The sequence below is a fragment of the Enterobacter cloacae complex sp. SHL009 genome, from assembly GCF_049237205.1.
Taxonomy (GTDB): domain Bacteria; phylum Pseudomonadota; class Gammaproteobacteria; order Enterobacterales; family Enterobacteriaceae; genus Enterobacter; species Enterobacter cloacae_M.
In genome coordinates this window covers 229,697-345,039 of the sequence record NZ_JBMKIW010000004.1, presented here as the reverse complement: position 1 = coordinate 345,039, position 115,343 = coordinate 229,697, and the positions used below count along the sequence as shown (strand labels likewise).

The 115,343-nt window shown below is 56.8% G+C and carries 104 protein-coding genes and 1 tRNA gene (1 of these 105 cut by a window edge); 30 read left to right on the top strand and 75 right to left on the bottom strand.

The genetic code is table 11. The features are described 5' to 3' along the window. The first annotated feature begins 60 nt into the window (after positions 1–60). The gene (locus tag ACOTZC_RS12620) at positions 61–1,821 is read left to right on the top strand and encodes a DEAD/DEAH box helicase (RefSeq protein ID WP_163354029.1); all 1,761 of its coding nucleotides are present in this window, start codon (positions 61–63) and stop codon (positions 1,819–1,821) included. Positions 1,822–1,946: 125 nt separating this feature from the next. Continuing rightward, positions 1,947–2,231: a 50S ribosomal protein L25 gene (rplY, locus tag ACOTZC_RS12615; protein ID WP_008500956.1), complete on the top strand. Its 285-nt coding sequence runs from the start codon at positions 1,947–1,949 to the stop codon at positions 2,229–2,231. A gap of 50 nt (positions 2,232–2,281) precedes the next feature. Here the strand turns inward: rplY and yejK are convergent, their stop codons facing one another. Continuing rightward, entirely contained in the window at positions 2,282–3,289 is a 1,008-nt protein-coding gene (gene yejK / locus ACOTZC_RS12610) for a nucleoid-associated protein YejK (RefSeq protein WP_021241524.1), read from the bottom strand. 134 nt (positions 3,290–3,423) lie between these two features. Between yejK and ACOTZC_RS12605 the strand changes: the two genes are divergently transcribed. From ACOTZC_RS12605 to ACOTZC_RS12595, 3 genes are all read left to right on the top strand, one after another. Then, complete coding sequence (locus ACOTZC_RS12605) at positions 3,424–3,651, top strand: YejL family protein (protein ID WP_008500958.1); 228 nt, start codon at positions 3,424–3,426, stop codon at positions 3,649–3,651. 19 nt (positions 3,652–3,670) lie between these two features. Next, positions 3,671–5,431 carry an LPS biosynthesis-modulating metalloenzyme YejM gene (gene yejM / locus ACOTZC_RS12600; RefSeq protein ID WP_045402776.1) on the top strand — a complete coding sequence of 587 codons (1,761 nt, stop codon included), beginning with the start codon at positions 3,671–3,673 and terminating at the stop codon, positions 5,429–5,431. Between the two features lie 72 nt (positions 5,432–5,503). Next, positions 5,504–5,580 (top strand) — tRNA-Pro (locus ACOTZC_RS12595). Positions 5,581–5,616: 36 nt separating this feature from the next. Here ACOTZC_RS12595 and ACOTZC_RS12590 read toward each other — a convergent pair. Next, positions 5,617–6,804 (bottom strand): MFS transporter, encoded by a 1,188-nt coding sequence (locus tag ACOTZC_RS12590; RefSeq protein ID WP_421635793.1) that lies wholly within the window; start codon positions 6,802–6,804, stop codon positions 5,617–5,619. A gap of 137 nt (positions 6,805–6,941) precedes the next feature. Then, a complete protein-coding gene (locus ACOTZC_RS12585) occupies positions 6,942–7,202 on the bottom strand; it encodes a DUF2534 family protein (RefSeq protein ID WP_008500962.1) in 261 nt (86 codons plus the stop codon). A gap of 209 nt (positions 7,203–7,411) precedes the next feature. Here ACOTZC_RS12585 and eco point away from each other — a divergent pair, with 209 nt between their 5' ends. Next, complete coding sequence (gene eco / locus ACOTZC_RS12580) at positions 7,412–7,915, top strand: serine protease inhibitor ecotin (RefSeq protein WP_045402768.1); 504 nt, start codon at positions 7,412–7,414, stop codon at positions 7,913–7,915. A 135-nt stretch (positions 7,916–8,050) separates the two neighbouring features. Here the strand turns inward: eco and mqo are convergent, their stop codons facing one another. Next, positions 8,051–9,700, bottom strand: a complete 1,650-nt coding sequence (gene mqo, locus ACOTZC_RS12575) for a malate dehydrogenase (quinone) (protein ID WP_029740950.1) — start codon at positions 9,698–9,700, stop codon at positions 8,051–8,053. 187 nt (positions 9,701–9,887) lie between these two features. On the opposite strand from mqo, the gene ACOTZC_RS12570 reads away from it, so the two are divergent. Then, entirely contained in the window at positions 9,888–11,177 is a 1,290-nt protein-coding gene (locus ACOTZC_RS12570; RefSeq protein ID WP_248161802.1) for a SulP family inorganic anion transporter, read from the top strand. On the opposite strand, the gene mgtE is transcribed toward ACOTZC_RS12570, so the two are convergent. From mgtE to ACOTZC_RS12540, 6 genes are all read right to left on the bottom strand, one after another. Further along, positions 11,140–12,576 carry a magnesium transporter gene (mgtE, locus tag ACOTZC_RS12565; protein ID WP_248161795.1) on the bottom strand — a complete coding sequence of 479 codons (1,437 nt, stop codon included), beginning with the start codon at positions 12,574–12,576 and terminating at the stop codon, positions 11,140–11,142. The genes ACOTZC_RS12570 and mgtE overlap by 38 nt on opposite strands. Before the next feature lie 148 nt (positions 12,577–12,724). Next, positions 12,725–14,368, bottom strand: a complete 1,644-nt coding sequence (locus ACOTZC_RS12560) for a multidrug ABC transporter permease/ATP-binding protein (RefSeq protein WP_248161793.1) — start codon at positions 14,366–14,368, stop codon at positions 12,725–12,727. Positions 14,369–14,437: 69 nt separating this feature from the next. Further along, positions 14,438–15,094 (bottom strand): DNA oxidative demethylase AlkB, encoded by a 657-nt coding sequence (gene alkB / locus ACOTZC_RS12555; protein ID WP_163354033.1) that lies wholly within the window; start codon positions 15,092–15,094, stop codon positions 14,438–14,440. Further along, positions 15,094–16,152: a bifunctional DNA-binding transcriptional regulator/O6-methylguanine-DNA methyltransferase Ada gene (gene ada, locus ACOTZC_RS12550; RefSeq protein WP_047744218.1), complete on the bottom strand. Its 1,059-nt coding sequence runs from the start codon at positions 16,150–16,152 to the stop codon at positions 15,094–15,096. The genes alkB and ada overlap by 1 nt, the downstream gene beginning before the upstream one ends. A 72-nt stretch (positions 16,153–16,224) precedes the next feature. After that, on the bottom strand, positions 16,225–17,280 hold the full coding sequence (gene apbE / locus ACOTZC_RS12545) for an FAD:protein FMN transferase ApbE (protein ID WP_023312507.1): 1,056 nt from the start codon (positions 17,278–17,280) through the stop codon (positions 16,225–16,227). A 114-nt stretch (positions 17,281–17,394) separates the two neighbouring features. Beyond that, entirely contained in the window at positions 17,395–18,507 is a 1,113-nt protein-coding gene (locus ACOTZC_RS12540) for a porin OmpC (RefSeq protein ID WP_045402762.1), read from the bottom strand. A gap of 743 nt (positions 18,508–19,250) precedes the next feature. Here ACOTZC_RS12540 and rcsD point away from each other — a divergent pair. Together rcsD and rcsB are read left to right on the top strand one after the other, a co-directional pair. After that, positions 19,251–21,923: a phosphotransferase RcsD gene (rcsD, locus tag ACOTZC_RS12535; RefSeq protein ID WP_023312509.1), complete on the top strand. Its 2,673-nt coding sequence runs from the start codon at positions 19,251–19,253 to the stop codon at positions 21,921–21,923. Positions 21,924–21,939: 16 nt separating this feature from the next. Then, positions 21,940–22,590, top strand: coding sequence for a response regulator transcription factor RcsB (gene rcsB / locus ACOTZC_RS12530; RefSeq protein WP_006176468.1), 651 nt, complete (start codon positions 21,940–21,942; stop codon positions 22,588–22,590). Positions 22,591–22,680: 90 nt separating this feature from the next. Here rcsB and rcsC read toward each other — a convergent pair whose 3' ends face one another. Then, the gene (gene rcsC, locus ACOTZC_RS12525) at positions 22,681–25,527 is read right to left on the bottom strand and encodes a two-component system sensor histidine kinase RcsC (protein WP_045402761.1); all 2,847 of its coding nucleotides are present in this window, start codon (positions 25,525–25,527) and stop codon (positions 22,681–22,683) included. Positions 25,528–25,662: 135 nt separating this feature from the next. Continuing rightward, entirely contained in the window at positions 25,663–28,299 is a 2,637-nt protein-coding gene (gene gyrA / locus ACOTZC_RS12520) for a DNA topoisomerase (ATP-hydrolyzing) subunit A (RefSeq protein ID WP_045354270.1), read from the bottom strand. Between the two features lie 146 nt (positions 28,300–28,445). On the opposite strand from gyrA, the gene ubiG reads away from it, so the two are divergent. The 4 genes from ubiG (at position 28,446) to yfaE (ending at position 33,241) form a co-directional block, all read left to right on the top strand. Continuing rightward, a complete protein-coding gene (gene ubiG / locus ACOTZC_RS12515) occupies positions 28,446–29,174 on the top strand; it encodes a bifunctional 2-polyprenyl-6-hydroxyphenol methylase/3-demethylubiquinol 3-O-methyltransferase UbiG (RefSeq protein WP_045402755.1) in 729 nt (242 codons plus the stop codon). 347 nt (positions 29,175–29,521) lie between these two features. Continuing rightward, entirely contained in the window at positions 29,522–31,807 is a 2,286-nt protein-coding gene (gene nrdA, locus ACOTZC_RS12510; protein ID WP_023312513.1) for a class 1a ribonucleoside-diphosphate reductase subunit alpha, read from the top strand. Positions 31,808–31,856: 49 nt separating this feature from the next. Further along, the gene (gene nrdB, locus ACOTZC_RS12505) at positions 31,857–32,987 is read left to right on the top strand and encodes a class Ia ribonucleoside-diphosphate reductase subunit beta (protein ID WP_023312514.1); all 1,131 of its coding nucleotides are present in this window, start codon (positions 31,857–31,859) and stop codon (positions 32,985–32,987) included. After that, entirely contained in the window at positions 32,987–33,241 is a 255-nt protein-coding gene (yfaE, locus tag ACOTZC_RS12500) for a class I ribonucleotide reductase maintenance protein YfaE (RefSeq protein ID WP_008500234.1), read from the top strand. Before nrdB ends, yfaE begins: the two co-directional genes overlap by 1 nt. 105 nt (positions 33,242–33,346) lie before the next feature. Here yfaE and glpQ read toward each other — a convergent pair whose 3' ends face one another. Together glpQ and glpT are read right to left on the bottom strand one after the other, a co-directional pair. Continuing rightward, positions 33,347–34,405: a glycerophosphodiester phosphodiesterase gene (gene glpQ / locus ACOTZC_RS12495; protein WP_248161791.1), complete on the bottom strand. Its 1,059-nt coding sequence runs from the start codon at positions 34,403–34,405 to the stop codon at positions 33,347–33,349. A gap of 11 nt (positions 34,406–34,416) precedes the next feature. Then, complete coding sequence (gene glpT, locus ACOTZC_RS12490) at positions 34,417–35,769, bottom strand: glycerol-3-phosphate transporter (RefSeq protein WP_045354273.1); 1,353 nt, start codon at positions 35,767–35,769, stop codon at positions 34,417–34,419. A 252-nt stretch (positions 35,770–36,021) separates the two neighbouring features. Between glpT and glpA the strand changes: the two genes are divergently transcribed. Genes glpA through glpC form a run of 3 tightly spaced genes read left to right on the top strand, consistent with a single transcriptional unit; the run spans position 36,022 to position 40,044 of the window. Continuing rightward, positions 36,022–37,650 carry an anaerobic glycerol-3-phosphate dehydrogenase subunit A gene (glpA, locus tag ACOTZC_RS12485; protein WP_421635792.1) on the top strand — a complete coding sequence of 543 codons (1,629 nt, stop codon included), beginning with the start codon at positions 36,022–36,024 and terminating at the stop codon, positions 37,648–37,650. After that, entirely contained in the window at positions 37,640–38,857 is a 1,218-nt protein-coding gene (gene glpB, locus ACOTZC_RS12480; protein ID WP_126303483.1) for a glycerol-3-phosphate dehydrogenase subunit GlpB, read from the top strand. The genes glpA and glpB overlap by 11 nt, the downstream gene beginning before the upstream one ends. Further along, a complete protein-coding gene (gene glpC / locus ACOTZC_RS12475) occupies positions 38,854–40,044 on the top strand; it encodes an anaerobic glycerol-3-phosphate dehydrogenase subunit GlpC (protein ID WP_421635791.1) in 1,191 nt (396 codons plus the stop codon). The genes glpB and glpC overlap by 4 nt, the downstream gene beginning before the upstream one ends. Positions 40,045–40,077: 33 nt before the next feature. Here the strand turns inward: glpC and ACOTZC_RS12470 are convergent, their stop codons facing one another. From ACOTZC_RS12470 to ACOTZC_RS12425, 10 genes are all read right to left on the bottom strand, one after another. Continuing rightward, positions 40,078–41,277 carry a nicotinamide mononucleotide deamidase-related protein YfaY gene (locus tag ACOTZC_RS12470; protein WP_029740926.1) on the bottom strand — a complete coding sequence of 400 codons (1,200 nt, stop codon included), beginning with the start codon at positions 41,275–41,277 and terminating at the stop codon, positions 40,078–40,080. Between the two features lie 93 nt (positions 41,278–41,370). Beyond that, positions 41,371–41,910: a YfaZ family outer membrane protein gene (locus tag ACOTZC_RS12465; RefSeq protein ID WP_029740927.1), complete on the bottom strand. Its 540-nt coding sequence runs from the start codon at positions 41,908–41,910 to the stop codon at positions 41,371–41,373. Between the two features lie 124 nt (positions 41,911–42,034). Then, on the bottom strand, positions 42,035–43,396 hold the full coding sequence (gene menE / locus ACOTZC_RS12460; protein ID WP_163354038.1) for an o-succinylbenzoate--CoA ligase: 1,362 nt from the start codon (positions 43,394–43,396) through the stop codon (positions 42,035–42,037). After that, the gene (gene menC / locus ACOTZC_RS12455; RefSeq protein WP_047174155.1) at positions 43,393–44,358 is read right to left on the bottom strand and encodes an o-succinylbenzoate synthase; all 966 of its coding nucleotides are present in this window, start codon (positions 44,356–44,358) and stop codon (positions 43,393–43,395) included. Before menC ends, menE begins: the two co-directional genes overlap by 4 nt. Beyond that, positions 44,358–45,215: a 1,4-dihydroxy-2-naphthoyl-CoA synthase gene (gene menB, locus ACOTZC_RS12450; RefSeq protein ID WP_023312524.1), complete on the bottom strand. Its 858-nt coding sequence runs from the start codon at positions 45,213–45,215 to the stop codon at positions 44,358–44,360. The genes menC and menB overlap by 1 nt, the downstream gene beginning before the upstream one ends. Beyond that, the gene (gene menH, locus ACOTZC_RS12445) at positions 45,212–45,988 is read right to left on the bottom strand and encodes a 2-succinyl-6-hydroxy-2,4-cyclohexadiene-1-carboxylate synthase (protein ID WP_163354039.1); all 777 of its coding nucleotides are present in this window, start codon (positions 45,986–45,988) and stop codon (positions 45,212–45,214) included. Before menH ends, menB begins: the two co-directional genes overlap by 4 nt. Next, positions 45,985–47,655, bottom strand: a complete 1,671-nt coding sequence (gene menD / locus ACOTZC_RS12440; RefSeq protein ID WP_348586240.1) for a 2-succinyl-5-enolpyruvyl-6-hydroxy-3-cyclohexene-1-carboxylic-acid synthase — start codon at positions 47,653–47,655, stop codon at positions 45,985–45,987. The genes menH and menD overlap by 4 nt, the downstream gene beginning before the upstream one ends. 88 nt (positions 47,656–47,743) lie before the next feature. Continuing rightward, the gene (gene menF, locus ACOTZC_RS12435) at positions 47,744–49,039 is read right to left on the bottom strand and encodes an isochorismate synthase MenF (RefSeq protein WP_045402723.1); all 1,296 of its coding nucleotides are present in this window, start codon (positions 49,037–49,039) and stop codon (positions 47,744–47,746) included. Positions 49,040–49,125: 86 nt separating this feature from the next. Continuing rightward, positions 49,126–49,431 carry a stress response protein ElaB gene (gene elaB / locus ACOTZC_RS12430; protein ID WP_008500219.1) on the bottom strand — a complete coding sequence of 102 codons (306 nt, stop codon included), beginning with the start codon at positions 49,429–49,431 and terminating at the stop codon, positions 49,126–49,128. Between the two features lie 53 nt (positions 49,432–49,484). Then, the gene (locus tag ACOTZC_RS12425) at positions 49,485–49,946 is read right to left on the bottom strand and encodes a GNAT family N-acetyltransferase (RefSeq protein ID WP_421635790.1); all 462 of its coding nucleotides are present in this window, start codon (positions 49,944–49,946) and stop codon (positions 49,485–49,487) included. A 71-nt stretch (positions 49,947–50,017) separates the two neighbouring features. Here ACOTZC_RS12425 and rbn point away from each other — a divergent pair, with 71 nt between their 5' ends. Further along, positions 50,018–50,935, top strand: coding sequence for a ribonuclease BN (rbn, locus tag ACOTZC_RS12420; protein ID WP_023312529.1), 918 nt, complete (start codon positions 50,018–50,020; stop codon positions 50,933–50,935). A 64-nt stretch (positions 50,936–50,999) separates the two neighbouring features. Then, a complete protein-coding gene (locus tag ACOTZC_RS12415) occupies positions 51,000–52,004 on the top strand; it encodes a chemotaxis protein (protein WP_023312530.1) in 1,005 nt (334 codons plus the stop codon). A gap of 92 nt (positions 52,005–52,096) precedes the next feature. Here ACOTZC_RS12415 and nuoN read toward each other — a convergent pair whose 3' ends face one another. The 14 genes from nuoN to lrhA form a co-directional block, all read right to left on the bottom strand. After that, on the bottom strand, positions 52,097–53,554 hold the full coding sequence (gene nuoN / locus ACOTZC_RS12410) for an NADH-quinone oxidoreductase subunit NuoN (RefSeq protein ID WP_023312531.1): 1,458 nt from the start codon (positions 53,552–53,554) through the stop codon (positions 52,097–52,099). 6 nt (positions 53,555–53,560) lie between these two features. Beyond that, positions 53,561–55,090: an NADH-quinone oxidoreductase subunit M gene (nuoM, locus tag ACOTZC_RS12405; protein ID WP_023312532.1), complete on the bottom strand. Its 1,530-nt coding sequence runs from the start codon at positions 55,088–55,090 to the stop codon at positions 53,561–53,563. 76 nt (positions 55,091–55,166) lie between these two features. After that, positions 55,167–57,008, bottom strand: a complete 1,842-nt coding sequence (gene nuoL / locus ACOTZC_RS12400; protein WP_023325763.1) for an NADH-quinone oxidoreductase subunit L — start codon at positions 57,006–57,008, stop codon at positions 55,167–55,169. Next, the gene (gene nuoK / locus ACOTZC_RS12395; protein ID WP_003861496.1) at positions 57,005–57,307 is read right to left on the bottom strand and encodes an NADH-quinone oxidoreductase subunit NuoK; all 303 of its coding nucleotides are present in this window, start codon (positions 57,305–57,307) and stop codon (positions 57,005–57,007) included. Before nuoK ends, nuoL begins: the two co-directional genes overlap by 4 nt. Continuing rightward, complete coding sequence (nuoJ, locus tag ACOTZC_RS12390; RefSeq protein WP_023312534.1) at positions 57,304–57,858, bottom strand: NADH-quinone oxidoreductase subunit J; 555 nt, start codon at positions 57,856–57,858, stop codon at positions 57,304–57,306. The genes nuoK and nuoJ overlap by 4 nt, the downstream gene beginning before the upstream one ends. A gap of 10 nt (positions 57,859–57,868) precedes the next feature. Then, the gene (gene nuoI / locus ACOTZC_RS12385) at positions 57,869–58,411 is read right to left on the bottom strand and encodes an NADH-quinone oxidoreductase subunit NuoI (protein ID WP_003861491.1); all 543 of its coding nucleotides are present in this window, start codon (positions 58,409–58,411) and stop codon (positions 57,869–57,871) included. A gap of 13 nt (positions 58,412–58,424) precedes the next feature. Next, the gene (gene nuoH / locus ACOTZC_RS12380) at positions 58,425–59,402 is read right to left on the bottom strand and encodes an NADH-quinone oxidoreductase subunit NuoH (RefSeq protein WP_008500211.1); all 978 of its coding nucleotides are present in this window, start codon (positions 59,400–59,402) and stop codon (positions 58,425–58,427) included. After that, a complete protein-coding gene (nuoG, locus tag ACOTZC_RS12375; protein WP_023312535.1) occupies positions 59,399–62,122 on the bottom strand; it encodes an NADH-quinone oxidoreductase subunit NuoG in 2,724 nt (907 codons plus the stop codon). Before nuoG ends, nuoH begins: the two co-directional genes overlap by 4 nt. A gap of 55 nt (positions 62,123–62,177) precedes the next feature. After that, the gene (gene nuoF / locus ACOTZC_RS12370) at positions 62,178–63,515 is read right to left on the bottom strand and encodes an NADH-quinone oxidoreductase subunit NuoF (protein ID WP_126303489.1); all 1,338 of its coding nucleotides are present in this window, start codon (positions 63,513–63,515) and stop codon (positions 62,178–62,180) included. Then, a complete protein-coding gene (nuoE, locus tag ACOTZC_RS12365) occupies positions 63,512–64,012 on the bottom strand; it encodes an NADH-quinone oxidoreductase subunit NuoE (RefSeq protein ID WP_006176513.1) in 501 nt (166 codons plus the stop codon). The genes nuoF and nuoE overlap by 4 nt, the downstream gene beginning before the upstream one ends. A 2-nt stretch (positions 64,013–64,014) precedes the next feature. After that, complete coding sequence (gene nuoC, locus ACOTZC_RS12360) at positions 64,015–65,817, bottom strand: NADH-quinone oxidoreductase subunit C/D (RefSeq protein WP_421635789.1); 1,803 nt, start codon at positions 65,815–65,817, stop codon at positions 64,015–64,017. 89 nt (positions 65,818–65,906) lie between these two features. After that, on the bottom strand, positions 65,907–66,581 hold the full coding sequence (gene nuoB, locus ACOTZC_RS12355; protein WP_003861482.1) for an NADH-quinone oxidoreductase subunit NuoB: 675 nt from the start codon (positions 66,579–66,581) through the stop codon (positions 65,907–65,909). Between the two features lie 15 nt (positions 66,582–66,596). After that, positions 66,597–67,037 carry an NADH-quinone oxidoreductase subunit NuoA gene (gene nuoA / locus ACOTZC_RS12350; protein ID WP_014171000.1) on the bottom strand — a complete coding sequence of 147 codons (441 nt, stop codon included), beginning with the start codon at positions 67,035–67,037 and terminating at the stop codon, positions 66,597–66,599. Between the two features lie 631 nt (positions 67,038–67,668). After that, positions 67,669–68,607 (bottom strand): transcriptional regulator LrhA, encoded by a 939-nt coding sequence (gene lrhA, locus ACOTZC_RS12345; RefSeq protein WP_047174162.1) that lies wholly within the window; start codon positions 68,605–68,607, stop codon positions 67,669–67,671. 937 nt (positions 68,608–69,544) lie between these two features. Between lrhA and alaA the strand changes: the two genes are divergently transcribed. Then, positions 69,545–70,759 carry an alanine transaminase AlaA gene (alaA, locus tag ACOTZC_RS12340; protein ID WP_003861471.1) on the top strand — a complete coding sequence of 405 codons (1,215 nt, stop codon included), beginning with the start codon at positions 69,545–69,547 and terminating at the stop codon, positions 70,757–70,759. A 94-nt stretch (positions 70,760–70,853) separates the two neighbouring features. Beyond that, the gene (gene yfbR, locus ACOTZC_RS12335) at positions 70,854–71,453 is read left to right on the top strand and encodes a 5'-deoxynucleotidase (protein ID WP_023312539.1); all 600 of its coding nucleotides are present in this window, start codon (positions 70,854–70,856) and stop codon (positions 71,451–71,453) included. Between the two features lie 81 nt (positions 71,454–71,534). On the opposite strand, the gene ACOTZC_RS12330 is transcribed toward yfbR, so the two are convergent. The 4 genes from ACOTZC_RS12330 to yfbV form a co-directional block, all read right to left on the bottom strand. Further along, on the bottom strand, positions 71,535–73,367 hold the full coding sequence (locus ACOTZC_RS12330; protein ID WP_047174247.1) for an SLC13 family permease: 1,833 nt from the start codon (positions 73,365–73,367) through the stop codon (positions 71,535–71,537). A 75-nt stretch (positions 73,368–73,442) separates the two neighbouring features. Continuing rightward, positions 73,443–74,102 carry a sugar phosphatase gene (locus ACOTZC_RS12325; RefSeq protein WP_213751391.1) on the bottom strand — a complete coding sequence of 220 codons (660 nt, stop codon included), beginning with the start codon at positions 74,100–74,102 and terminating at the stop codon, positions 73,443–73,445. Between the two features lie 11 nt (positions 74,103–74,113). Beyond that, complete coding sequence (locus ACOTZC_RS12320) at positions 74,114–74,608, bottom strand: YfbU family protein (protein ID WP_023312542.1); 495 nt, start codon at positions 74,606–74,608, stop codon at positions 74,114–74,116. A 92-nt stretch (positions 74,609–74,700) separates the two neighbouring features. Beyond that, positions 74,701–75,156 (bottom strand): terminus macrodomain insulation protein YfbV, encoded by a 456-nt coding sequence (gene yfbV, locus ACOTZC_RS12315; protein WP_023312543.1) that lies wholly within the window; start codon positions 75,154–75,156, stop codon positions 74,701–74,703. Positions 75,157–75,493: 337 nt separating this feature from the next. Here yfbV and ackA point away from each other — a divergent pair, with 337 nt between their 5' ends. Beyond that, positions 75,494–76,696 carry an acetate kinase gene (gene ackA, locus ACOTZC_RS12310; protein WP_023312544.1) on the top strand — a complete coding sequence of 401 codons (1,203 nt, stop codon included), beginning with the start codon at positions 75,494–75,496 and terminating at the stop codon, positions 76,694–76,696. A 76-nt stretch (positions 76,697–76,772) separates the two neighbouring features. Beyond that, positions 76,773–78,914, top strand: a complete 2,142-nt coding sequence (gene pta / locus ACOTZC_RS12305; protein WP_047174245.1) for a phosphate acetyltransferase — start codon at positions 76,773–76,775, stop codon at positions 78,912–78,914. 72 nt (positions 78,915–78,986) lie between these two features. Here pta and ACOTZC_RS12300 read toward each other — a convergent pair whose 3' ends face one another. The 5 genes from ACOTZC_RS12300 to ACOTZC_RS12280 all read right to left on the bottom strand — a co-directional run bounded on the left by ACOTZC_RS12300 (position 78,987) and on the right by ACOTZC_RS12280 (position 82,969). Further along, the gene (locus ACOTZC_RS12300) at positions 78,987–79,940 is read right to left on the bottom strand and encodes a transketolase family protein (protein WP_047174244.1); all 954 of its coding nucleotides are present in this window, start codon (positions 79,938–79,940) and stop codon (positions 78,987–78,989) included. Continuing rightward, positions 79,933–80,763, bottom strand: a complete 831-nt coding sequence (locus ACOTZC_RS12295) for a transketolase (RefSeq protein ID WP_047174243.1) — start codon at positions 80,761–80,763, stop codon at positions 79,933–79,935. The genes ACOTZC_RS12300 and ACOTZC_RS12295 overlap by 8 nt, the downstream gene beginning before the upstream one ends. Beyond that, positions 80,760–82,151: a PTS ascorbate transporter subunit IIC gene (locus ACOTZC_RS12290; protein WP_115875900.1), complete on the bottom strand. Its 1,392-nt coding sequence runs from the start codon at positions 82,149–82,151 to the stop codon at positions 80,760–80,762. The genes ACOTZC_RS12295 and ACOTZC_RS12290 overlap by 4 nt, the downstream gene beginning before the upstream one ends. Before the next feature lie 21 nt (positions 82,152–82,172). After that, positions 82,173–82,445, bottom strand: coding sequence for a PTS sugar transporter subunit IIB (locus tag ACOTZC_RS12285; protein ID WP_003861447.1), 273 nt, complete (start codon positions 82,443–82,445; stop codon positions 82,173–82,175). A gap of 80 nt (positions 82,446–82,525) precedes the next feature. Further along, positions 82,526–82,969 carry a PTS sugar transporter subunit IIA gene (locus tag ACOTZC_RS12280; RefSeq protein ID WP_047174241.1) on the bottom strand — a complete coding sequence of 148 codons (444 nt, stop codon included), beginning with the start codon at positions 82,967–82,969 and terminating at the stop codon, positions 82,526–82,528. Between the two features lie 234 nt (positions 82,970–83,203). On the opposite strand from ACOTZC_RS12280, the gene ACOTZC_RS12275 reads away from it, so the two are divergent. Continuing rightward, positions 83,204–84,223, top strand: coding sequence for a LacI family DNA-binding transcriptional regulator (locus ACOTZC_RS12275; RefSeq protein WP_023312550.1), 1,020 nt, complete (start codon positions 83,204–83,206; stop codon positions 84,221–84,223). A 3-nt stretch (positions 84,224–84,226) separates the two neighbouring features. On the opposite strand, the gene yfcD is transcribed toward ACOTZC_RS12275, so the two are convergent. The 3 genes from yfcD to yfcF are packed head-to-tail and all read right to left on the bottom strand — an operon-like array spanning position 84,227 to position 86,089. After that, on the bottom strand, positions 84,227–84,781 hold the full coding sequence (yfcD, locus tag ACOTZC_RS12270; protein WP_023312551.1) for an NUDIX hydrolase YfcD: 555 nt from the start codon (positions 84,779–84,781) through the stop codon (positions 84,227–84,229). Positions 84,782–84,836: 55 nt separating this feature from the next. Continuing rightward, on the bottom strand, positions 84,837–85,388 hold the full coding sequence (gene yfcE, locus ACOTZC_RS12265; protein ID WP_045402695.1) for a phosphodiesterase: 552 nt from the start codon (positions 85,386–85,388) through the stop codon (positions 84,837–84,839). 56 nt (positions 85,389–85,444) lie between these two features. Then, entirely contained in the window at positions 85,445–86,089 is a 645-nt protein-coding gene (gene yfcF, locus ACOTZC_RS12260) for a glutathione transferase (RefSeq protein WP_045402694.1), read from the bottom strand. Positions 86,090–86,230: 141 nt separating this feature from the next. Here yfcF and yfcG point away from each other — a divergent pair, with 141 nt between their 5' ends. The 4 genes from yfcG (at position 86,231) to ACOTZC_RS12240 (ending at position 88,774) form a co-directional block, all read left to right on the top strand. After that, positions 86,231–86,860 carry a GSH-dependent disulfide bond oxidoreductase gene (gene yfcG / locus ACOTZC_RS12255; RefSeq protein WP_023312554.1) on the top strand — a complete coding sequence of 210 codons (630 nt, stop codon included), beginning with the start codon at positions 86,231–86,233 and terminating at the stop codon, positions 86,858–86,860. Between the two features lie 75 nt (positions 86,861–86,935). Continuing rightward, positions 86,936–87,304 carry a dihydroneopterin triphosphate 2'-epimerase gene (gene folX / locus ACOTZC_RS12250; RefSeq protein WP_023312555.1) on the top strand — a complete coding sequence of 123 codons (369 nt, stop codon included), beginning with the start codon at positions 86,936–86,938 and terminating at the stop codon, positions 87,302–87,304. Positions 87,305–87,317: 13 nt separating this feature from the next. Continuing rightward, positions 87,318–88,211 carry a TIGR01777 family oxidoreductase gene (locus ACOTZC_RS12245; RefSeq protein ID WP_033146089.1) on the top strand — a complete coding sequence of 298 codons (894 nt, stop codon included), beginning with the start codon at positions 87,318–87,320 and terminating at the stop codon, positions 88,209–88,211. Between the two features lie 44 nt (positions 88,212–88,255). Next, positions 88,256–88,774 (top strand): GNAT family N-acetyltransferase, encoded by a 519-nt coding sequence (locus ACOTZC_RS12240; protein WP_045402687.1) that lies wholly within the window; start codon positions 88,256–88,258, stop codon positions 88,772–88,774. Between the two features lie 162 nt (positions 88,775–88,936). Here ACOTZC_RS12240 and hisP read toward each other — a convergent pair whose 3' ends face one another. The 15 genes from hisP to pdxB form a co-directional block, all read right to left on the bottom strand. After that, a complete protein-coding gene (hisP, locus tag ACOTZC_RS12235) occupies positions 88,937–89,710 on the bottom strand; it encodes a histidine ABC transporter ATP-binding protein HisP (RefSeq protein WP_045354320.1) in 774 nt (257 codons plus the stop codon). 8 nt (positions 89,711–89,718) lie between these two features. Beyond that, complete coding sequence (locus tag ACOTZC_RS12230) at positions 89,719–90,435, bottom strand: ABC transporter permease (protein ID WP_008502590.1); 717 nt, start codon at positions 90,433–90,435, stop codon at positions 89,719–89,721. Continuing rightward, on the bottom strand, positions 90,432–91,118 hold the full coding sequence (locus tag ACOTZC_RS12225) for a histidine ABC transporter permease HisQ (RefSeq protein ID WP_014832782.1): 687 nt from the start codon (positions 91,116–91,118) through the stop codon (positions 90,432–90,434). The genes ACOTZC_RS12230 and ACOTZC_RS12225 overlap by 4 nt, the downstream gene beginning before the upstream one ends. 88 nt (positions 91,119–91,206) lie before the next feature. Further along, complete coding sequence (gene hisJ, locus ACOTZC_RS12220) at positions 91,207–91,989, bottom strand: histidine ABC transporter substrate-binding protein HisJ (protein ID WP_023336423.1); 783 nt, start codon at positions 91,987–91,989, stop codon at positions 91,207–91,209. A 226-nt stretch (positions 91,990–92,215) separates the two neighbouring features. Next, complete coding sequence (argT, locus tag ACOTZC_RS12215; protein ID WP_047174239.1) at positions 92,216–92,998, bottom strand: lysine/arginine/ornithine ABC transporter substrate-binding protein ArgT; 783 nt, start codon at positions 92,996–92,998, stop codon at positions 92,216–92,218. Between the two features lie 291 nt (positions 92,999–93,289). Then, entirely contained in the window at positions 93,290–93,859 is a 570-nt protein-coding gene (locus ACOTZC_RS12210) for a UbiX family flavin prenyltransferase (protein WP_023312561.1), read from the bottom strand. Positions 93,860–93,948: 89 nt separating this feature from the next. After that, a complete protein-coding gene (gene purF, locus ACOTZC_RS12205) occupies positions 93,949–95,466 on the bottom strand; it encodes an amidophosphoribosyltransferase (protein WP_021241570.1) in 1,518 nt (505 codons plus the stop codon). Positions 95,467–95,499: 33 nt separating this feature from the next. After that, positions 95,500–95,988, bottom strand: a complete 489-nt coding sequence (cvpA, locus tag ACOTZC_RS12200) for a colicin V production protein (protein WP_000262116.1) — start codon at positions 95,986–95,988, stop codon at positions 95,500–95,502. A 254-nt stretch (positions 95,989–96,242) separates the two neighbouring features. Then, complete coding sequence (gene dedD / locus ACOTZC_RS12195) at positions 96,243–96,935, bottom strand: cell division protein DedD (protein ID WP_163354042.1); 693 nt, start codon at positions 96,933–96,935, stop codon at positions 96,243–96,245. Next, a complete protein-coding gene (folC, locus tag ACOTZC_RS12190; protein ID WP_109846067.1) occupies positions 96,925–98,193 on the bottom strand; it encodes a bifunctional tetrahydrofolate synthase/dihydrofolate synthase in 1,269 nt (422 codons plus the stop codon). The genes dedD and folC overlap by 11 nt, the downstream gene beginning before the upstream one ends. A 70-nt stretch (positions 98,194–98,263) precedes the next feature. After that, positions 98,264–99,169: an acetyl-CoA carboxylase, carboxyltransferase subunit beta gene (gene accD / locus ACOTZC_RS12185; protein ID WP_023312564.1), complete on the bottom strand. Its 906-nt coding sequence runs from the start codon at positions 99,167–99,169 to the stop codon at positions 98,264–98,266. 154 nt (positions 99,170–99,323) lie between these two features. Beyond that, positions 99,324–99,983 carry a DedA family protein gene (locus tag ACOTZC_RS12180; protein WP_045402676.1) on the bottom strand — a complete coding sequence of 220 codons (660 nt, stop codon included), beginning with the start codon at positions 99,981–99,983 and terminating at the stop codon, positions 99,324–99,326. A gap of 28 nt (positions 99,984–100,011) precedes the next feature. Then, the gene (gene truA / locus ACOTZC_RS12175) at positions 100,012–100,824 is read right to left on the bottom strand and encodes a tRNA pseudouridine(38-40) synthase TruA (protein WP_023312566.1); all 813 of its coding nucleotides are present in this window, start codon (positions 100,822–100,824) and stop codon (positions 100,012–100,014) included. Beyond that, a complete protein-coding gene (locus tag ACOTZC_RS12170) occupies positions 100,824–101,837 on the bottom strand; it encodes an aspartate-semialdehyde dehydrogenase (protein WP_039263237.1) in 1,014 nt (337 codons plus the stop codon). Before ACOTZC_RS12170 ends, truA begins: the two co-directional genes overlap by 1 nt. A gap of 67 nt (positions 101,838–101,904) precedes the next feature. Further along, on the bottom strand, positions 101,905–103,041 hold the full coding sequence (pdxB, locus tag ACOTZC_RS12165) for a 4-phosphoerythronate dehydrogenase PdxB (RefSeq protein ID WP_047174237.1): 1,137 nt from the start codon (positions 103,039–103,041) through the stop codon (positions 101,905–101,907). A 113-nt stretch (positions 103,042–103,154) separates the two neighbouring features. On the opposite strand from pdxB, the gene flk reads away from it, so the two are divergent. Beyond that, positions 103,155–104,159 (top strand): flagella biosynthesis regulator Flk, encoded by a 1,005-nt coding sequence (flk, locus tag ACOTZC_RS12160; RefSeq protein ID WP_047652584.1) that lies wholly within the window; start codon positions 103,155–103,157, stop codon positions 104,157–104,159. Between the two features lie 84 nt (positions 104,160–104,243). Here flk and ACOTZC_RS12155 read toward each other — a convergent pair whose 3' ends face one another. Both ACOTZC_RS12155 and fabB read right to left on the bottom strand, forming a co-directional pair. Then, positions 104,244–105,422, bottom strand: a complete 1,179-nt coding sequence (locus tag ACOTZC_RS12155) for an MFS transporter (RefSeq protein ID WP_047174235.1) — start codon at positions 105,420–105,422, stop codon at positions 104,244–104,246. Between the two features lie 207 nt (positions 105,423–105,629). Further along, positions 105,630–106,847, bottom strand: a complete 1,218-nt coding sequence (fabB, locus tag ACOTZC_RS12150) for a beta-ketoacyl-ACP synthase I (protein WP_023312571.1) — start codon at positions 106,845–106,847, stop codon at positions 105,630–105,632. 158 nt (positions 106,848–107,005) lie between these two features. Here fabB and mnmC point away from each other — a divergent pair, with 158 nt between their 5' ends. After that, a complete protein-coding gene (mnmC, locus tag ACOTZC_RS12145; protein ID WP_047174234.1) occupies positions 107,006–109,003 on the top strand; it encodes a bifunctional tRNA (5-methylaminomethyl-2-thiouridine)(34)-methyltransferase MnmD/FAD-dependent 5-carboxymethylaminomethyl-2-thiouridine(34) oxidoreductase MnmC in 1,998 nt (665 codons plus the stop codon). A gap of 57 nt (positions 109,004–109,060) precedes the next feature. Here the strand turns inward: mnmC and ACOTZC_RS12140 are convergent, their stop codons facing one another. The 6 genes from ACOTZC_RS12140 to prmB are packed head-to-tail and all read right to left on the bottom strand — an operon-like array spanning position 109,061 to position 113,609. Next, positions 109,061–109,336, bottom strand: coding sequence for a YfcL family protein (locus ACOTZC_RS12140; protein ID WP_047174233.1), 276 nt, complete (start codon positions 109,334–109,336; stop codon positions 109,061–109,063). 13 nt (positions 109,337–109,349) lie between these two features. After that, a complete protein-coding gene (locus ACOTZC_RS12135; RefSeq protein WP_047174232.1) occupies positions 109,350–109,895 on the bottom strand; it encodes an elongation factor P hydroxylase in 546 nt (181 codons plus the stop codon). Continuing rightward, positions 109,895–110,704, bottom strand: a complete 810-nt coding sequence (locus tag ACOTZC_RS12130; protein WP_045402650.1) for a sulfite exporter TauE/SafE family protein — start codon at positions 110,702–110,704, stop codon at positions 109,895–109,897. The genes ACOTZC_RS12135 and ACOTZC_RS12130 overlap by 1 nt, the downstream gene beginning before the upstream one ends. Next, positions 110,704–111,528: a penicillin-insensitive murein endopeptidase gene (mepA, locus tag ACOTZC_RS12125; RefSeq protein ID WP_045402648.1), complete on the bottom strand. Its 825-nt coding sequence runs from the start codon at positions 111,526–111,528 to the stop codon at positions 110,704–110,706. The genes ACOTZC_RS12130 and mepA overlap by 1 nt, the downstream gene beginning before the upstream one ends. A 2-nt stretch (positions 111,529–111,530) precedes the next feature. Then, entirely contained in the window at positions 111,531–112,616 is a 1,086-nt protein-coding gene (aroC, locus tag ACOTZC_RS12120) for a chorismate synthase (protein ID WP_047174231.1), read from the bottom strand. Positions 112,617–112,676: 60 nt separating this feature from the next. Next, on the bottom strand, positions 112,677–113,609 hold the full coding sequence (gene prmB / locus ACOTZC_RS12115; RefSeq protein WP_023312578.1) for a 50S ribosomal protein L3 N(5)-glutamine methyltransferase: 933 nt from the start codon (positions 113,607–113,609) through the stop codon (positions 112,677–112,679). A 145-nt stretch (positions 113,610–113,754) separates the two neighbouring features. Here prmB and smrB point away from each other — a divergent pair, with 145 nt between their 5' ends. Further along, the gene (gene smrB / locus ACOTZC_RS12110; protein ID WP_033146105.1) at positions 113,755–114,306 is read left to right on the top strand and encodes an endonuclease SmrB; all 552 of its coding nucleotides are present in this window, start codon (positions 113,755–113,757) and stop codon (positions 114,304–114,306) included. A gap of 46 nt (positions 114,307–114,352) precedes the next feature. On the opposite strand, the gene sixA is transcribed toward smrB, so the two are convergent. After that, positions 114,353–114,838: a phosphohistidine phosphatase SixA gene (gene sixA, locus ACOTZC_RS12105; protein WP_023312580.1), complete on the bottom strand. Its 486-nt coding sequence runs from the start codon at positions 114,836–114,838 to the stop codon at positions 114,353–114,355. A gap of 209 nt (positions 114,839–115,047) precedes the next feature. Next, positions 115,048–115,343, bottom strand: partial view of a fatty acid oxidation complex subunit alpha FadJ gene (gene fadJ / locus ACOTZC_RS12100; RefSeq protein WP_248193772.1) — the end only. It continues 1,852 nt past the right edge of the window; the window shows 296 of its 2,148 coding nt (coding positions 1,853–2,148); its start codon lies off the right edge, out of view; its stop codon occupies positions 115,048–115,050.

Sequence of the window (115,343 nt, the reverse complement as noted above, 5' to 3'; positions counted from 1 at the left end):
GCCACTCAAGGGAAAAAGTTTCGTGGCATACTATGTGCGGAATAACGAAACCGAGACCCCATGACTTTTACACTTCGTCCCTATCAGCAGGAAGCCGTTGACGCCACCCTCGCCTGGTTCCGTAAACATCGCGAGCCGGCGGCGATTGTGCTCCCGACCGGTGCAGGCAAAAGCCTGGTCATTGCCGAACTGGCGCGTCTGGCCCGCGGCCGCGTGCTGGTGCTGGCGCACGTTAAAGAGCTCGTCGCGCAAAACCATGCCAAATATTGTGCGCTTGGGCTGGAAGCCGATATTTTCGCTGCCGGGCTGAAGCGTAAAGAGAGCCACGGCAAAGTGGTCTTTGGCAGCGTGCAGTCGGTGGCGCGCAATCTGGACCTGTTTCGCAGCGAATTTTCGCTGCTGATTGTCGATGAGTGTCACCGCATCAGCGATGACGACGACAGTCAGTATCAGCAAATCCTGTCGCACCTGAAAGACGTGAACCCTCACCTGCGCCTGCTGGGCCTGACGGCGACCCCGTTTCGCCTGGGGAAAGGCTGGATCTACCGTTACCATTATCACGGCATGGTGCGCGGCGATGACAAGGCTCTGTTTAGCGACTGCATCTACGAGCTTCCGCTGCGCTACATGATTAAACATGGCTACCTGACGCCGCCTGAACGGCTGGATATGCCGGTGGTGCAGTACGATTTCAGCCGTTTGCAGGCACAGAGCAACGGCTTATTCAGCGAAGCGGATCTCAATCAGGAGCTGAAAAAGCAGAAGCGTATTACGCCGCATATTATCAGCCAGATTGAGGAGTTCGCCGCGACGCGCAAGGGGGTAATGATCTTTGCCGCCACCGTTGAGCACGCGCGTGAAATCACCGGATTACTGCCCGCCGGCGACGCGGCGTTAATCACCGGCGAAACGCCCGGCCCGGAGCGCGACGGCCTGATTGACGCCTTTAAAGCCCAGCGGTTCCGCTATCTGGTAAACGTGTCGGTATTGACCACCGGCTTTGACGCCCCGCACGTCGACCTGATCGCCATTTTGCGCCCGACCGAATCGGTCAGTCTGTATCAGCAGATTGTTGGCCGCGGCCTGCGTCTGGCCCCGGGAAAAACCGACTGCCTGATTCTGGATTATGCCGGTAACCCGCACGATCTCTATACGCCTGAGGTCGGCGCGCCAAAAGGGAAAAGCGACAACGTGCCCGTGCAGGTATTTTGCCCTGCCTGCGGGTTTGCCAACACCTTCTGGGGAAAAACCACCGCCGACGGTACGCTGATCGAACACTTTGGCCGCCGCTGTCAGGGCTGGTTTGAAGATGATGACGGGCATCGCGAGCAGTGCGATTTCCGCTTCCGGTTCAAAAACTGCCCGCAGTGCAACGCCGAAAACGACATTGCCGCCCGCCGCTGCCGGGAATGCGACGCGGTGCTGGTTGACCCGGACGACATGCTGAAAGCGGCGCTAAAGCTGAAAGATGCCCTGGTGCTGCGCTGTTCCGGCATGGCGCTGCAGCCCGGCGCCGATGAAAAAGGCGAGTGGTTGAAAATCACCTATTACGACGAAGACGGGGCGGACGTCAGCGAGCGCTTCCGGGTTCAGACGCCTGCCCAGCGAATGGCCTTCGAACAGCTGTTTATCCGCCCGCATACCCGCACGCCGGGCGTGCCCCTGCGCTGGATCACCGTGGCCGATATCGTGCGCCAGCAGATGCTATTGCGCCATCCGGATTTTGTCGTCGCCCGTAAGAAAGGCCAGTTCTGGCAGGTGCGCGAGAAGCTCTTTGACTACGAAGGTCGCTTCCGTCGCGCCAACGAATTGCGCGGTTAGCGGGACTTTTCATTGATGTGAGGGGCATTTGAGTATAAAATGCCGCCCGCTTCACATCCGTGAGGCAGAACACTCACCTGCTGCTGGGTCGCCTGTAGTAGGGTTTTAAATACAGAGAGAAATCAATGTTTACTATCGAAGCAGAAGTACGTAACGTGCAGGGTAAGGGTGCGAGCCGCCGCCTGCGTACCGCTAACAAGTTCCCGGCTATCGTTTACGGTGGCGAAGCTGCTCCAGTTGCAATCGAACTGGATCACGACAAACTGTGGAACCTGCAGACCAAAGCTGAATTCTACAGCGAAGTTCTGACCATCGTTGTTGGCGGTAAAGAAGAAAAAGTGAAAGTTCAGGCTGTTCAGCGTCACGCGTTCAAGCCAAAACTGACTCACATCGACTTCGTTCGCGCGTAATCGCAAACCTGTCGAAAAAAACCCCGCTTCTGCGGGGTTTTTTGTGCCTGCTATTTACCGCCCGAGGTGCGGCGCTGAAGCTGATCGCGCAGATTCGGCGGCGTGCCCTTAATGGTCAGCGTATCGGTGGCCGGATCCCAAAAGATACGTTCACCCAGCAGCATCGCATCAAAGTTAATGGTTAACCCACCGCCGCTGCCGGCAAACTTGGTTAACTGACGCAGCGTGCTGCGATCCGCCGGGAAGCTCTCTTCAAGCTCATAGCCCTTTTCTGCGGTAAATTCCTGGAAGCTGACTTCGCTGACGCCCGCCAGCTCTTTTGACAGCGACTCCAGCTCAATCTCTTCCCCTGCCTGCAGCTGTTCGTTGCAGTAGCTGTAAACCTGCTGACGCACCGTCTGGCGCTCAGATTTATCGAGCTGCGCTTCTGCTGTGAAATCGTCAACCGCCTGGAGCAGCCCTTTGTTCTGCGCCTTGGCGTTAAGACCTTCGCTGGCACCGAGGAAGTCCATAAAGAAATCCGCCACTTTGCGGCCCACGCGCCCCTTCAGGAATGTCAGGTAGCGGGTCGACTCCGGGTTGGTTTCCCATTCGGTCAAATCAATACGCGCCACGATATCCGCATGGTTGATATCCAGATAATGCGTTGAGCTGATATCCAGCTGCTCGTTCACGCGCATGCTGCTTAAGTTATTCAGCACGGTAACCAGCAGATACTCGACCGCCAGGTAGCGATAGTGGCAGAACAGCACGATCCCGCCGTCGGCGAACGGATATTTCGCCAGTTCGTCGCGCAGACGCCCGGTTGCGGCACGGCTAAACGCCAGGAAATCCTCTTCGCCCTGACGCTGCAGGCGCAGACTATCGGCCAGTTCACTCTCTTCGTTGAACAGGCCATAGGCTTTATTTTTGGCGCTATAGACGCGATGCAGCTCTGCCATCATCTCCACCACGGTCGCCGTGGGTTCCAGTAACGAATCGCGCAGCACCACTTCAAGGGTTTGCTCATCACGCTTGATAAGCTGGTGCAAGGCAATCTGGTTGATTTCCAGACTCATGATAAACTCTCCTTTTAGACCGGGCGGTATTCAACCACCACCAGGACATGTGTGCAACAACAGATAAAAAAGGGGAAAAAAAGCTGTTGCTACGGTAATATGTTGCCCTTTCATCAACAAACTGATTTTGATTTATGCCACAACATTCCCGCTACAGTGATGAACACGTTGAACAACTGCTCAGTGAGCTGGTCAACGTACTGGAAAAACATAAAACGCCGACCGATCTCTCCCTGATGGTTTTGGGAAATATGGTCACCAACCTGATTAACACCAGCGTTGCTCCGGCTCAGCGTCAGGCGATCGCAAAATCGTTCGCCCAGGCTTTACAGTCGTCCGTCAGCAACGACCCGGCCCATTAAGGGATACGAACAACAGTTTATGGTGACGAATCGTCAGCGCTACCGTGAAAAAGTCTCCCAGATGGTCAGCTGGGGGCACTGGTTTGCCCTGTTCAACATTCTGCTGGCGACGGTCATTGGCTGTCGTTATCTGTTTGTCGCAGACTGGCCAACAACGCTAACCGGGCGTATCTACTCCTGGATGAGCGTTGTGGGTCACTTTAGCTTTTTGGTTTTCGCCACCTATCTGCTGATCCTGTTCCCCCTGACGTTTATCGTCATGTCGCAGCGTCTGATGAGGTTCTTGTCCGCCATCCTTGCGACGGTCGGGATGACGCTGCTGCTTATCGACAGTGAAGTGTTCACCCGCTTCCACCTGCACCTCAACCCCATCGTCTGGGAACTGGTGATTAACCCCGACCAGAACGAAACGGCCCGTGACTGGCAGCTGATGTTTATCAGCGTCCCGGTGATCCTGTTGATTGAGATGCTGTTCGCTACCTGGAGCTGGCAAAAGCTCCGCAGCCTGACCCGGCGACGCCATTATGCGAAGCCCGTCGCCGCGCTCTTTTTCGTCTCCTTTATCAGTTCGCACATCATGTATATCTGGGCGGATGCGAACTTCTATCGCCCTATTACCATGCAGCGCGCGAACCTGCCGCTCTCGTACCCGATGACGGCCCGTCGCTTCCTCGAGAAACACGGCCTGCTTGATGCGCAGGAGTACCAGCGCCGTCTTATCGAGCAGGGTAACCCGGAAGCCGTCAGCGTTCAGTATCCTCTGAGCGACCTGAACTACCGCGATATGGGGCGCGGACAAAACGTCCTGCTGATCACCGTCGATGGCCTGAACTATTCCCGTTTCGAGAAGCAGATGCCTGCGCTGGCCGCTTTCGCGAGTCAGAACGTCTCGTTTACTCAGCATATGAGCTCCGGTAACACCGCCGATGCGGGCATCTTTGGCCTCTTCTATGGCATTTCAGCTGGCTACATGGACGGCGTACTGTCTACCCGCACGCCTGCGGCGCTGATCACCGGGCTGAATCAGCAAGGCTATCAGTTAGGGTTGTTCTCCTCCGATGGCTTTAACAGCCCGCTCTACCGCCAGGCGCTGCTGTCCGATTTCTCACTGCCGACGGCGCAAAAACAGTCCGACGCGCAGACCGCCAGCCAATGGATAAACTGGCTGCAGCGCTACGCCCAGGAAGATAACCGCTGGTTCTCATGGGTTGCCTTTAACGGCACAACGCTTGCTGACAGCAATAAGAGTGACTTTGCGCGCCGCTACGGTCGCGCGGCTGGCGATGTTGATGCTCAGATAGGCCGCGTGCTTGATGCGCTTCGCGAGTCGGGCAAGCTGGACAATACCGTGGTGATCGTGACCGCGGGCCATGGCATCCCGCTAGGTGACGAGACGAAGAGTATGAGCTGGTCTCGCCCGAATCTGCAGGTTCCGCTGGTGATCCACTGGCCTGGCACCCCGGCGCAGCGCATTAATATGCTCACCGAGCATAAAGATGTGATGACAACCCTGATGCAACGTCTGCTGCACGTCAGCACGCCAGCAAACGAGTATTCGCAGGGGCAGGATCTCTTCAGCGCCGCGCGCCGCCACAGCTGGGTGACGGCAGCGGGGAATAATACGCTGGTGGTGACCACGCCGAAGCTGACGCTGGTGCTGAACAGCAACGGGAATTATCAGACGTATAATCTGCAGGGTGAACGGCTGAAAGATCAGAAACCACAGCTGAGCCTGCTGCTTCAGGTCCTGACGGATGAGAAGCGCTTCATCGCTAACTGATTAATAATAAACCAGTTAGCGACAGATTCCCTTGCATTCAAAACGAAATCGAGTAGTATTCTTTTTATGCGTCGGCACGTAGCGCAGCCTGGTAGCGCACCGTCATGGGGTGTCGGGGGTCGGAGGTTCAAATCCTCTCGTGCCGACCAAAAACACACTGAAAACCAGCCTGATGGCTGGTTTTTTTATTTCGCCTCGTCCGGCGTTTTGCGCAGATACACAAGCGTAGCCAGACAAATCACCGCTCCGGCATAAAACGTATATTCCGCGCCAAACGTTTCCCATATCGCGCCGGCTCCCACGCTGGCGATTAATAATCCCACGCCGCTTACCAGACTAAAAATACCGAAAGCCGTGCCGCGCAGATCGCGCGGTGCGGTTTTAGCGATCATTGCCGCCAGTAATCCCTGGGTCATACCCATATGTATTCCCCAAAGCGCAACGCCTAAAATGACTCCCATCCAGTGGCTGCTCAGCGCCAGAACAACATCTGCGCCAATCAGCACCATTAGCCCCCACTGCAGAAGTCGGGTGTGGCTCATGCCATCAGAAAGTTTGCCAAAAGGGTAAGCCGAAAGGGAATAGAGTACGTTCATGACCACCATCACCAGCGGAATAAGGGCCAGAGGAACGCCCGACTGCTGCGCACGAAGGACGAGAAAAGCCTCGCTAAACCGGGCAAGCGTGAGCACCGCACCAAGGCCAATCACCCACCAGCACGCTTTACCCAGCCGCCTTAAATTCTCTCGTTTAATGGGATTAGTACGTTTATGTTCGGGGGGAGTTTTCGGCTCCTGAAGGCCGAAATAGAGCAAGGCAACTGAAAGCAGACCGGGGATAAGAGCTATCCAGAAAACAGTGCGAAAATCATTGTCCAGCAACAGCATTAAGCTTACGGCCAGTAATGGGCCAAGAAATGCGCCTGTGGTATCCATTGACTGACGCAGGCCATATGCCGCACCACGCATTTCCGGCGGCGTGACGTCTGCAACCAGCGCATCCCGCGGGGCGCCCCGTATTCCCTTCCCCGTACGGTCCATGAGACGTGCGCCTAAAACCATCCCGGAAGAGGACGCTAATGCGAAAAGGGGTTTGCTTAGGGCCCCCAGGCCATACCCTAACAGGGCCAGCCCCTTACGTTGACCCAGGTAGTCGCTGATCGCCCCCGAAAAGACCTTAATAAAAAGCGCAGTGGCCTCCGCCAGCCCTTCAATCAGGCCGATTAACAGCACGCTCGTACCGAGGGTGGTCATCATAAAAAGTGGCAGCAGGCTGTGAATACTCTCTGACGAGATATCCATCAGCATACTGACGCCCCCCACAACCCAGACGCCTTTGGGGATCTGGCTGAGCACTGGAAATCTGGAACGCATCTACCGCTCCTGCTTTAAAAACAGTTGCCTGAATGCTTACAGGATAGGATATCGCGGATTAAAAAAACCTGAGGAGAGTGGGATGAGACCATAAAAAAGCCATCCGGCAGGATGGCTTAGCTATTGCGAGTCAGCGCTTAATGCTTCTCACGTCCGCCCAGGAAGAAAATGCCCAGCGGGATGGCCAGCAGAACGGTGAACACCAGGCTGTAGACGAAGATCATCGCCGACTGCAGGACATACATGCTGGTTGTCCAGGCAGAGAGGGGGATATTGTACTGTTCGATAACGCCAACAATGGTTGCCCGCCCCACGCACGCGGCAGCAATCATAAATACGACCAGCAGCGCCAGGAGGAACTTGCGGCCTTCAGGCGTTTTCAGTTTTGCACGAACCATCTCTCTTCCCTTTTACAGATGAATAACAATATACAGGGTCTAAAATAACACGAACTGACACCTGACTCCACACCAGCATAAACAACCACTAAACAGGCAAATTAAAAGCGTATAACGCTACCCATAGTGAAAATGTAAGTAAATAACACCGTTCATTCATCGTTGTTATGTTAACCTGCGCAGGATCGTTTTGACATAAAGGAATGACAATGAAAAACGCACCTAAATTTGCCATCGCCCTCATTGCCGCCGCGTGCGTCAGCAGCAGCGCTTTCGCCAGCGAAACTCCAAAAGAGCAGCCGCTGGAAAAAGTGGCTCCTTACCCGCAGGCGGACAAAGGGATGAAGCGTCAGGTGATTCAGCTGCCGGTTCAGCAGGATGAAGCGAACTTTAAAGTGGAACTGTTAATTGGTAAGACGCTGGAAGTGGACTGCAACCAGCACCGTCTGGGCGGTCAGCTGGAAAGCAAAACCCTGGAAGGCTGGGGTTACGACTATTACGTCTTTGACAAAGTGACCTCTCCGGTCTCCACCATGATGGCCTGCCCGGACGGCAAGAAAGAGAAGAAATTTGTAACGGCGTATCTGGGTGACAACAGTCTGCTGCGCTACAACAGCAAGCTGCCGATCGTGGTCTATACGCCTGAAAACGTAGAAGTGAAATATCGCATCTGGAAGGCTGATGAGAACATCGGACAAGCCGTAGTACGTTAAAAATAAGTCGGGTGGCGGCTTCGCCTTACCCGACCCGGAAAGGGTGCGCTCTGGTGCCCTCACCCCAACTCTCTCTCACCGGGAGAGGGAGAAAACACTAAAAACGGTAACGGATGTTACCGTTTTGCTTTTACCTTACAGCGCGATATCCGCAACCGGTTTGTTTTCCGGCTGAGGCTTCAGCTCCGCTTTTGGCGCAGCATCCGCAGCCTGTGGCTTGATGTATTGCAGCTGCAGTACGCGGCTGGTGTATTCCAGCTCCTGCTCCGTCGCGCTCACGTTGCCGTTCAGCTTCGTGCCGTAGGATGGAATAATGGTTTTCAGCTTTGCCTGCCATTCCGGGCTGGCGACTTTGTCTTTAAACACTTTTTCCATCAGGTGCAGCATGATTGGCGCAGCGGTAGACGCTCCCGGCGACGCCCCCAGAAGCGCGGCAATGGTGCCATCCTTATCGCTTACCACTTCGGTACCCAGACGCAGCACGCCACCCTCTTTCGGATCGCGCTTGATGATCTGTACGCGCTGACCCGCCTGCCACAGACGCCAGTCTTCTTTCTTCGCCTGCGGATAGTACTCTTTCAGCGCCTCGAAGCGGTCGTCGTCAGAGAGCATCACCTGGCTGATCAGGTATTTCACCAGGTCGAAGTTATCCAGACCCACATCCATCATCGGCTTGACGTTAGAGGTGGTCGTGGCGCTGAGCAGATCCCACAGGGAGCCATTTTTCAGGAACTTCGTGGAGAAGGTCGCGAACGGCCCAAACAGCACCACGCGTTTGCCGTCAAGCATACGGGTGTCGATGTGCGGAACAGACATCGGCGGTGCGCCAACGGAAGCCTGGCCGTACACTTTTGCCAGATGACGGTTCACCACTTCCGGGTTTTCTGACACCAGGAACTGACCGCCGACCGGGAAGCCCGCGTAGTCGTCAGCTTCCGGAATACCGGACTCCTGCAGCAGCTTCAGCGCCGCGCCGCCCGCACCGATAAAGACAAACTTCGCCTTAATGACGTGCTCGGCTTCGTTGTTTTTCAGATCGGCAACGGTCACGCTCCAGCTGTTATCCGCGTTGCGCTTGAAACCGCGCACTTCGGTGCTGAGCTGCAGGTTGAAGTTCTCTTTTTTCTTCAGAGACGTCACCAGCTGACGGGTAATTTCACCGTAGTTAACGTCGGTACCAATTTCGGTACGGGTCGCCGCCACTTTCTGGTTCGGGTCACGACCTTCCATGACCAGCGGAGCCCACTCTTTAATCTGCGCGTGGTCTTCAGAGTATTTCATCCCGCGGAACAGCGTGCTCTGCTGCAGAGCGGCGTAGCGCGCGCGCAGGAAGTTGACGTTCTGCTCTCCCCACACAAAGCTCATGTGCGGCACGGTGTTGATGAAAGAGTGCGGGTCGTGCATCACGCCGCTGTTGACCTGATGAGACCAGAACTGGCGAGAAACCTGGAATGCTTCGTTGATCTCTACCGCCTTCTCGATACTAATGGAACCGTCCTTTTTCTGCGGCGTATAGTTCAGTTCCATGAGTGCCGAATGTCCGGTACCGGCGTTATTCCATCCGTTCGAACTCTCCTGCGCCACGCCATCAAGGCGCTCGACCATGGTCATAGACCAGTCCGGCTGCAGTTCTTGCAGATAGGTTCCCAGCGTGGCGCTCATGATACCGCCACCAATTAAAAGGACGTCCGTTTCCTGCTCTTTTGGTGCGTCAGCTTTCGCCGCCATGGAGACGGTGTTAAGCCCCACGGCCAGAGAAAAGAGCATGGCAGTCATTTTTTTCATAATTTATGCCTTAGTGTAAAAGTGCTTGATGCGTGGAAATTGCAGGTGAAAAAAGCTGCGGGGGCACGGTAACAACTTTTAAATATTGTTTAAAGGTTACGAAATTATTGTAATTGTGAAATTTAATGATGGATTGTTTGTGAGGAATTATCGATGCGTCTGGTAAAGCGCGGTTTTACTGGCTAGTATGTTGCGTTTTGTGATCGCGCGCACGGAAGCCTGCCCTAACCAGCGAACTGTTATGTCCTTACCCCATTCTGCTGTATCCCCCGAAGACCGCGTGGCCAACGTGCTGCGTTCCCCAAAGCAGCTGACGCGTGAAACGCTGGCAGGCGTGATTACCGCCCTGGCGCTGATCCCCGAGGTTATCTCATTTTCGGTGGTGGCGGGCGTTGACCCGAAGGTCAGCCTGATCGCCTCCGTGGTGCTGTGTCTTACCCTGTCGGTACTGGGTGGCCGCCCGGCGATGGTCACGGCAGCGGCCGGTTCCGTGGCGCTGGTCATTGGCCCGATGGTGCATCAGCACGGCGTACAGTACATTCTTCCCGCCGTGCTGATGGCTGGCGTGATTCAGATTCTGTTTGGCGTGCTGGGCATGGCAAGACTGATGCGCTTTATACCCCAGTCGGTCATGACCGGGTTTGTTAACGCCCTGGGCATTTTGATCTTCTTCGCTCAGGTACCGCATTTCTGGAGCCGAAGCCCGGTGATTGTGGGCCTATTCGTCCTGACGCTGCTGATCGTGCTGTGGGTGCCGCGCTATATCAAAAGCATCCCTTCCCCGCTGATTGCGATTGTTGTGCTTACCTTGTTTACCGTTTCAACCGGTCAAATCCTGCCGACCGTGGGCGATGAAGGCTCCATGAGCGGCGGTTTGCCGGGTCTTACCGAGCTGCTGGTCCCGCTCAATGTGCAGACGCTGAGCATTATCTGGCCGTGCGCGCTGAGCATCGCGTTTGTCGGCCTGCTGGAATCCCTGCTGACGGCAAAGCTGGTGGATGAGCTGACCGCAACGCCGTCGAGCAAGCGCCGTGAGAGCATCGGGCTGGGCGTGGGTAATATTCTGGCCGGATTTTATGGCGGAATTGCAGGCTGCGCGATGATCGGACAAACCATCGTCAACGTGGAGATGGGGAAAGGTCGAAGCCGCATTTCAACCTTTGCGGCGGGCATCGTGCTGCTGATCCTGGTGACGGCGCTCAGCGACGTGATGGCCAAAATCCCGATGGCGGTGCTGGCGGGTATTATGGCGATTGTCGCCGTCAAAACCTTCAGCTGGCACAGCCTTCAGCCAGCCACGGTGAAAACGGCCCCGATTGCAGAAACGGTCGTCATGCTGGTCACCGTAGCCGCCACGGTATCAACCGGCAATCTGGCGATTGGCGTGCTGGGCGGGATTATCGTCATGGCACTCCTCCCCGCCCGCATTAAGCGTCGGCTTAAAGCAGAAAAATCGTCGCCAGCCCAAGAAAAATAAAGAAACCGCCGGTATCGGTGATGGCGGTGATCATCACGCTCGACCCGACCGCGGGGTCGCGGCCCAGTTTGGTCATCGTCAGCGGGATAATCACGCCCATTATCGACGCTACCAGCAGGTTCAGCACCATCGCCAGCATCATCACGCCGCCCAGGGCCATATCGTCGTACAGCCACCAGGTGATGCCGCCCATAATCCCGCCCCACACCAGGCCGTTAATTAGCGCGACGCCCATCTCTCTAAAAATGAGCCACGAAAAGTTACCTGGCTGAATGTTTTCCAGCGCCAGCGCGCGAACGATCATGGTTATAGTCTGGTTTCCGGTGTTGCCGCCGATTCCGGCCACAATCGGCATCAGCGAGGCCAGCGCCACCAGCTGCGAAATGGTGTGTTCAAACCCGTCGATCACGCGGGAGGCGATAAACGCGGTGCACAGGTTAATGGCCAGCCACGCCCAGCGCGTTTTTACCGCCTTGCCGACGGAGGCATGGACATCATCTTCGGCGCTAATCCCGCCGAGCGCGCGCAGGTCGTTGTCGGTTTCTTCATAGACCACGTCAACGATCTCATCGATGGTCAGACGCCCCATCAGTTTGCCGACGGAATCCACGACGGCGGCACTCACCAGGTCGTCACGCTCGAAGGTACGCGCCGCTTTCTCCGCATCGTCTTCCGGGGAGAAGACCATCGGCTCGTTTTCCATCACCTCGCTCACCTTCCGCTGGGTGCTGTTAAGCAGGATGGTTTTCAGCTCAAGTTCGCCAAGCAGGGTTTTATCCCGGGAGGTGACAAACAGTTTATCGGTGTTGTCCGGCATTTTGCCCAGGCGACGCAGATAGCGCTGCACGGTACCGAGCGTCACGTCCGGTCGCACCGTGATAACGCCGAACTCCATGATCGCGCCGACGCTGTTTTTCTCGTAGTGCATCACCTGACGCACGCGCGCCCGCTCCTCCGCAGGCAGTGACGCCAACAGGCGGCCGGTCAGGTTTCGCGGCAGGTGCTGAACGAGGTAAATCTGCTCGTCGATATCCAGGGTTTGCACCGCGTCGAGAATATCCCGATCGCTCATCTCGTCGATCAGGTCGTCCCAGACGTTTTCGGAGGCCTCAAGCAGCACCTGCCCGCGCTCGTGATCCTGCACCAGACGCCACAGGGCGTGACGCTCTTCCGAGGGAAGCGCTTCAAGGGTATCCGCCAGATCCGGCGGGGGTAAATGAGCAACCAGCGCACCTACCTCAGCAATATCGTCGGTCAGGGTGCCGACATCATATTGCTCAGCCAGGGTGAGTTTGCCTAAAAGCGTAGAAGTGACCGCTTTATCGGTCGTGAGAAGCCAGATGAGTCGCGCGCGCTCCTGGTCACGCTGTCTGGCGCTGTTTTTCTTTAATACCGACATCAATCATAAATCCATTAAATGAGTTGGGGTTAAGCATAGCGCGGGGATATGTAAATAAGAATAAACAACGGGACGGGATGGGGAAAAAAGCGGCATTACGGCCACGATCTATCCCCTCTCCCTGTGGGAGAGGGTTAGGGTGAGGGCATCAGGCCGTACGCGCTACCGCGTCACGCGAGGCCGCATCTCGATCTTCACCGGTCAGCTCGCTCAGCTTGCCGTCGCGCATCTCCAGCAGGCGGTCAGCATGAATGAAGTAGTGATCGTCGTGGCTGATGGCGAAAATGGTTTTACCCATCTCCTGCATCAGCGGCAGCAGTACCTGATAAAACTCGCGGCGGAAATGCGGGTCCTGATCCGCAGCCCACTCGTCCAGCAGGATGATGTCACGCTCTTCCGCCAGCGCCAGCAGCAGCGCCACGCGCTTTTTCTGCCCTTTGGAAAGCTTCAGATTGAGAATTTTACCTTCCTGAAGTTCCAGCTTGTGCGACATCTGCAGCTGCGCCAGCCATTTTTCCACCAGCGCCGGATTGGCCTGTTGCCCTTCCGGCCCCAGCAGCCGATCGAACAGCCAGACGTCGGTGAACACCGCCGAGAAAAGCTTACGGTAATCCTCGGGCTTCTCAGCGCTTAGCGCCTTGCCGTCCAGCAAAATCTCGCCCGACTGCGGCTGATAGAGTCCGGTCAGCAACATCGCCAGCGTAGATTTACCGCTGCCGTTACCGCCGATGAGGAACAGCAGTTCACCGCGGCGGATCGTCAGGTTGACCGGTCCCACGGAGAAAGCGCTGTCCTGATAGCGGAACTTGACGTTACGCAGCTCCAGCGTCTGCCAGTTCGGGAAGGCCTGCGGGCGTGGGAATTCGGCCTTGAACGGCGCGAGATCGAATTTTTTGAGCTTATTAAAGGCCACCTGCGCACTCAGTAAGGTGGGCAACGCGCCGACCGCCGAGAGCAGCGGCGTGCGTAAAAACAGCAGCGTCAGCGAGTAAGTTGCCGCTACGTTGGTGTCGGCCCAGCCCAGGCCATTCGCCATCCAGAATACCAGGCCAATGGCACCCAGCATCATGATGTTTGACCAGTTCACCGCGCTCAGGTGGAAGGTGTCGGCGCGAATAATATGATGACGGTATTCGCGCGCGTCCGGGATATAGAGATGATTAAAGATATGCTCGGCGCGCTCGCGGTTCAGGGTGAGCTCTTTGCGCCCTTCCAGCACCGTCTGGTAATCGTTATAAAGCTTATCTTCGGTTTCGCGCAGTACCGCCATGTGTTTATAGACGCGCGACACCAGCATAAAGCCGCCCCAGATGGTAATGACAATCCACAGCGCGGTCACCGCCAGCATTTTGCTGGAGAGCCAGGCGAGATAGGCCGCCGAGCCAAAGGTCAGAATGATCCCCTGCACCAGCTCCGGCAGACGAACGAACGCGATGGTAATGGCGCGCACGTCGCTGGTCAGCCCCGCCAGCAGGGAGGCGCTGCCGAGCTGCTCAACGCGCTCTACCTGAGTATCGAGGATCCGCTTGATAAACTCACTGCGCAAACGGAAAACGAAATGGTGCCCGAGCGTGGTCAGTGCCAGCTGGGAACCGAGCGTAACCGCCATCAGCAGGAGCAGCAGGCCGAGAAACTCCGGCAGAACGGAGAGCGAAGTGTCGGTCATTTCAATCAACCGCACGTTAATAAACGCGATCAGGCCAATCCCCAGCGCGGCGCTGGCAAGGCTTAACGCCATTACTGCGATGAAGGGCCAGCGATACTGACGCCAGACGAGGAGAAGTAGTTGCATGCAGGCAATCCGGACAATAAAAATCAGCCAGCAGTGTAAACTGCCCTGCGTGTACATCAAGAATAATTCTTATTTTAGTTTACTGTGCCCCGCCTGACGGAAGGTCAGGTTGAAACGGTACTCGCCCGTGAGCGGGTGAACCCCGGGCTTCAGCGGCTGAATGCCGTGATAATAAAGCCGCGACTCCCTGCCCCACACCACCACATCGCCATGTTCCAGCATAATGCGCTTGAGCGGGTCGTTGCGGCGTAATCCCCCAAACTGGAAGACGGCAGGCAAACCTAACGATACCGAGACGATAGGCGCGCGAAGATCGGGTTCATCCTTATCCTGATGCAGCGAGAGCTTTGCGCCAACGGCATAGCGGTTAATCAGGCAGGCATCGGGCCGAAAATCAGGATACTCGGCTGCCCCGGCGGCCTCATGGCAAAGCGCCTGAAAAACCGCAGGCATCGGAGGCCAGGGCTGGCCGGTCGCAGGATCGTTCGGGGCATACAGATAGCCCCGCTCGTTCGTCGCCCAGCCCAGTTCGCCGCAGTTGGCCATGGCCACCGACATGGTGTAGCCGCCCGGCGTCACCATATGGCGAAACGGTGAAACCGCTGTGACTTCTTCAATTCCAGCAAGCAACGCCTCCGCACGGGAGAGAGCAAAGCGACGCAGAATAACCGCCCCCGGCGCAAGCGGCTCCTGCCAGGGTTCAGCATCCGCAAAAAGATCGAGCATTATCCCTCCTGACGTTTCGCCTCACGTTTCAGTAATAGCGCCTTTCGCGCCGAGCCCCAACGGTAACCCGACAGCGCGCCGTCGTTCCGAACCACGCGATGACAGGGGATCACAATCGCCAGCGTGTTTGCCGCACAGGCTCCGGCAACGGCGCGTACCGCACTGGGCTGGCCAATCGCCTGCGCCACCTGCCGGTAACTTGCCGTTTCGCCGCAGGGAATGTTGCGAAGGGCCTGCCAGACGCGCTGCTGGAACGCGGTTCCGCGAATATCCAGCGGCAGCGCAAGTGGTACATCGCGGTTATCAATACTGGCAATCACCTGCTGGATCCGCTGTGCGAAATCCTCTTCCAGCGGCGCATGCGCTGCTTTTGGAAAATGCGCGGCAAGCTCTTCGGCTAATTCTTCATCGCTGTCACCCAGCAGGATCGCGCAGATCCCCCGCTCGCTTTCTGCAACCAGACAGCGTCCTAACGAGCAGTCGCTGATGGCATAACGCACTGCCGCATCCCCTTTGCGGTACTGCTTCGCCGTCATGCCCAGGGCATCGTTGGCTTTGCGATAATAGCTGCTGCTGTCGGGAAACCCCGCCGCCAGCACGGCGTCGGTAATTTTGTCTCCCTGTGCAAGCGCGGTGCGCAGGCGCTGGCCTCGCGCCGCCTGCTGCCAGGCCTTTGGCGTCATGCCGGTCACGGACTTAAACAGACGGTGGAAATGGAAAGGACTCATGGCGACCTGCTGCGCCAGCCCCTCCAGGGTTAGCGTGGGATCCTGCTCCAGAAGACGGCAGGCGTGTTCCACTTTTGCCAACTTCTGCGCCTGCGGATCGCGTTTGTCCGGCATGCAGCGCTTGCACGGGCGAAACCCTGCCTGAACGGCATGGTGGGCATCGGGATAAAAGCGGACGTTTTTACGCAGCGCGTGGCGGGCGCGGCATGACGGGCGGCAGAAAATACCCGTCGTCTGCACGGCGAAGACAAACTGTTCGTCAGCGAGCGGATCGCGGGCCAGCACGGCCTGCCAGCGATCCTCATCGGTAATAAAGGTTGAGTTTCTCATTATCGGCTCCTCTTATAAGCATACATAGAGCCTGCCTGAGTGCCACTGATAAAAAACCCGCAACCTTGCTTTTTAATTTTTGTCGCGCACCAGGAAGCTATTGAACTGCGGCGAGCTCCAGGTTTTGAACCCGTCGCCCTCTTTGGTGATCATATAAACCGCCAGCCCTTCCTGGCGAACCACCTCTTTGGCTTTTTCCGGGCCGAGAACCATTAAGCCAGTATCCCAGGCATCCGCTTCCAGCGCGGTTGGGGCGATGACCGTCACCGAGACCAGGTTATGCGTGATGGGACGCCCGGTCTGCGGATCGATAACATGGGAAATACGCTTCCCGTCAAGCTCGTAATAGTTACGATAGCTCCCGGAGGTACTGATGCCATGTCCGTTGATATCCACTATCGCCTGTACGGCATTTTGCCGATCGGTCGGCTTTTGAATCGCTACGCGCCACGGCTTATCGCTGGCGTTCATCCCCCGGCTGACTAGCGCGCCGCCCACGGAGACCAGATAGCGGGAAATGCCTTCCTGGGCCATCAGCGCTGCAAGATGATCCGCCGCATAGCCTTCCCCTACCGTCGACAGATCGACAAACAGATCGGGGATATCCTTTTGCAGGTACTGTTGTCCGTACTGATTGATCACCGTCAGATGCTGCAGCCCTGTCCGGGCGCGGGCGTCATCAATGGCCGCCTGTTCGGGCGTGGTCACCGGCTGTTTGTTAGGTCCAAATCCCCAGAGGTTTACCAGGGGTCCGACGGTCACATCCATCGCGCCGTTGGTTTTATAACCCACGCGTATAGATTCGGTCACGATATCGGCCATCGCCTCGCTCACCGGCCACAGGGAGGTGCTGGTGGAGAGGTTAAAGCGCATCAGCGCCGAGTCATTTTTATAGGTTGAGAGCAGCTGATCGTCGGCATCCAGCTGAGACTGGATTTTGCCGCGTAGCTCATCTGTGCGTGTTTTATCGAGGTTCATCACGCTGACGCGCCAGAAGGTGCCCATCGTTTTGCCTTCGAGCACCGTCGCGGCGGGTGCGTCGGCTTTCGCCACGGGCGCGGAATCGTCACACGCGGTCAGGAAAAAAAGCATAGCCAGAAAGCTGGCGCGTAAAAAAGTCATGTCCATTCATTATTATCCTCATGCCAGGGCGGCAAGAGTACACCAAAACGGGTGAGTTGTTCGAATCTGCGAGACACAAAAAAGGGGCCAGCAGGCCCCTTACGTCACACGATGAAGCGATTAGAACTGGTAAACCAGGCCCAGCGCTACGATATCGTCAGTACCGATACCCGCCTGACGGGTGAATTCATTTTCATCAACCAGGTTGATTTTGTAATCCACGTAGGTGGACATGTTTTTGTTGAAGTAGTAAGTCGCACCAACATCAACATATTTCAGCAGATCCTGATCGCCGTAACCTTCGATGTCTTTCCCTTTAGACTGCAGGTAAGCCACGGACGGACGCAGGCCGAAGTCGAACTGGTACTGAGCAACCACTTCGAAGTTCTGCGCTTTGTTAGCGAAGCCGTAAGCGGTAGTCGGGCTGCTGCCGTTAGAGGTACCGAAACGGGTTGCGTTGTAGGTCTGAGAGTACTGCGCTGCCAGATAGATGTTGTTGGCATCGTATTTCAGGCCACCAGTATAGACTTCTGCGTGATCGCCATTACCGTATACGCCCGGTGCGTTCTGGTCAGCGGTACGTTTGGAGGAGGACATCGCACCACCTACGCTGAAGCCTTCGCCAAGGTTATAGGTCAGGGATGCACCGTAGCCGTCGCCGTTCTGTTTCAGGGTGCTACGACCGGTGTCGTTTTCACCGCTTACGCTGCCGTTTTTACCCTGATACTGCAGGGCAAAGTTCAGGCCATCCACCAGACCAAAGAAGTCCTGGTTGCGGTAGGTCGCCACGCCGTTAGCACGGGACTGCAGGAAGTTGTCCGCACCGTAAGTATCGCCGCCAAATTCTGGCAGAACGTCGGTCCAGGAGGTTACATCGTAGATTACGCCGTAGTTACGACCGTAATCGAAAGAACCCGCGTCAGCGAATTTCAGACCCGCGAACGCCACACGCGTCCAGGCCTGGTTGTCGCTTTCAGAGGTGTTGCCCTGGATCTGGTATTCCCACTGGCCGTAACCGGTCAGCTGATCGTTAACCTGAGTTTCGCCTTTGAAGCCAAGACGCATGTAAGTCTGGTCGCCGTCGGCACTCTTGTCGTCAGAGAAATAGTGCAGACCATCGACTTTACCGTACAGATCTAATTTGTTGCCATCTTTGTTATAAATTTCGGCCGCATTTGCTGCGCCTGCCACCAGGAGTGCTGGTACCAGGAGGGACAGTACTTTAACTTTCATTTTATTAACCCTCTGTTATATGCCTTATAATTGCCACTGCTTACTGGTTAACCCTCATTAACCAGTCGGCAATTTCATTCTCCGCAAAATTACAGAATAATCCAATGCGAATATGATACGAAAACTTTGAAGATGTTTCATTTACCTATCAACATGTTTCAGAATGTAAATATCGAGGAACTTTTACAAAGCACAAATAGCTTAGAAAATTAGCACTTATAATCAAACATGAAAATCACAACATACAAATCAAATAGTTACAATAAAACCCATTACAGCACTGAATGACAAAACAAGATTGCACCTAATCTCTAAAATAACTCTCGCTATCATCATTAACTTTATTTATTACCGTCATTCAGTTTTGAATGTCTGTTTATCCCTAATTGAACCGGATGCTTCGCATTCGGTTTTTTTTTACCTTTCTTTACGTAACTTCTCTTTTTTTGTGCTACCGCACCGTAATTGTAACGACTATTAACTAAATTCTCTTCGGGTATTCTTCGAAGTCCATAAATTGGTACAAGACTTAATTTCTTGTTAATTCGTGCTATTTATTGACGGCGTGGGTCGATTATTTGTACGCGCATGGCGAGTTTGTACATGTTTTCTGCACTCCCCGCCGCCGATATTGTCCGGAGAAAAAGTCGCCTCTTCCCGGACAGTCGCGCTGGAAATTCAGTTATTACCCTTTATACTGCCCTATCGCCACAGAGCACGACCATAACGGGTTAAAGATATCAATGAGTCAGACTGAAACTACCGCCCCGAGCAAATTCTCCCTTCTCCCCGGGAGCATCACCCGTTTCTTTCTTCTTTTGATCGTTGTGCTGTTAGTCACCATGGGGGTGATGGTACAAAGCGCGGTTAACGCCTGGCTGAAGGATAAGAGCTATCAGGTCGTGGATATCACCCACGCCGTGCATAAGCGCATAGACACCTGGCGCTACGCCACCTGGCAGATTTACGACAATATCGCGGCTGCCCCGACCTCCTCGTCCGGGGATGGACTTCAGGAGACGCGACTTAAGCAGGATGTCTATTATCTCGAAAAACCGCAGCGTAAGACCGAGGCCCTTATCTTTGGCTCTCACGACAGCGCGACGCTTGAGATGACGCAGCGTATTTCGACCTATCTGGATACCCTCTGGGGTGCCGAAACGGTACCGTGGTCGATGTACTATCTGAACGGTCAGGACAACAGCATGATCCTGATCTCTACGCTGCCGTTAAAAGATCTCTCGTCCGGCTTTAAAGAGACAACCGTGGGCAGCATCGTCGATTCCCGCCGGGCAGAGATGCTGCAGCAGGCGAACGCCCTTGATGAGCGTGAGAGCTTCTCTTCCCTGCGTCGTCTGGCCTGGCAAAACGGTCATTATTTTACCCTGCGCACCACGTTCAACCAGCCAGGGCATCTGGCGACGGTGGTGGCCTTCGATTTACCGATTAATGATTTAATCCCGCCGGATATGCCGCTCGACAGCTTCCGACTGGAGCCAGACAGCAGCACCCAGAACATGCGTGCGGCGTCCGACAAAGAGGCCGCAGAGAGCGTATCGATCTCCTTTAACGGCTCGAAAATCGAAATTGCCTCATCGCTGAACTCGACCGGCATGCGTCTCGTGTGGCAGGTGCCGTTTGGCACGCTGTTGCTCGACACCCTGCAAAATATTCTGCTGCCTCTGCTGCTGAATATCGGTCTGCTGGCGCTGGCGCTGTTTGGCTACAGCACCTTCCGTTTCCAGACGGGGCGTCAGAGCGACGCCTCTGCGGTTCCGGCCGGTACCAACAATGAGCTGCGCGTATTGCGTGCACTGAATGAAGAGATTGTTTCCGTGCTGCCGCTTGGGGTCTTGGTTCATGACCAGGAGGCGAATCGTACGGTGATGAGCAACAAAATTGCCGACCATCTGCTGCCGCATCTTAACCTGCAGAACATCACCACCATGGCGGATCAACACCAGGGGGTGATTCAGGCCACCATCAACAATGAACTGTACGAGATCCGTCAGTTCCGCAGCCAGGTGGCTCCCCGCACGCAAATCTTCATTATTCGCGACCAGGATCGCGAAGTGCTGGTCAATAAAAAGCTCAAGCAGGCGCAAAGGCTGTATGAGAAAAACCAGCAGGGGCGCGCCGCATTTATGCAGAACATTGGCGATGCCTTCAAGCAGCCGTTAAAAACGCTGGCGACCCAGGCGGCGGCGTTAAACACCTCTGAAAGCCACCAGCTTGCCTGCCAGGCCGATTCGCTGGTCAGAATGGTTGATGAGATCCAGCTGGCGAACATGCTGGAAAATGATTTCTGGAAGGGAACACCAGCCCTCTTCTCCATCCAGGATCTGATCGATGAAGTGGTGCCGGAAGTGCTGCCCGTCATTAAGCGCAAAGGGCTGCAGCTGCTGATCAATAACAATCTCCCTGCGAATGACGAACGCCACGGCGATCGCGAAGCGCTGCGCCGCATTCTGCTGATGATTATTCAGTACGCCGTGACCACCACGCAGATCGGCAAGATCACCCTTGAAGTCAGCACCGAGGAGTCGGCAGAAGACCGTCTGACGTTCCGCATCCTGGATACCGGGGAAGGCGTCACAACAAGTGAAATTGATAATCTGCACTTCCCGTTCCTGAATGACACGCAGAGCGATCGCTACGGCAAGGCCAATGCCCTGACCTTCTGGCTGTGCGATCAGCTGGCGCGTAAGCTTGGCGGCCACCTGAATATCAAAGCCCGTGAATCCCTCGGCACCCGCTATTCTCTGCATGTGAAAATGGCGGCCAATCCGCAGGAAGAGGATGAAGAACGTCTGCTGGATGACGTCGTGGTGATGGTCGATGTGACCTCGAACGAGATCCGCAATATTGTCGTTCGTCAGTTAGAAAACTGGGGAGCGGCCTGCATCACGCCGGATGAAAGACTTGCAAGTCAAGAATTTGATCTGTTTTTAACTGATAATCCGTCTAATCTTACTGCCTCCGGCTTGCTTTTAAGCGATGATGAGTCAGGCGTGCGGAAAATCGGCCCTGGCCAGCTGCGCGTCAACTTTAATATAAGCAATGCGATGCAGGAAGCTGTACTACAACTAATAGAAGAGCAGCTGGCGCAGGAAGAGATAACGGAGTCACCGTTAGGCGGCAATGAAAATGCCGAGCTTCACGCCAGCGGATACTATTCACTCTTTGTTGATACAGTACCAGATGATGTTAAGCGGTTGTATACTGAGTCCGCTGCGAATGATTTTGCAGCGCTGGCACAGACAGCACACCGGCTTAAAGGGGTGTTTGCCATGCTTAATCTGGTTCCCGGCAAGCAGTTATGTGAAACGCTGGAACATCTAATTCGTGAGAAAGATGCCTCTGGCATTGAAAAATACATCAGCGACATTGACGCCTACGTCAAAAGCTTGCTGTAGCAAGGTAGCCTTATACATGAACAATATGAACGTAATTATTGCCGATGACCATCCGATTGTACTGTTCGGTATTCGCAAATCACTTGAACAGATCGAGTGGGTGAATGTAGTCGGTGAATTTGAAGACTCTACAGCACTGATCAATAACCTCCCAAAGCTTGATGCACACGTGCTCATTACCGATCTCTCCATGCCTGGAGACAAATACGGTGATGGGATCACGCTCATCAAATACATTAAACGTCACTTCCCGGATATCTCGATCATTGTTCTGACCATGAACAACAACCCGGCGATCCTGAGCGCGGTGTTGGATCTGGACATCGAAGGGATTGTGCTGAAACAGGGCGCCCCGACCGATCTGCCAAAAGCGCTCGCTGCGCTGCAGAAAGGCAAGAAGTTCACCCCTGAGAGCGTCTCTCGTCTGCTGGAAAAAATCAGCGCGGGTGGCTACGGTGACAAACGCCTGTCCCCGAAAGAGAGTGAAGTTCTGCGCCTGTTCGCAGAAGGTTTCCTGGTAACCGAGATTGCCAAGAAGCTGAACCGCAGCATTAAAACCATCAGCAGCCAGAAGAAATCAGCGATGATGAAGCTGGGCGTGGACAACGATATTGCTCTGCTGAACTATCTCTCCTCCGTTACGCTGAGCGCATCGGACAAGGATTGATCCCGGACGGGTGTGCGGCCTGAGGCCCTCACCCCGTCCCTCTCCCACGGTGAGAGGGTTGAAAAGCGAAAAGGCCCTTGCGGGCCTTTTTTATATTCTGGTTTTTCTCACGCGATCCGCGTAAATCGACAACGTCTGCTTCAGCACGTCCAGCGTCACCGGTTTCGACAGACAGCTGTCCATGCCTGACTCCAGACAACGCTGTTTCTCTTCCGCCAGCGCGTTCGCCGTTACGCCCACCACCGGCAGCGTCAGGCCCAGCTGTCGGATGCGCTGCGTCAGACGGTAGCCGTCCATGTTTGGCATGTTGACGTCGCTAAGCACGATATCAATATGATTTTTACTCAGCACATTCAGCGCATCCACGCCGTCATTGGCGGTTTTGCACTGGTAGCCCAGCGATCCAAGCTGGTCTGCAAGCAGGCGACGGTTAATCGGATGGTCATCCACCACCAGAATCATCATATCGTCATTCACCGACGCCAGAGACTCCGGTGACGGCAATCCGCCCGCGCCGTCGCGCTCTTCCAGCTCCACTTTGTAGATGCGCGCCAGCAGGCTCAACAGCTCGTGCGGCGTTGCAACGCTGTGTACCCATTCCCCAGGCGCACGCTCGACAGGAATGCCGATGTGGCGACGGCAGAAGAGCACCGACCCTCTCCCCTGCCACGGTTGCTCCGGCATCTCGTCGGCGATCAGCACATCGTCCACGTCCGGTGTTTGACCTTCATAGAGACACACCCTGACTCCACTGTGGGCAAGCAGCGCCGTCAGGTAATCATTCAGCGAGGCGTTTTGCACCGCCAGCCAGCAGCGCTTGTCGCTCAGCCCGTCCACCGTCGCTTTTGCCGGATACTGCGCCGAATAGAGCGGAATACGGATGGTGAACTGGCTGCCCATGCCGGGCTCGGTATCCACGGAAATATCACCGTCCATCATGCTGACGAGCTTCTCACAAATCGCCAGCCCCAGTCCGGTGCCCTGGAAGTTACGCTGCACGCCGGTCCCGACCTGGAAGAACGGGTCGAACAGGCGGACCACTTCCTTCGCAGGGATGCCGACGCCCGTGTCGCGCACGCGAATGCTCAGGTAATCCCCCGCCCGGCAGACGTGCAACACGATACAGCCAACGTCGGTGAATTTGATGGCGTTGCTGAGCAGGTTTGAGATGACCTGCTGCAGGCGCATCGGATCGCCGTGCAGCGTCAGCGGCACGTCAGGTTCAATAAAGCAGTAGAGCCCCAGCTGTTTACGCACCACCAGCGGCAGATAGTTGGCGCTGATGTGGTTCATCACCTCGCGCGGCGAGAACTCCCGCGGTTCGATTTTCAGCTGCTCAGACTCAATTTTAGAGAAATCGAGAATATCGCTGATGATTTTCAGCAGCAGGCTGGAGGAGTTGTTCATCGCCGTCACCAGCCTGTCGACCCCTTTCGGCAACTCTTTGGTCTGCAGCAGGTCGAGGTTACCGATGATCCCGTACAGCGGCGTTCGCAGCTCGTGGCTGACGGTGGCAAGGAACATGGATTTCGACTGGCTGGCCTGCTCCGCCGCCTGGGCCATCTCCTGCAGCGACTCTTCCATCTTCACGCGCGCGGAGACATCTACCAGCACGCAAATCGCCACGTTTTCATTGCGATAGCGGGAATGCACAAAGCTGATCTGCAGGTTGGTGTGCGTGCTGGTGAGCACGTCGACAAAGTTAACCTGCTGACCGCAAATAATTTGCGTCAGCCTCTGGCGGTCTTCGTGCGTCAGCATGTTCAGGTAGTTATGCGCCAGCTCGTTACTCAGGATGTTGGTTCCGTCCTGGGTACGCAGAATGCAGATCCCCACCGGCGCCGACGCGACAATCTTCCGGTTAAACTGCTCGTGTTCCTCCAGCCGCTGGGCGTCGCTTTCGGCCGGAATAAAGATTTTCCGCTCATACATGCGCGCCAGGGTGAACAGCGCACCACCCGCGATCAGGTTCAGCAGAATGGCATTCATGATGAGAATGCGTATCCGCTCAAGCACCATGTCCACTGGCACCGAGTAGACAATACTTAGCGACGAAGGCGGCAGGCTCTTCTTCAGCACCAGTTCGCGGAAGCCGGAGGTATAGCCAAACCACGACCGCTCCTGCATCCAGTGCGGTTCGACGTTTAACCGGTTATCCGGCCCGGCAAGTGAGATCAGCTGATGACCGTTTTCATCCAGAATGGTCACCCCCATAGGCAGGCTGCCCGGGGTGAAAAAGTTTTCCATGCGAATGGTCTGCTCAATCCCCAGCAGCGCCTGCAGGCGATTGCCCAGATACACCGGCGTCAGGGCGTAGAAATAGCCCACGCCCGGGCGCGGGCCCTGGCTAACCCAGAAGATGTTATTCCCGCGCTCGTCCTGCGGCGCATTGCGATATTTCACAATACGTTCATGCAGGCTTTTCAGCGCATCGTCACGCTCAACGGGCACGTCGCGCAGGCCAAAGTCAGCCATGCAGAGATTTTCACTGCCAATCAGGAATACGCGGTTCAGGTCATAGGCGGCGGAGAAATTGTCGCGCCAGTAGCGCATAAACCAGGCAAGGGATTCCAGCGACCCGCGCCAGGTATTGCTCATGGTGGAGCAATCGGAGTCCGGGAACAGCGGCTGGAAGTCCGGGACTTCGGTATTGTCATTCCGCCCGCGAAGCGCAAGGATGCCGTTTTCCGCCGTCAGACGATTTTCGGCAATATACTTCAGCTCCTTCATCACGTCAGACGTTCGCTGAATGTAGCGCTGGGCCTGGTCGGAGCTTAAGTTAAACTCCTGGCGGATCTCCGCTTCTTTCTGGTGCAGCGCGTTAACGATGTAAAACACCGAGAACAAGGCCACCAGCAGCCAGAGCAAGAGCGCCAGCGCCCGAAACAGATAGCGAGAAACTTTCAGCGTAGTACGAAAGGAGACGAGGTATTTCAAGGGGGCGAGGCTCCGCCGTCGGGGTCAAAAGAATGTGGTTAAGGTAGCGGTAAACGCGCCAGGTCGCAACGTTGACTTATCTGCTTGTGCAAAAGAAAAGGGCCGGAATCCGGCCCTTTTTTGCATCAGGAGACATTACTCGTCAGCGTCATCCGCTACGTCATCGTCGGTGTCGGCTTCCGGCGCGATATCATCATCGCCTTCCGCAACGCTACCGTCGATGGAATCGAGCTCTTCGTCATCCACCGGCTCAGCAACGCGCTGCAGACCCACCACGTTTTCATCTTCCGCTGTACGGATGAGGATCACGCCCTGGGTGTTACGCCCCACCACGCTGATCTCAGACACGCGGGTACGCACCAGCGTACCGGCATCGGTGATCATCATGATCTGGTCCGCATCGTCTACCTGCACCGCGCCCACAACGGAACCGTTGCGCTCGGTCACTTTGATAGAGATAACGCCCTGCGTGCCGCGAGACTTGGTTGGGTATTCCCCTTCCGCCGTACGTTTACCGTAACCATTCTGCGTCACGGTCAGGATAGCCCCTTCACCGCGCGGAATAATCAGAGAAACAACGCTGTCTTCGCCAGCCAGTTTGATACCACGAACGCCCGTAGCGGTACGACCCATTGCACGGACGGCGTTCTCTTTAAAGCGCACCACTTTACCGGCCGCAGAGAACAGCATCACTTCATCAGAACCGGAGGTCAGATCCACACCGATCAGCTCGTCGCCTTCGTTCAGGTTCACCGCGATGATCCCGGCGGAACGTGGGCGGCTGAACTCGGTCAGCGCGGTTTTCTTCACGGTACCGCTGGCGGTCGCCATAAAGACGTTCACGCCCTCTTCGTACTCGCGTACCGGCAGGATGGCTGTGATACGTTCGTTCGCTTCCAGCGGCAGCAGGTTGACGATTGGACGGCCACGCGCGCCGCGGCTCGCTTCCGGCAGCTGATAAACTTTCATCCAGTACAGACGACCGCGGCTGGAGAAGCAGAGGATCGTGTCATGGGTGTTCGCCACCAGCAGGCGATCAATGAAGTCTTCTTCTTTAATACGCGCTGCAGACTTGCCTTTACCGCCACGACGCTGTGCTTCGTAGTCGGTCAGCGGCTGATACTTCACATAGCCCTGGTGAGACAGGGTGACCACCACGTCTTCGCGGTTGATCAGATCTTCAATGTTGATATCAGAGCTGTTCGCGGTGATTTCGGTGCGGCGCGCATCGCCGAACTGATCGCGGACCAGCTCCAGCTCTTCACGGATCACTTCCATCAGACGCTCTGCGCTGCCCAGGATATGCAGCAGTTCAGCAATCTGTTCCAGCAGCTCTTTGTATTCGTCGAGCAGTTTTTCGTGCTCAAGGCCGGTCAGTTTCTGCAGACGCAGATCCAGAATCGCCTGAGCCTGCTGTTCAGTCAGGTAATACTGACCGTCACGCACGCCGAATTCAGGTTCCAGCCACTCTGGACGCGCTGCGTCATCGCCCGCACGTTCCAGCATCGCGGCAACGTTACCCAGATCCCACGGACGGGAAACCAGGGCTGCTTTCGCTTCCGCCGGGGTTGGCGCACGACGGATCAGTTCGATGATCGGGTCGATGTTGGCCAGCGCAACCGCCAGCGCTTCAAGGATGTGCGCACGGTCGCGCGCTTTGCGCAGTTCGAAGATGGTACGACGGGTCACCACTTCACGGCGGTGACGCACGAACGCGCTCAGGATCTCTTTCAGGTTCATGATCTTCGGCTGACCATGGTGCAGCGCAACCATGTTGATACCGAAGGAGACCTGAAGCTGAGTCTGGGAGTACAGGTTGTTCAGCACAACCTCACCCACCGCGTCGCGTTTGATCTCAATCACGATGCGCATACCATCTTTGTCAGACTCGTCACGCAGCGCGCTGATCCCTTCAACACGTTTTTCTTTTACCAGCTCGGCGATTTTTTCAATCAGACGCGCTTTGTTCACCTGATACGGGATCTCGTGAACAATGATGGTTTCACGGCCGGTTTTTGCGTCCGCTTCCACTTCGGCGCGGGCACGGATGTAAATCTTGCCGCGGCCGGTGCGGTACGCTTCTTCAATACCGCGACGACCGTTGATGATCGCCGCCGTTGGGAAGTCCGGACCCGGGATGTGTTCCATCAGCCCTTCAATGCTGATGTCTTCATCGTCGATATAGGCCAGGCAGCCGTTGATCACCTCGGTGATATTGTGCGGCGGAATGTTGGTTGCCATACCGACCGCGATACCGGATGAACCGTTAACCAACAGGTTCGGGATCTTGGTTGGCATCACATCTGGGATGCGCTCGGTGCCGTCGTAGTTATCGACGAAATCAACGGTCTCTTTTTCCAGGTCGGCCATCAGCTCATGAGCGATTTTCGACATACGGATTTCCGTATAACGCATCGCCGCAGCGGAGTCGCCGTCGACTGAACCAAAGTTACCCTGACCATCTACCAGCATGTAACGCAAGGAGAATGGCTGCGCCATACGAACGATGGTGTCATATACGGCGGTATCACCATGCGGGTGATATTTACCGATGACGTCACCGACGACGCGGGCAGATTTTTTATAGGCTTTATTCCAGTCATTGCCCAATACGTTCATGGCGTATAGTACGCGACGGTGTACCGGCTTAAGGCCATCGCGGACGTCCGGCAGCGCACGGCCAACAATGACCGACATCGCATAGTCCAGATAGGAGCTCTTCAGCTCTTCCTCGATGTTAACCGGTGTAATTTCTCTCGCAAGGTCGCTCATCTAACCGCTATCCCTCTACTGTATCCCGGATTCAAAGGTCGCAAATTATAACACAGCCGAGGTGATTGAGGTAAACCTATACGCTTTATTCACGGGGATTGCCTGATATACTCCTTTGTCTTGCTAAATAAGGAGTAAAAGCGCCCATGAATGCCGAAAAATCCCCGGTGGCTCACAACGTTGACCACGAAGAGATTGCCAAATTTGAAGCGGTGGCGTCCCGCTGGTGGGATCTCGAAGGTGAGTTCAAACCGCTGCATCGCATTAACCCGCTGCGTCTGGGCTATATCGCGGAGCGTTCCGGCGGTCTGTTCGGTAAGAAAGTGCTCGACGTCGGCTGCGGCGGCGGCATCCTGGCTGAGAGCATGGCGCGCGAAGGGGCGAATGTTACGGGCCTGGATATGGGCTTTGAACCGCTCCAGGTTGCCCGCCTTCACGCGCTGGAGTCCGGCATACAGGTGGAATACGTGCAGGAAACCGTGGAAGAGCACGCGGCAAAACACCCCCATCAGTACGATGTGGTGACCTGCATGGAGATGCTGGAGCACGTACCCGATCCGCAGTCGGTGGTACATGCCTGTGCAAAACTGGTGAAGCCGGGCGGCCAGGTCTTCTTCTCAACCATCAACCGTAACGGTAAAGCCTGGCTGATGGCCGTCGTTGGCGCGGAGTATGTACTGCGCATGGTGCCGAAAGGGACGCACGACGTGAAGAAATTCATCAAGCCTGCGGAGCTGTTAAGCTGGGTTGACCAGACGTGGCTCAAAGAGCAGCACATCACCGGCCTGCACTACAATCCGCTAACCAATAAATTCAAACTCGCACCGGGCGTTGATGTTAACTATATGTTGCACACAACCGCCAAAAACGACTAACGTCATTCGTTATTCTTATAAAGATTGCGCGACATCATGTTGCGCAATTCTGACCTCCCGTTGAAGAAATCAGCACTCGATCAAATTTTGAATTTTTTTTCTTAATTATTGACATGTCTTCCAGGCCTTACGGTACGAGGACTTAGCCTTTTTTACCCTTTCACAACCTCAATTTAACGCCAAAATCAACCCTTGTGCTGAAAAGATTCGATACTAGAATACTCACCATATAGCGTTTTTCTTATCGCAAACCCCCTACATGTAGTATTTATCCACAGAGTTAGTCACAAGACGGATCTGTGGATAAACGGGGGATATTTTTTATTTCACGGACAGGTAAAACCCACATGAATCAGAGTCTGCTGGTGACAAAGCGCGACGGTACTACCGAGCGTATCAATCTGGACAAAATCCATCGAGTTCTCGACTGGGCAGCAGAAGGACTGAACAACGTATCTATCTCCCAGGTTGAACTGCGTTCTCACATTCAGTTCTACGACGGCATCAAAACGTCTGATATCCACGAAACGATCATTAAAGCAGCGGCAGACCTCATCTCCCGCGAAGCACCGGATTATCAGTACCTCGCTGCACGTCTGGCGATTTTCCACCTTCGTAAAAAAGCCTACGGTCAGTTTGAGCCGCCGAAGCTTTACGATCACGTGGTGAAAATGGTTGAGCTGGGCAAATACGACACGCATCTGCTGGAAGACTATACGGAAGAAGAGTTCGAGCAGATGAACGGGTTTATCGATCACTGGCGCGACATGAACTTCTCCTACGCGGCGGTGAAGCAGCTCGAAGGCAAATACCTGGTTCAGAACCGTGTAACCGGTGAGATCTACGAAAGCGCCCAGTTCCTCTATATTCTGGTGGCCGCCTGCCTGTTCTCTAACTACCCGCGTGACACCCGTCTGGAATACGTGAAGCGTTTCTACGATGCGGTATCCACGTTCAAGATTTCTCTGCCGACGCCAATCATGTCTGGCGTGCGTACTCCAACCCGTCAGTTCAGCTCCTGCGTACTGATCGAGTGTGGTGACAGCCTGGATTCCATCAACGCCACCTCCAGCGCCATCGTGAAATACGTCTCCCAGCGTGCCGGTATCGGCATCAACGCCGGTCGCATCCGTGCGCTGGGCAGCCCGATTCGCGGCGGTGAAGCGTTCCACACCGGCTGTATCCCGTTCTATAAACACTTCCAGACGGCCGTAAAATCCTGCTCTCAGGGCGGCGTGCGCGGCGGTGCTGCGACCCTGTTCTACCCGATGTGGCACCTGGAAGTGGAAAGCCTGCTGGTCCTGAAAAACAACCGCGGCGTGGAAGGCAACCGCGTGCGTCACATGGACTACGGCGTGCAGATCAACAAGCTGATGTACACCCGTCTGCTGAAAGGCGAAGACATTACGCTGTTCAGCCCGTCCGACGTTCCGGGCCTGTACGACGCGTTCTTTGCCGATCAGGACGAGTTCGAACGTCTGTACACCAAATACGAAAAAGACGACAGCATCCGCAAGCAGCGCGTGAAGGCGGTAGACCTGTTCTCTCTGATGATGCAGGAACGCGCCTCTACCGGCCGTATTTACATCCAGAACGTGGACCACTGCAACACCCACAGCCCGTTTGATCCAGTAGTTGCGCCAGTGCGCCAGTCTAACCTGTGCCTGGAGATCGCCCTGCCGACCAAACCGCTGGAAGACGTGAACGACGAAAACGGCGAAATCGCGCTGTGTACGCTGTCCGCGTTCAACCTGGGCGCGATTAAGAGCCTGGACGAGCTGGAAGAGCTGGCCGTGCTGGCGGTTCGCGCGCTCGACGCCCTGCTGGACTACCAGGACTACCCGATCCCGGCCGCTAAACGCGGTGCAATGGGCCGCCGTACCCTGGGTATCGGCGTGATCAACTTCGCCTACTGGCTGGCGAAAAACGGCAAGCGTTACTCCGACGGCAGCGCTAACAACCTGACGCACCAGACGTTCGAAGCGATTCAGTACTACCTGATGAAAGCCTCTAACGAGCTGGCGAAAGAGCAAGGCGCGTGCCCGTGGTTCAACGAAACCACCTACGCGAAAGGCATTCTGCCAATCGACACCTACAAGAAAGACCTGGATGCGATCGTCAGCGAGCCGCTGCATCTCGACTGGGAAGGCCTGCGCGAGTCCATCAAGACCCACGGCTTGCGTAACTCTACGCTCTCTGCCCTGATGCCGTCCGAGACCTCTTCGCAGATCTCTAACGCCACCAACGGTATTGAACCGCCGCGCGGCCACGTCAGCATCAAAGCGTCGAAAGACGGCGTGCTGCGTCAGGTGGTACCGGACTACGAAACGCTGGGCAACAACTACGAGCTGCTGTGGGAAATGCCAAACAACGACGGCTACCTGCAGTTGGTGGGTATCATGCAGAAGTTTATCGACCAGTCGATCTCTGCCAATACCAACTATGACCCGACGCGCTTCCCGTCCGGCAAGGTACCGATGCAGCAATTGCTGAAAGACCTGCTCACCGCCTACAAATTTGGCGTGAAAACCCTGTATTATCACAACACCCGTGACGGTGCGGAAGACGCGCAGGACGACATGGTACCGTCAATTCAGGACGATGGCTGCGAAAGCGGCGCATGTAAGATCTAATGAAGGGCGGGGATATCCCCGCCTTTATTTCGTAAGACAGGACACACTCATGGCATATACCACCTTTTCACAGACGAAAAACGACCAGCTCAAAGAGCCGATGTTCTTCGGCCAGCCGGTCAACGTGGCACGCTACGATCAGCAAAAATATGACATCTTCGAAAAGCTGATTGAAAAGCAACTCTCCTTCTTCTGGCGCCCGGAAGAAGTGGACGTCTCCCGCGACCGTATTGATTACCAGTCGCTGCCGGATCACGAAAAACATATCTTCATCAGCAACCTGAAGTACCAGACGCTTCTGGACTCCATTCAGGGTCGTAGCCCGAACGTGGCGCTGCTGCCGCTGATCTCCATTCCGGAGCTGGAAACCTGGGTGGAAACCTGGGCGTTCTCCGAGACTATCCACTCCCGCTCTTACACCCACATCATCCGCAACATCGTGAACGATCCGGCGGTGGTGTTTGACGATATCGTCACCAACGAGCAGATCCAGAAGCGCGCGGAAGGCATTGCCCATTACTACGACGAGCTGATCGAGATGACCAGCTACTGGCATCTGCTGGGCGAAGGTACGCACAACGTGAACGGTAAAACCATCACCGTGAATCTGCGCGCGCTGAAAAAACAGCTTTACCTGTGCCTGATGAGCGTCAACGCGCTGGAAGCGATCCGCTTCTACGTGAGCTTCGCCTGCTCCTTCGCCTTTGCCGAGCGCAAGCTGATGGAAGGCAACGCCAAGATCATCCGTCTGATTGCCCGTGATGAAGCCCTGCACCTGACCGGTACCCAGCACATGCTGAACCTGCTGCGCAGCGGTACGGACGATCCGGAGATGGCGGAAATCGCCGAAGAGTGCAAGCAGGAGTGCTACGACCTGTTCGTGCTGGCGGCTCAGCAGGAGAAAGAGTGGGCAGACTACCTGTTCCGCGACGGCTCCATGATCGGCCTGAACAAAGACATCCTGTGCCAGTACGTGGAGTACATCACCAACATCCGCATGCAGGCTGTCGGTCTCGACCTGCCGTTCCAGACGCGTTCTAACCCTATCCCGTGGATCAACACCTGGCTGGTGTCCGATAACGTGCAGGTCGCGCCGCAGGAAGTGGAAGTGAGTTCTTATCTGGTCGGTCAGATTGATTCTGAAGTCAACACCGACGACCTGAGCAACTTCCAGCTCTGATGTCACGCGTCACGTTAAGTCTTTCCGGCACTGAGGTGCTGTGTCGGGAGGAGCACCCTTCTCTGCTGGTGGCGCTTGAGGCGCATCAGGTAGAAGTAGAGTACCAGTGTCGTTCCGGCTACTGCGGCTCCTGCCGCTGCCGCCTGGTCGCCGGCCAGGTGGACTGGCTGACCGAGCCGCTGGCCTTTATCAACGAAGGGGAAATTTTGCCCTGCTGCTGCCGGGCAAAAGGCGATATAGAGATCGAGATGTGATGTTGTCCTTATCCCCTCTCCCGGTGGGAGAGGGTTAGGGTGAGGGCATCAGGCCGCAGAGCCAGATTGTCGGGTGGCGGCTTCGCCTTACCCGACCTGCCAAACCTACTTCCGGTGAATGAATTCGACCGCTTTATCCGGGAAATCCGTAAACAGCCCGTCCACGCCCGCCTGGTTATACAACACCTCATAAAGCTGATTCACGTCCGTGGCATACGGCGGCAGCTGGTCTGCACGCACGGTATACGGATGTACCTGCATCCTGCTGGCGTGCGCCTCTTTCACCATCGCCGTCAGCTTCACGTGGCCCGGCGCTGAGCCTTCCGCCACCAGCATGTGGTAATCCGGCCCGATGCCGTCGGCGTACTGCGCAATCTGCTTCATAGCGCCCGGCTTAAACATCCAGTCGTAGTTATAGTTCACCCATTTGCCGTCCGGCTGCTTCTCCTGGGTTTCATTCCAGTCGGTATAGGCAATCAGCTGCACCAGATTGAGGTTCATCCCCATCTTCGGCTCCAGCTCGGTTTTGATGCGCTTCAGCTCGGCGGCGTCAAAACACTGCAGGTAGACTTTGTCCTTCTTGCTGGTGTAGCCGTACTGCTTCAGCACCTCCAGCGTCTTCGCGGCAATGTCTTTGCCTTCCTGATGGTGGAACCACGGCGCTTTGATCTCCGGGTAGATGCCGATATTTTTACCGGTTGAGTGGTTCAGCCCCTGAACAAACTCAATCTCTTCCTGGAAGGTATGGATCCGGAAGTCAGATTTGCCCATCGGGAAACGTCCCGGATAGACCTGCACCTTTTTGCCGTTTTCGATCTCGAAGCCTTCGGTAAACTTCAGGGAACGGATCTCCGCCAGGGTGAAATCAATGGCGTAGAAACGACCATCTTTGCGCGCGCGGTCCTGGAAACGCTCCGCCACGTCCGTCACGCGGTCCAGATAGTGATCGTGCAGGACGACCAGCTGGTCGTCCTTGGTCATCACCAGATCCTGCTCCAGATAATCCGCGCCATGGGCATAGGCCATCGCTTTCGCCGGGAGCGTATGCTCCGGCAGATAGCCGCTGGCGCCGCGGTGGGCGATAACGATTTTATCCGCCGCCAGCGCGGACCCTGTCATCAGGCCCGCCAGCAGCAGGCCGGTTGTTACGTAAGATAATTTCATCGCAATGCTCCTTATTGACGACGCGCCAGCACTTCCGCGTGGTGACGTTTCTCACCGATCATGACCACAATGAGCAGCAGTACCGCCAGCACGCTACCGCCGATCATCACCATAAAGCCGCCGTCCCAGCCGAAGAAGTCTACGGTGTAGCCCACAATGGCGCTCGCCGCGACCGAACCGCCCAGGTAGCCGAACAGACCGGTAAAGCCTGCCGCCGTGCCTGCCGCTTTCTTCGGCGCCAGCTCCAGCGCGTGCAGGCCGATCAGCATTACCGGACCATAAATCAGGAAGCCGATAACGATCATGCAGGCCATGTCTACTGATGGGTTGCCCGGCGGGTTGAGCCAGTAAACGACGGTCGCGATGGTGACCAGGGTCATAAAGAACACGCCCGTCGCCCCGCGGTTGCCTTTAAACACTTTGTCCGACATCCAGCCGCAAAGCAGCGTGCCCGGGATCCCGGCATATTCATACAGGAAATAGGCCCAGGAAGACTTATCCAGCGCGAAGTGCTTAACCTCTTTCAGGTAGGTTGGCGACCAGTCGAGGATGCCGTAGCGCAGCAGGTAAACGAACACGTTTGCCACCGCGATGTACCACAGCAGCTTGTTCGGCAGCACGTACTTCATGAAGATCTGTTTGGCGGTCAGCTCTTCTTCGTGCTCCTTGCTGTAATCATCCGGATAATCGTTTTTGTACTCTTCAATCGGCGGCAGGCCGCAGGACTGCGGCGTATCGCGCATCAGGGCGAAGGCAATAATCGCCACCAGAATGGCGCCAAAGGCAGGCATATAGAGCGCCGCGTGCCAGTCGTTGAACCAGGCCATCCCCAGCAGGAACAGCAGCGGCGGAATACCGCCGCCCACGTTATGCGCGCAGTTCCACACCGACACGATGCCGCCGCGTTCCTTCTGCGACCACCAGTGCACCATGGTACGTCCGCACGGCGGCCACCCCATCCCCTGGAACCAGCCGCAGAGGAACAGCAGCACGAACATAATCGCAATACTGGACGTCGCCCACGGCACAAAGCCCATGAACAGCATGACCGCGGCCGCCAGGATCAGGCCGGCGGGCAGGAACACGCGCGGATTCGAGCGATCCGACACGGAACCCATGATGAATTTGGAAAAACCGTAGGCGATTGAGATCCCCGACAGCGCGAAACCCAGATCGCCGCGGGAGAAGCCCTGCTCCACCAGATACGGCATGGCGAGCGCGAAGTTTTTACGCACAAGGTAGTACGCCGCGTACCCGAAGAAGATCCCCAGGAAAATTTGCCAGCGCAGACGGCGGTATAGCGGATCAATTTCTGCCTCTGGCAGACGCGCCCTGTGCGGCGCAGGTTTGAAGATACTGAGCATAACAGCCTCCGTGGCCTTGAATTGAATGGGCAGGTGGCTCGCACCTGAATTCCAGAGGCGGGGATGTTAAGAAATCACGGTGATTGTTACTGTGAATCAACGCACAGATTGTTACAGAAATATGACAGAATGCGCAAAAAAGCGCATGAAATCACGTTCCATTTTCGAATTTCGCGCGTTTATGTTCGAAATCAAACAAACCACACTATTGATATGGCTAAATGATAAAAAAACGAACATAGAGGGTAAACAATGACCATTCACGATCCTCGCTACAGCGATGTGATAATCATTGGCGGTGGCGCAACTGGCGCCGGGATCGCACGCGACTGCGCCCTTCGCGGCTTAAGCGTTACGCTGCTGGAGCGCCACGATATCGCCACGGGCGCAACCGGGCGTAACCACGGCCTGCTGCACAGCGGCGCGCGGTATGCGGTTACCGACGGTGAATCCGCGCGCGAATGTATTGCTGAAAACCAGATCCTCAAGCGTATCGCCCGCCACTGCATTGAGCCAACCAACGGCCTCTTTATTACTCTTCCCGAAGATGATCTCGCCTTTCAGGACACCTTTATTACCTCCTGCACTGCGGCGGGCATTCAGGCTGAGGCAATGGACCCGGCGCTGGCGCGGCGGCTGGAACCGTCGGTTAACCCGGCGCTTATCGGCGCGGTGAAAGTGCCTGACGGCACCGTCGACCCCTTCCGCCTGACCGCCGCCAACATGCTGAACGCCCGCGAGCATGGCGCGCGCATCCTGACCGGGCACGAAGTGACCGGCCTTATCCGCGAAGGTCACCGCATCTGCGGCGTGCGGCTTTTTAATGCGCAATATAATGAACACAGCGAGCTGTATGCCGCCGTGGTGGTCAACGCGGCGGGGATCTGGGGGCAGCGCATCGCGGAATACGCGGACCTGTCGGTGCGCATGTTCCCGGCGAAAGGCTCGCTGCTGATCCTCGACCACCGCATCAATAACCACGTGATTAACCGCTGCCGCAAGCCGTCCGATGCCGATATCCTGGTGCCGGGCGACACCATTTCGTTAATCGGTACCACCTCAACCCACATCGACTACAGCGAGATTGACTACAACCGCGTGACCGCCGAAGAGGTCGACGTCCTGCTGCGCGAAGGGGAAAAACTGGCCCCGGTGATGGCGCAGACGCGTATTCTGCGCGCCTACGCGGGTGTGCGTCCGCTGATTGCCAGCGACAACGACCCGAGCGGACGTAACGTCAGCCGGGGCATCGTGCTGCTCGATCACGCCGAGCGCGACGGCATGGACGGGTTTATCACCATCACCGGCGGCAAGCTGATGACCTACCGCCTGATGGCCGAGTGGGCGACCGATGCCGTCTGCCGCAAGCTGGGGAATATCGAAACATGCGTGACGGCAGACCAGCCGCTGCCCGGCTCGCGGCAGTCCACCGAAAAAACGCTGCAAAAAATTATCTCCCTGCCCGCGCCGCTGCGCGGGTCCGCGATTTACCGCCACGGCGACAGAACGCCGCAGTGGCTCGGTGAAGGACGCCTGAGCCGCAGCCTGGTATGCGAGTGCGAAGCCGTCACCGCCGGTGAGGTGCAGTACGCGGTGGAGAGCCTGACGGTCACAAGCCTGCTCGATCTTCGTCGCCGCACCCGCGTGGGAATGGGTACCTGTCAGGGCGAGCTGTGCGCCTGTCGTGCCGCCGGGCTGCTGCAGCGTTTTCATACCACCACCGCCACCCAGTCGCTCGATCAGCTCAGCGCGTTTTTAAACGAGCGCTGGAAAGGCATTCAGCCTGTCGCCTGGGGCGATGCCCTGCGCGAAAGCGAATTTACCCGCTGGGTCTACCAGGGGCTTTGCGGTCTTGAGAAGGAGCAACGCGATGAAATTTGATACCGTAATCGTCGGCGGCGGGCTGGCAGGCCTGCTCTGCGGCATCAAGCTCTCGAAGCAGGGTCTTCGCTGCGCCATTATCACCCGGGGCCAGAGCGCCCTGCACTTCTCGTCGGGCTCGCTGGATCTGGTGGACGATGCGTACCGCGATAAGCTGCCGCCGGAGCACCCGTATCACCTGATTGGCGCCCAGCATATTGACCGCTTTGCGCTGGAAACCGAAGCGCTACTGGCGGACTGCGGGGCGCGTCTGAAGGGAAGCGCCCGGCTCAATCACCAGCGCGTCACGCCGCTCGGCACCCTGCGCTCTGCCTGGCTCAGCCCGGAAGAAGTGCCCGTTGCTCCCTTCAATGCCGCACGCGTCCGGGTCGTGGGCATTAGCGGCTTTCTGGATTTTCAGCCCCATCTCGCGGCCGCGTCGCTCTGTCGCCAGGGCGTCAATGCCGAAACGGCAGAGATAGAGCTGCCTGAGCTTGATGTCCTGCGCGACAACCCGAGCGAGTTTCGCGCGGTGAATATCGCCCGTTTTCTGGATAACGAGGACAAATGGCCGCTGCTGTATGACGCGCTCAGACCGCTCAGCGATAGCTGTGATGCCCTGCTGATGCCCGCCTGCTTCGGTTTACGCGACAACCGGCTCTGGCGCTGGCTCTCGGATCGTCTGCCCTGCATGCTCGGCCTGCTGCCAACCCTGCCCCCTTCCGTACCCGGCATTCGCCTGCATACCCAGCTCCAGCGCCAGTTTGTCGCGCAGGGCGGCGTGTGGATGGCGGGCGATGAGGTGAAAAAAATCACCCTGACCGACGGCGCGGTGAGCGAAATCTGGACGCGCAACCACGACGATATTCCGCTTCGTGCCCGCTATACGGTGCTGGCAAGCGGCAGCTTCTTCAGCAACGGGCTGCTGAGCAGCCGGAAGGGCATCCGGGAAGCCATTATGGGGCTCGATGTTCGCCAGCGATCCTCCCGCGCGGACTGGTATCAAAGTGATTTCTTCTCGCCGCAGCCCTGGCAGCAGTTTGGCGTGATCGTCGATAACCAGCTACATCCGCAACTTTCCGGTAAGCCCGTCAGTAATCTCTTTGCCATCGGCTCGCTGCTGGGCGGGTACGATCCCATTGCCCAGGGATGCGGTGGCGGAGTCTGCGCCGTCACGGCGCTGTATGTGGCAGAGCAGATTAGCCAGCGCACGGAGGCTGAACAATGAACGACACCCGTTTTGAAAGCTGCATTAAATGCACGGTGTGTACCACCGTCTGCCCGGTGAGCGGCGTGAACCCACGCTATCCCGGGCCAAAGCAGGCCGGACCGGACGGCGAGCGTCTGCGTCTGAAGGACGGCAAGCTGTACGACGAGGCGCTGAAATACTGCATCAACTGCAAACGCTGCGAAGTCGCCTGCCCGTCGGATGTGAAAATCGGCGATATCATCCAGCTCGCCCGGGCGCGCTACAGCACGCAGAAACCCACGTTGCGTGACGCTATTCTGAGCCACACCGATCTGATGGGCAGCGTCTCGACACCCTTTGCCCCGCTGGTGAATGCCGCGACCTCTCTCAAACCGGTGCGCCAGTTGCTGGATGCCACGCTGAAGATAGACCATCACCGCAGCCTGCCAAAATATTCTCATGGCACCTTCCGCCGCTGGTACAAATCCGTTGCGGCGGAACAGGCGCAGTACGCCGATCAGGTGGCCTTCTTCCACGGCTGCTATGTGAACTACAACCACCCGCAGTTGGGTAAAGATCTGCTGAAGGTGCTGAACGCCATGGGAACGGGCGTTCAGCTACTGAACAAAGAGAAGTGCTGCGGCGTGCCGCTGATTGCTAACGGGTTTACCGATAAAGCGCGCAGTCAGGCTCGAAGCAATGTCACCTCCCTGCGTGAAGCCATCGTCGACAAAGGCATACCGGTGCTGGCGACCTCGTCCACCTGTACCTTCACCCTGCGCGATGAGTATCCGCATCTGCTGGACGTAGATAACACCGGCCTGCGAGAGCACATCGAGCTGGCAACACGCTTCCTGTGGCGCAAGCTGGACAGCGGGCAGACGTTGCCGCTGGGGAAATTGCCGCTGAAAGTGGTGTACCACACGCCGTGTCATATGGAGAAGATGGGCTGGTCGCTCTATACGCTGGAGCTGCTGCGGTTAATCCCGGGGCTGGAGCTGACGGTGCTGGACTCGCGCTGCTGCGGGATTGCGGGAACCTACGGCTTTAAGCGTGAAAACTACGAAACGTCGCAGGCGATTGGCGCCCCGCTGTTCCGTCAGATTGAAGAGAGCGGCGCGGATATCGTGGTAACGGACTGCGAAACCTGCAAGTGGCAGATTGAGATGTCCACCAGCAAGCGCTGCGAGCATCCAATCTCCCTGCTGGCGAAGGCGCTGGGCTAAACAGTGCCGGGGCGAAAGGCCCCGGCACTGGTTTTACTCAATGAACAGCGACTCGACAACGTTAATCCAGCCGTGCTCGCTGGCAACCTCTTTGCCATTCAGCCAGCGGCGCAGCATGTTCAGCGCCATCATAGCGCAAACCTCCTGACGCACCGCCAGGCTGTGGCGGGTGATACTCATTTTTACCCGCAGGGCCCAGGTGCCTTCCGGCGTCGCCAGCGCGAAGTTAAGGTATTCCTCGTCCAGCCCCCCGACGAACAGCGCCAGACCGGCAAAATGCTTCACCCTTCTCTCGGAAGCCCAGCGGGCGGTTTGCGCCAGGGTCTCCTGCTGGAACGGCACCACTTCGCTGGCCAGCAGCGGCGCGTTGACGCGCGACAGCTGCAGCGCCAGCAGGCCACCGGTGAACTGTTCGCTTAAGGTCACGCTCAGCTGACGCGACTGCAGATGCGTCGCAATCTGCGCGGGCAGCCCTTCCGTCCCTTCAAAGATCAGGCTTTCGCCCGCCACGCGCTGCACCTCGGGCCACAGGGCCAGCATCGCCTCTTTCTGCTCGGCCGGGCCTGTCAGCTTGAGTTCAATGATCGGCATGGAGGAGCGGTAGCCCATGGAGACGCCCGGCGGCAGCGGGAGAGGGTCAAGGCTCTGGGCCAGATCGCTTTCCGAGCGGCCAAAGGTGGTCAGACGCAGGCACAGCGGCGGTTCAGGCAGGGTAAAACGATCGCGAAGGCGCGGCAGGATCTGCTGCTCGACCATCACTTTAAATTCTGAGGGCACGCCCGGCGTAAAGAACATCAGGCAGCGGTTCAGCTGCATGGCAAACCCGCACGCGGTACCCACCGGGTTATCGACCAGCTCGGCGCTGGCGGGAATTTCAGCCTGTTTGCGATTGCTGGGGGCCATGACGCGGCCACGTTCGGAGAAAAAGCGCTCCATCTGCGAAAGCCACGCCTCGTGCAGCACCAGCCCTTCGCCTTTTGCGGTCGCGGCGGCCAGCGCGCTGAGATCGTCACCGGTGGGGCCGAGTCCGCCATTCACAATCAGCACGTCGCAGTGTTCGCTGCGCTCGCGCAGAATAGCGACCAGCGACTCAAGATTGTCGCCCACCGTATTGCGGCGCGTTAACGGTAATCCTTGCTCAAAGAAAAGATCGGCAAGCCAGGCAGCATTGGTATCAATAATTTGTCCATGCAGCACTTCGTCGCCGGTGGATAACATCTCCACGTTAATCATTATGTTCTCCCGCTTATTTGGTCAAAACACTATAGCGCAAACGCGGGGTGGAGAAGAGAGAAACTGGCGCGACAGAACGCCGCGCCGGAGTGATTAGAAGCCTGCGCTGACGCCCACGTACGGGCCGTCGGCCAGCGCGTTGTCGCGGTTGCCGTCTTTGCCGGCCAGGTTCAGATAGCGATAGCCCGCTTCGATGGTAATCGGACGCATGATGGTCCAGCGCGCACCGGCGTTGGCCTCTTCATAGCTTTCGATACCGCTTGAGAGGGAGTCCGGCGAATAGTAGTACTCACCAAACAGGCCGAAGCTGTCGCCAATTTTCCACTGCAGGCCGCCGCCCACTGCCGCCGCGTACCCTTCGTCACCGTCATTTGGGTTGGTATAGATACCTTTACCGCCGACGGTGGCCAGGAACGGGCCAAGAGGAACGTTCAGACCCAGGCCGAGGCTCGCCGCGTCGCCGTCGTCATCGTTATGCGTCCAGCCGCCGGTCATCGCCAGACCGGAAGTCTCGGTACCCATGCCAAAGCCCAGGTGGGTATAATCCTGACCCGCCGAGCCGTTAATGCTGATGGCGTTAGCCGCCGCAGATACAACCATCAGGCCGAAGCCCACTAATGCCACTTTTTTCATTGTCGTGATCCCGCACAATTATTATAAAGAAGTCCCAAAACCGCGAGATTTTAACCGGAGTCTCCCGGGGATCAAGCACTCTGCGTGCGGCAGGTCAGTAGATTGTAATTATTTGAAACGGCTATTATCCCTTCAGCGAGGCGTTCACCCACTGCTGCAACGCGCGGCGCGAGACTTTAATCCCGCCATTTTTGAGTTCGGTCGGCAACAGCAGCCAGCGGACGGGTTGCTCAAAACGCGCCACCTTATCCCTGACCCAGTCAGGTAAACAGCTGATATCCGTTCCCGGCTCGCACTCCACCACCGCCACCGGACGCTGTCCAAACTCGGCGTCGTCCAGCGGGACGATAAACACCTGGTTAATCTGCGGATGGCGGGCGATAACACGCTCAAGGCTCTCCGGCTGGATCCCTTCTCCGCCGCTAAAAAAGAGGTTGTCCATGCGGCCGAGGATCGTCAGGCGGCCGTCATGCCATTCACCGCGATCGCGGGTGGCGAACCATCCCTGCGCGTTGGTCAGCGGAACCAATTCGCCGTCCCGCCAGTAGCCTGAGGCCATACTCTCTGCCCGGATCCAGACCTCACCGTTAACTACCTGCACCTCTCTGCCCGGCAGCGCATAGCCTACGTCCGGCTCGCCGTCCGCCGCTTTTGCGCAGACGGTAGAGGCAAACTCGGTCAGGCCGTAGCCGCAGAAGGTGCGAATTCCCTGCTCGCGCGCCTGCTGCGTCAACTCCACAGGGATGGCGGCACCGCCCAGCAGCACCGCTTTCAGTGTGACAGGCTGACGGGTATTAAGCAGACGCCAGAGCTGGGTCGGCACCAGCGAGGCGTGGGTACAGTCGCGCAAAGCCTGCGCCAGCGGCTGTTTCTCGCGCACGGTTAACCGCGCGCCGGCCTGCAGCCAGCGCCATAAAATCCCCTGACCGGAAACGTGAAACAGCGGCAGCGAAAGCAGCCAGTCGTCGTCTTCGCCGTAGGGCATCAGCGCCAGCACGCCGCGCGCGCTGGCGAGATGGGCGTCGCAGGTATGCACCGCCGCTTTCGGCAGCCCGGTGGAGCCGGAGGTTAGCGTCATCGACGCCAGCCGCGCCGGCTGCCACGCAACGCGATATTCCCCCGCATGCTCGCGCATGCTCAGACTAGGAATACCGTCAAAGGTACCGTCCAGCACCAGCGCAAAGCGCAGCGTCATCTGCGGGAGCAACACGTCCAGCAGCGGGCGAGGCAGCTGCGGATTAACGGGAAGAATACGCGCCCCGCACTGGAGCAGGGCCAGCCACGCAAGCAGGGTTTGCGGGTGGTTATGGGCCAGCAGCAGAACGCCGTTGCCCTCCTCCACGCCCTGCCGGTGAAAGCCTGCCGCAAGGCGGTCGATGCGCACGCACAGCTGTTGCCAGCTGAGCACCTCGTCGTTCAGCCTCAGGGCCGGTTTATCAGCAAACTGCGCGCGCCAGTGCCGCCACGGCCAGTCGGTAAAACTCATAACAACGGCTCCAGCGCCGTGACGTCGAGGCACGGCAGCGCGCTGTCCGGCCACGTGCGGATAAGCTGGGCCTGCATCAGGTTCAGCGTGTCGAGGCCGGGGATCGTATCCGGCGTTAGCCAGGCGGCAATGCGCGCCAGCTGGGTCAGCCCAAGGCTGGACTCAATCGACGAGCTGATGACCGCCGTCAGCCCCGAGGCGTGCGCCGCCGCGACCTGCTCGCGCACCTTCGCCAGGCTGCCGGTCAGCGTCGGCTTAATCACCACCGCGCTGACGCCGGGCTCGGCGATAAATTCAAAATCGTCCTCACGCAGGCTTTCATCCCAGGCGATGGCAATCCCCGTTTCGCGGGCAAACGCGCGCGAGTCATCGCGGGTTTTGCATGGCTCTTCCAGGAAAGCAATGCGGCTGCGGTACGCCGGGTTGACGTACTTTGCAAACTGCTGCGCCTTAAGCGGCGTCCAGGCGCGGTTAGCATCCAGACGCAGATGAAGGTCGGGGATCGCCTCCAGCAGCAGGTTGGCGACCATACCGTCGCGCACCGCTTCGTAGAGACCGACTTTAATTTTCGCCACTTTCTCGCCCGGCATGGCGGAGAGCAGCGCGAACAGCTCGTCAGGATCGCCCGTACAGAGCGGTGCCGCGCGGTAGTTAGCCTCTTCCGGCAGGCTGTCGTCCAGCTCCGCCAGCGCGCAGCTGATACCAAAAGCCGCGGAAGGCACGTCCGGCAGCGCCGGATCCGCCCCCTCGCGCCACGCGTCCGCCCACGCCAGCAAGGCCGTCTGAGCGTCATCCAGCGACTCCTGGCTAAAGCCCGGCAGCGGTGAAATCTCGCCCCAGCCTTCCCGCTCGCCCTGCTGCAGATGCACGAAGAAGCCATCACGGGTTTTTAACCGCCGTTCACGCAGCACCACGCCCGCGTCCATCGGTATCTGCCAGCGGTAAACCTGCGCGCGACGCATTACGGATTCCGTTTGTATTTGCTGAAGTCCGGCTGGCGTTTTTCGTTAAACGCGTTGCGCCCTTCCTGACCCTCTTCGGTCATGTAGAACAGCATGGTGGCGTTACCCGCCAGCTCCTGCAGACCCGCCTGTCCGTCGCAGTCGGCATTGAGTGCCGCTTTCAGGCAGCGCAGCGCCATTGGGCTGTTTTGCAGCATTTCACGGCACCAGCGCACGGTCTCTTTTTCGAGATCGGCAATCGGCACCACGGTATTCACCAGGCCCATATCCAGCGCTTCCTGGGCGTTGTACTGACGGCAAAGGAACCAAATTTCGCGGGCTTTTTTCTGCCCGACGATGCGCGCCATATAGGAGGCACCCCAGCCGCCGTCGAAGGAGCCCACTTTCGGGCCGGTCTGGCCGAAGATGGCGTTCTCGGCGGCGATGGTCAGATCGCACATCATGTGCAGCACGTGGCCGCCGCCGATGGAGTAGCCCGCCACCATCGCCACCACCGGTTTTGGACAGGTGCGGATCTGGCGCTGGAAATCGAGGACGTTCAGGTGGTGGGTACCCGCATCGTCCTGGTATCCGCCGTAGTCGCCGCGCACTTTCTGATCGCCGCCGGAGCAGAACGCTTTATCGCCTTCGCCGGTCAGGACAATCACGCCGATGTTGTCGTCATAGCGCGCATCCGCCAGGGCCTGAATCATCTCTTTCACGGTCAACGGACGGAAGGCGTTACGCACCTGCGGGCGGTTGATGGTGATTTTGGCAATGCCGTCGGTGGATTTGTGGTAACGAATGTCGGTGTAGCCTTCGGAGCAGTCCTGCCATTCAACCGGGGCGTAAAGCATGTTTTCATCAGGGTAGATCATAGAGTGTCCTTTATTCGATAACGCATTATCTGAGCCAGACGCGCGATAACCGCATCGGGGTTTTCCCGGTGGGCATTGTGTCCGGCGTTGGGAATGGCATGGCGAACGGCGTTCACTTCCGCGGCAAGGGCCGCGAACTTCTCATCCCGTTCGCCATAGAGATAGTCAAAAGAGAAATCGCGTGCGCTAAGCGCGGCACGCAAATCGGGCTGCACGGCCAGCGAGGTCGCCTCGAGCATCATCGCCAGCGTCGCGCCGTTGTTCTGGCTGCGCAGGGTAATCAGCGCCTCGCGCTGGGCGTTCGTGAGGGAGGCGAACACGGGCTGTTGGTACCAGTCAGCGAACACCTTCTCCAGCGGTTCGGTGCGAAAACGCGTTGCCCAGCGGCGGTCGGACGCCAGCCGCGCACTTCGCGCCTCGGCATCCTGCAGGCCCGGATGCCCACCTTCAACAATCACCCCGAGCAGCCCCTTCGGCTGCTGGCAGGCATGAAACATCGCAATGCGGCCGCCGAGGGAGTACCCGATGAGCCAGAATTTAAGTATGTTGTAACTAAGAAGAGTTCGGGTGAGCAACGTGCTCATCTCGTCAAACCCCGCCACGCCCAGATTCGAGGATCCACCGTGACCCGGCAGATCCAGATAGAGCCGGGGATAATCGTCGAGCCCTTCACCGACCCTCTGCCACTCACGGCAATCTCCAGAAAAACCGTGCAAAAAGACCAGCCAGGGATAGCCTGTCTTACCGGCCTGCTGCACGCCCGAGAGGTTCACAGCTGGCTCACCTGCGCCAGCAGGCTTTGCAGGGCCTGCGCACCATCAGCCTCGTTCACCACCAGCTCAATCAGCGTCGCGCCCGGCTGTTTCCAGGCGCTGCTTAACGCCGCCTCCAGCTGTTCCCAGCTTTCCGGGCGATGGTATTTCAGGCTAAACATCGCCGCGGCGTGTTCGAACTGCACGTTCTGCGGCATCAGATAGAAGCGCTCGCGCTCGCTCTGGGGCGTTGGCAACAGGGAGAAAATCTGCCCGCCGTTGTTGTTGACCACAATCAGCACAAACGGGGCTGACGCCTGACGCAGCAGCGCCAGCGCGTTGAGATCGTAGAGCGCGGAGAGATCGCCCACGATCGCCAGCGTCGATTTCGCGCTGGCGCGCTGCACGCCCGCCGCCGTCGAGATCAGCCCGTCGATTCCGCTGGCGCCGCGGTTGCTGTACACCGGGTAACCCGCGGGCAGCTTCGAGAAAGCGTCAATCAGCCGCACGACCAGGCTGTTGCCGACAAACAGCTGCCCCTGTTCAGGCAGGTACTGACGAATGCGGTGCGCCAGCCCGGCTTCGCTAAACGCTTTACAATGCGCTTTGGTCAGTTCCCACGCCTGGCGCGAAAGGTCCGGTATAGCCACCGCCCAGGGCTTGCGTTTTTCAGCCGGATGAAGCGCCAGCCAGGCGTCGATGCTGCTGACCAGACGACGGCCGCGGTGGTGCGCCGGGTCAAGCCGTCCTTCCAGCGAATCCACCAGCCAGTACTCTTCCGGCGTGCAGGTGGCCTGCCACTGCAGTAACCGTTTGCCGGTTAAACTCGATCCAAGCTGGACCACAATCTGCGCCTGCGCAAGCTCGGTGACCGCTTTCGCGTTACCCAGCCAGAGATCGGCGCACGGCAGCGGCTGACCGGTCTGCGAAAGCACGTCGCCAATCAGCGGCCAGCCAAGGGTTTGCGCCCATTCGGCAACCAGTTTGCCTTCAGCGGCGCTCATGCGCCCGGCAATCACCACACCGCGCTTCTGCCGCCAGAAGAACCAGTCGCGCTGTTTCGCGCTCTCAAGATGCATCTGCTCCCGCAGCCACGGTTTTTCACTCTGCCACCAGTCGCCGAGGGACTGCTGCCAGTCAAGACCCGTGTCGTCCAGCTCGCCGTACAGCGGCTCGGCAAACGGGCAGTTGATATGCAACGCCCCGCTGCGCAACGTCTCCATGGCGTGATCGACGGTGGAGACCAGCCAGCTTGCCGGAATATCCTGGGTGGGACGCGGTAACGAAATCGTCTGCGAAGGATGCGAAGAAAAGAGCCCCGGCTGGCGAATGGCCTGATTGGCACCGCAGTCGATAAGCTCAGGGGGACGATCGGCCGTCAGTAAGATCAGCTTTTCACCGGTTAACCCGGCTTCAATCAGGGCCGGATAGAGGTTCGCCACGGCGGTACCGGAGGTGACGATCACCGCCACAGGTTCTTTGCTGACTTTCGCCAGACCCAGCGCAAGATGCCCGAGGCCGCGTTCATCAAAGTGGGTATGGTGAATTAACGCCCGGTTTTCTGCGGCCGCGAGCGTCAGCGGCGTTGAGCGAGAACCCGGTGCAATACACACGTGCCTGACGCCATGGCGCGTCAGGGCTTCAAGGATCACCGCCGCCCAGCGTCGGTTAAAAGAACTTACTGACATGAGATTGTCCGGTATCAAGAATGCGACACAGTATAAATAATAGAAAAAATTAGAATTTTGATATGAATCGGGATTGCGCGAATCTGTATTAATCCCTTAGGAGCAGAGAGCGCAATCCGGCGGCTTTGTTTTCGATCTCCTGCCACTCCTGCTCCGGGTCAGATCCGCTGACAATACCGGCACCGGCGTAGAGCCGCAGGGAGTCCTCCTGAACGCGCGCGGAGCGCAGCGCCACGCAGAACTCACTCTGTTCGGGGGATAAATACCCGGCCGAACCGGCGTACCACTCGCGGTTAAAGGGTTCAACCTTCTGGATAAACTCGCGCGCGGGCTGTCGGGGTAATCCGGCAACGGCCGCGGTCGGCTGCAACATGAGCAGACACTGCTCGTCGTCGGCCTGTTTCAGCTCGGTCCAGATACAGCGGCGCAAATGCTGCACTTTACGCAGGCGTACCACCTGGGGGGGCAGTACCTCAAGCGTCTGCGTAGAGTGCTGAAGACGCTGGCAGATATCTTCCACCACCAGCATATTTTCGCGCTGGTTTTTATCATCGTTAAGCAGCCACTCGCCGAGACGCTGCGCCTGGCTATCATCGGTATGGCTGGCGACGGTTCCCGCGAGCGCTTCCGTGCGCAGCAGCTTGCCGCGCCGCCGCCAGAGACGCTCGGGGGTCGAGCCGAGAAAAGCGTTGCTGGCGTCGAATACCATGCAGAAATGATAGCAATGTAAATTGAGGGCGCGGCTGGCGGCCATCAGCGCGACAGGGTTAACGCGCTGCGTGAACTGCAGATCGGTTGCCCGGGCGAGCACCACTTTTTCAAAATCACCGCGCGCGATGGTCTCCGTCGCCCTGCGGATCAGTCTCAGCCATTCGGCCTGCTGCGGCTGATGGGTTTCGTGCTCAACCTGCACGGAGAGCGGACGGATAGATCTCGCAGGACGGAGCTGCTGTAAAAAATCCTGCGCGACGCGGGCATCCTCCTGAAGCGAGCGGTTGCTCCACAGCTGCAGACGCAGCGTAGCGGTGCCGGCGGTGCGTCGCCAGAGCAGTCGCGGTAAAAAGAGGCTGCCCTGTTCGGGATTAAAGGCGTTCAGGCCGCAGATGCGGGTATCACCTGCCGCGTTTTGCGCGCGCAAAAACTGCGAGGCTAATGCCAGAGAGGAAAATTGGGTGACCGCCCCCAGCGCGGCCAGCTCTTCATCACCGTTACGCTGCTGCCAGTAAAACTGCGGATAACACTGCTGCTCGCCCAGCCAGGCGAGGGGATCGAAGGCGTCGTTTAACGGGAAAGAGACGTCGAAATGACGTATGCCGGGTGCTGCGGGTAACGCTTGCGAAAGCTGGGTACGCAGTTGCTCCAGCGCGAGGAAAATCGAATTCACGCGAACCTCTCCCTGTTAAAACGTCATATTATACGGGGTACTGGCCATAAATAGCAGTACCCACGTATAGGGAGTGGTTAAGCGGCTTAACGACGGGCTAACAGCAGCCCCAGCACCAGCCCCACGGCAGCACCCACCCCAATACCCTGCCACGGTTTTTCATGAACGTAATCATCGGCACGGTACACCGCTTTTTTGGCACGGTAGTAGTAGGTATCAGACGCATGGCTGACGCGGTTTTTCACTTCATGCAGCGCCTGCTCGGCGCGGGCTTTTAGCTCAATATATTTCTGATCGGCAGGGTCGCCAGAGGAACGTAACACCTCTTCCAGCGTTTCGCTCAGCAAGGCCAGGTCGTCGTCGATACGGGTATCCCAGGATTGAAATGACATATTTTTCTCCATGTTAGTACACCAGTCCGCTAACTATAGCCAACGACTCGCCATTACGCCTGCTTCGTTTCCCGCGCCATGCCGATATGCGGAATACCATCTTCATCGTATACCTCCGTTACCGGCGTAAAACCAAAATGGCCGTAGAAGGACTGCAGGTGCGCCTGCGCGCCCAGGTATAACGCCTTGTCCGGCCACTGTTTCCGGCACGCCTCCAGCGTTTTTTCCATCAGCTGATAGCCCAGCTTTTCACCGCGCGCCTTGCCGCTGATGATGACGCGGCCAATGACGACAGGCTCAAAATCGTCTTCGCTTTTCAGAATCCTCGCATACGCCACCAGCTCGTTATCCCGCCAGCCGAGGATATGGCGGTTCTCACCAACGAGGTCATCGCCGTCGATGTCCTGATACGGGCAGGTCTGTTCTACAACAAACACTTCACAGCGCAGCTTCAGCAGGGCATAAAGTGAATGAACGGTGAGTTCGCTATGATGTAAATTTTGCCACTGGATCATGTCAGTCTCCTTCCTGGGGTTCATCACGTTATACTAAACCCCTCCCCGTTCGGCAAAGGGCTGATTGCGTTATGGAACTGATTTTTCTGGGTACGTCCGCTGGCGTGCCAACCCGCTCACGAAACGTGACGGCGATCCTGCTGGATCTTAAGCATCCCACCCGCGGCGGGCTGTGGCTGTTTGACTGTGGTGAAGGGACGCAGCATCAGCTGTTACACACCGCTTACCACCCCGGCAAGCTGGATAAAATTTTTATCACCCATCTGCATGGCGACCACCTGTTTGGCCTTCCCGGCCTTCTGTGCAGCCGCTCGATGGCCGGTAACGCCAACCCGCTGACGATTTACGGGCCAGCGGGTATTCGTGAATTTGTTGAAACTACGCTACGCCTGAGCGGGTCATGGACCGATTATCCGCTGGAGGTCGTTGAGATTGCCGAAGGGCTGGTATTCGATGACGAGGATTATCGGGTTACTGCTCAACCGCTCAATCATCCTGTGGAGTGCTATGGCTACCGTATTGATGCGCATGATAAACCCGGCGCGCTGGATGCCGCCGCGCTGATGGCCGACGGCGTAAAACCCGGGCCGCTGTTCCAGCGTCTTAAGCACGGAGAGACCGTCACGCTGGAGGACGGACGCGTCATTAACGGCCAGGATTATCTCGCCGCACCGCAGCCCGGCAAAAAGCTGGCGATTTTTGGCGATACGGCCCCATGCCCGGCAGCGCTCACGCTGGCTCAGGGCGTGGACGTGATGGTGCATGAAGCGACGCTTGAAACGGCGATGGAAGAGAAGGCCAACGGCCGGGGCCATAGCTCCACGCGACAGGCGGCACAGCTTGCCCGTGACGCGGGCGTCGGGCGGCTCATCGTCACTCATGTCAGCTCGCGCTACGACGCGCGGGGCTGCGAAAAGCTGCTGGCAGAGTGCCGCGCGCTGTTCCCGGAATGTGAGCTGGCCGAAGATTTCGCTCAGGTTAGCGTTTAGTCCTTCATTTTTCCTTCAGGATGCCGATAACGATTAAAAGGTCAGCATTTCTCTCGAGGGTAGAATGGATAATTTCCAGAAAGATATTGATGACAGGGCGAATCTGACCCTGTCGAACCGTTTTGAACTGTTGCTGTTCCGTCTTGGCACCTCTCTGAACGAAAATAAATCTGAGCTGTTTGGCATTAACGTCTTTAAGCTGCGTGAAATTGTGCCGATGCCGGAGTTCACGAAACCCGCCGGGATGAAATCGCCGCTGATGGGAATGGTGAATATTCGCGATCAGGTGATCCCGGTGATTGACCTGGCCGCCGTGGCGGGCTGTAAGCCCACTACCGGGCTGAACATCCTGCTGATCACCGAATATGCGCGCAGCGTGCAGGCGTTTGCCGTGGAATCGGTTGAGAACATCATGCGTCTGGACTGGAAGCAGGTGCATGCGGCGGAAACCGCCGTCAGCGGTCGCTACATCACCAGCATTGCGTGTCTTGACGAGAAGACCGATACCAACGATCTGGCGATGGTGCTGGACGTTGAGCAGATCCTGTATGACATAACCCCGGCCAATCACGATCTGCACGCCACGAATCTAAAGACCACCAAATTCCATATCAAGCCAGGCGCTGTCGCTATCGTTGCAGAAGATTCCAAGGTGGCGCGCTCGATGCTGGAGAAAGGTCTGCAGGCGATGGAGATCCCCGCGCAGCTGCATATCACCGGCAAAGACGCGTGGGAGAAAATTGGCGTGCTGGCCGCACAGGCGCAGGCTGAAGGAGTTCCCATCACCGATAAGATCGCTCTGGTGCTGACCGACCTCGAAATGCCTGAGATGGACGGTTTTACGCTCACGCGCAAAATCAAAACCGACCCGGTATTGAAGGACATTCCGGTAGTGATCCACTCTTCCCTTTCCGGCAACGCCAACGAAGACCATATTCGCAAGGTGAAGGCCGACGGGTACGTGGCGAAGTTTGAGCTGAACGAGCTGTCGTCGGTGATTGAGGAAGTGCTGGACCGCTCGATGAAGAAGATTGACGGGCCGTTGATTAGCCGCAAGCAGCTGGCTTAAGCATGGTGCGGGCTGGTGCCCTCACCCCGGCCCTCTCCTACTGGGAGAGGGGGAAAACCATAAAAAAACCCGCCGAGGCGGGTTTTTTGTTTTTACATCAGCGGCATCGCTCGCTGCACGATATCAATCAGCGGCTGCGGATAGATACCGAAGATCAGCACCAGCAGTGCGGAGATAAGCACGACGATACCACCGGCGCTGTACTGCCAGTTGGTTGGGGCATCACGGTTGAGCTGCTGAGGCGCGCTCAGGTACAGGCTCACGGCCACGCGCAGGTAGTAGTAGAGACCAATCGCGGAGCCGATAACCACGCCCGCGGTCAGCCACCACAGGTGCGCCTGCACACCGACGGCCAGCACGTAGAACTTACCGATGAAGCCAAGCGTCATCGGGATACCTGCCAGAGAGAGCATCATCACGGTCATTACCGCGGACAGGATCGGACGGTGCCAGAACAGACCACGGTAGGAGAACAGTGAATCGGCATCCGGGCCACGGTACGGGCTGGACATCAGGCTCACCACGCCGAAGGCGCCGAGACTGCTGAACAGGTAACCGGCCAGATACACGCCTACGGTTTCCATCGACATCTCGCCGCTCTGCAGCGCAATCAGCGCCACCATCAGGTAGCCCAGATGAGAGATAGACGAGTAGCCCAGCAGACGCTTGATGTTGGTCTGGCTCAGCGCCATCAGGTTACCGAAGATGATGGAGACGAACGCGATAATGCCCAGCACCACGCGAACCGCTTCGCTGTCACCCACAGGCGCGTACAGGAACAGACGCATGACCACACCGAAGATAGCGATCTTGCTCGCCGTCGCCAGGAAGGTCGACACCGGAGCCGGGGCGCCCTGGTATACGTCTGGCGTCCACAGGTGGAACGGCACCAGAGAGAGTTTGAAGCCGAGGCCAACAATCATCATGCCCAGACCTGCCAGCAGCAGCGGCTCATGCAGCATGCCGTCACCGAGGCTCTTGCCGAGCGCCATAAAGGAGAGGTTACCGGACTGTGCGTACAGCAGCGCAATACCAAACAGCAGGAACGAGGACGCAGCAGCAGACAGAATGGTGTACTTGATGCTTGCTTCCAGGGAGCGCTTCTGACGGAAGGCGTAACCAATCAGGCCGAACAGCGGCAGAGAGATCAGCTCAATACCGAGGAACAGCGCGGCCAGGTGGTTCGCATTCGCCAGCAGAATGCCGCCCAGCGCGGCAATCAGAACCAGCAGGTAAAACTCTTCTTTGTTGTCGTTGTAGCCTTCGAGCCACGGGTACGCAAAGGTACAGGTTGCCAGGCTCGCCAGCAGCACCAGACCGGTATACAGCATGGCGTAACCGTCAACGCGCATCAGCGGGGTGACGTCCATCGCCCCACCCTGGCCAACAAACCAGAGAGAGACTAACGCGGCGTTCAGGCCGATGACCGACAGCGTGGCATTCAGGAAGTGATTGCGTCGCCACGCAATGGAGAGCATCACAACCACCACCGTCAATCCGACGATCAGCAGCGGTAGCAGCGCGATCAGTTGTTGTGGAGTTATTGTCATGGCGAATTACGGCCTTGTAGTAGAAGCAGAATTAACAAACCACTGCTGGATGTTGCCCATCGCGCTATGCGAGGTATCCAGAATCGGCTGCGGGAAGAAGCCCAGCAGCACCAGTAGTACGACCAGCAGCAAGATGATGAACAGCTCACGCAGCGACATCCCCGGCAGTTCTTGTGCAGCAATTTCGCTCTTCGCTTTACCGAAGTAGGCGCGGTGCAGCATCGCCAGCGAGTACACGGAAGCGAACACCAGACCAAAGGTGGAGATCACGGTAATCACCGGTACCACTTTGAAGCTGCCGAACAGAATCATAAATTCGCCGACGAAGTTACCGGTACCCGGCATCCCCAGGGTAGCCACCGCGAAGAACATGGACAGCGCTGGCAGCCATTTAATTTTGCTCCACAGGCCGCCCATCATGCGCATGTCGCGGGTATGCAGACGCTCGTACAGCTGACCGCACAGGATGAAGAGGCCGGCTGCGGACAGACCGTGCGCAATCATCTGGATCACCGCGCCCTGGTACGCCAGCTGGCTGCCGGTGTAGATAGCAATCAGCACGAAGCCCATGTGGGAAACGGAGGTGTAGGCAATCAGACGCTTGATGTCGTACTGCGTGAAGGCCATCCAGGCACCGTAGAAGATACCGATCACACCCAGCCACATGGCAATCGGTGCGAACTCTGCGGAGGCATTCGGGAACAGCGGCAGTGCGAAACGCAGCAGACCATAGGCGGCCGTTTTCAGCAAGATGCCCGCCAGGTCAACGGAACCCGCCGTTGGTGCCTGAGAGTGCGCGTCTGGCAGCCAGCCGTGCAGCGGAACGACCGGCATTTTCACCGCGAACGCGATGAAGAAGCCCAGCATCAGCAGGTATTCAACGCCGTGGGACATTGGCGTCTTCAGCAGATCTTCGTAGTTGAAGGTCCAGGTACCGGTCGCGTTGTGGTGAACAAACACCAGCGCCAGAATAGCAATCAGCATCACCAGACCACTCGCCTGGGTATAGATGAAGAACTTGGTTGCCGCCGTGATACGCGTTTTACCGTCGGACGCCTTGTGGCCCCACAGCGCGATCAGGAAGTACATCGGCACCAGCATCATCTCCCAGAAGAAGAAGAACAGGAACATGTCGATGGCAAGGAACACGCCGATCACGCCGCCCAGGATCCACATCAGGTTCAGGTGGAAGAAGCCCTGGTATTTTTCGATTTCTCGCCAGGAGCAAAGTACCGCCAGAACGCCGAGCAGACCGGTCAGCACCACCATCAGTAGCGACAGACCGTCAATCGCCAGGTGGATCGTAATGCCGAAACGCGGGATCCACGGCAGGATGAACTCAGACTGCCACTGCGGAATGCCCGCAGACTGGGTCAGTGAGTAACCGCCCTGCAACCACAGTTGCAGGCCAAGCGCGAGCGTCAATCCCATGGTGATCAGCGCGATCCAGCGCGGCATCTTCACGCCAAAGCGTTCAGTCTGCCAGCACAGGAAGCCGCCGATGAAGGGAATTAATATTAGCCAGGGTAGTAACATGGCGATTTACATTCCTTTTTAAGGCCCCCAGCAGGGGCCTGATTTTCAACGAATTCGAATAAAATTCACTTAACGATCAACGCAACACCATCAGCAGCGCCAGCACGACAACCGCACCGATGCTCATGGACGCCACATACCAGCGCAGGTAACCGTTCTCGCTGTACAGCAGGCCTTTACCTGCAAAGCGGGAAAGGATCGCCGGGATATTCATCAGGCTGTTCAGTGGGTCGCGCTTCAGCAGCCACGCAATGCCCAGGAACGGCTTAACGAAGATCATGTCGTACAGCCAGTCGAAGCCCCACGCGTTGTACCACCAGGTGCCCAGCAGACGGCCCGGCGCACTGTTGGCAACGGCAGTCACCAGCGTACGTTTGCCCAGCCACAGCCATGCAGCGATCAGGATGCCCGCGATAGCGACCACACCGGAGGTGATTTCAAGCGTCAGAACGCGACCGTGCTCAAGCTCGGTGGTGTCTGGCAGTACGCCCTGCAGCGGTGGCACAATCATCGCGCCAACGAAGGTGGACAGTACCAGCAGCACAATCAGCGGCAGGTGGTGGGTAATCCCCTTCCCTGCGTGAGCGTGAATTTGTTCTTTACCGTGGAATACGATGAAAATCATACGGAAGGTATACAGGGAGGTCATGAACGCACCGACCAGACCCGCAACCATCAGATTGATATGACCATTCGCCATGGCACCCGCAAGGATTTCGTCCTTACTGAAGAAGCCCGCGGTGATCAGCGGCAGTGCCGCCAGCGCCGCGCCGCCTACCAGGAAGCAGACATAAACCAGTGGAATGGACTTACGCAGTCCGCCCATCTTGAAGATGTTCTGCTCGTGGTGGCAGGCCAGGATCACGGAACCAGATGACAGGAACAACAGCGCTTTAAAGAACGCGTGTGTCATCAGGTGGAAAATGGCTGCGTCCCATGCCTGAACGCCCAGCGCCAGGAACATGTAACCGATCTGGCTCATGGTGGAATACGCGAGAACGCGTTTGATGTCGGTCTGCACCAGCGCGGCAAAACCTGCCAGCACCAGCGTGACCGCACCGACGATACCCACCAGATGCAGAATTTCCGGGGTCATCAGGAACAGGCCATGGGTACGCGCAATCAGGTAGACACCGGCGGTTACCATGGTCGCGGCGTGGATCAGCGCGGAGACAGGGGTTGGACCCGCCATCGCGTCGGCCAGCCATGTCTGCAACGGCAGCTGCGCGGATTTACCCACGGCGCCACCAAGCAGCATCAGCGTTGCCCACCACAGCATGTTGTTGCCTGCAGCGAAGTGCGCCGGCGCCAGTTCCACCATTTCGCGGAAGTTCAGCGTGCCCAGTTCGTTGTAAAGAATGAACAGCGCGAAAGCGAGGAAGACGTCACCCACGCGGGTCACGACGAACGCCTTCATGGCCGCTGCGCCATTCTTCGGATCGGTGTAGTAGAAACCGATCAGCAGGTAAGAACACAGACCTACGCCTTCCCAGCCCAGATACATCAGCAGCAGGTTATCGGCCAGCACCAGAACCACCATGCTGGCGATAAACAGGTTGGTGTAGGCGAAGAAGCGGGAGTAACCCTCTTCACCGCGCATATACCAGGAGGCGAACATGTGGATCAGGAAGCCAACGCCGGTGACCACGGAGAGCATGGTCAGCGAGAGGCCGTCCAGCACCAGGTTGAAGCCGATGTTGAAATCACCGACCGACATCCAGGTCCACAGCGGTACGCTGAAAGGCTGACGCCCGTTGTTAAAGAAGTCGATACCCGCATACGCCGTCACCAGCGCGGCCAGGCCAACAGAGCCCATGCCGACGGTCGCAGACAGATTCTCAGACCAGCGGCCGCGAGAAAACGCCAGCAGCACGAAGCCAATCAGCGGAAAAATAATGGTTAAGGCAAGCATGTTCATCCACGCAACTCACTTACTGAATCGATGTTCAGATTCTGGCGGCGACGATGGAGCTGCAGCAACAGCGCCAGGCCAATACTCGCTTCGGCAGCCGCGAGGCTGATGGCGAGAATGTACATCACCTGACCATCGGTCTGGCCCCAGTAGCTTCCGGCGACCACGAAGGCCAGCGCGGAGGCGTTAATCATGATTTCCAGACCGATCAGCATAAACAGCAGATTGCGGCGGATAACCAGACCGGTCAAACCCAGAACGAATAAAATCGCAGCGAGGATCAGTCCATGTGTTAAGGGGATCATGCGCGCTCCTCCGTTTTTCTTTTCGCGCGGTCGTCAGTGCGGTTGCTCAGCACCTCACCAGCACGCTCTTCGCGGCCAACGTGGAAAGCAACAACCAGACCTGCCAGCAGCAGCATTGAGGCCAGTTCAACCGCCAGAACGTATGGGCCAAAGAGGGTAATACCGACCTCTTTAGCGCCGATCGGCGTGCCGTCGATGCCCTGATCGTTGACGCCCAGAATGGCGTAAACAATCACCGCCAGCATGATGGCCGACAAAATTGCCGGACCAATCCACACCTGCGGTTTTAACCACTGACGTTCCTGCTCAATTTCAGAGCCGCCCAGGTTCAGCATCATCACCACGAACACGAACAGCACCATGATGGCCCCGGCGTAGACGATGATTTCCAGCGCACCGGCGAAGTGCGCGCCCAGTGCGAAGAACACCCCGGAAATGGCCAGCAGCGAAATGATTAAGTACAGCAGCGCATGCACCGGATTGGTGTGCGTAATCACTCGCAGCGTAGCCAGGATGGCGATAAGGCCACAGATATAAAAAGCGAATTCCATTGCCCTCTCCTTACGGTAACAGGCTCTTGACGTCGATAGGCTTAGCTTCGTTCTCTGCTTCGCCCTTATCTTTGCCGTCGATTGCCATACCCGCCATCCGGTAGAAGTTATATTCCGGGTATTTGCCCGGACCGGAAATCAGCAGATCCTCTTTCTCATACACCAGGTCCTGACGCTTGTACTCACCCAGCTCGAAGTCTGGAGTCAGCTGAATCGCCGTGGTTGGGCACGCTTCTTCACACAGACCGCAGAAGATGCAGCGTGAGAAGTTGATGCGGAAGAACTCAGGGTACCAGCGGCCGTCTACCGTCTCTGCTTTCTGCAGAGAGATACAGCCTACCGGACACGCTACCGCACACAGGTTACAGGCAACGCAGCGCTCGGAACCGTCCGGGTCGCGCGTCAGCACGATACGGCCACGGTAGCGCGGCGGCAGATATACCGGCTCTTCCGGGTACATCCGGGTTTCGCGTTTGGCAAACGCGTGCAGGCCGATCATCCAGATACTGCGTACCTGGGTACCGAAGCCTACCAGTAATTCTTTTAAGGTCATGGTCTATAGCCCCTTATGGCTGCTGCCAGAGAATGACAGCGGCCGTTACCAACAAGTTGACGAGCGTCAGCGGCAGGCACACTTTCCAGCCGAAGGACATTACCTGGTCGTAACGCGGACGCGGTAACGCTGCGCGAATCAAAATGAACATCATCATGAAGAACGCGGTTTTCAGCGCGAACCAGATGAACGGCGGTAAGAACGGGCCATGCCAGCCACCGAAGAACAGCGTTACCATCAACGCGGAAATGGTGACGATACCGATGTACTCGCCCACGAAGAACAGACCGAATTTCATACCGGAATATTCGATGTGGTAACCGTCCGCCAGTTCCTGTTCGGCTTCTGGCTGGTCAAACGGGTGACGGTGACACACCGCCACGCCCGCGATAGCAAAGGTAATAAACCCAAAGAACTGCGGGATAACGTTCCAGATGTCGGCCTGGTTGTTGACGATGTCGGTCATGTTGAATGAACCGGCCTGCGCCACCACGCCCATCAGGGAAAGTCCCAGGAACACTTCGTAGCTCAGCGTCTGCGCGGAAGCACGCATCGCACCCAGCAGCGAGTATTTGTTGTTACTGGACCAGCCTGCGAACAGCACCGCGTAAACCGCGAGGCCTGCCATCATCAGGAAGAACAGAATGCCGATGTTCAGATCAGCGACCACCCAGGTCGGGCTGACCGGAACGATAGCAAACGCCAACAGCAGCGAGGTGAAGGCGATCATCGGTGCCAGAGTAAAGATCACGCGGTCAGAGAAGCGCGGGATCCAGTCCTCTTTAAAGAACATCTTGATCATGTCCGCGACCAGCTGGAGTGAACCACCCCAGCCCACGCGGTTCGGTCCGTAACGGTTCTGGAACAGACCGAGCAGACGACGTTCACCAAAGCTCATGAACGCGCCGCAGGTGACCACCACCAGCAGAATAACAATCGCTTTCAGAATGCTCAGCAGGATGTCGATAAGATCCGGCGTTAACCAACTCATGCTTTTGCCTCCTGCAGATTATCAAGACGCGCACCCGCCAGAACCGGCGCGATGCCAGGCATACCCATCGGCAGACCCACCTGCCCTGCTGTCAGACCTTCGGAGATAATCAGCGGCAGGCTGATTGTCTGGCCGTCATAGCTAAAGGCAATGTTTGCGCCCGCGTTAACGCCAAGCTTCGCGGCATCCGCCGGGTTGAGCTTGATGTACGGCTGCGGCATACGAGTCTGGAAGACAGGTGAACGCTGGGACAGCTCGTCGCTACCGAACAGATGGTAGTACGGCGCGATACGCCAGCTACCGTCCTGCGCCTGGAAGCTCGCCGGCACGGTGGTGAAGAAGTCCAGACCGGTTTCGGAAGCTTCAATCAGACGCACGCCCGGATCGCCGTGGCGCAGGGAGCCACCCACTTCAGCCTGGAACTTGTTCCATGCCTGCGGGGAGTTCCAGCCTGGCGCCCATGCGAACGGGATTTGCGAACGCGGCGCAGACGGCTGGTTGTTCCCTTCCATGGAGAAGGCGAACATGGTGTCTTTATCCTGCGGCTGGCGCGGTTCGTGCACGCTGATGTTGGCGCGCATCGCGGTACGGCCGCTGTAGCGGTGCGGTTCACGCGCCAGTTTCTGGCCGCGAATGCGGAAGCTTGCTTCAGGTGCGGCATCTTTAATGCCTGCCAGCTGAGGCAGTTTTTCCACTACCGCGTCGATAACGTGGTCGAGCTGCGTCCAGTCCACTTCACGGCTCTGCACGGTGCTGTGCAGGGAGTGCAGCCAGCGCCAGCTTTCCAGCATCACGGTGTTGCTGTCGTAGTACGCCGGGTCGTAAACCTGGAAGAAACGCTGCGCGCGGCCTTCGTTGTTGATAACGGTACCGTCGCTTTCTGCGAAGCTTGCCGCAGAGAGCACCAGGTGCGCTTTATCCATAATCGCCGTGCGCTGATGGTCAATGACCATCACCAGCGGCGCTTTGGAGAGCGCGGCGTCAACGCGAGCGGCAGAGGCGTGGCGATGCAGGTCGTTTTCGAGCACCACAACGGCGTCAGCGGCACCGGATTCCAGTTCGCTTAACGCTTCTTCCAGCGAGCCGCCGCCGATCATGCCCAGACCAATGCTGTTCACCGCACGGGCAATCATGGTCACACCGACGTCCGCACCGCGGCCTTTCAGGGCTTTGGCAACGTTGGCTGCCGCCTGAATGATCTCGGCGCTACCGGCGTTGGTACCGGAAATAATCAGCGGTTTTTTCGCACCCGCCAGGGCCTGAACAATCACGTCGACCTTGTTCTGCAGGTCGCGATCCAGCTCAACGGCCGGCGAGCTGCTATCCAGCGCGTGGGCAATCGCAAAGCCAAGACGAGCCTGATCTTCAACCGGCGCGCAGTAGGTCCACGCCGCGATATCGTCCAGACGGGTGTTATCGACGTTGGTCACAAACAGAGGATGCTTCGCGCGCTGGCCGATGTTCAGGATCGCCGCAATCTGCCAGTCAGCCACTTTCTGCGCCGCTGCCATTTCACGTGCTTTACCCTTCACCGCCTGACGAACCGCCAGAGCCGCGCGTGCGCCCGTCTGCGTCAGGTCTTCACCCAGCACCAGGACCGCATCATAAGATTCGATTTCGCGCAGCGCAGGGGTATGAATACCGCCTTCACGCAGCACTTTCAGTACCAGCTGCAGACGTTCCTGCTCGCCCTGAGCGATACCGGTATAGAAGTTTTCCGCTCCAACCAGCTCGCGCAGCGCGAAGTTGCTTTCGATGCTGGCGCGCGGGGAGCCGATACCGATCACTTTCTTCGACTGACGCAGAATATCTGCCGCGCCCTGCATCGCCTGCTCAGCGTTCAGGGTAATGAAGTCGTCGCCACGGCGCTGAACCGGCTGACGCGGACGGTCTTTCAGGTTCACATAGCCATAGCCGAAACGACCGCGGTCGCACAGGAAGTAGTGGTTAACGGTGCCGTTGTAACGGTTTTCGATACGACGCAGCTCGCCGTAACGCTCACCCGGGCTGGTGTTACAGCCGAGGGAACACTGCTGGCAGATGCTTGGCGCAAACTGCATGTCCCATTTACGGTTGTAACGCTCGGAGTGAGTTTTATCCGTGAATACGCCTGTCGGGCAGATTTCTACCAGGTTACCAGAGAATTCGCTTTCCAGCGTACCGTCTTCCGGACGACCGAAGTAGACGTTATCGTGCGCGCCATATACGCCCAGATCCTGACCGTCTGCGTAGTCTTTGTAGTAACGCACGCAGCGGTAGCAGGCGATGCAGCGGTTCATTTCGTGAGAGATGAACGGCCCCAGGTCCTGGTTACGGTGGGTACGCTTGGTAAAGCGATAGCGACGGAAGCTGTGGCCGGTCATCACGGTCATATCCTGAAGGTGGCAGTTACCGCCCTCTTCACAGACCGGACAGTCGTGCGGGTGGTTGGTCATCAACCATTCCACAACGCTTTCGCGGAACTGTTTGGCTTCTTCGTCATCAATCGAAATAAAAGTGCCTTCGGTGGCTGGCGTCATACAGGACATCACCAGGCGACCACGCGTGTCTTCCGCGTTTTGATATTGCTTCACCGCACACTGGCGGCAAGCACCGACGCTGCCCAGCGCCGGATGCCAGCAAAAGTACGGAATATCGAGGCCAAGAGACAGACAAGCTTCCAGCAGGTTGTCCGCCCCGTTGACTTCGTATTCTTTGCCGTCTACATGAATCGTAGCCATTAGCATGCTTCCAGTTGGCTCGGTCGAAACCGAGCGTTAATCAAAATTCTTGTCGTTACCAGCGCGCTTTAAGCAGGTTCGGCTGAATCCCATTAATCGCATGGGTATTACTGAACGGCTGCTTGATACCTGCTTCGAACTCGTCGCGGAAATATTTGATCGCGCTCTGCAGAGGTTCGACGGCACCCGGTGCGTGGGCACAGAAGGTTTTACCCGGGCCTAAGAATCGACACAGCTGCTCAAGCGTCTCGATATCCCCTGGCTGGCCTTCGCCACGTTCGATTGCACGCAGGATCTTCACGCTCCACGGCAGACCATCACGGCACGGTGTACACCAGCCGCAGGACTCGCGGGCGAAGAACTCTTCCAGATTACGCACCAGCGAGACCATGCCGATCTCGTGGTCGACGGCCATCGCCAGCGCCGTACCCAGACGGCTGCCTGCTTTACCAATGCTTTCGAATTCCATTGGCAGATCAAGGTGGGCTTCGGTCAGGAAGTCTGTCCCTGCCCCACCCGGCTGCCAGGCTTTGAATTTCAGGCCATCGCGCATGCCGCCAGCGTAGTCCTCAAGAATTTCACGTGCGGTGGTACCGAACGGCAGTTCCCAGACGCCAGGATTTTTAACGCGACCAGAGAAGCCCATCAGCTTGGTACCAGCATCTTTGCTTGAGGAGATGCCCTGATACCACCCCACGCCGTTGGCGAGGATAGCCGGAACGTTACACAGGGTTTCAACGTTGTTTACGCAGGTCGGTTTACCCCATACGCCGGAGCTTGCCGGGAACGGTGGCTTGGAACGCGGGTTCGCGCGGCGGCCTTCCAGGGAGTTAATCAGCGCGGTTTCTTCACCGCAGATATAACGTCCTGCGCCGGTGTGCACGAACAGTTCAAAGTCAAAGCCGGTACCCAGAATGTTTTTACCCAGCAGGCCCGCTTCGGTGGCTTCGGCAATCGCGCGACGCAGGTTTTCCGCCGCTTCGATGTATTCACCGCGCAGGAAGATGTAACCACGGTAGGCTTTCAGCGCAAACGCGGAGATCAGCATGCCTTCCACCAGCAGGTGCGGCAGTTGTTCCATCAGCAGGCGGTCTTTATAGGTGCCCGGCTCCATTTCATCGGCGTTACACAGCAGGTAACGGATGTTCATGGATTCGTCTTTCGGCATCAGACTCCACTTCAGACCGGTGGAGAAGCCCGCACCGCCGCGCCCTTTCAGGCCGGAGTCTTTCACCGCGTTAACGATGTCGTCCGGCGCCATGCCGCCAAGGGCTTTACGCGCGCCGGCATAGCCGTTTTTGCTCTGGTATTCATCGAGCCATACCGGCTGTTTGTCATCGCGCAGACGCCAGGTCAGCGGATGCGTCTCAGCAGTACGAATTACAGTTTTCATTTGTACTGCTCCAGCAGGTCAGGAATCGCTTCCGGCGTCAGATGGCTGTGAGTGTCCTCATCAATCATCATGGTCGGCCCCTTGTCGCAGTTACCCAGGCAGCAGGTTGGCAGCAGGGTAAAGCGTCCATCGAACGTGGTCTGGCCCGGCTTGATATTGAGCTTTTTCTCAATCGCAGCCTGAATGCCCTGATAACCGGTGATGTGGCAGACAACGCTGTCACAGTAGCGGATCACATGGCGGCCTACCGGCTGACGGAAGATCTGGCTGTAGAACGTGGCTACGCCCTCTACGTCACTTGCCGGAATACCCAGCACTTTCGCGATCTCATAGATCGCCCCATCCGGCACCCAACCACGCTGTTTCTGTACGATTTTCAGCGCTTCAATGGACGCCGCACGCGGGTCTTCGTAGTGGTGCATCTCGTGCTCAATGGCGGCACGTTCTGCTTCACTCAGCTCAAAAGCCTCGGTTTGTGGTTGTTGATTCTCGTGCATAATTAGCGGTCCACATCTGACATAACAAAATCGATACTACCCAGATACACAATCAGGTCGGAGACCAGACTGCCGCGGATGGCGGACGGGATCTGCTGCAGGTGCGCAAAGCTCGGCGTACGTACGCGGGTACGGTAGCTCATGGTGCTGCCGTCACTGGTCAGGTAGTAACTGTTAATACCCTTGGTCGCTTCAATCATCTGGAAGGATTCTTGCGCCGGCATGACCGGACCCCATGAAACCTGCAGGAAGTGGGTGATCAGGGTTTCGATATGTTGCAGCGTGCGCTCTTTCGGTGGCGGCGTCGTCAGCGGGTGATCCGCCTTGAACGGGCCTTCCGGCATGTTGTTGAGGCACTGCTCAAGGATGCGCAGACTCTGGCGCAGCTCTTCCACTTTCAGCATCACGCGGGTATAGCAGTCGGAAACACCGCCGCCCACCGGGACTTCAAAGTCGAAGTTCTCGTAGCCAGAGTAAGGGCGCGCTTTACGCACGTCGAAATCAATACCGGTCGCACGCAGACCTGCACCTGTCGTACCCCACTCCAGCGCTTCTTTCGCGCCGTAGGCAGCAACGCCCTGGGAACGGCCTTTCAGGATGGTGTTACGCAGCGCGGCTTTCTCGTAAGAGGCCAGACGTTTTGGCATCCAGTCGAGGAACTCACGCAGCAGACGGTCCCAGCCGCGCGGCAGATCGTGTGCCACACCGCCGATACGGAACCAGGCCGGGTGCATACGGAAGCCGGTAATCGCTTCGACCAGATCGTAAATTTTCTGACGGTCGGTAAAGGCGAAGAAGACCGGGGTCATCGCGCCGACGTCCTGAATGAACGTGGAGATGTACAGCAGGTGGCTGTTGATACGGAACAGTTCTGACAGCATAACGCGAATCACGTTAACGCGATCCGGCGTAACGATACCCGCCAGTTTCTCAACGGCCAGCACGTATGGCATTTCGTTGACGCAGCCGCCGAGGTACTCGATACGGTCGGTATACGGAATGTAGCTGTGCCAGGACTGACGCTCGCCCATCTTCTCAGCACCACGGTGGTGGTAGCCGATGTCCGGAACGCAGTCGACAATCTCTTCGCCATCAAGCTGAAGAATAATACGGAATGCACCGTGCGCAGACGGGTGGTTTGGACCGAGGTTGAGGAACATGAAGTCCTCGTTGTCGGTACCGCGCTTCATGCCCCAGTCTTCCGGTTTGAAGGTCAGCGCTTCCATTTCCAGATCCTGTTTGGCTTTGGTCAGCTCAAACGGATCGAATTCGGTTGCACGTGCCGGGTAGTCTTTACGCAGCGGGTGGCCGGTCCAGGTCTGCGGCATCATGATGCGCGTCAGATGCGGGTGGCCGTCGAAGGTCATGCCGAACATTTCCCAGGTTTCACGCTCATACCAGTTCGCGTTCGGGAAAAGTTTGGTGATTGTCGGCAGATGCATGTCGTTTTCAGACAATGCCACCTTGAGCATGATATCCGTATTACGGTCTATTGAGATCAGGTGGTAGAAAACGGAAAAATCCGCAGCAGGGAGACCCTGGCGGTGGGTACGCAGACGTTCATCCATGCCGTGTAAGTCAAACAGCATGACGTACGGTTTTGGCAATTTCTTGAGGAAATCGACAACTTCCAGCAATTGCTCACGCTTCACCCAAACAACGGGTACCCCGGTGCGGGTAGCCTGAACAGTAAAGGCATCCGGCCCAAAACGGTTGCGCAGTTCGCCAATGACTGGGTCATCCAGATGATCCCGGGTCCGCCAGGCGGCTTCTTGCGCGGTTAAGTCGGTCATATTGTTCACCATTGCAAATGGTCCGTGGTGACTGTTGAGCCTGGCTTCGCGCTATTTGAGTAGTGATATGCGAAGGTGTTCTCCAGGCCTACAGGCGCAAATTAAATTTCGTCAGGCGTACGCAGGTTGGTGACGGCAATACGTTCACCACGTTTACGCTCGCGCTCAGACTGCATGTTCGCGCGATACACACCCTGATCGCCAACAACCCACGACAGTGGGCGACGTTCTTTACCGATAGATTCCTGCAGCAGCATCAGCGCCTGCATGTAGGCTTCCGGACGTGGCGGACAACCCGGGATGTACACATCCACTGGGATAAATTTATCTACGCCCTGCACGACGGAATAAATGTCGTACATACCGCCAGAGTTTGCACATGCGCCCATGGAGATAACCCATTTTGGCTCCAGCATCTGGTCATAAAGACGCTGAATAACAGGTGCCATCTTGGTAAAGCACGTACCGGCTACCACCATCAGGTCAGCCTGACGCGGGGAAGCACGGAGTACCTCGGCCCCAAAACGCGCAACGTCATGCACCGCAGTGAATGACGTCACCATTTCAACGTAGCAGCAAGAAAGGCCAAAGTTGTAAGGCCAGATGGAGTTCTTACGACCCCAGTTGACCATATCGTGCATGGCATGTTCGAGCTTGCCCATGTACACGCTTTTATTGACTTCTTGCTCCAGGGGGTCGGTTACGATCTCCTGTTTTTGCAGGGGGTAACGGTCATTCTCACCGTTAGGATCTATGCGGGTGAGCGTATAATCCATCTTATTGCCTCGCTGTTACTGCTGACGATTAGAGATACTGTTTTCCGGGTTGATGTGTTCACGACGTGAACGCGCAGGCGTCCAGTCAAGCGCGCCAATACGCACCAGATAAACCAGACCGGCCAGTAGCACTAAAATGAAAATTGCGGCCTCGACAAAGCCCACCCAACCACTTTCGCGGATGGACGTTGACCATGCGAAAAGGTAAAGCGCTTCCACGTCGAAGATGACGAAGAACATGGCTACCAGATAGAACTTGGCAGACAGGCGTAAGCGAGCGGAACCTACTGAATCAATACCTGATTCGAAAGGTGTGTTTTTGTGCCTTGCACGGGCGCGACCGCCCAGGAACCAGCCGCCGACTAACATCAGGCAGCACAGGCCAATGGCTACAATAAGAAAGATTGCGAATGCCCAGTGATGAGCGATGACTTCTGTGGATGTTGACATACTCATTGCTTACTCATCAAAAGTGATACCAACGACACTGCTCTTGCTGGCAGATGGGCATCACATCGATTCATGGGGAGGAACAAATAACCTTACACTAACTGTCAGAAATGAGACGTAGACAGCAAAATGATGGGGTTTTTTACTCCTTTCTATAACCTATTGTCAACTTTAACAAAGGTTTCTTCACATTAAATTACATCGAGCGATTCTCATTAACATTTGGTGCCCTTTAACCCTGGTGGGTGCATGACTTTCCGTCAAATGTATGTTGTTGAATCGTGTCCGTTTCGGAAGTAAAAAAAATAACCCTCCTATTTTGACAGGATTTGCCAACGATTCCTCCCCCCAAATAGGAGTATTTTCTTGATCTGCGACACGCTTTTGTTAATTCAACATGGAAAACGGCAACATATTTCCTGTTTTTTTAACATGAGAGGGATATGGGCGAAGTTAGAACGGAAAACGGACAAGTTTTAAGCAAAAGTATTCAGCTTATTGATAAATAAGAGAGTATCCTGAAAACCCTTGCGCCATAAGCGGGTATTATTGCGTAAAAAAAGCCACTGCATGTGAAAATCACACGAGTGGCTGTTTTTTACACTTACATTTTGTTACCAGAATATTGAGCTATCGATCACTCAAAATCCCCTTCGACGATCAGGGAATCATCCCCCCCTTCGGAGGTAATGCGCTCGAACTGCCACGGATTATGGTAGTTTTCCATCGCCTCGAACACCACTTTGGCCAACTCATTATGACTGGACGAATTGTGGCAGAGCAGATACTCCGTATCCGGCAGCGCAGGAAGACCGTCGGATTTCCCCAGGACGCGCAGATCGGGGCTCATCATCTCTACCGGACGGGCCGTTACGCCCAGACCGGCCTTCACGGCGGCACGAACCGCTGGCAGCGTGGAAGCCACATACGCCAGACGCCACGGAATGTTGGCCTCATTCAGCGCCGTGAGCACCATATCGCGGAACGGGCTCGGGTCATCAAGCAAGACCAGCGGAACCGGCTCCCCTTTTTGCAGCACATACTCGGCTGCACAATACCAGTGCGTAGGCGATGTGCGCAGCGTCAGGCAATCAAACTGCCCGGGACGATGCGTCGTCACCACCAGGTCGACTTTATGCTCATTTAACATCTCAACCATAAAGGCATTACGTTTTACGCTAACGTCAAGCGCAAGCTTCGGATAAACCGAACTAATACGATTGAGAAGAAACGGCAATATAGTATCCGCTGACTCATCAGATGCGCCTAACGTTAGCACTCCTTGAAGGTTGCTAAACATTAATGACATACATGCTTCATCATTAAAGCGAAGAATTTTCCTGGCATAACCCAGTAGCTGAATACCGTGTTCCGTTAAGAGCTTATTACGTCCGTGACGTGCAAAAAGCTCTTTACCGACCAGCTGCTCCAGCCGCTGCATTTGCTGGCTAACGGCGGACTGAGTTCGGCAAACGGCGGCAGCAGCTGCTGCAAAAGTGTTGAGATCGGCGACCGCAACAAACGTTCTCAGCAGATCGAGGTCGAGATTCATTATCGGACGATTTGCATTTATCATATCTATTCACTTTCAGGTTGCTCGTGCGGAGCTGCCCGGGTTGAAGCTGTGTGTAACAGTTAAGCAATTCCCTCTGAAGGTTTTCCCTCGCATCCCGGCCCGGCAGACTGCCTGACAGATAGTTATTGTGCTGCTTTATATCAACAGTCAGAAAGCACGTTTCATGACGTTATTTTTATTCTCTTAAACGTTCAGGATATTTAGATGTTCGCAGGTTTATGTAAATTACATTAAAGGTATAACACCTTTTCTGCCATCTTTATCGCAGCGCTGTCAACGTAGCAGGAGATGTGCGACACATTCCAGCCAGAGATAACTCCAACAATAACAATCAATTAACTCGAAAAGCCAGTGCCAGATATACAAAATTCTTGCATCTGTCCTCTGCTTTCCTGCAAGACATCTTAACCCAAATCCACTTTATTTATAAGTCTTATTGCAATATTGAGGATTAAAGAAGAATGTTAAGCTTCTAAACTAATTTTATTAAAATTAACTAAAGTTGCATTTTATAGGTTAATAATAAATAAATTTTAATTTAGATTAAGACCATTCATTAATGGCACTTAACATTAATTTCACATGAGTAACTTTTAGCCACATTATGCTTTTACAGGAACATGTATCAAGCATTCAGGTTTTACGAAAAGTCACGCAGGGTGATTGCTACCCTTGTCAGGTTCACCACTTATTTTTCCCAGCACAATATACAGAATTTTGACAAATGAATAGCACGTTTAACCTATCATCGTGCTATGCGCACAACTTTAAGACAGTAAAAAAGCTAACGCACAGCGAAAAAGATTTATCAAAATTTTGCTCCAGGCACAAAATCTTCTACTGCACACCCTTCAAAACGAAGCGATGGGGGAGTACATTATTCCGTGCTGACTTCCACGGCAGGGAGTGGCAATAATAGCGAAAAGGTTAAAGGTTCATGTCCCCTATCGAAAAATCCAGCAAGCTAGATAACGTCTGTTATGACATCCGCGGCCCGGTTCTGAAAGAGGCAAAACGCCTTGAAGAGGAAGGCAACAAGGTTCTGAAACTCAACATTGGTAACCCTGCGCCATTTGGTTTTGAAGCGCCGGATGAAATTCTGGTTGATGTGATCCGCAACCTCCCTACTGCACAAGGCTATTGCGATTCAAAAGGACTTTACTCCGCACGTAAAGCCATCATGCAGCACTACCAGGCACGCGGTATGCGTGATGTAACCGTTGAAGATATCTATATCGGCAACGGCGTTTCCGAACTGATCGTGCAGGCGATGCAGGCGCTGCTGAACAGCGGGGACGAAATGCTGGTGCCCGCGCCGGACTATCCGCTGTGGACGGCTGCCGTATCACTGTCGAGCGGTAAAGCCGTGCACTATCTGTGCGACGAGTCCTCCGACTGGTTCCCGGACCTCGATGATATTCGCGCGAAAATTACGCCCCGCACGCGCGGCATCGTGATCATTAACCCGAACAACCCAACGGGCGCAGTATACTCAAAAGAGCTGCTGATGGAGATCGTCGAGATCGCCCGCCAGCACAACCTGATCATCTTTGCCGACGAAATCTACGACAAGATCCTGTACGACGCGGCACAGCACCACTCAATCGCTGCGCTGGCTCCGGACCTGCTGACCGTCACCTTTAACGGCCTGTCTAAAACCTACCGCGTGGCCGGTTTCCGCCAGGGCTGGATGGTACTGAACGGTCCGAAAAAGCACGCCAAAGGCTATATTGAAGGGCTGGAGATGCTGGCCTCCATGCGTTTATGTGCCAACGTTCCGGCGCAGCACGCGATCCAGACGGCGCTCGGCGGCTATCAGAGCATTAGCGAGTTCATCGTTCCCGGTGGTCGCCTGTATGAACAGCGCAACCGCGCGTGGGAGCTGATCAACGATATCCCGGGCGTCTCCTGCGTGAAGCCGAATGGCGCGCTCTATATGTTCCCGAAAATTGACGCGAAACGCTTTAATATTCACGACGACCAGAAAATGGTGCTCGATTTCCTGCTGCAGGAAAAAGTGCTGCTGGTTCAGGGTACGGCGTTTAACTGGCCGTGGCCGGATCACGTGCGCATCGTGACGCTGCCGCGCGAAGATGATCTCGAAATGGCCATCAGCCGCTTCGGGCGCTTCCTCTCCGGATACCATCAGTAATCTTAAAATCAGGCTACTTCGGTAGCCCGATTTGCATCTTCCCTCCCCTCCCCGCACAATGAACGCCTGTCGCAGTGAAGACAAAAGGTAACCTATGAGTCAGAGTCATTTCTTCGCCCACCTCTCTCGCCTGAAACTCATCAACCGCTGGCCGCTGATGCGCAATGTCCGCACGGAAAATGTCTCAGAGCACAGTCTGCAGGTTGCGATGGTCGCTCACGCGCTGGCCGCCATTAAAAACCGCAAATTCAACGGTCAGGTCAATCCAGAGCGCATTGCCCTGCTGGCGATGTACCACGATGCGTCAGAAGTGCTGACCGGCGACCTGCCTACGCCGGTGAAATATTTCAACTCGCAGATTGCGCAGGAATACAAGGCCATCGAAAAGATTGCCCAGCAGAAGCTGATTGACATGGTGCCGGACGAGTTGCGCGACATCTTTGAGCCGCTCATCGATGAGCATCAGTACACGGAAGATGAAAAGTCGCTGGTCAAACAGGCCGACGCGCTCTGCGCCTACCTGAAGTGCCTGGAAGAGCTGTCTGCAGGGAATAACGAATTTTTACTGGCGAAAACGCGTCTGGAAAAAACGCTGGAATCCCGCCGAAGCGAAGAGATGGACTATTTTATGCAGGTGTTTGTGCCGAGCTTCCATCTGTCTCTGGATGAGATCAGCCAGGATTCACCGTTGTAATCTGTTTGCCCCGCAGCGCTGCGCTTGCAGGGCCTACGGGTTGTTGGCCGGGTAAGGCGCAGCCGCCACCCGGCAAAATTATCAGAACGGGAACAGAACCGGTATTAATACCACGCACACCACCATCACCAGCACGGTGAACGGCACGCCCAGCTTCACGAAATCACTGAACCTATAATTTCCGGGCCCCAGCACCAGCGTATTCACCGGTGAAGAAACTGGTGTCATAAACGCCGCGGAGGCCGCCATTGCGACCATCATCGCAAAGGGATACGGCGACACGCCCATGGATTTGGCCATCGCCAGCGCAATCGGCGCCATCAGTACCGCCGTCGCGGTGTTGGAGATAAACAGACCGATGGTGGCGCACATGATAAACAGACAGACCAGCATCATGTACGGCCCATACCCGCCCCCAACATCCATTAAGCCTCTAACGATCAGATCCACCCCGCCGGTTTTTTGCAGCGCCAGGGCGAAGGGCATCATCCCGACAATGAGGATAATGCTCGGCCAGTGAATGGCTTTATAGGCGCTTTCGGCGTCAATGCAGCGGAATTTCCCCATCAACAGGCAGGCGATGATTGCCGCGACCGGATTGGGGATTTCATCGGTCAGCATCAGCGCCACCATCAGCACCAGACAAAAAATCGCGTGGGGCGCCTGGCTGTGCGCCGGGGAGGCGTCGCTCTCCTCGACAGGCATGTTGAGTACCACAAAATCGCGCCCTTTTTGCCCGAGCTGGCTTATCAGCTTCCAGTTACCGACAACGAGGAAGATATCGCCCAGCAGGATCGGCTCATCCACCACAGCCCCTTCCATCGCCACGCCATCGCGCTTCAGCCCCACGACATTCAGGCCATAGCGGGTTCGGAATCCCATTTCCCGCACGGTTTTGCCCAGCAGTTCCGATTCCGGGATCAGCGATACTTCGGCCATGCCGACATCCAGCGCCTGATCGGAGAAATACTCCCCGCGCAGCACCATCGGTTCCAGCAGCTGTTCGCTGCAAAACTCGCGCAGATCCACGTCCGCGGTGGACATATCAATCAGCAGGACGTCCCGCGCGCGGAATTCCGACACCCCGTTGACGTTGACGATCACCCGGCGAAAACGACGCCAGCGCTCCACGCCGATCACGTTCGCGCCATAGCGCTCACGCAGCTTCAGGTCGTCAAGACGCTGTCCCACCATCGGCGAGCCGGGGCGAATAGCCAGACGGCGCGCGCGCCCGGTGAGACGGTACTCTTTAATCAGATCGCGGAAGGTGCGTCGCTTCCACCCTTCTTTATTTTTGTCCTGTTTTTCACCTTTCAGGGCAAACCGGGTCAGCAGCATGTAGACCACGCCCAACACCAGAATGACCAGCCCAAGCGGGGTGACGCTGAAAAAACTGAAGCCCTGAAATCCTTCCCGGATAAGCTCGCTGTTGACGACCAGGTTCGGCGGCGTTGCCACCAGCGTCATCATTCCGCTGATCAAACCGGCAAAACTCAGGGGCATCATCAGGCGCGACGGCGAGATCTGCATCCGCATGGAGACACTCAGCACCACCGGGATAAAGATGGCGACCACGCCCGTTGAGCTCATAAACGCCCCCAGCCCGGCGACGGTCACCATCAGGTAGATCAGCATTTTGGTTTCGCTGCTGCCCGCCACCCTCACCAGCCACGACCCCATGATGGTTGCCACGCCGGTACGCACCAGCCCATCACCGATAATAAACAGGGCGGCAATCAGGATAACGTTGGGATCGCTAAACCCGGAGAAGGCTTCCGGCAGCGTTAGCGTACCGCTCAGCACAAACGCGACGATGACAAACAAGGCGACGGCGTCCATGCGCACCTTGCCCGTTGCAAAAAGAAGGATGGCGATTAAAAGCAGGCTCAGGACCCAAATCAGTTCACCGTTCACAACATGTCCTTGTCAGTGGGGGATGAGGAATTTTGCCATAAAAAAGCCCCAGCAATGTGGGGCTATATCATGTGATTACATTTTTAGCGAGACGGTTACAACCCCGTCAGAGGCTTTCGATACGGCCAGCGCCGTCAGTGAATCCAGCACAAAGTCTGCCTCCTCCAGACGGGGAGATCCCGCCGGAACGTTAACGGCGATAACGTGGCTTCCGGCGTTCAGCCCGGCCAGTACACCAGCGGCCGCATCTTCCACCACCACGCACTCTGCGGGCGCGAGGCCCAGCAGTTCAGCGCCCAGTAAAAACGCGTCGGGCTCCGGTTTACCGCGCTTTACGCGCTCCGCAGTGATAAACACTTCCGGCTTCGGTAAACCTGCCGCCTTATGACGGGCGTGGGCGACGGGAATGGAGCCTGAGGTGACGATAGCCCACGGGATCTGCGCCTCGTTCAGATGCTCAAGCAATTCGCGCGCGCCCGGTAACGCAGTAATGCCGTCCGTATCCGTGGCTTCAATATGTTCCAGGTATTTGAACTCCGCCTGAATTTCGTCCTCAGAGCGTCCGGCCAGGAAGTACCGTAGCGAGGTGATGGCCTGTTTGCCATGGATAAAATTCAGCACGTCCTGATGGTCGATGCCATGTCGGTCAGCCCAATGGCACCACGAACGCTCCACAACCGGCAGCGAATCCACCAGCGTACCGTCCAGATCAAACAGAAAACCTCTACACTGCACACGCACCTCCGTCAGGCATTAATGATTTGTTGAATTTCGTTGCTGCTTAAATGGTACTGGCGCGGGCAGGCGTGCCACGCGCTTAGCATACGCTGATATTTTTCCCACATTGGGGTCTGCGCGTTGAAGCCGTGGGTGCCCGCGTCAAAGTGGGTATACCGCCCTTCTGTATTCACCATAAAGCGAACATAGCTCAGATAACGCGCTTCCGTTGCGGCATCAAAGCCTAAGAAAGTCACGCGGCGCTCGTCAATGGACTGCTGATCTTTGAGATTCGTCCAGGAGACGTGCAGAGCGTGATACATCTCCATAATGTCGATCACGATGCGACAGGTTTCTTCTTTCAGCTCGCCAAACTCGCGGTCCAGTTCGCGCATTTGCAAACCAAAACCGCGTTCGACGATGGTTTGCAGGCGGCTGTAGCGCGCAGCGTTATCGGGATCAAGCATAGTCATCATCTTGTACTGGTTAGACAAAATCAGACGTTGAGCATGGGTCATTTCCATCTTTCGACTCCTGTAGCGCATTGCACTTTAAAAAAAAGACACGGTAACTGATTGTTACTGTGCCTTCTTTTCGTCGTCGTTTCGATGATCAATCACAAGTCATCGAGGAATGTTTTATCCAGTTGCTTAAAAGCGCGCTTTAACGTGTCCGCCAGCGCCTGGTAGTCCGGCTTGCCTTCAACCGGGGCGAGCGCCTGCCCGGCCTCCTCCAGTTTTCCGCGCACTTCATAAAACCAGTGTAAAATAGATGGGGGAAGTGGCGTGATGGAGCGTTTACCTAACCACCACAGGCCCTGCATCGGCAGGCTTAATGCGAAGAGCGCCGTCGCGACGGCAGGGCCAAGCTGGCCGCCCAACGCAATCTGCCAGCACAGCGTAAAGACAGCGACTGGCGGCATAAAGCGAATCGCATAGCGCGTGGCGCGAATGGTGCGATTCTCAATGAACATCGGCGCAAGGCGCTTTTCCATCGGCCACGTCTTTGCGTAATGCTGTCCCCGACGAAACAGACTAAAGAAATTTACGGACGGGTTCTCTGGTGTCGACATGGCTGTACCTCAACTTCACATATAAAAATTAAAATTTTCGTGCAAAACCACAACAAGCTATGACAACGTTCAAAATATTTTGTCATCTCTACCCCGTATCGGGTATCCTGTGCCAGCCTGATAGGGCCTTAGACGAGAATCATTAACTCGTCAAATTATTGCATATTATGCCATTGGCTGAAAATTGTGCAAAATGGCATAAAATCATAGTTATTTCTTCCATCATGCCACAATGTTCGTTTGGCATGATGTTAATCATAAATGTCTGCGTCATCATGCGTTACGCTGTTAGACTCACTGACGTTTTTTTAGCCACGTATCAATAATAGGTACTTCCATGTCGAGTAAGTTAGTACTGGTTCTGAACTGCGGTAGCTCCTCACTGAAATTCGCCATCATCGATGCGCTCAACGGTGACGAATACCTCTCTGGTTTGGCCGAATGTTTCCATCTGCCTGAAGCACGTATCAAGTGGAAGATGGACGGCAGCAAACAAGAAGCGGCTTTAGGTGCAGGCGCCGCTCACAGTGAAGCGCTGAACTTTATCGTTAACACTATTCTGGCACAAAAACCAGAACTGTCTGCTCAGCTGACTGCGATTGGTCACCGTATCGTCCACGGCGGCGAAAAATACACCAGCTCCGTCGTCATCGACGAATCTGTGATCCAGGGCATCAAGGACTCTGCGTCCTTCGCACCGCTGCACAACCCGGCTCACCTGATCGGTATCGCTGAAGCGCTGAAATCCTTCCCGAATCTGAAAGACAAAAACGTGGCCGTATTCGACACCGCGTTCCATCAGACCATGCCGGAAGAGTCTTACCTCTATGCCCTGCCATACAGCCTGTACAAAGAACACGGCGTACGTCGCTACGGCGCACACGGCACCAGCCACTTCTATGTGACTCAGGAAGCCGCGAAAGTTCTGAACAAGCCGGTTGAAGAACTGAACATCATCACCTGCCACCTGGGCAACGGTGGTTCTGTTTCCGCTATCCGCAACGGTAAATGTGTTGATACTTCCATGGGTCTGACCCCGCTGGAAGGTCTGGTGATGGGTACTCGTTCCGGTGACATCGACCCGGCGATCATCTTCCACCTGCACGACACCCTGGGCATGAGCGTTGACCAGATCAACAAAATGCTGACTAAAGAGTCTGGCCTGCTGGGTCTGACCGAAGTCACCAGCGACTGCCGTTACGTTGAAGACAACTACGCAGAGAAAGAAGACGCTAAACGTGCAATGGACGTTTACTGCCACCGTCTGGCGAAGTACATCGGCTCTTACACTGCGCTGATGGAAGGCCGTCTGGACGCGGTTATCTTCACCGGTGGTATCGGTGAGAACGCGGCAATGGTTCGTGAACTGTCCCTGGGCAAACTGGGCGTTCTGGGCTTCGACGTTGATCACGAGCGTAACCTGGCTGCCCGTTTCGGCAAGTCTGGCTTCATCAACAAAGAAGGCACCCGCCCTGCTCTCGTTATCCCAACTAACGAAGAACTGGTCATTGCGCAAGACGCGCACCGCCTGACTGCCTGATTCCACACCGCCAGCAATGCTGGCGGTGCTGTTTTGTAACCCGCCCAATTGCGGCGGTAACGAAAGAGGATAAACCGTGTCCCGTACTATTATGCTGATCCCTACCGGAACCAGCGTCGGCCTGACCAGCGTCAGCCTTGGCGTTATCCGTGCTATGGAACGCAAAGGCGTTCGTCTGAGCGTCTTTAAGCCAATTGCCCAGCCACGTGCCGGTGGCGATGCGCCAGACCAGACCACCACCATCGTTCGCAAGAACTCCAATCTGCCAGCGGCTGAACCGCTGAAGATGAGCCACGTTGAATCACTGCTGTCCAGCAACCAGAAAGACGTGCTGATGGAAGAGATCATCGCCAACTACCATGCTAACGCGCAAGACGCGGAAGTGGTGCTGGTTGAAGGTCTGGTCCCGACGCGCAAACACCAGTTTGCCCAGTCTCTGAACTTTGAAATCGCGAAAACCCTGAACGCAGAGATCGTTTTCGTGATGTCTCAGGGCACCGACACCCCAGAGCAGCTGAACGAGCGTATCGAACTGACGCGCAGCAGCTTCGGCGGCGCGAAAAACACCAACATCACCGGCGTGATCGTGAACAAACTGAACGCACCGGTGGATGAGCAGGGCCGTACTCGCCCTGACCTGTCCGAGATCTTCGACGACTCTTCCAAAGCGAAAGTCATCAAAGTTGACCCGGCTAAGCTGCAGGAATCCAGCCCGCTTCCGGTTCTGGGCGCGGTGCCATGGAGCTTCGATCTGATTGCCACCCGTGCAATCGATATGGCGCGTCACCTGAACGCCACTATCGTTAACGAAGGCGACATCAACACCCGCCGCGTGAAGTCCGTAACCTTCTGTGCGCGCAGCATTCCGCACATGCTGGAACACTTCCGCGCTGGTTCCCTGCTGGTGACCTCCGCAGATCGTCCTGACGTGCTGGTTGCCGCCTGCCTGGCAGCGATGAACGGCGTGGAAATCGGTGCGATCCTGCTGACCGGTGCCTACGAGATGGACCCACGCGTCAGCAAGCTGTGCGAACGCGCGTTCGCCACCGGCCTGCCGGTCTTCATGGTGAATACCAACACCTGGCAGACCTCCCTGAGCCTGCAGAGCTTCAACCTGGAAGTGCCGGTTGATGACCACGAGCGTATCGAGAAAGTTCAGGAATACGTTGCGGGCTACATCAACGCAGACTGGATCGAATCCCTGACTGCGACCTCCGAGCGCAGCCGTCGTCTGTCTCCTCCAGCATTCCGTTACCAGCTGACCGAGCTGGCGCGCAAAGCGGGCAAACGCGTTGTTCTGCCAGAAGGCGATGAACCACGTACCGTTAAAGCAGCGGCTATCTGTGCAGAGCGCGGCATCGCGACCTGTGTGCTGCTGGGTAATCCGGATGAGATCAACCGCGTAGCGGCATCTCAGGGCGTTGAGCTGGGCGCTGGCATCGAAATCGTTGACCCAGAAGTGGTTCGCGAAAGCTACGTTGCCCGTCTGGTTGAGCTGCGTAAGAGCAAGGGCATGACCGAAGCCGTTGCGCGCGAGCAGCTGGAAGACAACGTAGTGCTGGGCACGCTGATGCTGGAGCAGGACGAAGTTGACGGTCTGGTTTCCGGTGCGGTTCACACCACGGCGAACACCATCCGTCCACCGCTGCAGCTGATCAAAACCGCGCCAGGCAGCTCTCTGGTTTCTTCCGTGTTCTTCATGCTGCTGCCTGAACAGGTTTACGTTTACGGCGACTGCGCGATCAACCCGGATCCAACTGCAGAACAGCTGGCCGAGATCGCTATCCAGTCCGCGGACTCCGCGATTGCCTTCGGTATCGAACCGCGCGTGGCGATGCTCTCCTACTCCACCGGTACCTCTGGTGCAGGTAGCGACGTAGAGAAAGTGCGTGAAGCGACCCGTCTGGCACAGGAAAAACGTCCTGACCTGATGATCGACGGCCCACTGCAGTACGACGCCGCCGTAATGGCTGACGTTGCGAAATCTAAAGCGCCGAACTCGCCGGTTGCAGGCCGCGCTACCGTGTTCATCTTCCCGGATCTGAACACCGGTAACACCACCTACAAAGCGGTACAGCGTTCTGCCGACCTGATCTCCATCGGGCCAATGCTGCAGGGCATGCGTAAACCTGTGAACGACCTGTCTCGTGGCGCACTGGTAGACGATATCGTTTACACCATCGCGCTGACGGCGATCCAGTCTTCGCAGCAGCAGTAATGTTAAAAAGCCCGGTGGCGCTAGCGCTTACCGGGCAAGAAAGGCGACCACTTAACCGGTCGCCTTTTTTATTTACAGCAGCTCGCGCGCCGCCGATACAATGTCATGTGCCGTCAGGCCATACTCTTTCTGCAGAAAATCCTGCGTCCCCACCTGGCCGTAACGCTCCTTAACGCCCACCCGCCGCATCGGCACCGGGCAGGTTTCCACCAGCACTTCCGCCACCGCCGACCCGAGGCCGTTGTGAATGCTGTGGTTTTCACAGGTGACGATGCGCCCGGTCTTCTCGGCGTAGTTTTTCACCAGCATCCGGTCGATAGGCTTCAGGGTAAACATGTCGATGACCGCCGCGCTGACGCCCTCCTGCTCAAGCTGGCGCGCAGCTTCCAGCGCTTCCGACACCATGATGCCGTTGGCAATCAGGGTAATATCGGTTCCTTCGCGCAGCACGTTGCCTTTGCCGATTGTGAAGGTTGAGCCAGGCGCATACACGCTCGGAGCCTGCTTACGGATGGTCCGTACCCAGTAGAAGCCGTCGAGATCGATAAGCTGGCGCAGCACGTCCTCGAACATCACCGCGTCGGTCACCTCCAGCACCACCGAGTGCGCCAGACCGCGCACGATGCCCATATCCTCAAACGACATATGCGTTCCGCCGTTGTGGCAGGCCGTCACGCCCGCGTCTGAAGCAATCACCTTCACGTTGTTGCGCTGATAGTCCAGGGACATAAACAGCTGGTCAAAACAGCGGCGGCTGGCAAAGGCGGTGAAGGTGTGAACGAAAGGCTTGCGTCCGGTAAGCGACAGCCCCGCCGCCGTGCCGATGACGTTGGCCTCCATAATGCCGCAGTTAATCACGTGCTGCGGATAATCTCGCGCTACGCCGTCCATCGCCATCGAGCTCATCAGGTCTGCTTCGAGCGCAATGATGTCACTTCCGGCCTCAATCTGTTTTGCCACGAAGCCAGCGTAGACCTTACGCATCTCAACGGCGTCTTTCTGTCCTGCCGGTGCAACCTTAATCATGTGAAGCCTCCAGTTGGCGAATCGTCTCGTTGAGGGCCGCTTTGCTCTCCGCGGTCAATCGCAGGTGGTGCGAGTTGCTGAGCTGCTCCAGATACGGCACCCCCTGGCCTTTGATGCTGTCGAGGATGACGACTAACGGACGCGCATCGGCTGCCAGGATCCGCGACGTCACTGCCAGCAGACCCGGAATGTCGTCCCCCTTCACCGTCGCCACGTCAAAGCCAAAGGCGCGGAATTTCCCCTCAAGGTCGAACGCGCTGATGATCTCGTCCAGCTCGCCGTCGAGCTGCTGTTTGTTCCAGTCGACAAATACCGTCAGGTTGTTCAGGCGATGGTGAGCAATAAACTGGAATGCTTCCCAGCACTGCCCCTCGTTCAGCTCGCCGTCGCCGACGATGCAGAAGACCCGATTCGGTCGCCCGGCCAGCCTGTGCGACAGCGCCATACCGCCGGCGATGGAAATCCCCTGCCCCAGCGAACCGGTGGTAGCATCTACGCCGCGCGTTTTCAGACGGTCCGGATGGCTCGGCAGGCGCGTGCCGTTCTGGTTTAGCGTGCTTAGCTCTTCCACCGGGAAGTAGCCCTTGATTGCCAGCGTGCTGTAGAGCGCCGGGCCCGCATGGCCTTTCGACAGGACAAAATAGTCTCGCTCCGGCCAGTCCGGATCCGCCGGGTCGATTTTCATCACCGCGCCGTAGAGCACGGCCAGCGTTTCAACCACCGACATGCTGCCGCCATAGTGTCCAAAGCCCAGCTGCGTCAGAGACTTCAGCGTCTCAAGACGGATCTGACGCGCGAGTTCGGTTATCTCTTTCTCATTCATGATTTGGCTCCGGTGTTTTCCTGCGCGTTACCGCCTGCAGGTTTGTTTTTCGCGAAGATGTTGTACGCCACCAGCAGCGCAAACAGCGCCACGACCAGCCCGGTGATGGCCAGCGGCGACAGGAAGCGCGCCAGGTTGCCGAGCACAATCCCGACCGCGCCGAAGTCGGCGTCCGAGAAGGTGGTGTTGGCAAAACCAATGGCGCCCAGTACCGGCAGCAGCAGGACCGGCAGGAAGGTGATCAACAGGCCGTTGGCAAACGCACCGATCATCGCCCCGCGACGTCCACCGGTGGCGTTACCGAACACGCCCGCCGTTGCGCCGGTGAAGAAGTGCGGCACGACGCCCGGGAGGATCAGCACCCAGCTAAACTGACCGCAGATGAACAACCCCACAATCCCGCCGAGGAAGCTGAACAGGAAGCCAATCAGCACCGCGTTTGGCGCATAGGGGTACACCACCGGGCAGTCCAGCGCAGGACGCGCGTTCGGCACCAGTTTCTCCGAGAAGCCGGTAAAGGCCGGGACGATTTCTGCCAGAATCAGGCGTACGCCCTGCAGGATAATGAACACCCCCGCCGCAAAGGTGATTGCCATGATGATGGCGTAGACGAGGTAGTTCTGGCCGGCGCTGAAGGTAGCCTCGACGTACTCGCGCCCGGCGCTCACCGCCATGATCAGGTAGATAATCATCATGGTCAGGGAAATGGAGATCGAGCTGTCGCGCAGGAAGCTCAGATTCTTCGGCAGGTTCATCTCTTCGGTTGAGCGGGAGCCTTTGCCGACCTTGCTGCCAATCCAGCCCGACAGCACGTAGCCCAGCGTGCCAAAGTGGCCGAAGGCAATCTCATCGTTGCCGGTAATGCGCTTCATGTAGCGCTGCGCAATCGCCGGGAAGAAAGCCATAATCAGGCCGAGGATCAGCGAGCCGGTAAAGACCAGACCCACGCCCTCAAAGCCTGCTACCGTCAGGATCACGCCAATCATGCACGCCATGTAAAACGTGTGGTGCCCGGTCAGGAAGATGTACTTCAGGCGAGTAAAGCGCGCGACGATAATATTCGCCACCATGCCGAAGGCCATAATCAGCGCGGTCGCTGCACCGTATTTCTCCAGCGCAATTGACACAATCGCTTCATTGTTTGGAATAATGCCCTGAATCGTAAAGGCGTGCTCAAACATACCGCCCAAAGGATTTAATGACCCCACCAGCACCGTAGCGCCGCCGCCCAGCACAATAAAGCCGAGAATGGTTTTAATCGTCCCTTTCACCACGTCCGAAAACGCTTTTTTCTGCGCAACCAGACCAATAAGCGCAATTAAGCCGACCAGCACCGAAGGGACTTTTAAAATATCAACAACGAAATTCAGCGTTTCAAGGATAAACATATCCACCTCGCCTTATCAGGGTTATTGTCTTTCGAACCAGGCGCGCAGCTGCGCTTCAAGTTCGTTGATGTCGATGATGTTGTTAATCACCACCAGCTGGCTTTCCGGCACGCTGGCGCTGGCCGCAATGTCTTTTGCCATCACGAACAGATCGGCCGCGCCCGGCGTGGCCGAGGAGAGATCGGAATGTTCAACCTCAGCCTCAATCTCCAGTTTTTTAAGCACCTTTTTAATATTCATTTCGACCATAAAACTGCTGCCCAGGCCGGAGCCGCAAATAGCCATGATTTTCATTGTTGTCCCCTTATTTTGAGTAGAGCACGCCCCATCACGCTGTCGCGTAATGTTGTGAATAATCGGATTAAAGAATTAAATCAGAAGCGGTCAATAATCGTTTTAATTTCCTCCAGGGTATTCGCCTGATGCAGTTTCTCCATATCCTCGTCGCTGGAAAATAATTCTGCGAGTGCGGATATCATTTCGATATGGCTATGTTTATCCGGTGCTGCGAGCATAATAATCACATCGACAGGGTCAAACTCACCGGCACCAAACGAGACGCCCTGTTTTAGTTTTAATAAAGACAACCCCAGTCCTTTGGCGCCTTCCTCCGGCCGCGCATGCGGCATCGCCAGCCCTGGTGCCAGCACATAATAGGGTCCTAACGTGTGGTGCTGCTGGATGATGGCCGTGACGTATTCAGGCTCAATCACCTGCAAATCCAGAAGCGGCTTCGCGCACAGCTCCAGCGCCTGCGGCCAGTTTTCCACGCTATCCTGCAGCGCGATGGTTGTATCATATATCCATTTTTTGAGCACTTTTCACTCCCGCTACACGCTAAAGATGAGCAAACTTTATTCAACACATCGCTGGATGACTGCGATCGCGATCACAAAGATAGCGCTACCAATACTTAACATGCAGAAATGTGATAGCGCTATCAAATTGCAATCACGGCGCTAAATCACAGCAAAAAAAGGGATTTAAGGCGTATACTGCCTGTCACGTGAAGCGAAGGAAATGAAGAACGCGTCTGGTCAGCAGGAAGGTGTATGTCTCTAACCCGAAAACGGCGCAGTACTGGTAAAGTGACACTCGCCGATGTCGCACAGCTTGCCGGTGTGGGCACGATGACCGTGTCCCGTGCACTCCGCACGCCCGAACAGGTTTCCGATAAACTACGAGAAAAAATTGAAGCTGCCGTGCAGGAGCTGGGTTATATGCCGAATCTTGCCGCCAGCGCGCTTGCCTCGGCGTCATCGTGGACGATAGCCATGGTGGTGCCTAACCTCTCCGAAGCCGGCTGCTCGGAGATGTTCGCCGGGCTACAGCAGGTGCTACAGCCTGCCGGGTATCAGATCATGCTGGCAGAGTCCCAGCATCGTCTTGAGCAGGAGGAGAAGTTGCTGGAGACGCTGCTGGCGTCGAATATTGCCGCCGCTATCCTGCTCAGCGTTGAACATACCGACACCGTTCGCCACTGGCTGAAAAACGCCTCTATTCCGGTGATGGAGATGGGCGCCATGCGCGCCGACCCGATTGATATGAATATCGGGATTGATAACGTAGCGGCCATGTATGAACTCACGGAAATGGTGATTAAGCGCGGCTACCAAAATATTGGCCTGCTGTGCGCCAACCAGGAGCAGTGGATTTTCCAGCAGCATTTGCAGGGCTGGTACAAAGCCATGCTTCGCCACCATATGTCGCCGACCCGTGTAATTAACGCGGCGATGCCGCCAAGCTTCTCGACAGGCGCGGCACAGCTGCCTGAATTCCTGCTGGCGTGGCCGGAGCTGGATGCGCTGGTATGCGTCTCAGATGAGCTGGCCTGCGGGGCGCTGTACGAGTGCCAGCGCAGGCGAATCAAGGTGCCGGACGACCTGGCGGTGGTAGGTTTTGGCGATAGCGACGTGAGCCGCGTCTGTCAGCCGCCGCTGACGACGATGGCGGTGCCGCATCGTAAGATTGGAATTGAAGCCGGGAAAGCGTTGCTGGAGCGTCTGAATGACGGTGACTGGCGCGATCAAAAGCCCATCGCGTCCAGTCTGTGTCTGAGAGAAAGTTGCTGAATATTACTCAGCCTCTTCCTCTTTCTCTGATTTGGTCGATTCGTTTTTGGCGTTGCGGGTCATCCACAGCGCCAGCGCTTTTAACGAATCCGGCGTGAACTCGTCGCAGCGCGCGGTGATCTCTTCCGGCGTCATCCAGCTGACTTCACTCACCTCTTCTTCCTGCAGAGCGAACGGCCCGTGGGAGACGCAGCTAAACAGCCCGCCCCAGACGCGGCAGTTTTCGTCTTCGAAATAGAACTGGCCGTGCTCGGCAAACGGCACGCCGGCGATACCTAACTCTTCTTCTGCTTCTCGACGCGCGGAATCCAGCAGCACTTCATCTGCCTGGACAACACCGCCTGCGGTGGCATCCAGCATACCCGGGAGAAAATCTTTGGTGTCCGTGCGGCGCTGGACCAGAATTTTGCCCATACCGTCATGCACAACGATGTACGTTGCGCGGTGGCGCAGACGCTCCGCACGCATTTGTTCGCGGCTGGCCTGCGCGATCACTTCATTCTCTTCGCTGACAATGTCAACCCACTCTGTACTTGCCAAATGACTCTGCTCCACCATCGGGAAACCTTCTCTTCTAAGCGCTCTTTCGGCGCGTTTGCAGTTGAGGTGTAACTTACGGATTAATCGCTACCTGCGCAATAACTTGCTGATCATTAAGTGCGATAACGCGCAGGGTATTTCCATCCAGCATGCCATAGCTCGCTGGATAACCGCCTTTCGGTATGCTGACCGATCCCGGGTTGAAGTGATAAATCTCACCGCGCTTTTCAGCAACCGGAATATGAGTATGACCGTAAACCAGGACATCGCCAGCCGCGAGCGCCGGGAGATTATCCGGGCTAAAAAGATGCCCGTGCGTCAGGAACAGGCGGCTTTGTTTCAGCAGCACCTGCTGCCATGGCGCGGTAAGGGGAAAATGCAGCAGCATCTGGTCCACTTCGCTGTCGCAGTTGCCGCGAACGGCGATGATTCGTGAGGCGTACGGGTTGAGCTTTTCCGCGACCTGCGCCGGAGCGTAGCCGTCCGGCAGCGCGTTGCGCGGGCCGTGGTTGAGCACATCCCCCAGTATAATCAGCCACTGCGCGCCGCTTTGTGCAAACAGGGAAAGGACACGCTCGGTAGCGGGCAGCGATCCATGGATATCCGACGCAAACATCAGTTTCATCAGTCACTCCTCGGGAAAACAGACTGCCCCCATCATACCTGAAGCGTCCGGGCTTATCAGCCCGCGCGCCTGGCAGATAGTGCCACATAGCGCTGCACGGAGGCACGCTGCCACTGAAACGCGGCATAATCCACCAGCAGCTGCGGCACCTCATCGCCGTTGAGGATCAGGCGGTTTAGCATCAACGCAAGATCGGCGTCGGCAATGCACCACTCGCCGAACAGGTTCGGGTTGCCGTGTGCGAGGAGCGAGGTGGCGCTTTCAATGAGTTTTTGCGCGCTTTCACGACCTTCAGCGCTGAGCGCTGGCTTTTTCACCCCGGCGAACACGACGTCCGTTGAGCGTTCCACGCGAATTGGCACCAGATCGCTTCGCAGCCACGCCTGGATCTGCCGCGCCCGCGCGCGTTTTTGCAGGTCGTGAGGATAGATGCGCTCCCACTCGGGCGGCGCGAACCGATCTTCCAGATATTCATCAATCGCCGACGATTCGCTCAGGGCAAAACCGTCAATCTCCAGCACCGGCACGCGTCGGGTCAGGTCGTAACCCTGCCACTGTGGCTTGAGATGCTCACCGCCGTCGAGATCAACGGATTTCAGCGTAAAAGTGAGTCCTTTTTCGGCCAGCGCAACGTATACGCTCATAACATAGGGAGAAAAGAAATTCGCATCGGACCACAACGTGATTACGGGCTGGTTCATAACATCCTCATCGGCTGATCGGGTTTTTACTCAACATATAATCTCTTTGCGTCGCTGTCACTTGATGAAAACTCACGATTTACAACAACCACCTATACTCATTTGTCATGGCACCACTATTCGCATGGACAGGAGTTGAGAATGATCGACCTTTATTACGCCCCTACCCCAAACGGCCATAAGATCACCCTCTTTCTTGAAGAAGCCGAGCTGGATTACAGGATCATTCGCGTGGATATCAGCAAAGGCGAACAGTTCAGCCCTCTCTTTCTGGCTATATCGCCGAATAATAAAATCCCGGCCATTATTGATAACCAGCCGGCGGACGGGGGCAGGCCGCTGAGCCTGTTTGAATCCGGTGAAATTTTGCTCTACCTGGCGGAGAAAACCGGCAAACTGCTGAGCGGCGAACTGCGCGAGCGTCACCATACCCTGCAATGGCTCTTCTGGCAGGCGAGCGGGCTGGGGCCCATGCTGGGGCAAAATCATCATTTTACCGCTTACGCCCCGCAGCCCATTCCCTACGCGATCGAACGCTATCAGGTTGAGACTCAACGGCTGTATGACGTTCTGAACCGTCGGCTGAAGAAAACGCCGTGGCTCGGGGGCGATCATTACAGTATTGCCGATATCGCCTGCTGGCCGTGGGTGAATACGCATGAAAAACACCGAATTGACCTGGCCGCTTACCCGGCGGTGAATAACTGGTTTGAGCGCATTCGGACCCGCCCGGCCACCGAGCGGGCGATGCAAAAAATCCAGCAGATTTAACCCCCTATGAGGCTGGGTGCCCGCGAGCCTCTCATGTATGATGAGCGTGAAATACTGACACGGAGAAGACCTGCAATGTCACAGCCAGACGCTATTATTCGCATAAAAAATTTACGCTTGCGCACCTTCATCGGTATCAAAGAGGAAGAGATCGCCAACCGTCAGGATATTGTCATTAACGTAGTAATTCACTATCCCGCAGACAAAGCGCGGGCCAGCGAAGACATCAACGACGCGCTGAACTACCGCACAATTACTAAAAACATCATTCAGTACGTGGAGAATAACCGCTTCTCTCTGCTGGAAAAATTAACTCAGGATGTGCTCGATATCGCACGCGAACATCACTGGGTCACTTATGCTGAAGTTGAGATCGATAAACTTCACGCCCTGCGCTACGCCGATTCCGTCTCCATGACGCTAAGCTGGCGACGCCAGGCGTAACCCTGGAGGTTGTATGAAGATTTTGCTGACCGGCGGCACGGGCCTGATTGGTCGTCACCTCATTGCGCGTCTGCAGGCCTTGCATCACGACATTACCGTGGTCACGCGCAGCCCGGAGAAAGCGCGCCAGGTGCTGGGGGCGGGTATCGACATCTGGAAAAATCTGGCCGAGCAGCAAAATCTGGACGGCTTCGACGCCGTTATTAACCTCGCGGGTGAACCCATCGCCGATAAGCGCTGGACGGAAGAGCAAAAACAGCTGTTATGCAGCAGCCGGTGGAACATTACCGAAAAGCTGGTCGAGCTGATCCGCAATAGCCATACCCCGCCTTCGGTGCTGATTTCGGGTTCAGCGGTAGGCTATTACGGCGATCTCGGTGAGGTGGTGGTGACCGAGGAAGAGCCGCCGCATAACGAGTTTACCCACAAGCTTTGCGCCCAGTGGGAGCGTATCGCCTGTGCGGCGCAGAGCGATCGCACCCGCGTCTGCCTGCTGCGGACCGGCGTCGTGCTTGCGCCTAAAGGCGGTATTCTGGCGAAGATGCTTCCCCCTTTCCGGCTCGGACTCGGCGGCCCTATCGGCAATGGCCGTCAGTATCTGGCCTGGATCCATATCGACGATATGGTCAACGGGATTCTCTGGCTGCTGGATAACGATCTGCGCGGGCCGTTCAATATGGTTGCGCCGTATCCGGTGCGTAATGAACAGTTTGCTCACGCGCTGGGGCATGCCCTGCACCGCCCGGCGATATTGCGCGTGCCTGCCACGGTGATTCGCCTGATGATGGGTGAAGCGTCTGTGCTGGTATTAGGCGGGCAGCGGGCGCTGCCAAAACGGCTGGAAGCGGCCGGGTTTGCGTTCCGCTGGTATGAATTAGAAGAGGCCCTGGGGGATGTTGTGCGGTGAATATGTTACAGTGACAGGCCATGTTCCGAAGATATGGCGTAACAATGGCAACGATCACCACTCCCCGGCTTCACCTCACTCCTTTCGAACCCACTGACTGGGCCTTCTTCCGCTCGCTGCGTGAAGATCGCAGCATCATGCGCTACATGGCCGCCATCGCGCCGGAAAAAGAGACCCGCCGCGTGTTTGCCGCGCGGCTGATGGCGGAGCATGTCTTCGTGATCCGCTCTCTGGAGGACGATACGCCGCTGGGCGATATTGGCCTGCAAATCAGCCCTGAGAATAGTGAAGAGGCCGATATCGGCTATACGGTTGTGCCTGCCGCGCAGGGAAAAGGGATTGCCAGCGAGGCGCTGCGCGCGGTGTGTGATTATGCGTTCAACCAGACCGGCTTAAAGGCGATTAACGCGTACGTCCTGGCGGACAACGGCGGTTCGGTGCGCGTGCTGGAGAAAGCAGGGTTTGTGCGTACGCAGGTGCTGGAAAAGGCGTATGAAATTGACGGCGTGCGCTATGACGACTGGGTGTATCGGCTGGAGTATGCCGGCCGGCATCGGAATTAGTAGACCCGGTAAGCGAAGCGCCACCGGGCGATTAGGCTTCACTGCGGCCTGATGCCCTCACCCCGACCCTCTCCCACAGGGAGAGGGAGAACATCCAGCCCGCAGGCTCGGTAAGCGAAGCGCCACCGGGCGATTGGGCTGCACTGCGGGCTGATGCCCTCTTTACTTCAGAGATCCTTTGAGGAACTGCTGCAAACGCGGGCTTTGCGGGTTCGCCAGCACTTCGTCCGGGTGCCCCTGCTCTTCAATTTTCCCCTGATGCAGGAAGATGACGTGGTTCGAGACGTTTCGGGCGAAGCCCATCTCGTGCGTCACCACCACCATCGTTTTGCCCTCTTCGGCCAGCTTCTGCATGATGCGCAGCACTTCGCCGACGAGTTCTGGATCGAGCGCGGAGGTCGGTTCGTCAAACAGCAGCACTTCGGGCTCCATCGCCAGCGCGCGCGCGATAGAGACACGCTGCTGCTGACCGCCGGAGAGATGCACCGGGTATTTCATCTGCTGGCGCTCGTCGATACCCACTTTCGCAAGGTATTTCACCGCGCGCTCGCGGGCTTCCTGCTTGCTCAGGCCCAGCACCTGAATCGGCGCTTCCATCACGTTCTCCAGCACCGTCATGTGGCTCCAGAGGTTGAAGTGCTGGAACACCATCGTCAGGCGCGTACGCAGCAGTCGCAGCTGGTTCTTATCTGCAACCTTCAGTTGACCGTCTTTATCACGTACCAGATTGATATTCTGCCCGCTCACCACAATCGAGCCTTCACTCGGTTTTTCGAGGAAGTTAATGCAGCGCAGGAAGGTACTTTTCCCCGAGCCGGATGAGCCGATGATACTGATCACGTCGCCCGCATTCGCCTGCAGCGACACCCCTTTCAGCACTTCATGTTCGCCGTAGCGTTTGTGCAAATCAATAACGTTTAATTTGTTCTCAGCCATCATCTTTCTCAGTGCGTCGAAGAAGGTTTTATATGCTGCAACCAGCGTTTTTCAGCCTTACGGAACAGGCTTATCAGAACATAAGAGATAATTAAATAGAGCACCGCCGCAATGCCAAACGCGGTAAACGGCTGATAGGTCGCGGAGTTAATATCGCGCGCAATTTTGAGCAGATCCGGCACCGTCGCGGTAAAGGCGAGCGCGGTAGAGTGCAGCATCAAAATCACTTCGTTACTGTACGCCGGTAGTGCGATACGCAGCGCCGACGGCAGAATAATGCAGCGATAAAGCTTCACTGAGGAAAAGCCGTACGCGCGCGCCGCTTCAATCTCACCGTAAGGGACAGAGCGAATTGCTCCGGCGAAAATCTCGGTGGTGTAGGCGCAGGTGTTGAGCGTCAACGCCAGCACCGTACAGTTCAGGCCGCTGCGGAAGAACGCATTCAGCATCTCAGTGCCTTTTACGATCTCAAGCGTATACATCCCCGAATAGAACACCAGCAGCTGCACGTACAGCGGCGTACCGCGAAACACGTAGGTGAACAGCCAGATCGGGAACTGGATAAATTTATTGTTCGATACGCGGCCAATGGCAAGAAACACCGCCAGAATGCCGCCCATCACCACGGAGGAGATCAGCAGCCAGAGCGTAATCGCCACGCCGGTAAAGCGGTAGCCATCCGTCCACAGCAGCGACTTCCAGTATTCCTGAATAATCTCAATCACAGGTCAGCCCTCTTCACACCCACGGAGTAGCGACGCTCGAGCAGAAGCAGCACACCATTGGAGACGGTCGTAAAGACCAGATAAATCACGCCGCAGACCACCGCAAAGTAGAACGGCTCCCAGGTGCTCTTGCCCGCCAGCTGAGTCGCTTTCACGACGTCTTCCAGACCGAGCAGCGAGACCAGCGCTGTCGCTTTGAGGATAACCTGCCAGTTGTTGCCGATGCCCGGGAGCGCATAACGCATCATGGCCGGGAACATAATCCGACGAAACGTTTGTGAAGAGGTAAAACCAAATGCGGTTGCCGCCTCAATATGGCCTTTCGGCACGGCCATGTAGGCACCACGGAAGGTTTCGGTGAAGTAGGCACCGTAGATAAAACCGAGGGTAATAATACCGGCCACCATCGGGTCGATATCAATTTGTCCCATGCCCATCGCGTCCGTTACGCTGTTAAGCGCAATCTGCAGACCGTAAAAGATAAGCAGCATCAGCACCAGATCGGGAACGCCGCGAATAAGCGTGGTGTAGCCTTCAAATATGAGCGCCAGCGGTTTGTTAGCCGAAAGCTTCGCCCCTGCGCCCGCCAGACCTATCAGCACCGCCAGCACCACGGAGCTTATAGCCAGCTCAAGGGTGACAAGCGCGCCCTGTAAAATAACGCCAGAAAATCCGTACAGCATACCGCGAGCCCTGTCGTATCGTGAGTGGTGGAACCGTGTCTTTTCCCCTCCCACATCGGGAGGGGCCGCACGTTATTTGACGGGGCGATTAGCCGCCGTAAACATTAAAATCAAAGTACTTTTTCGCCAGCTTGTCGTAGGTGCCGTCAGCGCGCATTTCAGCAAACGCTTTGTTCAGCGCCTCACGCAGCTCGTTGTCTTCTTTGCGCAGGCCCATACCGGTGCCCACACCAAACAACTTCACGTCCTTAATAGACGGGCCGCCAAACTTGTAATCTTTACCCACCGGCGTTTTCAGGAAGCCTTCGCTTGCCGCAACTTCATCCTGGAATGCCGCATCAATTCGGCCTGCCGTCAGGTCAGCGTAGATATTTTCCTGACCCTGATAGGAGACGATTTCAATCCCCTTCGGCGCCCAGTGTTCGTTGCCGTAGGTTTCCTGCGTGGTGCCCTGCAGCACGCCGACGCGTTTGCCTTTTAGCGACTCCAGCGTTGGCTGAATATCAGAAGCTTTAGCCACCACCAGACGAGAATCGGCCGCGTAGAGTTTGTCGGTGAAGGCAATCTCCTGCTGGCGTTTTTCGGTGATGGAGAGCGAGGACATGATCACGTCGATTTTTTTCGCTTTCAGGGATGGGATCAGCGCATCCAGCGGGTTCTCAACGTAGGTACACTGTGCTTTGATGCGTTTGCACAGCTCATTGGCCAGATCAATGTCAAAACCGACCAGTTCACCCTTTGAATTCTTCGATTCGAACGGCGCATAGGTTGGATCGGTACCAATTCGGATTTTCTGCGGAATGGCTGCGAATGCCGCGGTGGCGCTGGAAAAGGCCAGTACCAGAGATAGTGACAACACGAGTTTTTTCATATTTATCCTCAACAAACTGTCTTCATACGGGATTTTTACGACGACGGGGTGGTGCTAATGTGCCATTAATCCCCTCAGTCAGGCAAAGATTAATGCCTTTCAGGCGGGAATTTTTGCATTATAAATGCGTAAGTATGCACAAAGCGATCCAGTACGGTGCAACACATGCACCGTACTGGGTCAACCGCTCCCGTAACGCACCTTTGCGGTGCGTTAGCGTCAGGTATTATTCACCGTATACGTTGAAGTCGAAGTATTTCTTCGCCAGTTTGTCGTAAGTCCCGTCTTTACGCAGCTCTGCAAAGGCTTTGTCGAAAGCGGCTTTCAGCTCGGTATCATCCTTACGCAGGCCAATACCGGTGCCGTCACCAAAGTATTTTTTGTCTTTTACCGACGGGCCAGCAAATGCATAGTCTTTACCCGCAGGCTGCTTCAGGAAGCCTTCGCTCGCGGCGACTTCATCCTGGAATGCCGCATCCAGACGGCCTGCCGCCAGGTCAGAATAAATCAGATCCTGGTTCTGATAGGCCACCACGTCTACGCCCTTCTCACGCCAGTTAGCATTGGCATAACCTTCCTGCGTCGATCCCTGAAGCACGCCGACGTGTTTGCCCTTCAGCGAATCGATGGTGGGCTTAATCGGGGAACCTTTCGCGGCAATCAGACGCGAATCCGCAGCGTAGAGCTTGTCAGAGAAGGCAATCTCCTGCTGGCGTTTTTCGGTGATGGAGAGAGAAGAGATAATGGCATCGATTTTCTTGGCTTTCAGCGACGGGATTAACGCGTCAAAGTCGCTGCCCACCCATGTGCATTTCACAGCAATGCGTTTGCACATTTCATTTCCCAGATCGATATCAAACCCCACGAAATCGCCTTTCGCATCCTTGGAAGAGAATGGCGCGTAGGTTGCGTCTGTACCGATACGAACCGTCTGTGGAAGCGCTGCGTAGCTACCTGCCGCCGCACTTAACCCCACGAGCAAAGACAGAGCCAGAACCGTCTTCTTCATACATTTACCCTCAAGTACCGTGATTTTATTATGTATTGTGTTGTGTGTTGTGTTGCAGGCTTCATCTTGCAGGTCTTATGCCACATTGCCGTCTGGTCAAAACTTCGACGTTAAATATGTTAATAAAACGTTGCGATATTGCCTTAATGGTGAAAGATAGCAGGTCTGCCGAACGAACCGGAAAGAGAAAAAGGGAAAAAACGAATTAAATGTCGAGGATATGATCGCCGTTGCATAATTGCCCTGAAACAGGGCAACGTCTCTTTTCATGCACTCTGTTTGTGCACAGAATCAGGCCCCTTGCCAGCGGGTGAAGAGATCTTCGGGCAGGTCGATGTCAAACTGATCCAGCACGCGGTTAACGGTCTGATTAATCACGTCATCCAGCGAGGTCGGGCGATGATAAAACGCCGGAACCGGCGGCATGATGACGGCCCCCAGCTCCGCAGCCTGCGTCATTAAGCGCAGATGACCGAGATGCAGCGGCGTTTCCCGCACGCAGAGCACAAGAGGACGACGCTCCTTCAGCACCACATCCGCCGCGCGCGTCACCAGGGTGTCGGTATAGCTGTTCACAATGCCGGAGAGCGTTTTAATGGAACAGGGCAGGATAACCATGCCGGCCGTTTTAAACGAGCCTGAGGAGATGCTGGCGGCGATATCACGGGCATCGTGAACCACGTCTGCCAGTGCCTGAACATCGCGCAGGGAGAGATCGGTTTCCAGAGAGAGGGTCTGCCGCGCCGCCTGGCTCATCACCAGATGGGTCTCGACTTCCGCCACGCTACGCAGAACCTGTAACAGACGTACGCCGTAGATCGCGCCGCTGGCGCCGCTGAGCCCAACAATGAGTCGTTTCATGATTTTCGCCCTTACTGATTTCAGGGCAGACTGTGCAGGATTTTGCGGGGAGTTGCAAGTGAGGGCATTCGCCCTCACTTGCCGGAGCATCAACCTTCGTTGTGCATCTCTAAGCTTTCGAGATCGTTCTGCAGCTGGACGGCTTTCGCATCGTCGTTGCGCAGCGAATCAAGATAGTCGAGGTACTGCTGGTCAACGTCTTTGGTCACGTAAATACCGTTGAACACGGAGCATTCAAACTGCTGAATTTCCGGGTTCTCGGCACGCACCGCGTCAATGAGATCGTTCAGATCCTGGAAAATCAGGCCGTCGGCACCGATGATCTGGCGAATTTCATCCACTTCACGGCCGTGAGCGATCAGCTCGTTGGCGGTTGGCATATCGATGCCGTACACGTTCGGGAAGCGAATCTCCGGCGCGGCAGAGGCCAGGTAGACTTTCTTCGCACCCGCTTCGCGCGCCATCTCGATAATCTGCTCAGAGGTGGTGCCGCGAACGATGGAGTCATCCACCAGCAGAACGTTCTTGTCGCGGAATTCCGCGCGGTTGGCGTTCAGCTTGCGGCGCACGGACTTACGGCGCAGGTGCTGGCCCGGCATGATAAAGGTGCGGCCAACGTAGCGGTTCTTCACGAAGCCCTGACGGTATGGCTTATCCAGAATGCGGGCGATCTCCAGCGCGATATCGCAGGAGGTTTCCGGGATAGGAATAACCACGTCGATGTCGAGATCGTCCCACTCGCGGGCAATTTTCTCGCCCAGCTTCGTGCCCATGTTGACGCGCGCGCTGTAGACGGAAATCTTGTCGATGAAGGAATCCGGGCGGGCGAAGTAAACGTATTCAAACAGGCACGGGTTGCTGACCGGATTATCGGCACACTGGCGGGTAAACAGCTGGCCCTTCTCGGTGATATAGACCGCTTCGCCCGGCGCAACGTCACGCAGGAACTCGAAGCCCAGGGTATCCAGCGCCACGCTCTCAGAGGCAACCATGTATTCGGTACGGCCATCGCCGAGGTCGCGCTTACCGAGCACCAGGGGACGAATGCCGTTTGGATCGCGGAAGGCTACCATTCCGTGACCGATAATCATCGCCACGCAGGCGTACGCGCCGCGGATCTGGCGGTTGGTCGCGGCAATGGCAGCAAAGATGTTGTCTGCTTCCAGCGGGTAGTGACGGAAGTTATCCAGCTCGCTGGCGAACACATTGAGCAGGATTTCAGAATCAGAGGTGGTGTTAATGTGGCGACGTTTCTCTTCGAACAGCTTTTTACGCAGCTCATGCGCGTTGGTCAGGTTGCCGTTATGAGCAAGGGTGATGCCATACGGTGAGTTGACGTAGAAAGGCTGTGCCTCAGAGGCGCTGGAACTGCCAGCAGTAGGATAACGAACGTGACCGATCCCCATATTACCTTGCAGACGCTGCATATGGCGGGCTTCAAACACATCGTTTACCAGGCCATTGGCCTTGCGTAAACGGAAGCAGTTGTTTGCATCAATGGTGATGATACCCGCAGCATCCTGCCCACGGTGCTGAAGCACCGTTAACGCGTCATAAATCGACTGGTTTACCGGCATGAAACCGGCGATACCGACAATACCGCACATTCGTCTTTTCCTCGTTAAGCCACATCTCAGGGTTTATGCCCTGGGCAAAAAACTCGACGAGCTTTGCAGATAGTCAAAGAACCATCTGATGATGAAGCTGAACTCTGGAATGAGCTGCGATTTCTGCCAGTCTTCGCTTTTGGAGAACCCGGTGAAGGTATCCAGGAAGAACAGGATCGCGGCCACAATCAGCACGCCTCGTAACGCTCCGAAACAGATCCCGAGCACCCTGTCCGTTCCTGACAGACCGGTTTTCTCGACCAGCTGACCTATCACGTAATTCACGATAGCGCCGACAATCAGCGTTGCGATAAACAGCACCGCGATGGCAATTCCGTTTCGGACCAGTTCATCTTCAAAGCCCGTGAACCAGACAGACAGGTAAGTGTAGTAATGACTGGCAACAAAGAAAGCACAACCCCAGGTTACCAGCGATAACGCTTCACGAACAAAGCCACGGATCAGGCTAACCAGACAGGAAAAACCAATCACCGCAATGATGGCGTAATCAATCCAGACCATATGTGTCCCACGATTTAACGCCCTGTCATCCAGTTCGGGGCGAATTCTAACAGAAAAAGAAAACGTTTGCGTAGGGATTTCCTTCCCGCGCGTAAATAAAAAAGGCGCTGAAAAAATGTTCAACGCCGTTGGCTCATTACGTCTCTTTGGACGTCTGCCATTCCCCCTCACCCCAGCCCTCTCCCTCAAGGGAGAGGGAGCAAACCATCCCCTCGCCCCTCTGGGGAGAGGGTTAGGGTGAGGGGTAGATCTTATCAGTTCGCGCTGTAGCCCATCACCACACCGCTCAGGCCGGAGATTTGCTTCAGCTCACCGAGCGAACCTTTAAGCTTATCTTTGGACGCTTCTGGCCCCACGAGGATACGGGTAATTTTACCCTGCACCGGCGTGGAAGGTGAAGTGTAAACACGATATCCCGCACTGCGCAGTTTGCTCACGACCTCGTTGACCTTATCGGCGTTTTTCAGCGCGCCGAGCTGCACAACGTATGCTTTTCCGGTCGGCGCTGCGTCTTGTTTTGCCGGCGGCGGGGCTTCTGACGCGGCAGCCAGCTGCTCTGCGGCTTTATCCCGCTGCGGTTTTGACTGCGGCTGCGGCTTCTCAACCGGCTTCGGTTTTTCAACAGGTTTAGGCTGCTCTACCGGCACCGGATCGATATCGCTGCTGCTCGCTGCCGCCAGGCGTGACGGATCGAGCGACGGTGCGGCGGCATCGCCTGCACGCACCTCTTCCGCCGCCCCTTCCGGAGGCTGAGCAGGCAGCGCCTGCGTCGCCGCTGGCAGCATATCAGGCTCATCGCGGTCACCCGGTTTCGGCACCAGCGGAATAGCGGCAAACTCATCCTGATAATGCTTTTTCTGCCCGTCGAGCAGACCCGGGAGAATAATCACCCCGAGCGCGACCAGCACAATGGTTCCTGTTAAACGGTTCTGAAACTTACTCGCCACCGGTTCTCCCCGCGTCCATCACTTCCATGACATGTGCCACCGTGTGGAATGAACCACACACCAGCACGGTATCTTCTGGTTTAGCATCCGCCATCGCGGCATGCCAGGCCTGAGCCACGCTACTATAGATTGCGCCTTTGCCGAGATGTTCCATCAGCTGCTCAGCCGTCGCGCCGCGCGGCCCCTCCAGAGGAGCACAATACCAGCTATCGACCACAGTCTCCATGCAGGCCAGCGTCCCGCCGATATCTTTATCATGAAGCATACCGATAACCGCCAGCACGCGCCCGGTTTTTGGTAACGATTTGAGACGTCCCGCGAGATACGCCGCCGCATGCGGGTTATGCGCCACGTCCAGAATCAGGCGCGGTGACTCGCTGACAATCTGGAAACGCCCGGGCAGAATTGCGCTCTGAATACCGTCGCGGATCGCCCGCTCGCTGACCACGAGGCCGCTGGCGCGCAGTGCCGCCAGCGCGGTTGCCGCGTTCGGCTGCGGCACCTGCGGCAGCGGCAGGTTGTCCAGCGCACCCTGCCCATCGCTGAAGCGCCAGCCGTTATCCTGAACCTCATACTGCCAGTCAACGCCGCGGCGCAGCAGACGCGCGCCCTTCTCGTTTGCCACGTCAGCAATGGTGTACGGCATGTCCGGCTCGCCGACCACGGCGGGTTTATTCGCCCGGAAAATACCTGCCTTCTCGCGGCCAATGCTTTCACGATCCGGTCCCAGCCAGTCGATATGGTCCAGCGCGATGCTGGTGACCACCGCCACGTCCGCATCCACCATATTGGTCGCATCAAGACGTCCGCCGAGGCCGACCTCAAGGATCACGACATCCAGCTGCGCCTGTTTGAACAGCCACAGCGCCGACAGGGTGCCGTATTCAAAATAGGTTAATGAGATCTCACCGCGTGCGGCTTCAATTTCCGCGAACGACGCCGTATGCGCCGATTCCGGCAGCTCGCTGTTCTGCACGCGAACGCGCTCGGTGTAGCGGACCAGGTGTGGAGAGCTGTACACACCAACTTTGTAACCCGCGGCCATCAGGACAGATTCCAGCGTGCGGCAGGTCGTGCCTTTACCGTTGGTACCCGCGACGGTGAACACGAAAGGTGCCGGTTTGAGCACATCAAGACGCGCGGCGACCTGGCTTACGCGCTCAAGCCCCATATCGATGGTTTTACTGTGCAGGTTTTCCAGATAAGAAAGCCACGCGGCCAGGGGCGACGTGGCTTGGGGAATGCTTTTATTTTCCATAATGCCCGGTTGTCATTAACAGATTAGAAAGCAAAAGGGCAGCGCCAACCGGCCCTGCCCTTTTCAGTTATCAGGCCTCGGGTTCCTGATCCGGTACCACCACGCCTTCGCGCGGCTCATCCGGGTTCGGCGCTGGCAGATTCATCAGCTTCGCCAGGATGCTCGCCAGCTTCAGGCGCATTTCCGGACGGCGGACGATCATATCGATAGCGCCTTTCTCAATGAGGAACTCACTGCGCTGGAAGCCCGGCGGCAGTTTTTCACGAACGGTTTGCTCGATAACGCGAGGACCGGCAAAGCCGATCAGCGCTTTTGGCTCAGCGATGTTCAGATCGCCCAGCATCGCGAAGCTCGCGGAGACGCCGCCCATGGTTGGGTCGGTCAGCACGGAGATGTACGGCAGACCGCGCTCCTGCATCTTCGCCAGCGCAGCAGAGGTTTTCGCCATCTGCATCAGCGACATCAGCGCTTCCTGCATACGCGCACCGCCGGAGGCAGAGAAGCAGATCAGCGGACAGTTGTCTTCCAGCGCCTGCTCAACGGCACGCACGAAGCGCGCACCGACCACGGAGCCCATTGAGCCGCCCATAAAGGAGAACTCAAACGCAGCGGCAACAGCCGGCATCCCATGCAGGGTGCCTTTCATAACGACCAGCGCATCTTTCTCGCCGGTCTCTTTCTGTGCAGAGGCCAGACGATCTTTGTATTTTTTGGAATCGCGGAACTTCAGCACGTCTTTTGGCTCAAGTTCGCTACCCAGCTCTACCAGAGAGCCTTCGTCCAGCAGGCTATGCAGGCGGTTGCGCGCCGACATACGCATATGGTGGTCACACTTCGGACACACCTCAAGGTTGCGCTCCAGCTCTGCGCGGTACAGAACCTGACCGCAGCTATCACACTTCGTCCATACCCCTTCAGGAATGCTCGCTTTGCGCGTTGGGGTAATGTTGCTTTTAATTCGTTCAATCCAGCTCATTGATAACCTTTCTGCCTGAACCTGGTCGTATGCCAGTTTTGCTATAAGAGGCGAATAATGCCATTTTTGCCTCCAACAGACCATGAATGTTGCACATTAAAACATAACAGCCCGAAACTTTGGATAAAAAAGTGGTCGAACCGCCAGCGTGCATTTACTTCGCTTGTTTTGCCGCCGCACGTTTGTGACGAATAATTTCGATAACGCCCGGCAGTACGGAAAGCACAATAATCGCTACAATCAGTAACTTAAGGTTTTCCTGCACCACCGGGAGATCGCCAAACAGATAGCCTGCGTAGGTAAACAGCAGTACCCACAGCAGCGCGCCAACCACGTTGTATGCCGCAAAATGACGATAGGACATATGCCCCATTCCCGCCACAAACGGTGCAAATGTACGCACAATAGGCACAAAACGCGCAAGGATAATGGTTTTTCCACCATGGCGTTCATAAAACGCATGGGTTTTGTCTAAATAGCTGCGGCGGAAAATTTTCGAATCCGGATTGCTGAACAGCCGCTCACCGAATACCCGTCCAATCGTGTAGTTGACCGCATCACCGACAATGGCGGCAATCACCATCAGTATCACCATAAGGTGCACGTTCAGATCGTTAGTGGGCAGCGCCGATAACGCCCCGGCAACGAACAGCAGTGAATCCCCTGGCAGGAATGGGGTAACGACCAGTCCGGTTTCACAAAACAGAATGAGGAACAGAATGGCATAAACCCAGACGCCATACTGCGCGACCAGCTCCGCCAGGTGAACATCAATATGCAGGATGAAATCAATCAGAAAACGTATTACGTCCATATTGTCTAAGCCCTAATTGCACCTTTGTTTAGTCCGCTAAAAATAGCGGGCCCATTGGCGGTTTCGGCAGGTCAAATCGATCCGGATAGTCTACTGAGACCAGATACAATCCTTCCGCTTTCGCCGTGGCTGCCGCAAGCGTTCTGTCCTTCGCTGCCAGCAGGTCTGCAATCCAGCTCTCCGGCTGGTGTCCGGCACCCACTTCCATCAGGCTGCCCACAATATTCCTAACCATATGATGTACAAAGGCATTGGCTTTGATATCCACCACCACATACGCGCCAAAACGGCTGACGTTTATGTGCATGACGTTTCGCCACGGCGTGCGGGACTGACACTGCACCGCACGAAACGACGTAAAGTCATTTTCACCAATCAGACACTGCGCCGCGCGATGCATACGTTCCGCATCAAGCGGTTCATAAAAATGCGTCACGCCCTGGCTTAACACCGCCGGACGCAGGCGCTGGTTATAGATGACATAACGGTAGCGACGCGCCGTGGCGCTGAAGCGCGCGTGAAAATCATCCGGCACAGCTTTTACCCAACGCACCGCAATGTCACCAGGCAAATTCGCATTTACACCCAGCGTCCAGGCGGCATCCTTACGCACGGCGGTGGTTTCAAAGTGAACCACCTGCCCCGTACCGTGAACACCCGCGTCCGTACGGCCCGCGCACAGGACGTTGATCGGCTCGTTTGCCACCTGAGAGAGCGCTTTCTCCAGCTTCTCCTGGACGCTGCGCACCTCGTTCTGACGCTGCCAGCCATAATATTTACTGCCATCGTACTCAATTCCGAGGGCAATTCTATGGACCGGCTTTTGTTCCACGTCTGACATCAGTACAGGTACTCCTGCACCAGTTTTTCAGCGATTTTGACCGCCATCAGCGCGCCGCCGAAGCGAACGTTATCGGCAACGGACCAGAACTGAACCTGCTCCGGCATGCCGTAATCGTTACGCACGCAGCCAACGGAAAGATGCGCGCTACCGGTGGCATCACCCACCTGGGTCGGGAACTCGCTCTCTTCAGAGAGCACGATGTCTTCACCGCGGCCAAACGCGTCGCGCGCCTCTTCTGCCGCCAGCGGACGAAGGGCTTCAAAGCCGACCATCTGCGCGTGGCCGTAGAAGACTGGGGACTGCACGACGTTCGCGGAGATCATCAGGCCATCGTCCTGCAGAATTTTACGCACTTCATCGACGATACGACGCTCTTCGCGCACGGAGCCCTCGCGGTCCGGCAGCAGCGGCAGCATGTTGAACGCCAGCTGGCGACCAAAGAAATCATCTTCGTCAATCGGGATACCGTTCAGCAGCTTCGCGCTCTGCCCGGCCAGCGCGTCAACGGCCTTTTTGCCGTTCGCGGACGCGGACAGCAGGCTGGTGACGGTAATGCGCGACAGGCCGCCGTCGTCGATCAGCGGTTTCAGCGCGGTCAGCAGCTGGCTGGTGAGGCTGTTCGGAACCGCAATAACGTTACGGTTGCGGTAGTCAGCCAGCACAAACGGGTTCACGTCCGGCACCACCAGCGGCACATCCGGCTCCATTGAGAACAGACCGCTCAGGTCGATCACCAGGCAGCCTGCGTTGGTCGCCTCTTCAACGTACGCAGCCGTCGCTTCAGCGCCCGCGGCGAAAAACGCCAGCTGCGCCTGCGTCCAGTCGAACGCGGCCGCGTCCTGGACCATGACGGATTTACCGTTAAAACGCAGATGCTCACCTGCGCTGTCGGTACGGGCCAGCGCATAGATATCGCCCACCGGGAACTGACGCTCAGCAAGGGTTTCGAGCAGGGCTTCGCCCACGGCACCCGTGGCACCTAAAATGGCAATGTTCCAGCCTTCAGACATGGTGGTTTACTCCAGAAATAAAAAAGCGTCCCTGTCGGAGTATCCGACAGGGAGCATTAAGAAGACATTAATGCGCCGGGTGATGAACGGCGTTAAATCCCAGCTTATGCAGCAGCGTCGCCGCCGACGCGTCGTCGCACATTACATACAGGGAAGACCACTCGCGGCGCTCAACGTAGTTCTTGCGCAGCTTATCAAACTCACCCGGGATCCCCGCCACTTTACGCAGCAGCGCATCATCGCGGCGCACATCATACACCAAATGCACCAGCCTTTTCAGCGTTGCCTGATCGAGCGGGCCGTGCAGGGTAATGCGGCCAAATTCAGGCGCGGGGAGTAAGGTATCCAGCGCCACCTGCTGCGGATGGCCGATAAAAGCGCTGTAGGCTTCGAAGACCTGCGTGGTACCGCGTGCTTTGCCTTCCAGGGTATAACCGGCGATATGCGCCGTGCCCACGTCCACCTTGCTAAGCAGCTCAACGTTGAGATCCGGCTCCGGCTCCCAAACGTCCAGCACCACGCTGAGGTCTTGTCCTTCGTTCAGGCATGTCAGCAGCGCAGCGTTATCTACGACCGGGCCACGGCAGGCATTTATCAGAATAGTGCCAGCCTTCAGACGACGGATCAGCGCCTCGTCAGCAAGATGCAGCGACTTATACGGCCCCTCTTTAAACAGCGGCGTGTGGAAAGTCAGCACGTCACACTGTTCAACCAGCTCATCCAGCGAGCGGAAATCCCCGTCATCGCCGTTGTCTTTACGCGGCGGATCGCACAGCAGCGTGCGGATCCCTAACGCTTCCAGGCGCTTTTGCAGGCGCCCGCCGACGTTACCCACGCCGACAATCCCCACGGTGCGGTCCTTCAGCGCAAAACCGTCGCGCTCGGCCAGCATCAGCAGGGAGGAGAAAACGTATTCCACAACGGCGATGGCGTTACAGCCCGGCGCTGCGGAAAAACCGATTCCGGCCTGCTTCAGCCATTTATCATCCACATGATCGGTCCCTGCCGTTGCGGTCCCAACGAACTTAATCGCCTTACCGGCGAGCAACGCCTCATTTACTTTGGTCACCGAGCGCACCATCAGGGCGTCGGCATCGTCCAGTTCGTTGACCGGGATCGGGCGACCAGGAACAGCCTTTACGTTACCCAGGCGGCTAAATAGCTCACGGGCGTAAGGCATATTTTCATCAACGAGGATTTTCACGTCTGAGTACCTGTTTGAGAGGAAGAAAACCTGCCAAGTGTGCCATAATCTGGCCGCCAGGCATATACGTCTGCCAGGTTTACGCTGAGTTTTGACTTTAAGGATTTTTGACGATGCAGCCCATTTCAGGTACGCCGCCACGCCCTCCGGGTGAAGGCCCGGTCACGCCAAACGTTGCCGGTGAACAACCGCTATCCACGCAACAGCGCACCGTGCTGGAGCGACTGATCACGCGCCTGATTGCGCTGACTTCGCAGCAGAACGCGGAAGTCTGGGCCGGGGTAAAGCATGATTTAGGCGTGAGAAACGACGCACCGCTGCAGTCGCGCCATTTCCCGGCGGCCGAACAAAATCTGAACCAGCGTATTACGACCGCGCAGCAGAACCACACCACCCGCCAGATTGTTTCTCAGCTGACGGAGCTGCTGGGTCAGGGAAATAACCGCCAGGCGGTAAGTGATTTTATTCGCCAGCAGTATGGTCAGACCGCGCTGGGCCAGCTGACGCCCGACCAGCTCAAAACCGTGCTGACCCTGCTGCAGAATAACGAGCTGTCTATTCCGCAGCCACAGGTGCGCCCGGCGACCGAGCGTCCGCTGCTGCCCGCGGAGCACAATACGCTCAAGCAGATGGTGACGAAGCTGGCAGCGGCCACCGGCGAGCCGACGAAGCTTATCTGGCAATCCATGCTGGAGCTGTCCGGCGTGAAGGCGGGTGAGTTAATCCCGGCCAAACAGTTTACGCATCTGGTGACCTGGCTTCAGGCGCGCCAGACGCTCAGCACCCAGAATGCCCCTACCCTGCATACCGTCCAGGCGGCACTGAAGCAGCCGCTTGAGCCGCACGAGTTTGAAGTCATTCGTGATTACGCCCAGCAAAACTGGCAGGCCACGCCGCAAACGGTACTGACCACCGCGCAGGTGCAGGATCTGCTCAATCAAATCTTCGTTCGCCGCGCCGAGCGCGAGGGCGGCGTGCCGGAGGTGAGAAACATTCAGCCGATCTACAGCCCGCTGTTTGCGCCAGTCGTGGAGACGTTCAGAACGCTCTCTGCACGTCCGGGATTGATGTTTATTGCGCTACTGATTGCGCTGGCGATTTTCTGGCTGGTTGCTTAACACTGCCGGGTGGCGGCTTCGCCTTACCCAGCCTACGGCTAGTGCGGTTGTAGGCCCGGTAAGCGAAGCGCCACCGGGCAAAAACTACGATCTGCGAAACGCCACCAGCGTCACCACGATCCCAACCACCGCAGAAACCGCACCGGCCAGAAAGACGGACGGATAACCAAACGAGGTGGCTAACACCCCGGCCAGCGGTCCGGTTACCCCGTATGAGATATCCTGAAACGCCGCATATCCGCCCAGCGCCGTACCGCGCACCTGCGGGGCCACGCGCTTCACCACTTCAACGCCCAGCGCCGGGAAGATCAGTGAACAGCCGCAGCCGGTCAGCGCCGCGCCAAGCAGCGCAACGGATGCCACGGGTGCATTCCACAGCAGCAGCAGACCGATGGTTTCAATCACCAGCGACGCCACCGCCACCTTCACGCCGCCAAAGCGATCCGGCATCCAGCCGAAGAAGACACGCATCAGCACAAACGCGCCGCCAAACGCAGTAAGCGTAAAACCGGCCATCGCCCAGCCGCGGCTCATAAAATAGAGCGAGACGAAGGTACCGATCACCGCAAAACCCACACCCTGCAGCGCCAGGCCAAGACCCGGCTGCCAGATCTGGCCGACCACGCTCCACAGGGAAGGTCGCTCGCCTTTGTGCGCGGGCACCTTACGCACCGAACCGTTAAACGCCCACGCCAGCAGGGGTAAAGCCATCGTGATGGCAGCCAGCGCCGCAAACCCAAACTGGCTATTGATCAGCAGCCCAAGCGGTGCGCCTGCGGCCAGCGCGCCATAGATGGCCATACCGTTCCAGGACATCACCTTGCCGGAGCGTGCGGGCCCCACCAGCCCCATTCCCCAGGTCAGGGTGCCGGTCAGCAGCTGGCTTTCACCAAAGCCCAGGATTAAACGGCCCAGCACCAGCAGCGCAAACTTATACGCGGCGTCTACCGGCAGGAGAGCAGCCAGCAGCCATGCGCCGCCCGCCAGCCCACAGGCAAACATCCCCTGTAACGCCGAGCGTTTTGCACCGTGCTGATCCGCCAGCCGTCCGGCGTAGCCGCGGGTCAATACCGTGGCTAAAAACTGAATGCCCACGGCAATGCCGACCATGGTGTTGCCATAGCCAAGCTCCTGATGAACGAACAGCGGGATCACCGGCAGCGGCAGGCCAACGGTCATATAGGTCAGAAATACCGCGAAAGCGATACGGAACAGCGAGACGTTCGCTGAAGAGGTTGTTTCTGTTTGAGTTACTGCAGTCATGCTTTACTCCGAAATGAAGAGTAAGGCGGGGAAATGCCACGCCCCCTCTACCTGATAATCAGGATTAAGGTGCGTTGGTTGACGTTAAACGCTTACGCATTATCGTGAGGATAATGTTGAGGGGTGAAGTTTGCCTGTGAGATCAGCCGCTTGTCAATGCATAAAAAAGGGAGCCTTATGGCTCCCTTTCGGAATCAAACGTAAAACTTATGCTTTCAACTTACGCATAACCAGCGTGGCGTTGGTGCCACCAAAGCCGAAGCTGTTTGACATGACGGTGGTCAGCGTCGCGTCCATTGGTTTGGTCACGATGTTCAGGCCAGCAGCCTGCTCGTCCATCTCATCAATGTTGATGCTTGGCGCGATGAAGCCGTTTTCCAGCATCAGCAGAGAGTAGATCGCTTCCTGCACGCCAGCCGCACCCAGCGAGTGGCCGGTCATGGCTTTGGTCGCGGAGATCGCCGGGCTGTTGTCGCCGAAGACTTCACGGATCGCACCCAGTTCTTTCACGTCGCCTACCGGAGTAGAGGTACCGTGGGAGTTCAGGTAGTCGATTGGGGTGTCAACGCCGTGCATCGCCATCTTCATGCAGCGCACCGCGCCTTCGCCGGATGGCGCAACCATGTCGGCGCCGTCAGACGTCGCACCGTAGCCCACGATTTCAGCGTAGATATGCGCGCCACGTGCCAGAGCATGCTCCAGCTCTTCAACCACAACCATACCGCCGCCGCCAGCGATAACGAAACCGTCACGGTGCGCATCATAGGTACGGGAGGCTTTATCCGGGGTTTCATTGTATTTGGTGGACAGTGCGCCCATCGCGTCGAATTCACAGGCCATTTCCCAGCCCAGCTCTTCGCCGCCGCCAGCAAATACGATGTCCTGTTTACCCAGCTGGATCTGCTCAACAGCATTACCGATGCAGTGCGCGGAGGTCGCACACGCGGAGCTGATGGAGTAGTTCACACCGTGGATTTTGAATGGGGTCGCCAGGCACGCGGAAACCGCAGAACCCATGGCTTTGGTTACCACGTACGGACCTACTGCTTTCAGACCACGCGGGCTACGCATTGCGTCAGCGCCGAATACCTGCGCTTTTGATGAGCCGCCGGAACCGGCGATCAGACCCACGCGCGGGTTGTTCTGATAAACCTCTTCGCTCAGGCCGGAATCTTTGATCGCTTCCTGCATGGAGAGATAAGCATAAATAGAGGCATCGTTCATGAAACGAACCACTTTGCGGTCAATCAAACCGGTGGTGTCCAGTTTGACATTACCCCATACGTGGCTACGCATACCTGAATCTTTAAACTCTTCAGAGAAAGTGATCCCGGAGCGTCCTTCACGCAGAGATGCCAGGACTTCCTGCTGGTTATTACCGATGCTGGAAACAATGCCCAGGCCAGTAATCACTGCACGTTTCATTCAATACCTCTGTAAGTCGCACTATAGTAAGTTTCGAGTCGCACAATAGCGTACACTTGTACGCCGAACAAGTCCGATCAGACATTTTCTGCGGAAATTTGCACCGATGGACTCACATCGTTAAGATCGTGCCACTGCCTGTCAGACGAGTAACTTACGTGAAACAAAACGCTATACAACCCGCCAACCTCGAATTCAACGCTGAGGGTACACCTGTTTCCCGAGATTTTGATGACGTCTATTTTTCTAATGATAACGGACTCGAAGAAACTCGCTATGTTTTCCTCGACGGAAACCAGCTCAGCACCCGCTTCCCGGAGCATTCGCGGAACCTGTTTGTGGTCGCGGAAAGCGGATTCGGCACCGGGCTCAATTTTCTGACCCTCTGGCAGGCGTTTGACCAGTTTCACGCTGCCCACCCTGAGGCTACGCTACAAAGATTACATTTCATCAGTTTCGAAAAATTCCCGCTCACCGCGCACGATCTGCGGCTCGCTCATCAGCGCTGGCCAGAGCTTGCAGCCTGGGCGGAGCAGCTTCAGGCGCAGTGGCCGCCCCACATCGGCGGCTGCCACCGTCTGATTCTGGACGGCGGACGCGTGACGCTGGATTTATGGCTTGGCGACATCAATGACCTGACCGATACGCTCGATGATTCGATGAATCAGACGGTGGACGCCTGGTTCCTTGACGGCTTTGCCCCCGCCAAAAACCCGGACATGTGGAGCCAGCATCTGTTTAGCGCGATGGCGCGCCTGGCGCGCCCGGGCGCAACGCTTGCCACCTTCACCTCGGCAGGCTTTGTCCGCCGCGGACTGCAGGAGGCGGGCTTTACCATGCAGAAGACCAAAGGTTTTGGCCGCAAGCGCGACATGCTGGTCGGCAGAATGGAGCAGACGCTGGATATCCCCGCCAGTGCACCCTGGTTTGCGCGCCACGCCAGCGCATCACGTGAGGTGGCGATAGTTGGCGGGGGGATCGCCAGCGCCCTGCTGTCTCTCGCGCTTCTCCACCGCGGCTGGCAGGTCACGCTCTACTGTGCTGACGACGCGCCAGCAAGCGGCGCGTCCGGCAACCGCCAGGGGGCGCTCTATCCGCTTTTAAGCGCGCACGACCCGGCCCTGTTCCGTTTTTTCCCGGCGGCATTTACCTTCGCTCGTCGCCTGTACGATGCCCTGCCGGTGGCGTTTGACCATGACTGGTGCGGCGTGACGCAGCTCGGCTGGGATGAAAAGAGCCAGCAAAAAATCACGCAGATGCTGTCGCTGGGTCTGCCTGACGAGATTGCCCGTGCGGTAAGTGCGCAAGAGGTGGCAGAGACCGCTGGCGTGGAAACCTGGTGTGGGGGCATTCAGTATCCGCTCGGCGGCTGGCTGTGCCCGGCTGAACTGACCGCGGCAGCCATTGCCCTGGCGCAGTCGCGCGGGCTGACGGCGCATTATGCTCGCAAGGTTGAATCGTTGAGCCGGACAGAACGCTGGAATCTGCATTTTGCCGATGGCAAAGAGGCGAGTCATGCCAGCGTTGTGCTGGCAAACGGGCATCACATCAGCCAGTTTATCCAGACAGAGTCATTGCCGGTTTATCCGGTCGGCGGCCAGGTAAGCCATATTCCTTCCGCGCCTGAACTGAGCAAACTGCGTCAGGTGCTGTGCTATGACGGCTATCTGACGCCGCAAAATCCGTCTAACGGCCACCACTGCATCGGGGCCAGCTATCATCGTGGCGAAACGGATATGCGCTACAGCGAAGCGGATCAGGCTCAGAACCGCCAGCGCCTGATTGACTGCTTCCCGGATGCGGCGTGGGCGAAAGAGGTTGACGTCAGCGAGGGTGACGCGCGCTGCGGCGTGCGCTGCGCCACCCGCGATCATCTGCCGATGGCGGGAAATGTGCCGGACTATGATGCGACTCTTGAGGCCTATCAGGATCTTGCTGAACGCAAGGAAACGGTGGCGGCCTCGCCGGTGTATCCGGAGCTGTTTATGCTGGGTGGATTAGGATCTCGCGGGCTCTGTTCCGCACCGCTGCTGGCAGAAGTGTTAGCCGCGCAAATGAGCGGCGAGCCGATTCCGCTGGACAGGGTTACGCTTGCGGGGCTGAATCCGAATCGATTGTGGGTACGGAAACTGCTGAAGGGGAAGAAGGTTAAGTAGGGTGCGGTCTGGTGCCCTCACCCTCTCCCACAGGGAGAGGGAAGAGAAGGTGGCGGCTTAGCGTTTAGCCTGCTGGAATAAATTGTCCCACATGCTCAGCACCAGAGACTGGTCGCGCGGAGAGAGCTCTCCGGCCTGAATGGCTTTCTCCAGACTGCGGGCCACTTCGGCGTGAACGGCGTCGGCAGAGTGATCGTCCCCCGCTTCCAGCTCGGCTACCGCGAGCGTCAGGTGACCACGCAGATAACCGCTGGCGAACAGCTCATCATCACTGGCGTGTTCCACCATGTCATCAATTAACGCCAGAATGCGTGATTCAAATTCTGCGATCATCTTCTTTCCTCTGTTAAAGATCTTCCGGCCAAGGGAAGCATTCCGCCGTGATAACCGGCGTGTGGTAATAATTCTGTAAGGCCTCGATCAGGCGTGCCGGACGTTCGGGGATGCCTTTCTCAAGATATTCCATCACCTGCGCGTGAACGCGGCGCTGGAAGACGATACGGTCTGGCTCGAAGTCGCCTTCGAGGTTGTCGCAGCTGACGTTGAACGGGAAACCCGCCGCGACGCAGAATAGCCATTCCAGCGCCTGCGGTTTCACTTCCACATCTTCAAACTGGCCCTGAGTGGCGGCATCACGTCCGTCCGGGCAGTACCAGTAACCGAAGTCCACCAGCTCGCGCCGCGCTTTCCCCGCGATGCACCAGTGCGAAATCTCGTGCAAGCCGCTGGCATAAAAGCCGTGGGCAAAGACGATGCGGTTATACGGAACATCTGCATCAGCAGGAAGATAGATCGGTTCGTCGTCGCCTTTAATCAGACGGGTATTAAAATCGTCAGCAAAACAGCCGTCGAAAATCTCAATCAGCTGTTCGTATTTATGCGTACTGTTCATTAGTGCATCCCCAACCAGATGAGGATCTCCTGTCCATGGCTGTCATAAAGAAGTTTGGCGCTCATTACGGCCGAGACGATGACGATCATCGGGCGAATAAGTTTTTGTCCTTTGCTTAATACCAGACGCGAGCCCGCGCGAGCGCCCAGGAACTGCCCTGCCATCATCACAAATCCGGTTGCCCAGATAACCTTGCCGCCAATGATAAACAGCAGCAGGCCGCCGACGTTTGAGGTCGCGTTGAGCACTTTGGCATGGGCGGTGGATTTGGCGAGGTTAAACCCGGCCAGCGTCACGAACGCCAGCGCATAAAATGAACCCGCCCCCGGCCCGAAGAAACCGTCGTAAAAACCCACGCTGCCCCCGGCAACCAGGGCAAACGGCAGGCCGTACAGGCGACGCTGGCGGTCTTCTTCACCGAGCTTTGGCATCAGCAGGAAGTAAAGCCCGATGCAGATGACCAGAATCGGCAGGATCTGGCGCAAAATATCGGACTGCACGTGCTGAACCAGCAGCGCGCCCGACGTGGAGCCGATAAAGGTCATCAGGATATTGAGCTTCTGATCGGCCAGGCTCACCACCTTACGGCGGATAAAATAAAGCGACGCCGAGAGCGAGCCGCCGCAGGCCTGCAGCTTGTTGGTGGCAAGCGCCTGCGCCGGGCTCATGCCCGCCGCCAGCAGCGCGGGCACGGTTAACAACCCGCCGCCGCCCGCGAGCGCGTCGATAAAACCGGCCAGCATGGCCACAAAGAACAGCACCACCAGCAGCAGCGGTGACACCATAAACAGATCGACGAAATTATCCATTAAAGTACATGCTCATCCAGTAGCGCCTGGCAGGAAGGCGGCAACGGAGGCGGTGTCTTCTTCTCAGGCTTAGAGGTTCCAGGTTTTGCCGGTTCAAACCAGCTTTGCAGTTCGTAACCGCAACCATCGCCAGGCGGTGGCAGCGGCTGATCCTCACATTCCAGGCTGTTCGCCGGGCAGCGCAGACGAACGTGCATGTGCGCACGATGCTGGAACCACGGGCGCACTTTACGCAGCCAGTCGCGATCGGTTCCGGCATCCAGGCAGAGCTGCTGCTTGATGGCCGGGTTGACGAAAATCCGCGTGACGTCATTATCTTCTGCCGCCAGCTTGATCATGCTGGATACGTCCCGCGTCCAGAGTGATGGCACAACGCGCTTACCGTCGCTCGCCACCAGATCCAGCGCCTGCGGTTTCAGCAGTTGGGCGGAGGTCCAGCGGGCTTTCGGCAGCTGCAGGAAGATATCGACATCCAGTCCGGTCTGGTGGCTGGCGTGTCCACCGTTAAAACGGCCGCCGGCAGGCATTCCCATATCGCCAATCAGCATCGTGCCCAGCCCCAGGTTATGCACCTGATTGCCCAGCCGCTGGATGAACAGCACCAGATCCGGGTGGCCGAAATAACGTCGCTGATCGGTGCGCATCACCTGATAGGTATCAGACTGGAGAGGAAGCTCCTGGGCACCGACGATACAGCCGTTGGAAAAGGCGCCAATGGACTGCGCGCTCCCCGCCACCGGATGAGTGATTTTTTGCCATGGCGTCGCGGCCAGACTGGCTCCACTGGCAAGCAGCGCCAGCAGAGCAATTGCGGTTTTTTTCATGTTTACCAGCGTGGAATGGTGGTCGTCACATCCGCATTCTGCGCGCGCTGGCGCAGGAAGTGATCCATCAGCACGATCGCCAGCATCGCTTCCGCGATCGGCACCGCGCGGATCCCCACGCACGGATCGTGACGTCCTTTGGTGATCATCTCAACTTCTTCGCCATCGCGGTTAATCGTGTGGCCCGGCACGGTAATGCTGGAAGTTGGCTTCAGCGCGATATTGGCAACAATCTGCTGCCCGCTGCTGATACCGCCCAGGATGCCGCCCGCATGGTTGCTCTGGAAGCCCGCTTTCGTAATCTCATCGCGGTTTTGGCTGCCGCGAAGCTGAACCACGTCAAAGCCGTCGCCAATCTCTACGCCCTTCACCGCGTTGATGCTCATCAGCGCGTGGGCAATGTCGGCGTCGAGACGGTCAAATACCGGCTCGCCCCAGCCCGCCGGGACGCCGTCTGCCACCACGGTCACTTTCGCGCCAATGGAGTCGCCCTCTTTTTTCAGGCCGCGCATCAGTTCGTCCAGCGCCTCAAGCTTGTCGGCATCGGCGCAGAAGAACGGGTTTTGTTCAACCTGCTCCCAGTCCTTGATCGCCAGCGGAATGTCGCCCATCTGGGTCAGACAGCCGCGGATAACGATGCCAAATTTCTGCTGCAGGTATTTCTTAGCAATCGCCCCTGCCGCCACGCGCATCGCGGTTTCACGCGCGGAAGAACGTCCGCCGCCGCGATAGTCGCGGAAGCCATACTTTTGTTCGTAGGTGTAGTCGGCGTGGCCCGGACGGAAGACGTCTTTGATGGCGCCGTAGTCCTGGGAGCGCTGATCGGTGTTTTCGATCAGCAGACCGATGCTGGTCCCGGTGGTGCGACCTTCAAAGACGCCGGAGAGAATTTTGACCTGGTCCGGCTCGCGACGCTGCGTGGTGTAGCGAGAGGTGCCCGGGCGACGACGGTCGAGGTCGTGCTGTAAATCGGCTTCGGTCAGTTCGATGCCTGGCGGTACGCCATCAACGATACAGCCCAGCGCCAGCCCGTGTGACTCGCCAAAGGTGGTCACGCGGAATAACTGTCCAATACTGTTTCCTGCCATCACGGCTCCGATGTTGTTGTTTGTGTTTGAGCGTTGTGAAACGGGCCGAAGCCCGCTGGATTAATCTTTATAGATGCTGAAGTGTTCGCGCGCGTCGAGCAGCTGCGCTTTGGTCAGCATAAAGACGCCGTCACCGCCGTTGTCGAACTCAAGCCAGGTGAACGGCACATCCGGGTACTGCTCTATCAGATGTACCATGCTGTTGCCCACTTCACAAATCAGAACGCCGTCGTCGGTCAGGTAATCCGGCGCGCAGGCCAGAATGCGGCGCGTCAGCTTCAGGCCGTCAGAGCCTGACGCCAGACCGAGCTCCGGCTCGTGACGGTATTCGTTCGGCAGATCGGACATGTCTTCCGCATCGACGTACGGCGGGTTGGTAACGATCAGATCGTACTGCAGCGTCGGCAGATCGCGGAACAGGTCGGAGCGAATCGGCGTAACGTGATGGATCAGACCGTGCTCTTCAATGTTGTGCTCGGTCACGGCCAGCGCGTCGGTGGAGATATCGACGGCGTCAACTTCCGCTTCCGGGAAGGCGTAAGCACAGGCGATGGCGATACAGCCGCTACCGGTACACATATCCAGAATATGCTGCGGCTGATGGTTAATCAGACCTTCGAAATGGTTGTTGATCAGCTCGCCAATCGGCGAGCGCGGCACCAGCACGCGTTCATCGACATAGAACTCGTGACCGCAGAACCAGGCTTTGTTGGTCAGGTAGGCGACCGGAATGCGCTCGTTCACGCGGCGGATCACACGCTCAACGATGCGGTGTTTTTCGCTGGAGGTCAGGCGCGCGGTGCGCATGTCTTCAGGAATATCCAGCGGCAGATAGAGAGACGGCAGCACCAGCTGCACGGCCTCATCCCACGGGTTATCGGTACCGTGTCCGTACCAGATATTGGCGGCGCTGAAGCGGCTAACCGACCAGCGCAACATGTCCTGTATGGTATGCAGCTCGTTTACTGCTTCATCGACAAATATTTTATCCACTCTTTCCTCCAGGGCATGCTCGCATAATTTTCGGCGGCTAGTTTGCCATGAAGACGGCGATAAATCAGCAATGACGCGTACTGCTTGAGGTTAAAAAATGCGTTTAGTCGGGTACACTATCGGAAATACGAGATGAGAATGACGAATGAAAAAGAAAACATCGCTCAGCGAGGAGGATCAGGCGCTCTTCCGCCAGCTAATGACCGGGACGCGGAAAATCACGCAGGACACCATCGTCCATCGCCCGCTGCGTAAAAAAATCAGCGAAGTACCGGTCAAGCGTCTTCTGCAGGAGCAGGCCGATAACAGCCACTATTTTTCAGATGAATTTCAGCCGCTGCTCAATACGCAGGGGGCCGTGAAGTACGTGCGCGAAGACGTCAGCCATTTTGAGCTGAAAAAGTTACGCCGCGGAGATTACTCGCCGGAGCTGTTTCTCGATCTCCACGGCTTAACGCAGATGCAGGCGAAACAGGAGCTGGGCGCGTTGATCGCGGCCTGTCGCCGCGAACACGTTTTTTGCGCCTGCGTGATGCACGGCCACGGTAAACATATTCTGAAGCAACAGACGCCGCTGTGGCTGGCTCAGCACCCACACGTAATGGCTTTTCATCAGGCACCGAAAGAGTACGGCGGAGATGCCGCGTTGCTGGTGTTGATTGAAGTGGAAGAGTGGCAGCCGCCAGAGTTGCCCTGACAGAATGGCGGGAAGCACATTGCCCCCCGCCATATCGCACGTCACGTCAGATCGCTTTTGCCATCTTCAGGTTGCACGGGCTCATTTGCCAGTTGAAGACGCCTTTGCCCGTTTCGTCGAGAGAAACATTGGCAATGGCGGATGTCGTGAACATCGGCGGGGTCTCGCCCGGGCACAGCTCAGATACCAGATAGCCAACCAGTGGCAGGTGGGAAATGACCAGCGCGGAAGCGACACCTTCATTGCACAGCGCCTGAAGATAAGCGCTGACAAGGCCTACATCGCCACACGGGGTGAGTTCAGGCAGAACATCCACACTGGTCGGCAGGTTCATACACTCCCCTACCACCTCCAGCGTCTGTTCTGCACGCAGGAACGGACTCACCAGAACGCGTTCAATGTCCACTTTTTGACCGTTAAGCCAGGTCGCCATCAGACGAGATTCGTCGCAGCCGCAGACGGTCAAAGGACGTACTGAGTCACTGGCGGCATCGAGTGCCGCGTCGCCGTGACGCATGATAAAAACTTGCATATTGCACCGCTTTTGTTAACCAGAATCACCGGCGTTAACTACCCGCGATAAATGCTAAGAGGTAGAAAACCCGATGGCCGGGCATTGTGCCTGATCCATTCGGTGAATGAAACGCTGTTTTTTACCTCAATGGCGTAAGTATAGTCAATCTCTGTTTACAAAATCGCCAGAACAGGTCCATTCACTTCAGGATTTACCCTTCTTTGACCTCAGCTTACGAGGACAGTTTCCCTTGCAGGCCAAAATGTCTGGCCGCGTTCCGCCATCTGCAATAATTCGTCACACGGTGTAAACCGTGGACCATATTGCGAAGCCAGACGTTGCAGGATAGCAACCACTTCACCCGCGCCGAGCGTATCCATGTAACGGAACGGGCCGCCAAGGAACGGCGGGAAGCCAATGCCAAATACCGCGCCAATGTCGCCATCGCGCGCGCTCTTGATTACCTGCTCATCAAAACAGCGCGCCGCTTCATTGAGCATCATCATCACGCAGCGCTCAGCGC

What these genes read in the sequence shown, in the direction of transcription:
- ACOTZC_RS12620 (WP_163354029.1), top strand. Translation starts at nt 61, where the DNA reads ATGACTTTTACACTTCGTCCCTATCAGCAGGAAGCCGTTGACGCCACC.
- rplY (WP_008500956.1), top strand. Translation starts at nt 1,947, where the DNA reads ATGTTTACTATCGAAGCAGAAGTACGTAACGTGCAGGGTAAGGGTGCG.
- yejK (WP_021241524.1), bottom strand. Translation starts at nt 3,289, where the DNA reads ATGAGTCTGGAAATCAACCAGATTGCCTTGCACCAGCTTATCAAGCGT.
- ACOTZC_RS12605 (WP_008500958.1), top strand. Translation starts at nt 3,424, where the DNA reads ATGCCACAACATTCCCGCTACAGTGATGAACACGTTGAACAACTGCTC.
- yejM (WP_045402776.1), top strand. Translation starts at nt 3,671, where the DNA reads ATGGTGACGAATCGTCAGCGCTACCGTGAAAAAGTCTCCCAGATGGTC.
- ACOTZC_RS12590 (WP_421635793.1), bottom strand. Translation starts at nt 6,804, where the DNA reads ATGCGTTCCAGATTTCCAGTGCTCAGCCAGATCCCCAAAGGCGTCTGG.
- ACOTZC_RS12585 (WP_008500962.1), bottom strand. Translation starts at nt 7,202, where the DNA reads ATGGTTCGTGCAAAACTGAAAACGCCTGAAGGCCGCAAGTTCCTCCTG.
- eco (WP_045402768.1), top strand. Translation starts at nt 7,412, where the DNA reads ATGAAAAACGCACCTAAATTTGCCATCGCCCTCATTGCCGCCGCGTGC.
- mqo (WP_029740950.1), bottom strand. Translation starts at nt 9,700, where the DNA reads ATGAAAAAAATGACTGCCATGCTCTTTTCTCTGGCCGTGGGGCTTAAC.
- ACOTZC_RS12570 (WP_248161802.1), top strand. Translation starts at nt 9,888, where the DNA reads ATGTTGCGTTTTGTGATCGCGCGCACGGAAGCCTGCCCTAACCAGCGA.
- mgtE (WP_248161795.1), bottom strand. Translation starts at nt 12,576, where the DNA reads ATGTCGGTATTAAAGAAAAACAGCGCCAGACAGCGTGACCAGGAGCGC.
- ACOTZC_RS12560 (WP_248161793.1), bottom strand. Translation starts at nt 14,368, where the DNA reads ATGCAACTACTTCTCCTCGTCTGGCGTCAGTATCGCTGGCCCTTCATC.
- alkB (WP_163354033.1), bottom strand. Translation starts at nt 15,094, where the DNA reads ATGCTCGATCTTTTTGCGGATGCTGAACCCTGGCAGGAGCCGCTTGCG.
- ada (WP_047744218.1), bottom strand. Translation starts at nt 16,152, where the DNA reads ATGAGAAACTCAACCTTTATTACCGATGAGGATCGCTGGCAGGCCGTG.
- apbE (WP_023312507.1), bottom strand. Translation starts at nt 17,280, where the DNA reads ATGGACATGACTTTTTTACGCGCCAGCTTTCTGGCTATGCTTTTTTTC.
- ACOTZC_RS12540 (WP_045402762.1), bottom strand. Translation starts at nt 18,507, where the DNA reads ATGAAAGTTAAAGTACTGTCCCTCCTGGTACCAGCACTCCTGGTGGCA.
- rcsD (WP_023312509.1), top strand. Translation starts at nt 19,251, where the DNA reads ATGAGTCAGACTGAAACTACCGCCCCGAGCAAATTCTCCCTTCTCCCC.
- rcsB (WP_006176468.1), top strand. Translation starts at nt 21,940, where the DNA reads ATGAACAATATGAACGTAATTATTGCCGATGACCATCCGATTGTACTG.
- gyrA (WP_045354270.1), bottom strand. Translation starts at nt 28,299, where the DNA reads ATGAGCGACCTTGCGAGAGAAATTACACCGGTTAACATCGAGGAAGAG.
- ubiG (WP_045402755.1), top strand. Translation starts at nt 28,446, where the DNA reads ATGAATGCCGAAAAATCCCCGGTGGCTCACAACGTTGACCACGAAGAG.
- nrdA (WP_023312513.1), top strand. Translation starts at nt 29,522, where the DNA reads ATGAATCAGAGTCTGCTGGTGACAAAGCGCGACGGTACTACCGAGCGT.
- nrdB (WP_023312514.1), top strand. Translation starts at nt 31,857, where the DNA reads ATGGCATATACCACCTTTTCACAGACGAAAAACGACCAGCTCAAAGAG.
- yfaE (WP_008500234.1), top strand. Translation starts at nt 32,987, where the DNA reads ATGTCACGCGTCACGTTAAGTCTTTCCGGCACTGAGGTGCTGTGTCGG.
- glpQ (WP_248161791.1), bottom strand. Translation starts at nt 34,405, where the DNA reads ATGAAATTATCTTACGTAACAACCGGCCTGCTGCTGGCGGGCCTGATG.
- glpT (WP_045354273.1), bottom strand. Translation starts at nt 35,769, where the DNA reads ATGCTCAGTATCTTCAAACCTGCGCCGCACAGGGCGCGTCTGCCAGAG.
- glpA (WP_421635792.1), top strand. Translation starts at nt 36,022, where the DNA reads ATGACCATTCACGATCCTCGCTACAGCGATGTGATAATCATTGGCGGT.
- glpB (WP_126303483.1), top strand. Translation starts at nt 37,640, where the DNA reads ATGAAATTTGATACCGTAATCGTCGGCGGCGGGCTGGCAGGCCTGCTC.
- glpC (WP_421635791.1), top strand. Translation starts at nt 38,854, where the DNA reads ATGAACGACACCCGTTTTGAAAGCTGCATTAAATGCACGGTGTGTACC.
- ACOTZC_RS12470 (WP_029740926.1), bottom strand. Translation starts at nt 41,277, where the DNA reads ATGATTAACGTGGAGATGTTATCCACCGGCGACGAAGTGCTGCATGGA.
- ACOTZC_RS12465 (WP_029740927.1), bottom strand. Translation starts at nt 41,910, where the DNA reads ATGAAAAAAGTGGCATTAGTGGGCTTCGGCCTGATGGTTGTATCTGCG.
- menE (WP_163354038.1), bottom strand. Translation starts at nt 43,396, where the DNA reads ATGAGTTTTACCGACTGGCCGTGGCGGCACTGGCGCGCGCAGTTTGCT.
- menC (WP_047174155.1), bottom strand. Translation starts at nt 44,358, where the DNA reads ATGCGTCGCGCGCAGGTTTACCGCTGGCAGATACCGATGGACGCGGGC.
- menB (WP_023312524.1), bottom strand. Translation starts at nt 45,215, where the DNA reads ATGATCTACCCTGATGAAAACATGCTTTACGCCCCGGTTGAATGGCAG.
- menD (WP_348586240.1), bottom strand. Translation starts at nt 47,655, where the DNA reads ATGTCAGTAAGTTCTTTTAACCGACGCTGGGCGGCGGTGATCCTTGAA.
- elaB (WP_008500219.1), bottom strand. Translation starts at nt 49,431, where the DNA reads ATGTCATTTCAATCCTGGGATACCCGTATCGACGACGACCTGGCCTTG.
- ACOTZC_RS12425 (WP_421635790.1), bottom strand. Translation starts at nt 49,946, where the DNA reads ATGATCCAGTGGCAAAATTTACATCATAGCGAACTCACCGTTCATTCA.
- rbn (WP_023312529.1), top strand. Translation starts at nt 50,018, where the DNA reads ATGGAACTGATTTTTCTGGGTACGTCCGCTGGCGTGCCAACCCGCTCA.
- ACOTZC_RS12415 (WP_023312530.1), top strand. Translation starts at nt 51,000, where the DNA reads ATGGATAATTTCCAGAAAGATATTGATGACAGGGCGAATCTGACCCTG.
- nuoN (WP_023312531.1), bottom strand. Translation starts at nt 53,554, where the DNA reads ATGACAATAACTCCACAACAACTGATCGCGCTGCTACCGCTGCTGATC.
- nuoM (WP_023312532.1), bottom strand. Translation starts at nt 55,090, where the DNA reads ATGTTACTACCCTGGCTAATATTAATTCCCTTCATCGGCGGCTTCCTG.
- nuoL (WP_023325763.1), bottom strand. Translation starts at nt 57,008, where the DNA reads ATGAACATGCTTGCCTTAACCATTATTTTTCCGCTGATTGGCTTCGTG.
- nuoK (WP_003861496.1), bottom strand. Translation starts at nt 57,307, where the DNA reads ATGATCCCCTTAACACATGGACTGATCCTCGCTGCGATTTTATTCGTT.
- nuoJ (WP_023312534.1), bottom strand. Translation starts at nt 57,858, where the DNA reads ATGGAATTCGCTTTTTATATCTGTGGCCTTATCGCCATCCTGGCTACG.
- nuoI (WP_003861491.1), bottom strand. Translation starts at nt 58,411, where the DNA reads ATGACCTTAAAAGAATTACTGGTAGGCTTCGGTACCCAGGTACGCAGT.
- nuoH (WP_008500211.1), bottom strand. Translation starts at nt 59,402, where the DNA reads ATGAGTTGGTTAACGCCGGATCTTATCGACATCCTGCTGAGCATTCTG.
- nuoG (WP_023312535.1), bottom strand. Translation starts at nt 62,122, where the DNA reads ATGGCTACGATTCATGTAGACGGCAAAGAATACGAAGTCAACGGGGCG.
- nuoF (WP_126303489.1), bottom strand. Translation starts at nt 63,515, where the DNA reads ATGAAAACTGTAATTCGTACTGCTGAGACGCATCCGCTGACCTGGCGT.
- nuoE (WP_006176513.1), bottom strand. Translation starts at nt 64,012, where the DNA reads ATGCACGAGAATCAACAACCACAAACCGAGGCTTTTGAGCTGAGTGAA.
- nuoC (WP_421635789.1), bottom strand. Translation starts at nt 65,817, where the DNA reads ATGGTGAACAATATGACCGACTTAACCGCGCAAGAAGCCGCCTGGCGG.
- nuoB (WP_003861482.1), bottom strand. Translation starts at nt 66,581, where the DNA reads ATGGATTATACGCTCACCCGCATAGATCCTAACGGTGAGAATGACCGT.
- nuoA (WP_014171000.1), bottom strand. Translation starts at nt 67,037, where the DNA reads ATGAGTATGTCAACATCCACAGAAGTCATCGCTCATCACTGGGCATTC.
- lrhA (WP_047174162.1), bottom strand. Translation starts at nt 68,607, where the DNA reads ATGATAAATGCAAATCGTCCGATAATGAATCTCGACCTCGATCTGCTG.
- alaA (WP_003861471.1), top strand. Translation starts at nt 69,545, where the DNA reads ATGTCCCCTATCGAAAAATCCAGCAAGCTAGATAACGTCTGTTATGAC.
- yfbR (WP_023312539.1), top strand. Translation starts at nt 70,854, where the DNA reads ATGAGTCAGAGTCATTTCTTCGCCCACCTCTCTCGCCTGAAACTCATC.
- ACOTZC_RS12320 (WP_023312542.1), bottom strand. Translation starts at nt 74,608, where the DNA reads ATGGAAATGACCCATGCTCAACGTCTGATTTTGTCTAACCAGTACAAG.
- yfbV (WP_023312543.1), bottom strand. Translation starts at nt 75,156, where the DNA reads ATGTCGACACCAGAGAACCCGTCCGTAAATTTCTTTAGTCTGTTTCGT.
- ackA (WP_023312544.1), top strand. Translation starts at nt 75,494, where the DNA reads ATGTCGAGTAAGTTAGTACTGGTTCTGAACTGCGGTAGCTCCTCACTG.
- ACOTZC_RS12300 (WP_047174244.1), bottom strand. Translation starts at nt 79,940, where the DNA reads ATGATTAAGGTTGCACCGGCAGGACAGAAAGACGCCGTTGAGATGCGT.
- ACOTZC_RS12295 (WP_047174243.1), bottom strand. Translation starts at nt 80,763, where the DNA reads ATGAATGAGAAAGAGATAACCGAACTCGCGCGTCAGATCCGTCTTGAG.
- ACOTZC_RS12290 (WP_115875900.1), bottom strand. Translation starts at nt 82,151, where the DNA reads ATGTTTATCCTTGAAACGCTGAATTTCGTTGTTGATATTTTAAAAGTC.
- ACOTZC_RS12285 (WP_003861447.1), bottom strand. Translation starts at nt 82,445, where the DNA reads ATGAAAATCATGGCTATTTGCGGCTCCGGCCTGGGCAGCAGTTTTATG.
- ACOTZC_RS12275 (WP_023312550.1), top strand. Translation starts at nt 83,204, where the DNA reads ATGTCTCTAACCCGAAAACGGCGCAGTACTGGTAAAGTGACACTCGCC.
- yfcD (WP_023312551.1), bottom strand. Translation starts at nt 84,781, where the DNA reads ATGGTGGAGCAGAGTCATTTGGCAAGTACAGAGTGGGTTGACATTGTC.
- yfcE (WP_045402695.1), bottom strand. Translation starts at nt 85,388, where the DNA reads ATGAAACTGATGTTTGCGTCGGATATCCATGGATCGCTGCCCGCTACC.
- yfcF (WP_045402694.1), bottom strand. Translation starts at nt 86,089, where the DNA reads ATGAACCAGCCCGTAATCACGTTGTGGTCCGATGCGAATTTCTTTTCT.
- yfcG (WP_023312554.1), top strand. Translation starts at nt 86,231, where the DNA reads ATGATCGACCTTTATTACGCCCCTACCCCAAACGGCCATAAGATCACC.
- folX (WP_023312555.1), top strand. Translation starts at nt 86,936, where the DNA reads ATGTCACAGCCAGACGCTATTATTCGCATAAAAAATTTACGCTTGCGC.
- ACOTZC_RS12245 (WP_033146089.1), top strand. Translation starts at nt 87,318, where the DNA reads ATGAAGATTTTGCTGACCGGCGGCACGGGCCTGATTGGTCGTCACCTC.
- ACOTZC_RS12240 (WP_045402687.1), top strand. Translation starts at nt 88,256, where the DNA reads ATGGCAACGATCACCACTCCCCGGCTTCACCTCACTCCTTTCGAACCC.
- hisP (WP_045354320.1), bottom strand. Translation starts at nt 89,710, where the DNA reads ATGGCTGAGAACAAATTAAACGTTATTGATTTGCACAAACGCTACGGC.
- ACOTZC_RS12225 (WP_014832782.1), bottom strand. Translation starts at nt 91,118, where the DNA reads ATGCTGTACGGATTTTCTGGCGTTATTTTACAGGGCGCGCTTGTCACC.
- hisJ (WP_023336423.1), bottom strand. Translation starts at nt 91,989, where the DNA reads ATGAAAAAACTCGTGTTGTCACTATCTCTGGTACTGGCCTTTTCCAGC.
- argT (WP_047174239.1), bottom strand. Translation starts at nt 92,998, where the DNA reads ATGAAGAAGACGGTTCTGGCTCTGTCTTTGCTCGTGGGGTTAAGTGCG.
- ACOTZC_RS12210 (WP_023312561.1), bottom strand. Translation starts at nt 93,859, where the DNA reads ATGAAACGACTCATTGTTGGGCTCAGCGGCGCCAGCGGCGCGATCTAC.
- purF (WP_021241570.1), bottom strand. Translation starts at nt 95,466, where the DNA reads ATGTGCGGTATTGTCGGTATCGCCGGTTTCATGCCGGTAAACCAGTCG.
- cvpA (WP_000262116.1), bottom strand. Translation starts at nt 95,988, where the DNA reads ATGGTCTGGATTGATTACGCCATCATTGCGGTGATTGGTTTTTCCTGT.
- folC (WP_109846067.1), bottom strand. Translation starts at nt 98,193, where the DNA reads ATGGAAAATAAAAGCATTCCCCAAGCCACGTCGCCCCTGGCCGCGTGG.
- accD (WP_023312564.1), bottom strand. Translation starts at nt 99,169, where the DNA reads ATGAGCTGGATTGAACGAATTAAAAGCAACATTACCCCAACGCGCAAA.
- ACOTZC_RS12180 (WP_045402676.1), bottom strand. Translation starts at nt 99,983, where the DNA reads ATGGACGTAATACGTTTTCTGATTGATTTCATCCTGCATATTGATGTT.
- truA (WP_023312566.1), bottom strand. Translation starts at nt 100,824, where the DNA reads ATGTCAGACGTGGAACAAAAGCCGGTCCATAGAATTGCCCTCGGAATT.
- ACOTZC_RS12170 (WP_039263237.1), bottom strand. Translation starts at nt 101,837, where the DNA reads ATGTCTGAAGGCTGGAACATTGCCATTTTAGGTGCCACGGGTGCCGTG.
- flk (WP_047652584.1), top strand. Translation starts at nt 103,155, where the DNA reads ATGCAGCCCATTTCAGGTACGCCGCCACGCCCTCCGGGTGAAGGCCCG.
- ACOTZC_RS12155 (WP_047174235.1), bottom strand. Translation starts at nt 105,422, where the DNA reads ATGACTGCAGTAACTCAAACAGAAACAACCTCTTCAGCGAACGTCTCG.
- fabB (WP_023312571.1), bottom strand. Translation starts at nt 106,847, where the DNA reads ATGAAACGTGCAGTGATTACTGGCCTGGGCATTGTTTCCAGCATCGGT.
- ACOTZC_RS12140 (WP_047174233.1), bottom strand. Translation starts at nt 109,336, where the DNA reads ATGATCGCAGAATTTGAATCACGCATTCTGGCGTTAATTGATGACATG.
- ACOTZC_RS12135 (WP_047174232.1), bottom strand. Translation starts at nt 109,895, where the DNA reads ATGAACAGTACGCATAAATACGAACAGCTGATTGAGATTTTCGACGGC.
- ACOTZC_RS12130 (WP_045402650.1), bottom strand. Translation starts at nt 110,704, where the DNA reads ATGGATAATTTCGTCGATCTGTTTATGGTGTCACCGCTGCTGCTGGTG.
- mepA (WP_045402648.1), bottom strand. Translation starts at nt 111,528, where the DNA reads ATGAAAAAAACCGCAATTGCTCTGCTGGCGCTGCTTGCCAGTGGAGCC.
- aroC (WP_047174231.1), bottom strand. Translation starts at nt 112,616, where the DNA reads ATGGCAGGAAACAGTATTGGACAGTTATTCCGCGTGACCACCTTTGGC.
- smrB (WP_033146105.1), top strand. Translation starts at nt 113,755, where the DNA reads ATGAAAAAGAAAACATCGCTCAGCGAGGAGGATCAGGCGCTCTTCCGC.
- sixA (WP_023312580.1), bottom strand. Translation starts at nt 114,838, where the DNA reads ATGCAAGTTTTTATCATGCGTCACGGCGACGCGGCACTCGATGCCGCC.